The organism is Nitrosomonas sp. HPC101 (genome assembly GCF_009833125.1).
Taxonomy (GTDB): domain Bacteria; phylum Pseudomonadota; class Gammaproteobacteria; order Burkholderiales; family Nitrosomonadaceae; genus Nitrosomonas.
Genome location: NZ_QRCC01000004.1, coordinates 1 through 112,989, shown reverse-complemented (window position 1 = coordinate 112,989; position 112,989 = coordinate 1). Strand labels below are relative to the sequence as shown.

Genomic DNA, 112,989 nt, shown 5'->3' with positions numbered 1-112,989 from the left:
CCAGCTCTGCCAATTTCAGTGTGCTCCTCGGATACAATTTCCGGTTGTAGTGACACGACAAGCTCCCGACCATCCCGCATCACGTCAACCGAAAGTGTATGCCCGGGACTTGAACGCACCACATCGACCACATCTTCCCAAACGGAGACTTCCTTCCCATTAATCGCTACAATCCTGTCGCCAGTCTTGATACCCGCGTGTTCCGCTGCTCCTCCAGTCATTACTTGATCAATAATTGGGACAATAATGGGTCGATAGATGCTCAGCCCCATCCCTTTCAGAAAATTGCCTTCAAGATCTTCTGCCCCAAGACTGCTCAAATTCAGCCTGAGTTGGCGAGAAACTCCACTTTCACCCGTCACCGTTATCCTAACATCTGGATTTCTGTCTGCCGCATTATCCAGTAATAGCAACCGGGCTTCCTGCCAGGTGGTAATTGCCCGATCACCGATGCCGGTAATCATATCCCCGTTTCTGAATCCTGCCGAAGCCGCAAGTGTTGCGGGTTCAATTTCTCCCACGATTGGCTTTACGCCACTGACGCCAGATATAAAAAGTAACCAATACAGCAAAATGGCCAGTAAAAAATTGGCAGCCGGGCCTGCAATCACGATGGCAAGACGTCTGGAAACCGATTGCCGATTAAAGGCACGCGAAAGTTCGTCAGCGGGAACCGGTCCTTCACGCTCATCCAGCATCTTGACATACCCCCCCAGCGGAATTGCGGCGACCATCCATTCCGTCTGATCACTCCCAATGCGTTTTTTGAGCAGCGGCCGGCCAAATCCGAGAGAAAAACGTAACACCTTGACTCCGCACCAGCGGGCAACCAGATAATGACCAAATTCGTGAAAAGTGATCAGCAGACCCAGTGCGATGACGAATGCAAAAATGGTTGAGAACAATGTCATGTCAGAAATCTACAAAATGATCTATTCCACTGCCCGACGCAAAATAGCAACACCCTTTGGTTGTTCTTGCCAATCCTGATTATCCAGCCATTTGCGTGCTATCTCACGCGCCAGCGAATCAGCTTTGAGCACATCGTCCAGGTCGACCATTTCCTGTCCGTCTATTGATTCCATTGTATGTTCGATGACTGCGGGGATCGCTGTGAAAGGTATTTTTCCCGTCAGAAAAACTTCAACCGCAACCTCATTGGCAGCATTCAGTACAGCCGGCATATTCCCCCCCTTGGAAAGCGCTTCATACGCAAGCCTGAGACAGGGAAAACGCTTGAAATCCGGGGCTTCAAAATTCAACTGTGCAATTTTAAAGATATCCATGGACTGCACACCACTTTCCATTCTTTCGGGATAACCCAATGCATGCGCTATTGGCGTGCGCATATCCGGATTGCCGAGTTGGGCAAGCACCGAACCATCAATATATTCAACCATAGAATGGATAACACTTTGTGGATGGACAACCACCTGGATTTTTTCAGGTGCTACATTAAACAACCAGTGTGCCTCAATGACTTCCAGTCCCTTGTTCATCATGGTAGCCGAGTCAACCGATATTTTTTTGCCCATCACCCAGTTGGGATGGGCACAAGCCTGTTCTGGCGTCACCGTTTCCAACATTTCCAGATCCATCTTACGGAAAGGTCCGCCCGAAGCGGTCAACAGTATTCGTCGCACGCCCGATCCCGCCAGATCTCCATTAAAACATTGCGGCAAAGACTGAAAAATCGCATTGTGTTCACTGTCCACCGGTAACAGCGTTGCACGATGTTGCCTGACCGTATCCATAAAGATACGCCCGGCCATCACCAGCGTTTCCTTGTTGGCCAGAAGAATATGCTTGCCCGCCCGCGCGGACGAGAGTGTTGGACGAATACCTGCCGCACCAACAATGGCTGCTACGACCGTATCGATTTCTGGCAGGGATGCTACCTTCTCCAGTGATTCGATACCTGAAAGCACCTTGGCACCCACATCTGTTGTCCGCAATTTATCTTCCAGACGCTCGGCACTCTGGGCATTGAGCATCACAGCATACGATGGACGAAACTGTTTGCACAGCTCAAACAGCTTCTCAACATTTTTGTTAGCGGTCAGGGCAACCACCTGAAACCGATCGGGATGTCTGGCCACTACATCCAGCGTGCTTTCACCGATGCTGCCAGTTGAACCCAATATGGTCAGATGACGGATTTTAGTCATGATTCAGTTGAATAAAATAAGATGGCTGACAAAGTCGCAATGGGCAAAACCGGGAGCAACGCATCGATACGGTCCAGTATCCCACCATGACCTGGCAAAATACTGCCACTATCCTTGAGGCCTGCCTGTCGTTTCAAGAGTGATTCAAACAGATCCCCCACTATTCCCAGCGCCATAAGCACGAGCAACAAGGGAATCAGCCAGCCAATCAGTTCGTGCTCCCTATTTACCGCAAAAAGCCAGATCAATGTATAAATCAATACAGCCACCAACGCAGCGGCCACCCCCTCCCATGTCTTTCCCGGACTAATCCGGGGAGCAAGTTTATGTTTTCCATAAGCGCGCCCGACAAAATAGGCAGCACTGTCAGATACCCACACCACTCCCATGAATCCGAGTAACAGCAATGGATTTATTGCACGAAGCTGATAAAGCGACAGGCAGGCTGGCAGCAATATCAACCAGCCGATTAACATGAGTACCCATACGTTGCGAATGGGCCGAGCTGTTGCCAACTGAAAAGGTGCCACCAGCAGCCAAAAAATAGCAGATGCGACATAAAACCCGGCCATCGATGAATCTGCCGGGTTGCTGGATACAACCATGCTGGTCAGAAATAATAACTCTCCTCCTAGCAAGGTAGTAAAAATCATGTAAAACACAGTCTGGCCAACAGAAAAACACCCCAGACGACTCCACTCCCTGGCAGCTGTAACAGTTAACCCCAGGAGCAATGCAGCCCAAAAAATATCCGGCAAATAAAATAATGCCGCCAGAAAGGCGGTCAATAGTACGAGTGCAGTAAAAAGTCGGGTACTCAGCATGAACGGGGAATCCCGCTAATTGATAATGATAACTAAATCTTGTTTTTGCTCAAGATCGTATTCCTGATTTCCTGCTGTCTTTCCTGTTGTTTTTCAAGCTGCTCACTTGTTCGACCAAATCGGCGCTCACGTTTCTGGTAGGAACGGATAGCCTCGTCAAGCGTTGATGCATTGAAATCCGGCCACAGGGTGTCGGTAAAATATAATTCAGTATATGCAAGCTGCCAAAGCAGGAAATTACTGATCCGGCATTCGCCTCCTGTACGGATAAACAAATCCGGCTCAGGAGCATCAGCCATTGTCAAGTGACTGGCAATATCAGATTCATCAAAATTCACAGCTGAATCCGGATTTTCCGCAATCATTTTACGTATAGCCTGCATGATATCCCAACGTCCCCCGTAATTTGCAGCCACCGTGAGATACAAACGAGTATTACTGGCAGTAAGTGCTTCACCATGCCGAACGCAATCAATGATTTTAGGATCAAATTTTGTAAGATCTCCAATCACCCTGAAGCGAACTCCATTTTCATGCAAGCTGGTGATCTCCCGCTCAAGCGCAGCGAGAAACAATTGCATTAACAACCTGATTTCTTCTGCAGGCCTGCGCCAGTTTTCACTACTAAATGCAAAAATTGTCAGGTGTGAAACACCTCTTTCAATACAGGCCTTGATCGTACCCCGCACTGCTTCAACACCCTGTGTATGTCCTGCTATTCGCGGCAAATAACGCTGCTTCGCCCATCGACCGTTGCCGTCCATGATAATAGCAATATGCTTAGGTATCGCCTCGGTTTCCGGTATTTCACGTGTTGAACTTGGCGTTAGGGGCATATATCAGACAGCCATCAATTCCGCTTCTTTAGTTTGCAGCAATTTATCTACCTCGACAATATAGCGATCTGTCAGTTTCTGAATATCATCTTGCGCACGACGATCCTCATCCTCTGCGATCAATTTATCCTTCAACAATTCTTTTAACTGGGAGTTAGCATCACGCCGGATATTTCTCATTGCAATACGAGTTGTTTCCGCTTCCGCTCTAACAATCTTGGTCAAATCCTTGCGTCTTTCTTCTGTTAAAGGCGGCATAGGCACCCTCACCATTTCGCCTGCAGTCATCGGATTCAAGCCCATATCGGAATCCCGTATCGCTTTTTCAATCGCTGAAAATGCTTTTTTATCCCATGGTATAACCCCTATGGTACGCGCATCCGCCAAAGTTACATTCGCAAGCTGCCGGATCGGTGTTGGTGTTCCATAGTAATCAACTGTTATATGATCCAGCAGCCCTGCATGTGGGCGCCCGCTTCTTACCTTGCTGAAATCAACTTTAAGTGCCTCCAGGCTTTTTTGCATTTTCTGTTCAGAAGATTTTTTTACATCAGCAATCATATTTAAGTAAATTTATTGATATTGAAAAGCAGCTATAACAATATATATTATATATGCTCTTCTATATATTACGTGGAAGCACAACATTTTAGAGAATACCCAGAAATTCAGATAATTACTGAGGTTCCTTCATCTTCACCCATGATAACTCGTTTGAGTGCCCCGGTCTTGAAAATACTGAATACGTTGATAGGAAGTTTCTGATCACGACACAAAGTCAGTGCAGTAGCATCCATTACCTGAAGGTTTTTATTAATCGCCTCATCAAAAGTCAGGCTGCGAAAACGTTGCGCATCCTTGTTTTTAAAAGGATCACTGGTATAAATCCCATCTACTTTGGTCCCCTTAAGGACTATGCTGGCATTTATTTCCATACCACGCAAAGCAGCCGCTGTATCCGTGGTAAAAAAGGGATTACCGGTTCCTGCAGCAAATATAACCACCTTACGTTCGTCCAGATAGCGCAAAGCCTTGCCACGGATATAAGGTTCCACAACCTGGTCTATCCGCAAAGCGGATTGTACGCGTGAGATAACTCCATTCCGTCTCATCGCATCGTGTAATGCCAAAGCATTCATCGTGGTAGCAAGCATTCCCATATAATCGGCCGTTACACGATCCATGCCATCTCCCGCAGATTTCATGCCACGGAAAATATTACCCCCGCCTACTACAATTGCAACTTCAACACCCAACTGCAGTACTCCGGCAACCTCGACTACAATGCGTTCAATCACTGTACGGTCAATACCATACTGCGCGTCACCCATAAGAGCTTCGCCCGACAATTTCAGTAGAATACGTTTATAGACAGTTGGCATATATGCCCGTGTAATAGAGAATTATCTAAAGTCTTCCTGAGAATTAACGTGTCGCATCTATACTTTATCAACAACCATTCCAACTGGGATCGCCATCTTGTTATTTTCCCTATCGCAGCTGGTCAAACTAATTATTTTTATTTTGATTGGTTAACTTGGGCCATAACTTCAGCCACAAAATCATCAGACTTCTTCTCGATACCCTCACCTACAACATACAACGCGAAGCTACTGACTTCGGCAGACTGTGCTTTTAACAATTTCTCAACAGTCTGCTCAGGATCCTTAACAAAAGGCTGACCTAACAAGGTAACTTCTGCCAGATATTTGGCGATTCGCCCTTCCACCATTTTCTCAATTATATTGGCTGGTTTACCACTTTCTGCCGCCTGAGCAGCGAATATCTGACGCTCGCGCTCAAGTAGATCAGCAGGTACTTGTACACTCGATACACAAACAGGCTTGCTGGCCGCAATATGCATAGCCAGATCCTTACCCAGTGCTTCGTCTCCTCCCGAGTAATCAACCATCACGCCAATCCTGCTTCCATGCAGGTACATTGCGAGACGACCTTTAGCCTGATAGCTCATGCCACGGCGAATACTGATATTTTCACCCAGTTTCATAATCAAAGCCTTGCGAACAGATTCCACCGTCTCTCCGTCAGCCAAAGGCATTTCAGCCAATGATGCTGTATCCGGCGGGTTCTGATTCACCAATAACTTCGCCAGATTGCTGGCAAAATGGATGAAATCTTCATTCTTGGCAACAAAATCGGTTTCACAGTTGACCTCCACTATGCCCCCTCGTTTACCATCAGCAGTAACAAACCCGCTAATGACACCTTCCGCAGCAATACGGCCAGCCGCTTTACTTGCCTTGGCTCCACTTCTGATCCGCAGCAAATCCTCAGCAGCTTTCATGTCCCCATCGGCCTCAGACAATGCTTTTTTACACTCCATCATGCCCAAGCCCGTAAGCTCGCGCAATTCTTTAACCATGCTTGCAGTAATCTCTGCCATTCTGACTCCGAATCCAATTAATACAAAAACTTTGAATAATCTCTTTTACCAAGGGAGGATGACGAAGATCATTTATGCATCTGCGGACAGGTCTTCACCAGACAGAATCTCGCTGTCAGTTTTACCCATCTCGACAATCTCCTGAATGGATTGATTGCGCCCTTCCAGGATGGCATCTGCCATGGCGCGCGCATAAAGCCGTATGGCCTGACTGGAATCATCATTTCCCGGTATCACATACTGAATACCTGCCGGGCTGTGATTCGTATCCACCACCCCCACAACCGGGATACCCAGTTTGGTTGCTTCGACGATCGTACCTTTCTGATAACCCACATCAATCACAAACATGGCATCCGGCAATCCTTTCATCTCCTTGATGCCACCAAGACTGTTATTTAGCTTCTCCAGTTCACGCTGAAAATCAAGAGCCTCTTTTTTCACCAGTTTGTTTAATGTCCCGTCCTGCACCATTTTTTCCATATCCTGCAGGCGCTTAATCGATTGTCTGATTGTTTTAAAATTCGTCAGCATCCCGCCCAACCAGCGTTGATTAACATAAGGAGCACCGCATCGGATTGCTTCCTCCTTGACAATATCACGCGCCTGGCGCTTGGTTCCCACAAAAAGAATTGTCCCTTTGTTTGCTGTTAACCTGCGGGCATAATCCAGCGCATCCCTGAACATCACAAGCGTATGCTCAAGATTAACGATATGAATTTTATTACGCTGCCCAAAAATATATGGGGCCATTTTTGGGTTCCAGAAACGGGTTTGATGGCCGAAATGAACGCCCGCTTCCAACATTTGCCGCATAGTAACTGACATGAATTCTCCTTAGGGTTAACCGCTGCTTATCGACGTACTTCCTAAATGAAGGCACCCTATTTTGATAAGCGCGCGTTGTAGGTTATGTTATAAAATCATTAAAATAGAATAGGAAATTTCCCAAGCGCAGGAAATTGCTTCCCGCACCGCGCGCAATTATAACATGACGCATCCTGCGCTCAAGAAAACTCACTTTGTAGATCAGACGAAATCGGAATCAAACTGTTGAATTACCAATCCTGAGATTTAATTTGTCAATATCATGCAATGTGACATGCTTGATATTAACTGTGATGAGACCTTCCTCCTGCAACTTGGAAAAGGATCGGCTGACTGTCTCCAGCTTGAGTCCCAAATAACTGCCAATATCTTCCCTTGTTGCCCTCAAAATAAAATTTGTGGGTGAGTATCCCCGCCTGGCCAAGCGGGTTGACAGATTAAGCAAAAAAGCAGCCAGCCGTTCTTCTGCCCGCATACTGCCCAGCAGCATCATAACGCCTCTGTCCTGCACAATTTCACGGCTCATAATCTTGTGAAGCTGACTCATCAAAGAAGGAATATTTCGTCCAATCTCTTCAAGCTTTTTAAAGGGCACTTCACAAACTTCACTATCAACCAGTGCAACTGCATCACAAGTGTGCTTCTCCGGGCTGATCGCATCCAGCCCCAGCAGCTCGCCTGTCATATAAAAACCAGTCACCTGTTGGCGTCCATCCGCCTTCAGAGCACAAGTTTTAAAGGAGCCGTTTTTCACTGCATAAAGTGCTCTGAAATCAGATCCAGCATGTGACAAATACTCACCTCGCCGCACCTTCAATTTATGGTTGATCAGAATACCCAGATACTCTATTTCTGCGTCGGTCAGCCCAACCGGCAGGCACAACTCCCGAAAACTGCACGTCGTGCAATCGGATCGTTGTTGCAAGACAACGGAATGACCGGATGTTTCGCAGTTATGCAAAGACGACCCCACATTGAATTAGAGAGAAATAAAGACCAGGCACCGATTTACCGGGCAACACTATTTTCCAGCACATATTCTGCCAAACGTTGCGCAGAATCTCCCGTCAAATTTGGAAAAGCGGGCATTCTGATTCCCTTGCCATTTTTCACTCTTTCCATAATAGCATCCGCATTAGCCATTTCAGACTTCAGTACCATTACGTTACCGCTCACAGGCGTATGACACTGCACGCAAGCTTCCTTGAAAATTTTTTCACCTGTCGCTTCTGAGGATGGCATGTAGTCATTACTTCTGATACAACCGCTCAATGCAAACAACAGTAGGCAAGGCAGCACCACAGGTAAAACAGCTTTCATCTTCACAGCATCCATTGGTAATAGCACTTCTAGACTAAAAACAACCAAATTTACAGGAAACTAATCAAGTCTAGCATATTTGACACACACCCAAGCGATCTCCGATAAAATTCAATAAAATCAACAAATTAAAATAAACTCAAAATATAAAAAACATGTCAGTCATAAATAGGTGATCTACAGTGAATCAATAAGTTCAGCTACTCCTTGTAGCGCACTCAATACAAAATGGACTCTAACAGACTATTTACTGGAAAACCGCCTGTTTGCGCTCGGCACTGACTGCCGAGAACACAGTTTTCAATGATCTTGCTAAAAATTTATGCGCACGCCCACCAGACCGGAGCGTCCGGGCAACGGCACCCGATCCTTCAGAAAGGAGGTATGGCGTCTCGCCTCTTCATTCAGTAAATTGGCACCCCGTACGAACAAGTTATAATTCATCCTTCCCCAGTCAAACCGGTAATCCAGTTGGACATTCAACATGGTATAACCGGCCGTGTCTGTTTCCAGCGGAGCGATATCCGTCTGTTTATGTACCCGCATTACATCAACCCGACCTTGCCATGGACCATAAACATAATCAAGCGCTCCTCCAAAACGAAGCGGTGTCACGCGCGGCAAATACCCACCTGCCGACAGCCGACCGCGGACATAATCAGTCCATAAACGCAGATCCAGCTTACCGCGATGATCATTCAGCAAATGCGCAATTGTTTCAAATTCCGCCCCCAGAAAATTTGCGTTTTTTTGACGGTACTTCAACAACAGATACCCATCCTCATCTGGCCTGCCTTCTATATTGACCCGATCTGGCAGGCCGTCACCCGTCAAATCCAGTTCTTGCTGAAAAATAAAATTATCGACTAATTTGGCAAACAGATTCAGAGTCCAATCCAGCTTATCCCCTTTTTGACGCAGAAATAAATCAAAGTTACTGGATTTCTCCCGAGTAAGCGATGTGTCACCTCTTTCAAACGTACCAGTAGCCAGATGCGCACCGTTGGAAAATAATTCCTCCAGTGCCGGCGCACGTTCGGTACGAGAAATATCGCCACCTACAGAGTAACCGTCTCCGAATTTTCGGATCACTCCACCGGAAATACTGAATGCATTATGGCTGGTCTCGAAACTGTCATCCTTGCGCTTTGCCCGCTGATGCTCAAAACGGCCACTCATCTCAAAATGCCAGCGCCCGACATCCTGCCTCTCCAGCAAGAATACTCCCAGGGAATCCATTCGAGAACTGGGAACAAATGCTTCTTCTCCGAGGGTGGCAAGATCCCGGTTTTGATACTGAAATCCCAGCACGCCCTTCCAACCGGCCAACGGCTGATGCAGCATTTCAACCCGGCCCTCCCATTCACGATTCATCAGTAACGTCCCAACCTCATCACCTTCCGATTCCTTATGTGTATGGTTGTTATACCCCCAGCGGGTTTTTATTTTCTGCAATCCAGGCAGAGGATGATTTAATGCACCTTTAATATCGAAACGTGTCTGTTTTTGCCTGATCCTCACTCCTTTTCCACCCTCACCCTCACTCTCATGATCGTGGTCGCCGTGGTCGCCGTGGTCATGTCCGGGAATACCATAATTATTAACAAAACGACTGACTGCAACCCCCAGGAATCCCCGTTCGCCGACATAAGACAAGCCACTGGAAAAATTTGTTGTCCGAACATCGCTATTCTCAAGCACACCTTTTTTTGCGCCGGATTCCGGGTTAACTTCTGCATATCTAGGAATAGAATAATCCCCAGTATGCCGCTTCATTCCATCCAAGTGCCAGGCAAAACGCCCTGCTCCTGCATTCAATCGAAATGCCCCGGTAAAATCATCCGCAACCGAGTTGTAATGGCCATACAGATCGCCACCAACTTCATCAGGCACCTGCTCGAGTATTCGATGATTAACAATATTTACCACTCCACCACTGGCACCGGAACCATAAAGCAAAGCCGAGGATCCACGAAAAATTTCAACCTGATCGGCAAACAATGCTTCTGTCGCTACGGCGTGATCGGGGCTGAGCGTGGAAACATCCATCGTGCCGATACCATCCTCCAGCACCCGTACGCGTGGCCCACCCAGACCACGGATTATCGGACGACCAACTGCCGGACCAAAATCACTGGAAGAGACTCCCAGCTCCTGAGAAACTGCTTCGCCAATATTGCGCAAATCGCGTGTTTGCATCTGCTTCCGCTGTAGAACCGATACCGGCCGGGATATATCTGCCTGATCCCCACTTAAAGGATCAGCCGTCACAATCACGGGTTTAAGCAATTTTTTAAACGATATGCGATCCGCTACTTCAGACGCATGAACTGGATTGTTTGTGACCTCCTGAGCGCAAACATATGACGATAACCCCGCAAAAGTTATCAGACTGATCAAAGTTTCCAGTTTTTTCACTTATATTCCAGGTTTTATGTATCGTTTTATATGTCAGTACTTGATTGCCTGCTGATGCCAGGCAAGAATCACGACACGCACAAACAAGAAGGAAAGAATGAGGAGAAAATACTGCACACGTACCTCTATCTAAGGCAAATGTATGGTTTGGTCAGTAAGTGCTGACAAAAATCTTACAATCGCAATATTGTTGCAATTATAGATGCAGCAACAACTCAAATGCAACTATGTTGCAATTTATACCACGCTATATTAGTGACTCATCATGGCGCGACCACAATCAGCGCAGATACCCATGATGTTGAGCTCGATGGAATCAATGGAGAAGTTAGAAGGCAGCTCTTTTGGCAAAACTGGCTGAACTTCTGGAAGGCAGAAAACTTTATGGCAGTGATGACACTGAAAGTGGGCGTGACGGTGCATGGATTCACTGCGTGTAACCTGAAAACGCCAGGCTCGACCGGCCCCCGCCACCTTATGCACTAGACCCTGAGTGACCAGCCAGTCCAATGCACGGTATACGGTAACCCGGTCAAATGCACCAAGTTGCTGCAGATGCTCCAACACTTCGCTATGGGAAAGCACATCCTCGGCATTCAGCAACACACCCAGAACTGCACTGCGCGCTGGAGTTGAGCGCTTCCCGGTATTTTGTATCAATTGCTCGGCAGTATTCATATCAACTAAGCTACCGGTAATAGCAGGCCATCGTCAAACAATCTCGCAGTGACGAAAGCACAAACCAGCGTCTCGATCAACGGAATAAACCTGATCGACGTATGGGAAAAAGCAGAAAATGAATATATCAAAACCGAACCAAAACAAATGATTCACCAGACGACATGATGCCTGCGCAAGCGTTAATGGCCAGTTTGCGGCTTTTTTATTGCTTGATCGGTATTTCACACCCTAATGAATTCATTCTGATTAAAAATAGCCAGTGGAATTTTAAACAGTCTAAGTCGCATGTTGTATAAACCGGGCGCTTATACTATCATCCAAAGCTTCTCAACAAACAAATTTGAGGAAAAACCATGAAATATCAATATTTACTGATTGCATGCGCCGCAGCTCTTGCATTAAGCGCCTGCGAAGAGAAAAAAAGTCTTGATGGACACTCAATGGAAAAGCCACCTCCTTCCGCTTTTATGGAGCGTGACTCTTCTCCTGATGTCGATACCCCTGAAGGAATGGCTACGAGCTCACCTGAATCGAAAGAAGAGAAGCAGCCTTAAAATCTACAGCTCATGAAAAAGCATTACGAGCACAATCCGTACAGTTCAACATGATGTCATGCATAGCCTTCTTACTCAATGCAGTAAAATAAGAAGGCTATGCTATTGAAATAATAGCCGAAACAGTAACCCTTTTTGCAAGCATGTGGGATAAGCACTGCTTACATTTTCGCTAAATTCTGACTTCATACGTAACCCCTGTAAAAACACGATAAAAACTGCTATTCGCAATCTCCAGGCCCACTAACACGTCTTCGTAGCTTTCCCCCTAAAACCGTAGTTAGATGCATCCGAGTATGTATCTGGCGCACTGCCTGGCAGAGATGCAAAGTCATTCACTGCAACGAGGAATAACGCAGCCAAACGACACGCCAAGCGACACGCCAAGCATACAACCGGTGCGTAGCAGTTTCACCCATTGGAGATTTCCAGGGGCTAATCAGAGATCAACTGCAGTTTTTAGTATCTACAAAAAATCTGTAGCACCAACAGATTCCAGTTGCAAAATTGGGGCGGCTGTTTTTATGGTGGCTGTTTTGTTATGATTGAGGACCTTGTGATCACAAATTCCTCGATGCCAAACATTGACTTGCACAGCCATTCAACCATATCCGATGGCATGTTATCCCCCTCCCAATTATTAGCACATGCAGCCTCGCGCGGTGTAAATATACTGGCACTAACAGATCATGACGACATTGCCGGATTGCGCGAAGCCCGCCACTGTGCTTTGCAGGAAAACATCAGGTTAATCAATGGCGTCGAGATCTCTGTCACATGGAACAATCGAACTTTGCACATCATTGGACTGGATATCGATCCTGAACATCCGCCGTTAATCGACGGGCTGAAAAAAATTCGGGATGGCCGCATAAATCGGGCACGTGCAATTGCTACACAATTGGACAAATATGGCATTCTAGGCAGCTTCGAAGGTGCGTGCGCCCAAGCAAGCGCAAGCAGATTAATTGGTCGCACACACTTCGCCCGTTTTTTAGTTAGCCAGGGACATGCCAAGGATGTCAGATCTGTATTCAAAAAATTTCTTGTCAAGGGCAAGCCAGGCTACGTTTCACATGTATGGGCCAGCCTGAGGGAAGCCATAGACTGGATCCGTGGCAGTGGAGGTCAGGCTGTTATTGCCCATCCCGCCCGTTATAAACTGGGTAATCATTTACTTGAACAATTGCTCTGCGAATTTTGTGAACTGGGCGGAGCGGGAATAGAAGTTGTCTCTTCCAGCCATACCCCTGAACAAACCCGGCAATTTGCTCAACTGGCATCTCGTATGAATCTGTATGCCTCGTGCGGATCTGACTATCACGGCCCGGGAGAAAGTTACTTTGATCTGGGCCGGCTGCCTGCACTGCCGCCTGAATGCACTCCGATATGGACAGCATGGGATATTCCGGATATCCGGGAAAGCCCAATACAGTAATCATAAATAAACAGGCCGACAAACCGGATTATCATCCTCCGGTAAATTATCCTGGTTTTACTTAATTAAGAATACCCGCCATTTCCTTACTATAACCGCTTTAAAAAACAGCCATGGCTCAATTTTTTTCCATACACCCGCAAACACCTCATTTAAGGCTGATCCGTCAGGCAGCTGATATTGTTCGCAACGGCGGCATCATTGCTTATCCAACCGACTCCTGCTACGCACTGGGCTGCCAGATTGGCAACAAAGAGGCAATGGATCGTATACGAACGATCCGCAAAGTCGATGCAAATCACAATTTCACACTGGTATGCCGGGATCTGGCAGAAATAGCAACGTATGCCAAAGTGGATAATGCGCAATATCGCCTACTCAAAGCTACTACTCCCGGAAGCTACACTTTCATTCTGACCGCAAGCCGTGAAGTTCCACGCCGCCTTCAGCATCCCAAGCGCCATACGATCGGGCTGCGCATCCCCGAGCATCCTGTTACCCAGGCATTGTTAGCGGAATTAAATGAACCCTTGCTAAGCTCAACCCTCATTCTCCCAGAAGACGAACTCCCGCTGAACGATGCTGAAGAAATACGACAGCGCCTGGAACATCAGATCGAGTTGATCATGGATGCTGGCTCATGTGGCACCCGCATGACTACCGTCATCGATCTGACGGAAGCAACTCCGAAAGTTGCCCGCCTTGGGAAAGGCGATCTATCACCTTTCGGAATCACCCATGGATGACATCATTCAGGGCATTGCTATTTACGCATTGCCTGTTATTTTTGCCATCACATTGCATGAGGCGGCACATGGCTATGTTGCCAGACATTTTGGTGATCTGACCGCAGAAAAAGCCGGGCGTATCAGCTTGAATCCGCTCAGACACATTGATCCTTTTGGCACCATTCTGCTTCCCTTAATGCTGTTTCTGACCAGCAAGCTGGTAATGGGTAACGGCTTGCTTTTCGGCTGGGCCAAACCGGTCCCTGTCAATTTTAATCAGTTGCGCCAACCCAAGAAAAACATGCTGTGGGTGGCTGCCGCTGGGCCTGGCGCAAATCTGCTGATGGCATTCTTCTGGGCTGCTATCATCAAGTTCGGCATAAGCGTACCTGACGGTATTTATACAAAACCCATGATATTGATGGGTATTGCCGGTATCGAAATCAATGTGATTTTGATGGTACTGAACCTTCTGCCTCTACCACCACTTGATGGCGGGCGGATTGCCGTCAGTCTGCTACCCAACAGGCTTGCCTGGAAATTTGCCCAAATTGAACCCTATGGGTTTGCAATCCTGCTGGTACTACTTATCAGCGGTGCTCTGGGTGCGATGCTATGGCCCCTGATTACAATCACCAAACAGATGATTGTCATACTTTTCGGTCTTTATGTATAAATCGATACTTTTATGTTTTCTCTGATTCCATGTTACCCGGAGCTCTGTAAAAATGTTTGTTGACCGTGTTCTTTCAGGCATGCGTCCCACAGGAAATCTACATCTGGGACACTACCACGGTGTATTAAAAAACTGGCTGATCTTGCAGCAAAAATATGAATGTCTCTTTTTTGTAGCGGACTGGCATGCACTGACAACTCATTACGACTCCCCCGAAATCATCGAACAGAACAGCTGGAATATGGTGATCGACTGGCTGGCAGCAGGAGTGGATCCTGCACAGGCGACTCTGTTCATCCAATCGAAAGTCCCTGCGCACGCCGAATTATATTTACTATTGTCGATGATTACCCCGCTTGGCTGGCTGGAACGTGTCCCCACTTACAAGGATCAGCAGGAAAAGCTTGTCGAGAAGGATCTCGGCACCTACGGTTTTCTGGGATATCCGCTTTTACAAAGTGCTGACATCCTGGTTTATCGAGCCAATCTCGTTCCCGTGGGTGAGGATCAGGCTCCACATCTGGAATTTACGCGTGAAATATCCCGCCGATTCAACCATATCTTTGGCAAAGAACCGGATTCTGAGAACAAGACAGCGCAAGCCATCAAAAAAATGGGCTCAAAAAAAGGAAAGCTTTACAGAGAACTGCGCAAACGCTACCAGGAACAAGGCGATGAAAACGCGCTGACTGAAGCCAGATTATTGCTGGAGGAACTGCAGAATCTCAGCATGGATGACCGCGAACGACTATCCGGCTATCTGGAAGGAAGGCACAAGATTATTTTGCCCGAGCCACAAACGCTATTGACCAAGGCCTCTAAAATGCCCGGCCTGGATGGTCAGAAAATGTCCAAATCGTATGGCAATACCATTGGCTTACGTGAAGATGCAGATAGCATCACTCGAAAAATCCGCACTATGCCAACCGATCCGGCGCGCGTTCGTCGCAACGATCCCGGCAACCCAGAAAAATGCCCGGTATGGCAGTTTCATCAGCTTTATTCGTCAGAGGATATCCGGAAATGGGTGTGGGAAGGCTGCACAACAGCAGGGATCGGATGTCTGGAATGCAAGCAACCAGTCATTCAGTCGATACTTGAGGCGCAGGTGCCCATTCTGGAACGTGCCAGAATGTATGAAGAAGATCCTGCCCAGGTCAGAAAAATCATCGCTGAAGGGAGTGAAAAAGCCAACCAACTGGCGGAGGAAACCATGCGGGATGTCAGAGCGGCACTGGGAATTGGATATCAGCAATGAATAATATCTCCGGGAAAGTTTCTGCAGATACTGGAAATATACTGGACAACATTGCATTAATTGATCCAATCGCAAGAGTAGAAGGCATACCGCTACTGGAATTTCCGCAAGATCTGTATATTCCACCCGGGGCACTCCAGGTTTTTCTGGAAACGTTTGAAGGACCACTTGATCTGTTGCTTTACCTGATCCGCAAGCACAATCTGGATATTCTCGATATTCCCATGGCCGAACTCACCCGGCAATATATTGCCTATGTCGAAACCATGCGTGTTGATCAATTTGAACTGGCTGCAGAATATCTACTCATGACTGCGCTGCTGATCGACATCAAATCTCGCATGCTGCTGCCGCGCCCGGTGACCGTCCAGGAAGAAGAAGCCGATCCCCGGGCAGAACTGGTACGACAACTCCTGGAATACGAACGGATCAAACAGGCTGCTATCCATATCCATAGCTTGCCAGTCGCTGGCAAGGATTTCATGCTGACTTCTGTTCAGGCCAATTTCTCTACCCGGAAACAGCTCCCCGATGTAAGTCCTCAAGACCTGTTTGACACTTGGCTTGCGCTGATAGAGCATCTCAAACTCAACCGTAACCACACCATCCATTACGAAACTCTCTCTGTACGTGCATGCATGAGTGAAATCCTGAGAAATCTGCAATCCCGGGACAGCGCCCCTTTTACCGAATTATTCAGTGATACCTCTAATATCCACAAGCTCGTAGCCAGTTTCCTCGCACTGCTGGAACTGGCCCGGGAAGCACTGGTTGATATTGTTCAGTCAGATCGTTTTGGAACAATTTATGTCCAACCCAGCCATTCCGATCGAGTCCGTTGAAGCACATCCGGTTCATTCACCGGATCAAATTGTCAGGATTATTGAAGCTGCACTGCTGACTGCATCCGAGCCCTTGGCCATCAGCGATCTCATGAAGCTCTTCGAGGGCAATGTTGATAAAAAAACACTGCTTGCATCTCTGATCATTCTGAGTGGGAAATGGTGTGACAGCGGCATAGAACTGGTTTCAGTCGCGGGAGGATGGCGCTTCCAGAGCAAACCCGAGATGCAGGTTTTTATAGATCGACTCAGCCCGCAAAGACCACCGCGTTACTCACGTGCGGTAATGGAAACACTAACCATCATTGCCTATCGCCAACCTGTTACTCGCGGTGATATAGAAGCCATTCGAGGCGTGGCGGTTTCCACACCAATCATCAAAACACTGGAATCACGCGGCTGGATCGAAACCATTGGACAACGTGACATACCAGGCAGACCCTATCTTTATGCGACAACCCAGCATTTTCTCGATGATTTGAATTTACAATCGCTGGAGCAACTGCCCTCTCTGAATAATTTTGATCCGCTTGATCTGTCTGCTACTGCTACCGCAACCGAATCAATCGATATGGAAATATCTACCGTTCAGGAATCCGATAAATCCGTTACACATGAACCAACATAACCTTTTAACTTCTGGAGACATCATGTATCAGCATATCAAGGTACCGATCACTGGTAGCAAAATTCAGGTGAAAAGCGATTCCACCCTGGTTGTACCAGACAACCCGATCATCCCCTTTATCGAGGGAGATGGCATAGGTGTGGATATCACACCAGTCATGATCAATGTAGTCGATAGCGCAGTAAAAAAAGCATACGGTGACTCCCGAAAGATTTCCTGGATGGAAATATATGCAGGCGAGAAAGCAACTCGTGTCTATGGACAGGATATCTGGCTACCGGATGAAACCTTGCAGGCAGCAAGAGAATTTGTAGTATCCATCAAGGGGCCTCTGACCACACCTGTAAGTGGAGGCATTCGCTCGATCAACGTTGCGCTGCGCCAGCTATTGGATTTATACGTATGTCTGCGCCCGGTACGCTATTTTCAGGGCGTACCCAGCCCGGTTAAACAACCGGAAAAAGTGGATATGGTTATATTTCGCGAAAACTCAGAAGACATCTACGCGGGGATCGAGTGGGAAGCTGGAACAGGAGCTGTTGAAAAAGTAATCCATTTCCTGATGGCAGAAATGGAAATTACCAAGATCCGGTTTCCGCGCTCCTCTGCGATCGGGATCAAACCAGTTTCAAAAGAAGGCAGTGAACGCTTGATCAGAAAAGCAATTCAATACGCAATCGACCATAAACGGCGCTCTGTCACGCTAGTGCACAAGGGCAACATCATGAAATTCACCGAAGGCGCCTTCAAAAAATGGGGTTACGAACTGGCAGCAAAAGAATTTGGTGCGGAATTGCTGGATGGTGGACCGTGGATGAGACTACGGCATGATGGCAATGAAATTATCATCAAGGATGTCATTGCCGACGCTTTCTTGCAGCAAATCCTGCTGCGTCCGAATGAATATGATGTCATTGCCACACTTAATTTGAATGGTGACTATATTTCTGATGCTCTGGCTGCGCAGGTAGGAGGTATCGGAATTGCTCCCGGTTCAAACATGAGCGACAGCATCGCCATTTTCGAGGCGACACACGGTACAGCACCCAAATACGCTGGTAAGGATCAAGTCAATCCAGGATCAATTATTTTGTCAGCAGAGATGATGCTCAGACATGTCAACTGGCAGGAAGCCGCTGATATTATTATTCTTTCGATGGAAAAAACGATTCAGGACAGAATCATGACCTATGATCTGGCAAGACTTACGCCGAATGCCAAACAGGTCACTTCTTCAGAATTTGGAAATGCGATGACACAAAGAATGTAACAAAAATCATTGATTAAGGATTTCTGTCAAATTCGTTTCAGAAGTATACTTCACAAATCAGGCCCCCGATCTAAAATCCTTGTAATTTCAGATCGGGGAAAACTGACATTCAACAGTCAGTTTTTACCGCCAGGTCAGGCAGATTGAATATTGGAAGCCTGCTTGCCTTTTGGTCCCTGTGTCACTTCAAAGCTTACTTTCTGGCCTTCTTTCAGGGTCTTGAAACCTGACATATTAATCGCTGAGAAATGTGCAAACAAATCCTCGCTGCCGTCATCCGGTGTAATAAAACCAAATCCCTTAGAATCATTGAACCACTTTACTGTGCCTGTTGCCATTTCTACTTCCTATAAAAAACTGGGCCGGATACCCTGATACTATTTGAATTTCAAGACCGCAAACGGCTCTAACCAGTACTGCAGAAAACTTGAAGCCAAACGCCGGTTGCAGTTTTACGCAAAATATGTCCCAAGTCAAGCAAAGATACGATGTTGACGTTACAAATCTTCATTGATGAAATGCAGCAGTAACTGTCTTACTGATTACTCAAGAAAAAGAGGAGCTCTGTCGTAATCGACTCAGACAACTTTGGGAAAGAAAACAGCTATAAACACCGAAAAGATCAAGTTAACGGTTAGAATACGGAAGTCGGTATTGATCAATATTTTTCTTATAAAATAGCGGACTCGGAACATCGAAAACATAAGCCATGGCAGCAGATAATCAAAACCCCGGAAGTGTTATCGAAAAGGGCAAAACCAGGTTGACTCCTCCGCCCTTATACAAGGTAATACTGATTAATGATGATTTTACGCCCATGGATTTTGTGATAAAGGTATTACGCCTCTTCTTCTTTATGGATGAAGAGATGGCAACTCGAATCATGTTGAAAATTCATACTGAAGGCGCGGGTGTCTGTGGAACTTATCCCGGCGATATTGCAGCCACAAAAGTACAAAAAATCAATGAATTCTCAAAACAAAATCAGCATCCACTCATGTGTGTGATGGAGAAGGAATAATATGATTGCGCAAGAACTGGAAGTAAGTTTGCATATGGCTTTCGTTGAATCACGACAGAAGCGTCACGAATTCATCACGGTTGAACACCTGCTACTGGCTCTGCTGGATAATCCCAGTGCCATCAAGGTATTACTCGCCTGCACAGTCGATATCGAGGATTTACGCAAATCCCTGCAGGACCATATCGCGCGCCACACACCGGTAGTAGAAGGGTCCGAAGATGTTGACACTCAACCTACCCTGGGTTTTCAACGGGTCATTCAAAGAGCCATTCTTCATGTCCAATCTTCCGGCAAAAAAGAAGTCACCGGCGCTAATGTTCTGGTTGCAATCTTTGGTGAAAAAGATTCACATGCAGTTTATTTTCTACAGCAAAAAGGGGTAACACGACTGGATGTGGTGAATTATATTTCCCATAAGATAGACAAAACTGTACAAAACAGCGAATCCGAGAAAAATGAAGAAGGCGCTGACGGCGAACGGCGAGATTCAGACAATCCACTGGAAAGTTACACCATCAATCTAAATAAGCAGGCTGCCGCCAACCGGATAGATCCTCTGATCGGACGCGAAAAAGAAGTCGAACGCGTTATCCAGACATTGTGCCGTCGTCGCAAAAACAACCCGCTGCTGGTGGGTGAAGCTGGTGTTGGAAAAACCGCTATTGCCGAAGGACTGGCCAGAAGAATTACTGAAAACCGGGTACCAGATGTACTCGCCGGTCACCAGGTCTATGCCTTGGACATGGGAGCGTTACTGGCCGGAACAAAATATCGAGGTGATTTTGAACAGCGGCTTAAAGCAGTATTAAAACAGCTCACGGACAACCCTAAAGCAATTTTATTCATTGACGAAATCCATACCCTGATTGGCGCTGGCGCCGCATCAGGCGGAACGCTGGATGCATCCAATCTGCTCAAACCGGCACTCGGCTCCGGTCGCCTGAAGTGTATCGGAGCCACCACCTACAACGAATATCGAGGGATTTTTGAAAAAGATCACGCTCTGTCTCGCCGTTTTCAGAAAATTGATATCGTCGAGCCTGATATCAGCGAAACTGTAGAAATTTTGCGTGGGTTGAAATCCCGCTATGAAAAACATCACAACGTCAGATACACCGAAGTTGCACTGACTGCTGCCGCAGAATTATCAGCACGTTTTATCAATGATCGTCACCTGCCAGACAAAGCAATTGATGTCATTGATGAAGCCGGTGCAGCCCAGCGGGTACTCCCCAAATCCAAGCAACGGAAAATTATCGGCAAGCAGGAAATTGAGCAGGTCATCGCTGGAATCGCACGCATACCGCCGCAGAACGTTTCCAGCGATGACCGCAACAAACTCAAAACACTGGATCGTGATCTCAAAGCCATTGTTTTCGGGCAGGATGCGGCAATTGATGCACTCACTGCCGCTATCAAAATGGCACGCAGCGGCCTGGGAAATACCGGCAAACCTGTCGGTTCCTTCCTGTTCTCCGGACCAACCGGGGTCGGAAAAACCGAGGTGGCACGTCAGCTTGCCTATACGCTTGGTATTCCTTTACACCGCTTTGATATGTCCGAATACATGGAGCGCCATGCAGTTTCAAGATTGGTTGGTGCGCCGCCGGGTTATGTCGGATTCGATCAGGGCGGCCTGCTGACCGAAACCATCATCAAGCAGCCGCACGCTGTACTGCTGCTGGATGAGATCGAAAAGGCACACCCCGATATCTTCAACGTTATGCTCCAGATCATGGACTATGGCACATTAACGGACAACAGCGGGCGCAAAGCCGATTTTCGTAACGTCACTATCATCATGACGACGAATGCGGGCGCTGACACGCTGACCCAAACATCAATCGGGTTTACCAAGCATGCAAAATCCGGAGACGAAATGGTTGAAATCAAACGACTGTTTACACCCGAATTTCGTAACCGACTGGATGCCATCATCTCGTTTGCACCACTGAATGAAGTCATCATATTGCGCGTTGTTGACAAGTTCCTGATAGAACTCGAAGCCCAGCTGCAGGAAAAGAAAGTGGATGTCACGTTCACTGACAATCTGCGCAGCCACCTTGCCCGTCACGGATTCGATCCGCTCATGGGCGCCCGCCCCATGGCCCGGCTTATCCAGGACATTATTCGTCGTGCACTCGCTGATGAATTACTCTTTGGGCGACTGGTAAACGGGGGCAAGGTAACTGTAGATATTGGTAAAGATGACAAGGCTGTTCTCACATTTGAAAACGAGGAAAATGTAGCTGCACCTGTCACATCCTAAAATCCAAAGAACAAAATGAACTTCCGGACACGCTTCCATACATTTTCCCTTGCACTTCTGATTTTCTTCTTCTCCCCGCTTGCCAGTGCAAACGCCATTTACACATGGCGCCTGGCCATGTCTTGGCCGGAAGGAACGCCCATGCTGCACAACGCAGCCAAACGTTTTGCTGAAAATGTCGAAAAAATGTCGGGAGGGCGTATGCACATCATTGTCGATGCGCCCGGACGACATAAATCTGCTCTGGGAATTTTTGATTTTGTGCGGATCGGCGCATACGAAATGGGCCATACCGCTTCCTACTACTATAAAGGTAAAGACCCGGCAACCACGTTTTTCACAACAACACCATTTAGTATGACACCCACTGAAATGAACGCCTGGTATTACTATGGCGGTGGGCTGGAACTGTTGCATAAAGTCTATGCCCGGCACAACATCGTTGCATTCCCGGCTGGAAACACACACATTCAGATGGGCGGGTGGTTCAGAAATAAAATTCACTCACTGAAAGACCTGCAGGGACTAAAGATGCGCATTCCCGGACATGCAGGTGAAGTGGTGGAAAAAATCGGCATGAAACCTGTCAATATCCCGCCCGGTGAACTTTATACAGCGCTGGAACGCCGCACAATTGATGCCGTTGAATGGCTGGGCCCCGCCAACGATGAAAAAATGGGCTTTCAACAAATTGCTCCCTACTACTACACCGGATGGCACGAACCCGGTGCGGAACTGCATCTCTTCGTTAACAAGGAAAAATTTGATGCGCTGGCCGAAGATCTGCGCACCATCATCGCAGTGGCCGCCAAGGAAGCTTCGCTTGATATGTTGTCTGAGTCCTTCTATCGTAACAGCCTAGCTTGGGAAAAAATGCGTGAGGAGCATGGTATCCATATTCGCACCTTTCCTGATGACGTGCTCCAGGCTTTCAAAGAGGCTAACGATGAGCTGCTGCAGCAGGTTGCCGACAAATCGCCGCTTGCCCGTGAAGTCATTGAAAGTCAAAGGACGTTCCTGAACAAAGCAAAGGAATGGAGCAAAATTACAGACCAGAACTACCTGGAGTTACGTTGATTTTCAGCCTGAACAACGCTTTGCCGGAATGCAAAACAAGTTGCCCTGCCATCACATATAGCCAGCAACCCGATTCTAATACCCATAACCCAGAATGATAGATTTCCGGCAAAAATTCATTGATTTCGCTCTTCAGTACAACGTCTTGCGCTTTGGTAATTTCAAAACTAAGGCTGGCCGCCCTTCTCCCTATTTCTTCAATGCCGGTCTGTTCAACGATGGCTTTGCACTGAAACAACTCGGCCAGTTCTACGCACAGGCCATCCTTGATTCCGACATCCGTTTCGATGCCCTGTTTGGCCCGGCCTACAAAGGCATTCCGCTAGTCAGTACCATCGCCATCGGGCTTGCCGAGGCCGGGCATAACCATCCCTTCAGCTTCAACCGCAAGGAAATCAAGGATCACGGTGAGGGCGGTAATATCGTGGGCGCGCCGCTGGCCGGACACATCCTGATCGTTGACGATGTCATATCAGCCGGCCTTTCCGTTGGAGAGTCCGTCACCCTGATTCGCACAGCCGGCGCCACCCCGTGCGGCATCATGGTTGCACTGGATCGCATGGAAAAAGGTGAGCGTGAATGTTCCACTCTGCAGGAAGTCAGGGACAGGCACGGTATCCCGGTCATGTCCCTGATCACGCTGGACGATATCGTCGCTTATTTACATACCCGACAAGATCTTTCCTGCCATATCCCGGCAATAAAAATCTATCGCACACGCTACGGCGCGAAAGTGCCGGACACCCCCGATCGATAACCAGCCCGCTGACTTGCTGTTATCCGAATCAGAATCAAGCTTTGCCAGACCCTTGTGCTAATCCTGCAAAATCGATTCGCCCCACTTTCCATACCAGTATCAGCACTGGCACCCCCAGCAATGCTGTGCCGGCAAAAAACAGTTCGTAGCCATAGGCATCGACGAATTCACCACTGAAACCAGCGATAAATTTGGGCAGCAACAGCATAATCGAGCTGAACAGCGCATACTGGGTGGCAGAATAGGCAGCATGTGTCAGCCCGGAAAGATAGGCAACGAAAGCGGAGGAAGCGATCCCCGCCGAAAGGTTGTCGGCAGAAATGGTAAAGATCAACCCGCTCACATCGTGCCCTCTGCCTGCCAGCCACACGAACAGAAGATTGGTGGCTGCCGACAATACTGCTCCCAAAAACAGCGTACGTATCACGCCAATCCGGGCAATCAGCACCCCACCGATGGTCGCGCCCAGAATAGTCATGACCACACCATATACCTTGGAGATCGTCGCCACTTCGTCCTTGGTATAGCCCATATCCACGTAAAACGGATTGCTCATGATGCCCATGACCACGTCCGAAATCCGATATACCGCAATCAACGCCAGAATCAGCAGCGCATGGTAACCAAAACGCACGAAAAAATCACGAAACGGAGCAACCACGGCCTCCTGCAGCCAAACAAGCAACCGGGGCGACGAACCATCCTGATCTTCAGAAAATAATGGATCAACTGGCACCTCCGGTTCCCGGATCACCAATGTGGTAATGATACCGATCAACATACTGCCAGCCATGCACCCATACGCCCACTGCCAAGATGAGGCGCTGTATTCTCCAGGAACAGTATCCAGAGCAGCCGCAATCCACAAAACTCCGGCTGAGGCCAGAATCATCGCCAGCCGGTAACCTGCCTGATAGGTTGCGGCCATTGCGCCCTGCAACCGTAACGCTACTGCTTCGATCCGGTAGGCATCCAGCGCAATATCCTGAGTAGCAGAAGCAAACGCCACGATCAGCGCAAAAATCACCATATTTGATAAGTTTTCGGCTGGATCGGTACTGGCCATGCCGATCAATGCTCCTCCAATCAGCATCTGTGATAACAACAACCAGGCGCGGCGGCGGCCCAGCCAGCAAGTCAACAGTGGCAACGGCATCCGGTCTACCAGTGGCGCCCACACCCATTTGAAGCCATAGGCCAGTCCCACCCAGCTCAAATGACCAATAGTGGCACGGTCAATTCCCGCTTCGCGCAGCCAGAAAGATAACGTACCCAGTACCAGCAACATCGGCAGGCCCGCTGAGAACCCCAGCAGCAGCATCCCGGCCACTCTCGGGTGGAGATAGATACGCAGCGCATGCAGCCAGCCGGCACATGCATCTGGTTTCATAAGCTGAAGTCGTAATCGACGATAAGCGGAGCGTGATCGGAAAAACGTTCGTCTTTATAAATCGAAGTACGGGCTGCAGAACTGGCCAGATCCGGCGTGGCGATCTGGTAATCGATCCGCCAACCAACATTCTTAGCCCATGCCTGACCCCGATTGGACCACCAGGTGTAGTGATCCGGCTCTGGATTGAGCTTACGGAACACATCCACCAGCTTCAATTCATCGAATACGGTAGACAGCCAGGTGCGTTCTTCCGGCAGAAATCCGGAATTTTTCTGGTTGGAACGCCAGTTTTTGAGGTCGATTTCCTTGTGCGCAATATTCCAGTCTCCGCACAGCAATACCTCGCGACCGCATTCCGCCAATGATTGCAGCAGCGGATAAAAACGCGCCATGAAGAAAAATTTCGCAGCCTGGCGATGTTCTCCGCTCGAGCCGGAAGGAAGATAAATTGAAATAACAGTCAGATTGCCAAAATCCGCTCTCAAGAAGCGCCCTTCTGCATCAATTTCCGGAATACCAATTCCTTCGATAATCTGGTCCGGCGTGTGACGGGTATAGATCCCAACACCGCTGTAACCCCTTTTCTCGGCGCAGTGGAAATAACCACTATAGCCGTTGGGTGAACGCATCACACCATTAATATCATTTTGCTGTGCTTTTAATTCCTGCACACAAATCACATCTGCCTCTTGTTGTGCCAACCAGTCAAAGACGCCCTTACTGGTCGCTGAACGCAGACCGTTCAGATTCAGCGTGATAATTTTCATTTTTTACCAGACCTCAACGGCGGGAAAGATCCGGCTTGCAGTAAACTCGTGCCGGATACCCTGTCACACGGCGCGTGTTCGGAATGACATCCCCGCCACTACGGATACACACCATGGTCGATTTATCCAGATTGTCAAAATACTCGTTTTCTCCTGGCTGAAACGGAGCCGGCGGAACAGCTTCACGGATAGCACGACAGGTTTCGGGCTCATTTTCAGGCACCGGATTATCCGTATGCGGCGGCAACGGACAAAGCTGGCAGGGGTTTCCTGGACACAGGCACCCGTTGCACTTTGCGCTGACAGCGTTACTCGCACCAGCTGTCTGGGCAGCTGACGCTGTTACGGGCAAAACCATCAACATCGAAAATATTGAACATATCATCCATCTCAACCACATCTGCCAATCTCCTTCAAATCAATTACATCAATCCAAATCTTCCAAAAAACCAGGCAGCGCAATCCAACAATCTTTCAATATCAGCCACGATGACTGAGGAACAGCACTATCAGCTTATTCCGGAATAATCTGCCGTAACAGCTGAAACAAGGCGCGAAAACTCTTGGGAGGTTTATCGGCCTGCCTTTCCCTTTCAATGTTACGCAACAAGGTACGCAACTGCCGGACATCGATTTGTGGGTAACTTTGCACGAATTCCGTTACAGCTGACTCATCACTGATCATGCGATCACGCCATCGCTCCAGCTGATGCAGCCACGCGGTATGCTTCAGACTGGAATGCTGCCAGGCATCCAGTTTTTCCTGAACAGGCAGCGGATCAACTGTACGCATCAGCTTGCCAATGAATTGCATCTGACGACGACGTGCGCCATGGCTGGTTATTTTGCGAGCTTCCTGCAGCGCATCGATCAGCTTTTCCGGTAGATCCAGTTCGGCTATTCTGGCCGGCTCAAGCTCAACCAGCCGTTCACCCAGTGCCTGCAAGGCATGCATTTCCTGTTTAAGGCGGGTCTTGCTCGGCTGAGATTCGGATTCGGAAATATCCGGCAGATGATTGGACACAGTCACACGTATCGGGAATAGTCAGGAAACTGTTATCATAACCCGCTTTAAGGAACCCTGGTTAAACTGGACACACTGAAAAATGTGCTTGTGCCACATGGATGGATTCAAAACCACCTTCGGTCACCCAACTTGTCCATAGCTGTAACGATCATTCTTCTTTTGCCCGTTTTCGGCCGGATCAACCCTGATCTGAAAGCGGATCTGTTTCCAACATTCTGACAAATCGCCCCCAGTCCAATTCACATGAATAATTCTAATCATCATCCGGAACTGCTACAGCCGTTCACCTACCCTTACGAGACTCTGCGTCAAATTGCAAACGATGTATTGACATTTGCTAAAAAGAGCGGCGCAGATGCATGCGAGATGCATATTTCTGACGGTTCCGGCCAAAATGTCACCGTACGTCAGGGAGAGGTGGAGACTATCGAATATACACGTGACAAAGGTTTATCCGTCACCGTTTATATCGGATACAAACGTGGCAATGCCAGCAGTTCCGATTTTTCTCCACAGGCTATTCAAGAAACTGTCTCTGCTGCCCTGTCGATTGCCCGGTATACAGCTGACGATATTTACGCCGGACTTGCCGATCAGGATCTACTGGCAACCGCTTTTCCGGACCTTGACCTCTATCACCCGTGGCCACTGCCCGTTGAAGAAGCTATCGAACTGGCACGTCAGTGTGAAGCTGCAGCACTGGCAACAGACAAACGCATCACCAATTCGGAAGGTGCCAGCATATCTGCCAGTGCTTCCCGGTTTGTGTATGCCAACAGCCACGGCTTCAATACGGGCTATCCGTTATCTCGCCACAGCATCAGCTGTGCTGTCATTGCCGGGAAGCAAGACAACATGCAACGTGATTACTGGTACAGCGTTGCGCGTGCGGCCCGTGACCTCGAAGCTATTGAGGCAGTCGGCCGAAAAGCCGGTATGCGCACCCTGGCGCGCCTCGGTGCCAGAAAAATTGCAACCTGCGAGGTGCCGGTACTATTTGAATCAACCCTCTCTTCCAGCTTGTTGGGGTATTTTGCCAAGGCAATCAGTGGCAGCAGCCTTTACCGCAAATCCTCCTTCCTGCTAGACAGCATCGGCCAACAGGTATTTCCTGCAACGATTCAGATCAGAGAATTGCCACATCTGCCAAAAGGCCTGGCAAGTTGCACGTTTGATGATGAAGGTGTCGCTACTCATCCGCGCAAAGTAGTGGAAAACGGTATCGTGCAAGGCTATTTTCTGGGCAGCTATACCGCACGTAAACTTGGCATGCGCTCCACCGGCAACGCTGGCGGCAACCATAACCTGATCCTGGAAAACAATGTATCGCTACCTTTTGATGCTTTATTGAAAAAAATGAACAATGGATTGCTGGTCACTGAACTGCTGGGCCATGGCGTTAATCTCGTCACGGGAGATTACTCCCAAGGCGCTGCCGGATTTTGGGTGGAAAATGGTGAAATCAGCCATCCCGTAGAAGAAATCACCATTGCCGGCAATCTGAAGGAAATGCTAAGAGGTATTGCCGCCGTCGGCAATGATGTCATCGTACGTGGTTCACGCCAGTGTGGTTCGTTGCTGATTGAACACATGACCATCGCCGGACATTAAATCCTCCATGACATGCCGACTGAATGAAAGCATACAAAATGGGAAACTTACATAAACTGGAACACCTGATCGACAGAATCTCCGGGGCAGCAGGCTGGCTGGCGGGCTGGCTGTGTGTATTGATGATCGGCGTGGTATTCACCGATGTCATCGCGCGTTACTTTTTTCACGGTGGCTCAATCGCCATGCAGGAACTGGAATGGCACCTGTTCGCAGCCATCTTTCTGTTGGGAGCCGCTTACGTCGTGCGTGAAGATGCCAATGTACGGGTGGACATTATTTATGCTCGCCTGCAACCGCGTCGCCAGGCAATCATCAACATCTGCGGTTACCTCGTTTTCGTCATTCCCATGTGTACACTGATTCTCTACAGCTCCTGGGATTTCGTCAGTTATTCCTACCAGCTGCAAGAGACATCCAGCGATCCAGGCGGACTGCCCTACCGCTTTGCATTCAAGGCGCTGTTACCCATCGGCTATGGCCTGGTATTGCTTCAGTCACTGGCGGAAATCTTGCGCAACCTGCGACTATTGATGGAAAAACACAATCCACCCCTGACTGATTACGCCGCGCCACGCCAAAAAGAACAATGATCCTATTAACCCTTGTATCAGCGGTTTTCCTGACTGCCATCCTGCCACCTTCGGACAGGCTATTTTTCCAGGAGATTGCCAAATGATTGCGCTATCCATGTTCCTGGTCTGCCTGATCATGCTGGCATTCGGTTTTCCGGTGGCATTTACTTTTGGTGGTGTAGCACTGTTTTATGGCCTGTATTTCGAAGGATTGGATCTGTTTCTGATGGTTGCCGAACGCATGCATTCCATCATGACCAGCGTCACCCTGATGGCAGTACCTCTGTTTATTTTCATGGGCATGATCCTGGAAAAATCTGGGATTGCAGAAAGCATGCTGGAATCGATGGGCTCCCTGTTCGGTCGCATCCGGGGTGGTCTGGCAGTATCGACTATCGTCGTAGGCATGTTGCTGGCGGCAGCAACTGGCGTGGTAGGTGCTTCGGTCATTACCATGGGTCTGATCGCGCTGCCCATCATGTTGAAATACGGCTACGACAAACGGCTGGCCACTGGGGTCATTTGTGCATCGGGCACACTGGGGCAAATCATTCCTCCTTCGATCGTACTGATTATCATGGGTGACGTACTGCAACAACCCGTCGGCAACTTTTTCCGCGCCGCACTGGTACCCGGCCTGCTGTTAGTAGTCGTTTATATTATCTACTGCCTGATACTGGCCTGGTTCAGAAAGGAAGTTGCTCCTTCCGTACCCAATAAAGGAGGGGCTTCCCTCATCCGGCAATACTGGCATGCCTTCAAAACAATTATTCCGGCCCTGTCCCTGGTTATGATTGTGTTGGGAACCGTCATCATCGGCATCGCAACACCGACTGAATCCGCCGCAATGGGCTCGGTTGGCGCAATTATTCTTGCGATACTGAACGGAAAGTTCAAAATCAGTATGTTGCACCAGGTCGCCATGGAAACGACTAAAATCACGACCATGGTATTTACCATTCTGGCAGGTGCCACATTCTTTTCGATGGTGTTCACCTACACCGGTGGTGATGAAGCAGCCGAACTGCTGCTACAGCATCTTCCGGGTGGAAAATGGGGATTCATCCTACTGATGATGCTCACTATCTTTCTGTTGGGGTTTTTTCTCGATTTTGTTGAAATCGCCTATATTTTCATCCCTATGATCACCCCTCTGCTGATCAAGCTGGAAATCGACCCACTGTGGTTTGGCATTCTGGTCGCGCTCAATCTGCAGACTTCTTTCCTCACCCCGCCGGTTGGATTCTCATTATTTTACCTACGGAGCGTGGCGCCCCCATCCGTTACTACCCTCGATATTTACCGGGGTGTTATTCCGTTCATCCTGTTGCAGATATTGACATTGGCACTGGTGGCAGCTTACCCGGGATTAATCAAACTGGTCTGATCTTTCTAAATAAATCAGACAAGATTTACCAGAAACGCTACTTTCCATGATGCTGCTTCAATTCAACTCACATGTACCAAGGTATGGATACCCACCCTCCTGGTACTTCCTCCCATCCTGATCAGAAGACCTGCATGACACACACTCACAACGAGAATCTTGGCTATTTTTACGGATTGATTGCTGTCGTTTTCTTTGCACTCACACTGCCCGCCATGCGCGCTGCCGTAGCAGCACTCGATCCGGTTTTCGTAGCGCTTGGCCGGGGAACCGGCGCTGCCCTGCTGGCAGCTGCCTTTCTATGGATCACCCGCCAACGCCTGCCGACCCGGGAAGAGGCAAAAGGTCTGGTCATTGTTGCTATCGGAGCTGTGATTGGTTTCCCGCTGCTGGCTGCCTGGGCAATCTGTTATGTTGATGCATCACATGGCGGTGTTGTACTCGGCATCTTTCCACTAGCGACTGCTGTTGCAGCGGCCCTGTTTTCCGGTGAGCGCCCGTCCGGCAAATTCTGGCTGTTTGCACTGATGGGCGCGGCTGTGGTAGTCGGCTATTCGCTGAATCAGGCAGGAGGAACACTCCATCTGGCCGATCTCGCGTTGTTCGGATCAGTAATTTGCGCCAGTGTCAGTTATGCGGAAGGGGCAAGGCTGTCCAAATCGCTAGGCGGTCCGCAGGTCATTTCATGGGCGCTGGTTTTTTCCTTTCCTGTTCTGATCATTCCGACCGTGCTTTATGCGCCTGTCACGTTGAATCTGCCTGCAGAATCCTGGATCGGGTTTATTTACCTCACGGTCATCAGCCAGTATCTCGGCTTCTTTCCCTGGTATCACGGACTCGCTTTGGGGGGAATCTCAAAAGTCAGCCAGACCCAGCTGCTGCAGCCATTTATCACCATCATCGCATCGGTATTGTTACTGGGAGAACATGCTGATTTCATGACCTGGCTGGTGGCAGTCCTCGTGGCGATGATCGTCGCGCTGGGCAAGCGTACTCAGGTCAGAGAAAATATTGCCGCCGGCACCACAGCTCACAGCAGCTGAAATCTTCGTACTACAACGCAGGATTCTCTATTTCTTCTTCTGTGCACGTGCCAGCGCAAGCGCCAGTGTACTCATCTGCGCAGGTTTACCCATCCCCGGAGTAGCCTGTGGCTGACGGGAACTGCGTCGGGGTCGCCGACTGTCTGATGCGGTTTTATGTGCTTCCTGATGTGCTCCGGATCGCTCAATCGTTTCAGGAACATCATCCATTCGCATGGTCAGGCTGATACGCTGACGCACCGTGTCCACTGCCAGCACCTTGACTTTGACGATCTGCCCTGGCTTGACGATTTGATGAGGATCCTTGACAAATTTGTTTGCCAATGCTGAAACATGCACCAGACCATCCTGATGCACGCCAATATCGACAAAAGCACCAAAGGCTGCCACATTGGTCACGACGCCTTCAAGCATCATGCCAGGTTGCAGATCAGTCAATGATTCAATTCCTTCCTGAAAGGTGGCTGTTTTGAATTCCGGACGCGGATCACGACCGGGTTTTTCCAGCTCGGACAGAATATCGCGCACGGTCGGCAGACCAAAGGTTTCATCGGCAAACTCTTCGGCAGCCAGTCCCTTGAGCATTTCCGGTTGGCCCATCACCTGCCCGATTCCCTTGTTCAGGCGAGCCAGAATACGCTGCACCACCGGATACGCCTCCGGATGAACAGCAGAGCGATCCAGCGGATTATCGCCCTTATTAATGCGTAGAAACCCCGCTGCCTGTTCAAATGTTTTTCCGCCGACACGCGGCACTTTGAGCAATGTTTTCCGGTTTGGAAACGGGCCGTGAAGATCGCGATAATCGACGATATTCCGGGCCAGTACGCGATTAAGGCCGGAAACCTGGGCCAGCAGTGGAGCAGAAGCGGTATTGACATCCACACCGACCGCATTGACGCAATCTTCCACCGTAGCATCCAGCGATCGCACCAGGGTACGCTGATTCACATCATGCTGATACTGGCCGACACCGATTGATTTGGGCTCGATCTTGACTAGTTCCGCCAGCGGATCCTGCAGCCGTCTGGCAATGGAAACCGCACCACGCAAACTGACATCCAGATCGGGAAATTCTGTTGCAGCCAGTGCAGATGCTGAATAAACCGAGGCACCTGCCTCGCTGACAACGATTTTAGTCAGCTTTGATTCAGGATGCTGCTCCGCTACCCGTCGGATGACCTCGATGGCCAGTTTGTCGGTTTCACGGCTTGCTGTCCCGTTACCAATCGAAATCAACTCAACACCATGCCGGAGCACCAGTTGCACGATAGTTGCCAGCGAACCCTGCCAGTCATTCCGTGGCTGATGCGGATAAATCGTTGCGGTTTCCAGCAATTTTCCGGTAGCATCGACCACGGCCACCTTGCAGCCGGTACGATAACCCGGATCAAGCCCGAGTACAGCTCTGGGCCCTGCCGGGGCCATCAGCAGCAGCTCACGCAGATTGCGGCTGAAGATCCGGATGGCCTCGGTTTCCGCTGCTTCGCGTACCTGCAGCAGCAGCTCGGTGGTAAGATGCAGATGTACCTTAACTCGCCAAGCCCACTGGCAGACTTCCCCCAGCCACTGATCCGCCTTCCGTCCACGATTTTCAACGCCGAAATGGGCGGCAAGCAGGGCGACACAGGGATGGGGAACGCGCTCCCGGGCAGTTTCGTCCAGATCCAGATCGATTCTAAGTATTCCCAGCGCCCGGCCACGAAACAATGCCAGTGCACGGTGCGACGGAATCCGGCGTATTGACTCGGTATAAGCATAATAATCGCGGAATTTTTCTTCTTCCGCCATTTCCTGACCGGTAACCACTACCGAAATCACTTTCCCTTCCTGCCAGAGTTTATTGCGCAATATAGCAAGCAGATCTGCTGTCTCCGCAAAGCGTTCGGTCAGAATATCGCGCGCCCCTTCAAGCGCTGTTTTTGTATCGGGAACATTGATCGCCTCTACTCCTTCAGTAGCCGGCACTACCTTGATATATTTTGTAGCTTCCTGTTCAGGATCAAGTACCGGATTCGCCAGAAGCGCATCCGCCAGCAGCTCCAACCCAGCCTCGCGTGCGATCTGCGCCCGTGTCCGACGTTTGGGTTTGTAGGGTAGATAAATATCTTCCAGCAGCTGCTTGGTTACAGCTTGCTCAATCATAAGGCGCAGTTCATCGGTGAGCTTGCCTTGCTCCCCGATCGAAGCCAGGATGACCTTCCGTCGATCTTCCAATTCCCGCAGATAGATCAAACGTTCTTCCAACAGGCGTAATTGCGTATCGTCCAGATTACCCGTTGCTTCCTTGCGGTATCGTGCAATAAAAGGTACGGTTGCGCCCTCATCAAGCAGCATTACTGCCGCACTGATCTGCCGTGCTGCAGCACCGAGTTCTGTGGCAATAACGTTAATAATCTTTTTTTGTGCTGCTTCCGGGGCTGTTGACAAGGTTAAGGAAATCATAGAATTCATGAGGAAGAAGGGAACCGGTCAGGAAAATACTGGAAATCGCTTAGCTAAAGTAGTCGCTGATATTAATTGATTGATATATCTTCTGCAGCAAGCTACCCAAAATAGTTTTTATCATACCGGACAACCTGTCAATTGAACAAAAACCCGCTCAGCAAGGTCGCAAGGATTTTTCCCGGAAAGCGATGATACAATGCCCACTGCACGTACACAGGGATTGTATTTAATGCACTTCTCATACGATCAGGATGTACTTTAAATAAACAAATAACCGGAGTTTTCAACCATGGGATTTTTAGCTGACCGGCACATTCTGATTACAGGTCTGCTGAGCAACCGGTCCATTGCTTACGGTATCGCCAGGGCGATGCATCGCGAAGGTGCCAAACTGGCATTTACTTATCAATCGGAAGATTTACGCGAGCGCACCGGCAAACTGGCTGCAGAGTTTGGCAGCGATCTGCTGTTCCGCTGTGATGTCAGCCAGGATGAAGAAATCAGCCGCTGTTTCAGCGAATTGGCGGATCGCTGGAATTGGCTGGATGGAATCGTACACTCCATCGCCTTTGCCCCGCGCGCAGCCCTGACGGGCGATTACCTGGAAAGCGTTGATCGGCAGGCCTTTCACATCGCACACGATGTCAGCTCATACAGTTTTTCTGCGCTGGCAAAAGCTGCTCTGCCGCTAATGCAAGGAAGATCAGCCGCCCTGCTAACACTTAGCTATCTCGGCGCTGTACGTGTTATGCCGAACTATAACGTAATGGGACTGGCCAAGGCCAGTCTGGAAGCCAATGTCCGCTTTATGGCTTCCAGTCTTGGCAAACAGGGAATCCGGGTAAATGCAATTTCAGCTGGCCCGATCAGGACTCTGGCAGCATCAGGAATTGGTAATTTTGGCAAGCTGCTGGGTTATGCCGAGAAAGTAGCGCCTTTGAAAAGAAACGTGACAACCGAGGAAGTGGGCAACGTAGCGGCCTTTCTCTGTAGTGAACTGGCCAGTGGTATTACCGGCGAAATTACCTACGTGGATGCTGGATTCAATACCGTTGCATTTAATCTGGATGCTGATGAGCAGTAACCTGTGGGTTACTGCTGCTTATCAGTCATTCTCCTCAATGGGGTTGATTCTTACTTCAGAGCGTTGTCTGAGGCCGGAAAGATAGGCATTTAATTCCTCTTGGCCATGCACCTGCTGCAACTGATTAACAAGCAGTGCATATTTGGAAGATTCACTTTCGGCGGCAGGCACTTTTACCTGATTGATCCGGATCAGATCAAATCCTCCCTTGCTGGTCTTGACCCCGGTATAAGCGGGGAGTTTTCCTGTATCAGCCTGAAAGAGCGCACGCAGGACCTCGTCATCTCCCCCTTTTTTCTGGGTATAAGAAATTGTCACTGGATTTCCCCATTCCAGAGACTCATCAGTCTCTCCCGCCTGCAATCTGGCAAGCTTCTGTTCTCCCTCTTTCTCAGTAGATTCAGCTGCGAGCTGCTGTTTCAGAAATGCAACAATTTTATCCTTGACCAGACCGACTGATTGCACACTGGCAGGACGATGCTCAAGCACTCTGGCTGAAACAAAAGTATCCGGCGCCACCTCAATCGCTTCAGTATTGTAATGATCCCGAATGGCACTCTCCGAAAATACCGCTTGGAGCAAGCGTTCATTGGCAATCACGGAGGGCTCCTTCGAATGGCGATCAATCCAGTCACTTTGCTGAACAGGCAGATTAAACATCTGCGCTACAGGTTGCAGCGTATCACTCTGCTCATAAACAATATTGCTGAAATCCTCGGATATCTCTCCAAACCTGTCCGCGACTTTCTGACGCTGAAGCAGCTGCCTGATATGTTCCTTGACATCATCCAGTTCAGCCACATCCGCGTCTTTCACCTCAGTCAACTTGATGATATGAAAACCAAACGGAGTTTCCACCGGGCCACGTATATCACCCGGTTGCATCTCAAACACCGCATCCTCGAAAGCCTTGATCATCAGACCGCGCGCAAAAAAACCAAGATCTCCATCTGATTTCGCTGAACCCGGATCTTCCGATAATTCCCTGGCCAGCTCTGGAAATTTATCCGGATCCTGTTTTGCCTGTTCCAGGATTTGTTCTGCCTTGGCCTTAATAGATGCCTTTTGTTCCTCAGTTGCGTCGGCAGGAACGGTCAACAGTATATGACTGGCTCTCCGTTCCTCGGCCTGACCAAATTCATCCTGATGTTCATCAAAATATTGCCTGATTTCTTCATCGGAAACCTGTTCCTGCTTCGCCAAATCATCCAAAGATAGCACAACGTATTCGATCCGAACCCGTTCCGGCAGCGTAAAATCCTGACGATGATTATCGTAGTACGACTGAACGGCAGTCTCATCAGGCTCAGCCTGGTCAATATACTGTTCAGGACTGATCGTTACCTGGTTAATCTCGTACTCTGTTTCACTTAGTGCAGCAATCTTGTCTGCAATCATTCTGGAGACAATCACACTTCCGGTGATACCTTCCAGCAGCTGCTGCCGCATCAGATCACTCATCAGTCTCGCTTCAAACATTGCAGGAGACATCCCCTGGCGCTGAAGCAATTCGCGATAGCGCTCATACGAAAATTTATCATCCTCGTGAAAAAGCGCGATATTTTGAATTTCAGCAGACAGACGAGAATCCAGCACGGTCAACCCAACTTGCCCAGCTTCATGACGTAACAATTTCTGCTGAATCAGGTTCTCCAGAACAGCCATACGCATCTGCGGATTATCCAGCAAAGCAGCATCAAAATTTTCCCCCAGCATATTACGCAGATTTTCCTGCTGGTTGCGTAACGCCTGCTCATACTCCTGGCGACTGATTTCCTCGCCATCAACAGATGCAACGCTACTCGCACCCCCCATACCCTGATACGATTCCAACCCCCAGAATAAAAATGGCAAGAGGGCAATAAAAAGCACAATCTGGACTATCGTCTTCTTTTGGTTTACAAAATCAAACACGGCGAATACTCGAAAAAAAGGAAACGGAGAAAAACAGAGGGAGGAAAAGATGCCATATCATCATGGCTGGACATTACGCAAGGTAAAAATATGGCGGAGTGGACGGGACTCGAACCCGCGACCCCCGGCGTGACAGGCCGGTATTCTAACCAACTGAACTACCACTCCCAGTATTACACTCTCTAATAAGAGATCGCTTATAAGACGACTGTTTACCCGGCAATGCTTGGTGGGTGCTGACGGGATCGAACCGCCGACATTCGCCTTGTAAGGGCGACGCTCTACCAGCTGAGCTAAGCACCCGAACCCACCGACTTTTTCTTTGTCTTTGCTATCGAAGGAGCGCTAGTTTACAGCATCTTTCAGTGCTTTGCCAGCAGTGAATTTAGGCACTTTGGCTGCCTTGATTTTTATCTCGGCACCGGTACGTGGATTACGCCCTGTACGTGCAGCCCGTTCCCCAACCTTGAAAGTTCCAAAGCCTACCAGGGTGACACTGTCATTCTTGCTAAGTGCATCCTTAATTGCAGATAGCGCACCATCCAGTGCATTACCCGCCTCCGCTTTTGTAATGTCGGCATGATGAGCAATCGCTTCGATGAGTTCGGATTTATTCATAAATTCCCCTTTGTTTTGCTTCGTTAGGTTGCAGGAAAACACCTCTTTTTACACAGACAACTCTGTAGAAACCCTTATATCAAGCCGTTTTACGGTGGTCAAGTGTTTAACCGGAAATCGACCTTATTTTTTAATAAATTCCTGCTCTACCGGGATTGGAAAAATAGCACACCGGAAAAATCCATTTTCAATCTGTTTCTGAGCCAGGTTCACGATCAAGCATATCCCTGATTGCACGCTTAACCGGAATGTATTCGTATAAAATGCTATAAACTGCTCGGGTTACGGGCATATCAATTTGAAGCTGCTGCCCCATTCCATGCGCCTCCCGAACTGTATAAACACCTTCAGTGACATGTCCGATTTCAGGCAGAATCTCTGACAAAGGCCATCCGGAAGCAAGCATCATGCCAACCTGACGGTTTCTCGACAAATCACCGGTACAAGTCAGAATCAAATCCCCGATCCCGCTCAAACCAGTAAAGGTTTCTCTTTGCCCGCCCAGCGCTACACCCAAGCGGATAATTTCCGCAAGCCCGCGGGTAATCAATGCCGCTCTTGCATTATTGCCAAATGCAAGCCCATCAGAAATACCGGCAGCAATTGCAACTACATTCTTGAGAGCCCCTCCAACCTCAACTCCAATCACATCATGGTTAGAATAAACCCGCAAAATTGAAGTATGAATTTCACTGGCGATCCATTTGGAAAAGGCATCATCACGTGAAGCCAGCGTCAATGCTGCGGGGAGTCCCAGCGCCACTTCTCGGGCAAAACTCGGTCCAGATAACACACCATAGGCAATCCCAGCCGGATAGACATCCTCAACCACTTGACAGGGAAGTTTTGCAGATCCTGCTTCAAAGCCCTTACATCCCAGAACAAATGGTAACGATCGATCCAGCGCGGCCATCTGCTGTAAAGTTACGCGCAACCCTGAAACAGGCACAACCACAAAAACCAGCTCCGCCCGCTCCAGCACATCGCTCAACGCAGAAACAAGATGGATGGAATCCGGCAGATACTGTCCCGGCAGATAACGCTGATTCACGCGCAATGTTGCCAGCTCTACCAGATGCTCCGTGTTACGGGTCCATAACGCTACGTCGTGACGTGCCGACAAATAAATTGCCAGAGCAGTTCCCCAGGCTCCTGCACCAAGCACTGCGATATTCATACACCCCAGACTTGATTAGCGTTGATATAGCCAATCTGACCATCCCGGTGTTTCACCTTTACCCAACCATTTGCAGCAGTACCCAGCCATTCCAGCACTACATCCTGTCGGGCCCGAAACACCAGCGGCGAAGTCTGATCAGGAGATTGATAAACGCTTCCAGTCGAAATGCTGATGATTACAAACCGTTTCGGGCTGAGATTTTTATCCTCCACCCAGGCAAGAGATCCACGATAATCTCGTACTTTTACCCATCCCACTACCTTTACCACCACCTCCAGAGGCAAATTCACGCTTGCCACATATAATTTACCTGCATTGAGAGAGGGTGCATCGTACAGAACAGCTGCGGGGATTGCGATCGACAGGAACTCGTTTTGGCTATCCGCCTGCGCAATTGCCTTACAGGAAAAAAACAACAGAATCAGCAATGGAAGCAACAAACCGGCTGTAGTAAAACCGATCCTGAATGGCTGAAATCTCATGAATCAGTGCCTGGTTGCATTATCTGTAGGCTGATCAGGTGGTGATCCGGCCGTCTCCTGCTGCTTTTTCTGATGATAAATCGCCTCGAAATTAACCGGATTGAGAATCACAGGCGGGAATCCGGCGCGCGTTACCGTATCTGAAACTGTTTCGCGCAGATAGGGAAACAGGATGTTTGGACACAACACACCCAACACTGCCTCGATCTCATTCTCAGGAACATTACGTATCCGGAAAATACCAGCCTGATGAGCCTCTACCAGAAACATCACCCTGTCCTTCTCCTTCAGCCGCGCCGTGACAGTAGCTGTCACGGTCACCTCATGGATCTCCCCTTCTATAACACTACTGCCGGTGGACAGCTGAAGGTTGATCTCGGGAGATTCCCGTTCCAGAAAAACCTGAGGCGCATGGGGAATTTCCAGTGATAAGTCTTTGACATATACTTTTTCGATAACAAAAACAGGCTGTTGCTGTGATTCAGTCATGGTTGATTCCGGTTAAATACATTTATCAAAAATCAGCCGGCCTCCAGTAACAACCGGGAACCGGCAGATATGTTCAGTCAACCAGCCAGCAGCCTGGCCAGTTTACCCTGTCGATCCAGCATCGACAGATCGTCATACCCGCCTACATGGATTTGTCCAATATAGATCTGCGGAACTGTTCGTCGCCCGGTACGCTGCATCATCTCGGCCCGCTGTTCCGGTCGCAGATCCACCCTGATCTTCTCAATCTCCTCCACACCTTTTGTGCGCAATAATTTTTCTGCCATGGTGCAATAAGGGCAGAATCCGGATACATACATCACCACCCTAGGCATTGGGTCTCTTCCTGCACCGTTATCATCCATCATTTTTTCACCAGTGGAAGATTTTCACGCTGCCAGGTTTCAATACCGCCGGATAGATTGAAAACCTGTTTGAAACCATGCTTGCGCAAAACGGAGCCGGCTCGTCCTGGTCGCAGCCCAGGTGTAAAGATGATAACCACGGGTTTATCCTTGAATCTCTCCAGCTCATGCCAGCGTTCTTCCAACTGCTCTACCGGGATATGCCTGGCGTTGGGCGGATGGCCACCGACATACTCACTTTCATCTCTGACATCCAGCACCAGCGCATCCTCATAGTTAATCAGCCGGATAGCCTGCTTTGAACCAATATCACGGACGGAGTTACGCGCCACCACCGGCCACAGCAGCATGCCACCACTTAACATTGCCGCCACGATAAAAAATATATTGTCTACCAGAAACGTTGATTCCATACGATGTCATCCAGAGCCGGCAAAAACTGTCATTTTAACAAAGTACCCACGAAACTCCATTCATAGTTGCGGACAGCAGATTAATTTCAGGTGACCCGGCGATTTCCTGTGGGATAGGTTACGATAGCGCTTTTCTTACAGATTTTCGTTCATGCCAGTCAATATTCCATCTTTACTGCCTGAACAGTTGCTACCGATCCGGGGCATACTGCTGGGAACAACAGAAGCAGGCATCAAGCAATCCGATCGCAAAGATCTACTGATCATCAGGCTTGTCGAGAACACGCGGGTTGCTGGTGTTTTTACTCAAAACCGGTTTTGCGCTGCGCCGGTTGTGGTTGCCAAATCACATCTTGCAGGCTCTCCATCAATCTGCGCACTGGTAATCAATACCGGCAATGCCAATGCCGGCACCGGTCAATCCGGCATTGATCACGCGTACGCCACTTGCGCCTCGCTAGCCGAACTGATCGGCTGCCAGGCGCAACAGATTCTGCCATTTTCCACCGGTGTCATCATGGAGCCGCTACCGATAGAAAAAATCACTGCCGGCCTACCCCGGGCATTGGCGAATCTAACACCAGATAGCTGGTTTGCCGCCGCCCAGTCAATCATGACAACCGATATCGTACCCAAAGGAGCTTCCCGTCAGATTCAGCTGAACGGCACAACGATCACCATCACCGGTATCGCCAAAGGCTCAGGCATGATCCATCCAAACATGGCCACGATGCTCAGCTATATTGCCACGGATGCAGCCGTGACACAGCCTCTGCTGAATGACATGGTACGCTATGCAGCCGATCAGTCTTTCAATCGCATTACTGTGGATGGCGATACTTCCACCAATGACGCACTGATATTGATGGCGACTGGCCAAGCGAAGCACAGCCCGATTACTACAGCATCCGACCCCGGTTTCACCACGCTACAGACTGCCATCACCGAAGTAGCCATTCAGCTTGCGCAGATGATCGTGCGCGATGGTGAAGGCGCTACCAAATTCATCACCGTACTGGTGGAAGGTGGCAAAACCAAGGCAGAATGCAGCAAGGTTGCCTATGCCATCGCACATTCCCCGTTGATCAAAACCGCCTGTTTTGCGTCCGATCCCAATCTGGGACGGATTCTGGCGGCTATCGGCTATGCTGGCATCGATGATCTGGAGGTTGATCTTATCCAGCTCTATCTGGGAGATATTCTGGTAGCCGAGCATGGTGGCCGTGCCGCCAGCTATCGTGAAGAAGATGGTCAACGTATCATGCAAGCGCCAGAGATCACCATACAAGTAAAACTCAATCGGGGCAACGCATCCACTACGATATGGACCTGCGATCTCTCCTACGATTACGTTAAAATCAATGCCGACTATCGCAGCTAAACCCGTCATGAATGATTCCGAATTGCTTTTTCAACGCCTTGATCGATTGCTGACACGCATTGAGAATGCCTTCCCCGCTCGGACGCAGCACGCTGATCTCGGTACGCACATTGCCTTTCGCTGGCGTAAACACGGCAACATCGGTTTTTTGCAGGCAATCAACCACCCGCATACAATTACACCGAACGAACTGCTGAATATTGAAGAGCAGAAGCAGGCGCTTGACCGCAATACCCAACAGTTTGTTTCCGGATTTCCAGCCAACAATGTGCTGTTGACCGGCGCACGCGGCACCGGAAAATCTTCACTGATCAAAGCTCTGCTGAACCGCTATGCTGACCAGGGTTTACGCATGATCGAGGTGGATAAACAAGGGCTCACCGACTTACCCGATATCGTTGAGCTTATTGACCAACGTCCGGAGCGCTTCATTCTGTATTGCGATGATCTGTCATTTGAAGCAGATGAGCCGGGCTATAAGGCACTGAAAGTCATTCTTGATGGTTCTATTTCCACCGCATCCGACAACGTACTGGTCTACGCCACCTCCAACCGCCGCCACCTCATCTCAGAATTCATGCACGAAAATCTGGCAGCCCGGCACGTGGATGGCGAAATCCATCCGGGAGAAACCACTGAGGAAAAAATTTCGCTATCGGAACGCTTTGGTCTGTGGCTGTCTTTTTATCCGTTTGATCAGGAACAATATCTGGAAATTGTCCAGCACTGGCTCTTGCAGCACGGCATCAGCAGGTTATCCGGCCCTGCCCGGCAAGAAGCACTACGCTGGGCACTGGCGCGCGGCTCGCGCAACGGACGGGTCGCGCGCCAATTTGCCCGCGATTGGGCAGGTCAGCACAAACTGGCAAAAGCAGAATCAGCCAAAGTCGATAAGAAATAGCATGGCTGACCCATTGCTGGTTGAAGTCTCCGCCGCCGTTCTCATTCGCCCGGATAACCATTTTCTACTCACCAGCCGGCCTGCCGGCAAACCCTACGCTGGCTACTGGGAATTCCCCGGTGGAAAGATCGAAGCAGGCGAGTCTCCGTTGCAAGCGCTGACGCGCGAACTGAATGAAGAGCTGGGCATCACGATTCGTCAGGCTACCCCCTGGCTGACACGGACTTTCAGCTATCCGCACGCCACGGTACGACTCCGCTTCTATCGCGTCACTGGCTGGCAAGGCACACTCACTCCCCGCGAACAACAGCAGCTTGCGTGGCAAACGACTGAAAATATAACTGTTGCTCCATTGCTGCCCGCCAACACCTTTATCCTGCGCAGCCTGCGCCTGCCGCCGCTTTATGCCATCACCCGCCCGGCGGAAACCGATACGGAAGCAGCATTGCAAGCGATTGAAACAACTCTTGGCAAGGGCATCAAACTGTTGCAAATCCGTCAGAAAGCAATGGCATCTGATGAACTGAAACAGTTTGGCAGAACTGCTGTGCAACTGGCTCACCATCACCGGGCCACAGTCTTGCTTAATGAAAACCTGACCCTCGCACAGGATTTACAGGCTGATGGTGTACACCTCACCACGAATCAACTGCTATCGCTCGATTTACGACCGGACATCAGCTGGTGCGGCGCGTCCTGCCATAATGAGCAGGAACTTCAGCGCGCAGCACAACTGGGTGTGGATTTTGTCACCCTAAGCCCCGTGCAACCCACACTCAGCCACCCTGGTGCACCGACCTTAGGTTGGGAAAAATTTGCTGGACTGATTCAAGACTATTCGCTACCGGTTTACGCGCTGGGTGGTTTGCTGCCGGCTGATCTGGAAACGGCCCGGACATACGGAGCACACGGGATCGCCATGATGCGTGGCATCTGATTCCTGTTTTGTGGCACTACACCGATCAAACCAGATACGTATCGACCCCACTTAACAACAAATCATAGCGCGTTTCAACGGCCTCCTTGATGACCATTACCGGCACGCCTGTCACGACATTATTTTCAAGCACCAACCAGCCGACTGCATCCTCCGGCCCCAGACTGACTACATAACCGAGATCACGATGCAGATAAGGCTCCAGTACTTTGAGCAGGCCGGAATAGCGCAGCATATTACGGGCAGCCAGCTTTCCTTTACGTACCGCGGATTGCGCCGTCATTGAATTCGATCCTAGTGATGGATAAACCGAACCATCCCCAGCGGCAAACACATTTTCCAGTAACTTGCCGCCTGCTTTCACCTGGCCGAACAGATTGGTTTCGATCAGATTATTCTGGCGGTTACCGGTAAATACCAGTGACAGCATGGAGGGTAATTCAAACTGCCGCCTGCTTGCTTGTTCCTCCAGCAAAATCTGGTTATTGCGCTGTTCCAGAAAATACACTCCGGGGAAAAATTCAATATCCAGTTCCAGCATACGTTTTTCAATATAGGATGCAAATCCTGGTGGGAATTGTTGCAGCACACGCGCTTTATCATCTATCAGACGCAAGCTATGGCTAACCCGACGGCGATGCAGAAAACCAGCCAGTTCAAACAAAAACTGGATACCGGTCGCGCCACCACCTATCACTGAGATGCAGGAAGCTGCCGAATCCTGTTTCTCCAAAAATGTATCCAGCAAATCAGAGCCAGCCGCCGTACAAAAATCTTCCAGCACCAATACATTCTCTGCAACGTCGCCAGACACACCATCGAGGCAGTTCTGCCTCGCACCTGTCGCCACCAGTAAATAGTCGAATGGCACTGCTTCCTCTTTCAGCTGCAAACATCCTCTCTCCTGCCACTGGCATAAGGCTGCTTCATCTATTGTCAGCGCACTCCGAATATGCCGGCAATCAAAACGCTGCTCCAGCAACGTATAAGACACCTGCAGATCGGACAGCGGATAACGAAACGTCTCGTGCAAATGCGTGATCTTGAGATGATGCGTGCCCGGATCAATCAGCGTGATTTCCACATCAGCGCTGTACCGTCGCAGTGTGGTCAACGCAGCCAGGCCGGCATACCCCCCGCCGATAATGACAATCTTAGGCCGCGTGCTTTTTAGTATATACAATGGCAACAAAGCCATTTATCTTCTCCCCAATTGATTCAATCAGAGGAGCGTAGCATGGAAACCGCTTCGCGGTCATACGCATGGCTTCACATTAATTTTTCTATTCAGCGCGCTGAGCAGGATGACCGCCAAGCGCACACAGTTTACCTGGTCGAAAACCGCGTTCTGTGCCACGATCACGTTCGATGTATTGAAAAATAGCGCTGTCAATGGTCTCGCGTATAATTTCGCAAGCACCTTATCAATTCATTCACAGTTATCCTCTCCAATATTCATGCATATTCATATTCTTGGCATTTGCGGCACTTTTATGGGCGGGCTGGCAGTGCTGGCACGTGCTGCCGGCCATACCGTCACCGGCTGCGATGCCAATGTTTATCCGCCGATGAGCACGCAGCTGCGTGAGCAGAAAATCAGGCTGATTGAAGGTTACGATGCCGATCAGCTCAATCTGAAGCCTGATTTGTTTGTCATCGGCAATGTTGTTACACGTGGTAACCCGCTGATGGAAGCCATCCTCGACGCACACCTGCCGTATACATCCGGTCCGCAGTGGCTGGCGCAACATCTGCTGCACGATCGCTGGGTGCTCGCCGTTGCCGGCACGCACGGCAAAACCACCACCAGCTCAATGCTGGCATGGATCCTGGAATACGCCGGACTTTCCCCCGGATTTCTGATCGGTGGTGTTCCGGAAAATTTCGGGCTGTCGGCCCGCTTGGGGATAATCGAAGCACAGCAGGAGTTTTCGCCTTTCTTCGTTATCGAAGCGGATGAATATGACACCGCCTTTTTCGATAAACGCTCCAAATTCGTGCACTACCAGCCGAAAACTGCCGTGCTCAACAATCTGGAATATGATCACGCCGATATTTTTCCGGATCTGGCTGCAATCGAACGCCAGTTTCATCACCTTATTCGCATCGTTCCCCGCAACGGCCTGCTTGTCGTCAACGGGCAGGATAAAAATCTGCAGCGTGTGTTGAATCAGGGTTGCTGGACACCAACAGAGCGCTTCGGCATGGAAAACGGCTGGCACATGACGACGGTACACGATCGGAGCCTGTCCGTTTACGTGCAAGACGAATTACAAGGCACGCTGAACTGGGAGCTGATGGGTGAACATAACCGCATGAATGCGCTGGCCGCGCTCGCTGCTGCCCGTCATGCCGGCGTGCCGGCACAGGTCGGGATCGAAGCGCTGTCTTCCTTCAAAAACGTAAAGCGTCGTATGGAATTGCGGGATGTAATCAACAACATTTACGTGTACGACGACTTTGCACATCATCCGACCGCGATTCAGGCAACGCTGGCCGGATTACGCGACAAAATCGGCTCAGCGCGTATTCTTGCCGTGCTGGAACCCCGCTCTAATACGATGAAGCTGGGCGTCTGGCAGAATAATCTTGCGGCCAGTCTGAATCAGGCTGATCAGGTTTTCTGCTATGCACATCAGATCGGCTGGGATGTTGCAGCAGCGCTTATCCCGCTTGGTGAAAAAGCCACGACCCACCATGACCTTGCCGCCATGATTCAGGCCATTTCCGCGACCGCCCGGCCAGGTGATCATATTCTAATCATGAGTAACGGCAGTTTTGGCGGCTTGTATGACAAACTGCTTGACGCGCTGCATAGCCGACCCTGAGCTTCCTGAAAGTCAAAAAAAAACCCCGCCAGAAATTTTGGCGGGGTATAAAGGCTTCGTCACAAAATCTGTTACTTGGGCTCCGATTTTGCTCAAAGCAAGAAGAGAGAAATACTCGTTACTACTGAGAAAGCAAACTACGATTGAAACAATTTCCAACTAATCCTGATTAAAAATACTTATCCTGCTTTAAAAGCCGATTCCAAGATACCCCCCAACGGTCAATCCGCTGACATCTACTCCGTCAATTTTGCCAGCCAGATGGTATCTGGCATCCGCGCCAACATACATTGATTTCCAGATATTGTAATCCGCGCCCACACCGAACATCACTCCTGGCTCCAACACAGTAATGGACTCAGAGGGAGGGCTGATCACATGCAATGCCAGACCGGCAGGGATAATCCATGGCCTGAACTTGCTGCCCTCCATAAACTTGATCTTCGGTGCAGCTGTCAGCGTAAACTGGCTGACGGTTACATTTCGTGGAACACCTGTTGGATCCACCAGCAATGTTGGGTTACTGGCAAGAGGATTCCCTTTCACTTTGTTACTGTACTGTTTGTATTCAAACATCAGCTCAGCAAAAATGCTGGTGCCAGGTGCCAAACCCCAGACATCATTGGTCAGGCTGAAATCAAACCCGGCACCCACATACCAGGCATTTCTACCTGCCTGATCCTGCATTCCGATCGGGGCAACATCACTTTGAATAGAAACACCATTGCGAAGATGGTCGGCACGTGCAAACCCACCCCGGAAAAACAGCATATGTTTGTGGGATGCGTCTTCAGCCTCAAGCTCCATGTGCTCCTTTTTTTCTTTCGAAGCTACCGCCTGCAATTTCTGGTCAACTTTTTGTTCATGCTGCACAGCATCGGTTTTAACTCTATCCAGCTCACCCCGGATGGATTGCAGTTGCTGCTCAAGCAGTCTGATCTGCTCTTCCAGAACCTGCGTCGATATGCCTTCGGCAAATGTCTGCGGCGCATCCAACAGCACTGAAGCAGCAAACACACTGGCCACAGCACCTAATACAGCACGCTTTCCGAATGGATTATGACTCACCCTTTTTCTCCTTTCTTGTTTTATGTTCATGCAAATGTTGCATGACAGATGCTAGATAATTCTCAGGAAAAATACTTTGATCTATATCAAGGCAAGGCTGTTTTCTGCTATTTTGGCCCGGGCAAATTGGCAACACTGTGCCTTGCCAGGCGGCAAGCCTGCATACTTAGGCACGTCCAACTGCGGTTTCCAGAATTATTTGGGATAATTGCAGGAGGATGATTATGATCTGCATCAAAAATTGCCATTTACCGCTGTTTACCTGAAGCTATTTATGTCTGCCATGATTTGTACGCTCTTTTCCGATACCCCCTTCCCTCCGCTGGAACAAGCATTGATCGAACCCAACGGCCTATTGGCTATCGGAGGAGACCTGTCACCGGAACGTCTGATCTCCGCCTATCGCCAGGGAATCTTTCCCTGGTTCAATCAAGGGGAGGTTATACTCTGGTGGAGCCCGAATCCAAGAATGGTACTGTTTCCACAGGAATTGAAAATTTCGCGTTCACTGCACAAGGTTCTGAAAAAACATCACCACCAGATCCGTACGGACAGCACCTTCACGCAAGTCATGCAAGCCTGTGCAGCACCGCGCAGAAGCCAGACGGAGACATGGATACACGATGACATAATCGCGGCATACACCACGCTACACCAGATGGGAATAGCACATTCGGTTGAAACCTGGATAGATGGCAAACTGGTCGGTGGGCTGTATGGCATAGCTATAGGCAAGGCTTTCTTTGGTGAATCAATGTTTTCCCGGATACCAGATGCATCTAAAATTGCGCTGGTTTACCTGGCAAAACAACTGGAAAGCTGGGGGTATGGCCTGATCGATTGCCAAATGAAAACCGCTCATCTGATGTCGATGGGCGCACGGGAAATTTCAAGATCACACTTCGCCGAACAATTGGACATACTTACCAGCTTGCCCGACCAAAACAAAAAATGGCTGTTTGATTTCACCTATCCGGGGTGATCGAGATTATTCCCATGAATTTCCAAACTACCCGACGCTATCCCTGCAGTTATCTGCCGGAACAATTCGCCCGCTCCCGTATCGTGATCACGGGTGAGAACATCCCGGATCGCGATATCTACGCCCAATTGATCCGGCGAGGGTATCGCCGCAGCGGTGATCTCATCTACCGTCCGGATTGCGAGCTATGTCACGCCTGCATCCCCGTGCGCATCCCGGTGGCGCTGTTCACCCCCAGCCGCACCCAACGCAGAATATGGAAGCGATATCAGCATTTGCAGACTGACCGGCATCCCCTTCATTTCAACCCTGCACACTTTGATCTCTACCAGCGTTACCAGAAATCGCGTCATCCCGGTGGCGGCATGGATCTTGATGATCAAAACGGGCATGAACAGTATTGTAATTTCCTCCTGAAAAGTACGGTCGACTCCTTTCTGGTAACATTTCACGAAAATCAACAGCTGCGCATGATCAGTATCATCGACCAGCTGCCGGATGGATTCTCTTCGGTATATACCTTTTTTGATCCGGATATCGCCGGAGCCAGCTATGGCACCTTTAATATCTTGTGGCAAATAGCACAATGCCATCATGACCGACTACCTTATCTTTATCTGGGTTACTGGATCAAAAACAGCCGAAAAATGCGCTATAAAACCAATTTCCAACCACTCCAGCTCCTGATTGACAACCAGTGGCAATATCAGAAACCTGTACAACAACCTGAATGATATACAACCTGTTACGCCCGCTGCTGTTTATGCTTGATGCCGAAAAAGTTCACACTCTTACCCTGGATGCCCTCGGCCTGTTGAAGAAAGCCAGCCTGCTGCCCAGTTGCGCCATCCAGTGCGCACCTGTTCACATCATGGGGTTGGATTTTCCCAATCCCGTTGGACTGGCTGCCGGTCTCGACAAGAACGGAGCCTATATCGATGCACTGGCCTCCCTGGGATTTGGTTTTATTGAAGTGGGAACCGTCACCCCGCGCCCACAGGCCGGCAACCCTCGGCCACGGCTGTTCCGCATTCCACGTGCCAAAGCGATTATCAATCGGATGGGATTCAACAACGCGGGCGTAGATAAGCTGATAGAAAATGTCCAGCAATCCGGTTACCGCGGCATACTGGGCATCAACATCGGTAAAAATGCAGATACTCCTCTACAGAATGCAGTCGATGACTATCTGATTGGTTTACGTAAAGTGTACCCGTATGCCAGTTATGTCACCGTCAACATTTCCTCTCCCAATACCAAACAGCTCAGGCAACTGCAAAATGAAATCGAGCTGGAACAGCTGCTGAGCGCACTTAAGACAGAGCAGACCCGACTCAGTGATCAGCATGGCCGCTATACCCCGCTGGCAGTTAAAATTGCACCGGACCTGGAACCCGAACAGATTGCCGCGATTGCATCACTGTTGCTTAAACACCGCATGGATGCAGTTATTGCAACCAATACCACCATCGCGCGATATGGCACAGAACATTTACCCTACGGCGACGAACAAGGTGGGTTGAGCGGGGCGCCATTAACAGTTCGCAGCAATGCAGTTATCCGCCAGCTTGCCGATCACCTCCAACAAGCCATTCCCATTATCGGGGCGGGGGGCATTATGTCAGCGCCAGACGCACAAGCCAAAATAGATGCTGGCGCCAGTCTGGTACAAGTTTATTCCGGATTGATTTACCGTGGCCCGAATCTGGTTACGGAGACAGTTTCATTACTTTGTGCCCGTTCCACTGATAATGGATAAAAACAAACTGATCGAACAGATTGATGCTGCGTTACCACAAACCCAGTGCGGTCAGTGCGGATTTGATGGATGCAAGCCCTATGCCAGAGCCATTGTCGAGGGCCAGGCAGATATTGATCAATGCCCGCCTGGCGGTGATGCCGGCGTCGCAACCATTGCTGCTATCCTCCACATCGCTCCGAAACCGTTGAATACGGCTTACGGTCACCCCAAACCGCCCTCAGTCGCCTTCATCGATGAAGCACAATGTATCGGCTGCACCTTCTGCCTGCGCGCCTGTCCGGTGGATGCCATCATCGGAGCAGCCAAATGCATGCATACTGTCTTGACCGAACTATGCACCGGCTGTGAACGCTGTATCGCTCCCTGCCCGATGGATTGCATCAGCATGGTGCCCATCCCCAGCCCGGCTACGCCTGAAATCCAACAGCAACTGGCGAATGGCGCACGTGAACGCTATCATCTCAGACAACTCAGGCTGGCGCGCAACCAGCAGCAAACCCGTAAACCGGAACGGAACAAACCCGGAGCAGACACGGCCCCCACTCTACAGCAAGCAGCCGCCACAAAGCAGGCCGCCATCCAGGCAGCTATGGAACGCGCTCGCGCAGCACTCGCACGTTCCAACATTCCATTCAAAAAATGAATGCTACTCAACGCCGCGAGATATTCATCCGTTTCAGGGAAGCCAATCCACACCCAACAACTGAACTGGAATACAGCACTCCTTTTCAATTGCTGGTGGCCGTCATCCTCTCAGCACAGGCTACGGATAAAAGCGTCAATCTGGCTACACGCAAGCTATTTCCGGTAGCAGATACCCCAGAGCAAATTCTGCAACTGGGAGAAACCGGCCTCAGCTCGTTCATTCAGCGCATCGGCCTGTATCGTACCAAAACCAGAAATATCCTCGCCACCTGCCGATTATTGATCGAACAGCATCACAACGAAATCCCTCGTACTCGGGAAGAACTGGAAAAGCTGCCAGGCGTTGGCCGCAAAACCGCCAACGTAGTTCTAAATACTGCCTTTGGCGAACCCACCATCGCCGTGGATACACATATCTTCCGCGTGGCCAACCGTACCGGTATCGCGCCAGGTAAAAACGTTGTGGAAGTGGAACGCAAGCTGCTGAAAGTGGTGCCGGATGAATTCCGTCATGACGCCCACCACTGGCTGATCCTGCACGGACGCTACATCTGCAAGGCCAGAAAACCTCTATGCCAGCAATGCCTGATTGTGGATTTATGTGAATTTAAGGAGAAAAACCTGGCCGAAACTGTCGTCCCACCTGATTTGTAAACTGCACTGTGCACCGCTGAACTTCACCCAGTCATTGCGACGTGACAATTCAGTCCAGTAGAATGTATGAGGCACGAACTACATCCTGCCGCGCAGGCCATGTAAAATTTATCGACAATACTTGCTGGCAGTGATCGTGTATCGGTTCGTACAGCAGTACTTATCCGGTGCTCTCATTGTCCAGCCGCAGCCGAGGTGAAAATAAAAGAAGTTCTGTTGACCACACCCGGTTGGAATGGATGGGTGACTTTGCTGTAACGCGACAAAATTTTGTCGACATATTTTACGGTTTCTGGATAAGGTGGAATCCCGCGATACTTCTCGACCGCACCTTCACCCGCATTATAGGCTGCCGCAACCAGTGACACATCTCCTTTGAAGAAAGCAAGCAGCCATCTCAGATAGGCCATGCCTCCCTTGATATTATCTTCCGGATCAAAGATATCCTTGACCTGAAACCGTTCGGCGGTCTCCGGGATAAGCTGCATCAGTCCTTGCGCATTCTTAGGTGAAATCGCCTGTATATTGAAGCCGGATTCAACCGAAATAATTGCCAGCACCAAGCCGGGATCAATCTCATATTGCGGGGCAAGTTTCTTGACAAGCGCAGATACAGACTGGTCAATGTAATACTTACCTGGCGCTGTGTTTACACGAGCATGATTATTTCCGTTCAGGCAATCGGGTAACTGTATCTTTTGATTGGCAGGCAAAGACATGAGCTGCAGCATTTTTTGCGCATAGGCATGCCCCCGGGCGGCGGCCATTTCAAACAGACTGGCAGCAATCTTGTCATTGCGTTCAACACCGCGCCCATTGGCATACATCCATCCCAGCGCATACTGTCCTTCTGCCGAGCCCAATCTGGCAGCCTGGCAATACAACTCCACTGCTTTTTCCTTGTCCTGCGGCACACCCTCGCCATGTTCATACTGACGAGCCTGCTGCACCAGTATTTCAGTATTATTTGCAGCACTACCGGACTTTCCTTGGGAAGCAGATCCACTGCTGAAAACAACAGCAGCATGCAGAGCTAAAAAACTCAGCACAATCCACTGCCACTTCTGGTAGGTGCGCATATTTCTTTTCTATCCGGATAATTAAGGCTTGGTTTTATTAATAAACAACAAGCAAAAATTATGCCATGAAATGAAAAATGCTCTACCCTCCAGGATAATCCCCTGTAACAGATAGAAATTCTCAAATCCGCCTTTGCCAAAATAATAGCAAGGAAAATAGCTCTGCAAAGCGTGTAAAAAAACTCGACAGATATAAATTCAGTGAAAAGCCGGTTTTCTTTTCAACCCGCAGCGGTCAAAACGATCTTCCAAACATCCTCTGCGTGCTCTTCTTACTCATTTTCAGGTTGTATGCGGTATACACGTACCTTGCCGATATTATGCCTGTTGACTGAAACAATTTCGAAAATCAGGCCATTAACTGTAATCTGCTCCCCTGCGACTGGAATATAACCCAGCTGCCAGAGCAGATACCCCCCAAGCGTAGAGTAGCGTTCCGCATCATCTACCAGATCAAGCTCCAATAAATTGGATACCTTGCGAATGCTGATCCATCCATCCATCAGCCATGAACCATCCGCCTGCTGCTCGGCCACCAGTTTTTCTTCTCCCGCATCCAGAAATTCGCCGGCAATCGCTTCCAGAATATCCGCCGGAGTAACAATACCTTCAACTGATCCATATTCCTCAACAATTACTGCCAACTGTAACGACTGATCACGAAGCTGCTCCATCAGCTTGATCACGGGCACTCGCTCATGCACCACAATCGGATGACGCAGTGATTTTTCCAGATTAATCTTCCCTTCTTCCAGAATATCGCGCAACAGATCCTTGGCAAATGCAGCGCCGACAAACTCATCCACACTGCCGTGTGACAACAGAAAACGTGAATGACCGCTGTCGATTATTTTTAACCTGATCATTTCATTGGTATCTTCCAAATCCAGCCAATCGATATCAGTGCGTGGCGTCATGATGGACATGGCAGGACGCTCAGCCAGCGTCAGCACACCTTCAATCATCTCCTTTTCCTCCCGGGCAAACAGATCATTTTTGGCCACCTGCTGCGCAATCACTTCCGCAGTCTCGCCCAACCCGATCTCACCCCTTTTCCCGCCCAGCAATCGCAATACAGCCTCTGCTGTACGATCACGCAAATCCCCGGTCGTGATGAATTTTTCCTTGTTATGCCTGGCGATCTGATTAAATGCCTCAATCAGGATCGAGAAACTGATTGCCGCGTAGAGATACCCTTTGGGGACATGATAATTAAAACCCTCTATCACAAGCGAGAAGCCGATCATCATCAAAAAACCCAGACACAGGACTACAACCGTAGGATGTTTCGAGACGAATGTCATCAGCGGTCCGGAAGATGCCATCATGACACCCACTGCAATGATGACAGCAATCATCATTACCGCGAGATGATCCACCATGCCCACCGCCGTGATCATGCTGTCCAGCGAGAAAACCGCATCCAGCACAACAATCTGGACGATGACCTGCCAAAATACGGCGTGTACATTCTTGCCTTCTTGCTGTCCGGAATGGCCCTCCAGTCGCTCATGCAACTCCATTGTTCCCTTGAAAAGCAGGAATACGCCTCCGAACAGAAGAATAATATTTCGCCAGGATAAATCGATACCCAGAACCGTCACCAGCGGCGTAGTCAGCGTAACCACCCAGGAAATGGATGCCAGCAGAATAAGGCGCATAATCAGCGCCAGAGACAGACCAACAATACGCGCTTTTTTACGCTGATCCGGCGGCAGCTTGTCTGCCAGTATCGCAATAAAAACGAGGTTATCGATTCCAAGTACGATTTCCAGAATAACCAGCGTTGCCAGTCCCGCCCACGCAGCAGGATCGGTCACCCATTCAAAAAACACTTTTACTGATATCCGAGATAAATTGGAAAGCTGTAATCAAGAATTTGAAATGCCCGGATCCGGGCAAAAAGAAGTTGTACAGCGACACTGTAACAAACTACTAATATAGTACAAGTTTTTTCAGATAAGCAAACACTAAAAAGCAGGATGCCTCCTTTCTTCCCGAAGATAAAGAAGGCAGACCGGGTCTCAACTACTACACATAAAATGATTGATACAGACAGTCAGCATCTCAAAGCGCCTCTCTATTTGCTCAAACCGTTTGTCCTCCTGTTCAAACCGCTTATCTATCTGCTTGAAGCCTTCAAACGTCAGTGCACGTCGGTGTTTCAGCTCTTCTTTGATCTACGATTTGCTCTCTCAGCTCAAGCTCGTGGCGCATATCCGCCAGCCCAGTTCCGATCTTTCAAACAATGCTTTCGTAATCCGATCTTGAATAATCGCGATATCTTCTTCAGCTATTGCCATTTCACTATTTTTCTTCAATGTCATTTGAAGACATCATATAACAGGCACACCAAGGAACTATGGCTTCCCCACAGGCACCTCCAAGAACCACAGATCGCCAAAAAGCAACGGCGCAACAATTCCGACAACGTGATATCTGGCATAGCCACAAGCCATACAAAATGTTCGTCTCAAATCAGAGACAAATAAAATACAACAAATACAATTAGTTAGATATGCAAATGATTCCCGGCATGAGTTATGGAGACAGTTTTCGCTGCATAAGAATGCGCATAAATTTATAACCAACTGATTAATAATATTTATTTAAACAGGCATGAATTTTGCTTTCATTGATTAAGTGACAACTTAGCATTCAGCGATTTACTCATTTTTATCAAGCCAATTTCATCATCGCATCATACCTATTCAGTCCAGAAAATAACTTACGAGGCATACCGTTCATGCAAACTGCGCATCATCTTCAACCAGGGATCACAGCACAAAACATTCAGCCAGCACATATTCCGCTTCACTTTCACCAACCCGATTCTCTCTCACCTAACAATACCTATCAGCAATTCCCCCGCCCCCGAAAATACCAAACCTTCAAGCACCCAAACAGCAATAATCCGAATCGCATAACTGAAACAGACTGCCTACTGCAACGTAACGGCTACAGTATTCACCTGGTCAACTCGCTCAAGCAGCGCATCAAAGCTAGTACACTCATCAAACGCATGTATGCCTCACGTGGTTACCAGACTGAAAATACCTCTGTTTTTTCAACATCCTCCAATCAATACACTTTAGAAGCACGTCGATCGCGGCAGCTTATCGGCACACTAACGTTAACCATTGATTCAGATGACGGGTTGCTGGCTGATACGTTGTATAAAAAAGAATTAGACCAATTTCGCAAACAGGGCCGCAAACTTTTTGAAGTTTCAAAACTCGCATTTAGCCCGGAAACCAGCTCAAAAGAGATATTTGCTTGCATATTTCACACAGCTCACATTTTAGGTCACTATCTGCACGATGCCAGCGACGCTGTTGTTGAGATCAACCCACGCCACGCTGTTTTTTATAAACGCATGCTGGGCTTTAAGCAGATCGGGGAGCTGCGTACCTGTCCGCGCGTCGATGCGCCCGCAGTATTACTCCAGCTGAATATGGAATATATGAAAGAACAAATAGCTGCGTTAGCTGAACGGACTGAATACAAAAGCAGAAGTATTTATCCGTACTTCGTTTCCAAGAATAAAGAAAAAGAAATTATCCATATTATTCAAGAAAGACAAGCTAACCCTATCTCTTCTATATAAAGAATGGATCTCAGCCATCATCAGATTTGAGGTTATCATCCAAATTTTCTGAAAGTACTACAAACTCATTTAGCTTATTCATAATCGTGCCGTTGTAAATGAGTACCAGAGACGGAGTTACATCTGCCTTTTGGAAACTCACGAAGAAATCAACGAGGTAGAGATTATGAATAAACCAGCTTATCTTCTGCCAGCCTTATCTGCCGATAAAACTGCTTTATCCGATCAGGCGCGCAAAGAAATTCAAATGTTAAGTGGTGCACGGCCACTGGTATTTTTTGCGCAAATTATCAGCGCCTGGTGCGTAATCATCGCGGTTATTGTGCTGTCAATCCACGTTGATAACATCTGGATGACCATTTTAGCCATCCCAATCATCGCCACACGATTCAATATTTTGGGATTACTGGCGCATGAACAGGTGCATCAACTCGGTTTACGAGGGCGTTATGGCGACATTCTGACCAATATTCTGGCTGCTTACCCGATAGGAATTACAGTAGAAGATTATGCCAGGGTCCATCTGTCACATCACAAATACTATTTCACTGAAGATGATCCGGATTTCTTGCGCAAGTCCGGTCCAGATTGGACATTTCCGATGCCTACCCGGCATTTGATCAAACTATGCCTGAGCGATCTGTGCGGAATCAGTCTCTATAAAATCCTGAAAGGCAAGCGACTTGAAAATAAGACTGTTTATAAGCGATTACACCCTGCCCCCGAATGGTTACAACCCGTTTTTTATATAACAGCTGCTGCGTTACTGACTTACTTTGCAATCTGGCCGATATTTCTGATTTACTGGGTGCTGCCACTTGCTGCCTTCACTCCTTTAATTGTGCGACTGGGTGCGGTCTGTGAGCATATTTATGGAAAACCGGCGGCAAGTATTATTGAATCATCTCCACTGATCATTTTACGGTGGTGGGAGAAGCTGATCTTGCCTAATCTGAATTTTACGTTGCATGCTTATCATCATTATTTTCCAGGAGTTGCTTGGTGTAACCTGCCCAAAGTTCATGAAATCTTTAAGCGCGAGAATCTGATCAATGAGGATGCAGTGTTCCACGGTTATCTGCCATACCTGAAATATCTGCAAAATCGTGGCACGAAGATACAAACAGCTATTACTCTCAGCAATTAAACGCACCAGAACACGAGAATTAAAAAGCCCCGTTTATCGGGGCTTTTTAATTCATAACAAAACTAATATCAGCTTCTTCTACGCGTTACAGCACCCATCCCCAAAATGCCCAAGGCCAGCAAAGCCAGCGTGGCAGGTTCCGGTACATTAGAGGTTCTGACCAATGCATTCACACTACCTTCTTGCGTTAGACTAATATCAGCACATAAACCAGCAGCACTAAAATCACAACCATAAGCAACAGCTAGTGGACTTCCCGGCCGATACTTATTTGTAGTATCAAGTGCAAATCTTATCTCCCCAGGCAACAGGTTTTTCCCGGAAATATCCTGAAATAGATTAGCATAGGTCTCAGTTGATAACTCAGCAGTTATATTTGATGTTCCGCTTACGTCCGTCGTCCCGATAAAGCTACCTATCTTTCCGCCAGAAGGATCAGCTATGGAAAGAGTAGCTATAGTCGGCCCACCAAGTTCTTGAAGAGTAATGCTACCAACTCCAGGAGTGTATGAAAAACTAATTTCACCAGTCGAGCTAATACCAGTGACCGTACCAGCTAAACCAGAAAAACTATACTGGATTTGATTAGTCAACACTGATAGTGGCCCAAAATCACCACTTCCTGGGACATTTTCACTTGAGTAAGTGATAGAGAATAACCCTCCGAGGTTGGTAAATTTTGCGCCAACAAAAACTTCACCTGCTGCATCCAGCTCTTGGGTAACCGTACTAAACCCCCCACCTACGACCAGATGACCGATATTATTATTATTTCCCCCTGAAAGATTCATCTGCCATGCATCCAAAATTTCCCAACCTGCTTGGGCCGGAACACTCGCCAGTGCAGCAGAACCTGTCAGCACCGCCGCTAATGCTATTTTTCTAAATTCCATTTTTATCTCCAGAAATTAATTTACGGGCACTCCCAGTCATATATAAGCACAACTCATGCCATGCATTAACAATCATATACTTAGCGCATAAAATGTATTTATTTTTCTCGGCGTGTAAAAAAAACCGACGTTTATTCAAGTCTCCACATCAGATCGCTCAATGATAGACGCGCTGAACGTGAGCTTGGGTGTGATGAGATTCCGATACGACACATAAAAACGTTCTGCTCTGTTCTGGATCCTGAAAATGCATGAAATTTTTTCGCCAGCTTATCCACTTCCTGATTGACCGCATCCAAACGAGATATCTTTATTTTTCGAGAGGAATACCAGTTAAAAATGACAGGAGTCATCTCAGGCTGTAGAAACAATCCGTTGGCTGTACAAGTCAGCCACACACGCTGCATCACCATACCTGCTGAAACAAAATCAATCAATGTCTCCGGTACCTTCACTGTTTTAATAGTCAGATGAGCAGCACAAAATACTGCTGGCAGAAAATCAAGTTGAATACGTGGTGCAATTGTTCCAAACAGATAACGGTTAAAAAAATCCAAGCGATCCCAACTTTGCATGACCCAGCGCATCAAGCAAGCTGTTAAGGGATCTACTCCCACAGCACGCTCCGGTATACGATCCTGGCTTACAGTTACTCCCCATTCAATGATTTGCTTATGTACCACATAGGCTTCCGGGCAAGTCAACCGGATATGTGCATTCTGCCAGAGCAGCTTCGCTACTTCATATCGATCTGCCAGCGTTTCAAAAAACTGTACGGTGTAATCTTCACCTGCTGCAATCTGTATAGCAGTACGTTGATTTGCAGTCAGTGGAGTGGTCCTCATTGGCCGCCTCTGAACAGTACGCACCTCAATGAATGGATATAATGGATCACGCATGAGTGTTGAATCCGGTTCAAATTCAACATCATAAATTGGTGCAGTAGCTGATGTCTCCGCTCGGAGCACCCAAACAGCTTTTAAACCATACCCGGTTGCTGCAATTCGTATCGTTTCAAGTAATGCACCATGTGCCATATAGCTGGCTCGTCCTTCAAAATCATACAGACACCAGTCACGTGTATCATGGCCATGTATCGCAACATGATTATGATCGATAATCTCGAACCGCCATGGCTGGGTGTTATCCCCACTGGGAGCCCAGCGTGCCAGATCAAGAATCTTATGTAATATATCGTAGTCAGGCATGTCATTCTCCATAAGCGTCCGTGCGTGAAAGTATTTTACGGGCCACTCTCAACGTAATTCGTTGAAGAATATTACGGTTTCCTCCCGGTCGCCAAGTTCTCACAAATCTGTTCCGGTAAATATCAAAATGATAACCATGGGGGGCGACTATTGTTTTTCCACGATTAAGCAGTATTTTTAGCGCTTCAGTTGCAGCCAATCCACTGCAAAGCTGGCATGCCATTATGGTTGATGGACCTTTATGCCTCAAAAAGTCAACGCGAGATGGATCAACCAGATAACCCATCTGCAACATTGCTGGAGATAAACCAATCAGGAAGCGAATCAGCATTTCCTGTTCATCACACCCTTCCAGACAAAAATATTCTTCAAAAGACATTTTTTTTGGCAAAAAAACAAGAATAGCGGCCCCCATTCCTAATGGTGCAGCAGTAACAGCTGGAATCCCCAAGCGCTGACATGCAGCGAAGGTTGCCCGACGGGCAGAAACAGCAAAAAAATCCAATCCATCCACATACAGATCAACATCTTTGAGGAAATTATCGATGTTAGTCTCATTCACACCTTCCTTGAATTGCCGGATAGCAAGATCAGGGTTGATGTCCAGCGCCATGTCGGCTAGCACTTCGACTTTGGGTTTTTCCAGGGCAGATACAGTTGCGCCTGCTTGCCGGTTGAAGTTGCCAATTTCGAATGTGTCAAAATCGGCAATATTGAATGCGCCAATACCCAGACGCGCCAAAGTCAATAAGTGTCCTCCTCCAACACCGCCCATCCCGGCAATGGCAATACGTTTACCTTGTAATGATATTTGCTCGGCTTCGGTTACCCAGCCAATATTGCGTGAAAATGCGGCTTTATAATCAAAATAGTTCATTATTTCCAACCTGGTTATTTATCACAACTCTGAAAATATTTTATTTGGTAAAGAAATTCATCTATTTCACAAGTATCAGTCATATATGTTTTCATACCGGTTACTCACCTGTTTTATCTGGTTTTCCGGATTGATTTACAGTGAATCATTTGTACACTGCCGTTTTAATGTAAATAACTTCAAGCTAAATTTATGTCCCAGCTTAAATTGGCCTTCCGCAATCTGTCTCGCCATACACGCCGTAGTGCTGTATCCGTTGGTACGGTTGCTTTTGGCATGATCGCACTGCTGCTTGCAGGTGGCTTCATTCAGTGGATTCTTCAAGATTTTCGCGAAACAACCATTCATTCTCAACTGGGCCATCTGCAAATCGTTAAACCCGGTTATTTTGCGACCGGCAAAGCTGATCCGTATCATTTTCTGTTTTCGGATGATTTGGCGCAAAAACTGTCGAAAAATTTTACATTTGATGATGGGGACATGCCAATTAAGGCTATCGTACCGCGCCTGAGCTTCAACGGTCTGATCAGTCACAATGAGGCAACATTGTCGTTTATTGGCGAAGGGGTAGATCCTGAAGAGAAAATATATTTCAGCGATGCATTGCAGATTGTAGCTGGAAAGCATTTAGCTGCCGATTATCCAAATCAATTGATTATGGGTGCTGGGCTGGCGCGCAATCTCGGTGTAGTAGCTGGCGATACCGTTGTGTTGTTGGCCAATACCGCAACCGGCGGGATCAATGCGGTAGAAATGACGGTGGGCGGGTTATTTACCACGGTGACCAAATCCTATGATGATAGCGCGCTACGTCTGCCAATTAATACAGCCAGAAAATTATTACGCACCGAGGGCACGCACAGCTGGGTGGTGTTGCTAAACGATACAAACCAGACGGATGTTGTACTGGCGGCGTTACGTGACAAATTACCATCGGAGCGTTTTGAAATCGTTCCCTGGTATCAGTTGGCTGATTTTTACAATAAAACGACGGTGCTATTCACGAAGCAGGTGCAGGCGATCAAATTGATCATCGCTATTATTATTCTGCTGGGTATTTCCAACACCATGACGATGAATGTGATGGAGCGTACGGGTGAAATCGGGACGGCTATGGCATTGGGCGTAAAGAAAATCAATATTTTGCGGCAGTTCCTGTGGGAAGGTATGCTGATTGGGTGCATAGGCGGTACGCTGGGCGTGCTAATTGGCCTGCTGCTGGCGGCGGTTATTTCTGAGATCGGCATTCCGATGCCACCACCGCCCGGTATGGCGCGCGGCTATATTGGAGAAATTCTTATCCAGCCGAACATGGTATTAGAGGCATTGACGCTGGCTGTTTTTGTGACGTTGATCGCCAGCGTTTATCCGGCATGGAAAGCATCCCGTATGCAGATTGTCGATGCGTTAAGGCATAACCGGTAAAATATATGCTGTGCATTTTCAGAAGGAAATAGATCTGATCGAGTGAATGCAATGCATCCATTATTATTACTACTGGATTACTTCAATCCCATGGATTTCGCAACGACGAAAAATAGAGCCGGATCGTCCATCATTTGCGACGTTTTAATCACAAGACAACTCTTCTGTTATTGAAATAGAACAGCCGCCTGAAGTACTGCCAGTGGTAATAATCTGGTACCGCATTACGGTGAAAGCAGCTCGCAGATTGAGCAGATCAACTGCATAACCTTGCCACATCTGCCAGTTCATTCCCGACTTCAAACAGGGTCAAGGGATCAGCATAGCCCCCTACCAGTACAGCCAGATCCAGATCACTATCCAACCTGGCTATGCCTTGAATATGGCTACCGAAGGCATAAATTGCCAGTCAGTCTGGTTTGAGTCTGCAGAGAATAGACGAAAGCATCACGTTTAATATCAGCTGTTTCATAATGATCGCGCTGGGTATATCGGTGGAACCATGGAAGTTATACAAGTCATTCTTAACTGGTACATTATGTCAAACTCTGATTACCATAAATCAATTTGATTCCAGCCGCTTATCCGCAGTAACTAAAATATAGGCTAGTTTGCACAGTTTTTTACAACCTTACATATTTCGGAAAGCCATGTTCAAACTCGCACTACGCAATATTTTCCGCCAGAAAATTCATACGCTGATGACGCTGGCGGCAATCATTGCCGGAGTTGCTGGCATTATTCTGGCAGGCGGATGGGTGCATGATATTTATACCCAGCTCGGGGAGGCGCTTATCCACTCGCAAAGCGGACATCTGCAGGTATATCGCCAAGGCTATTTTGCCGCCGGCTCACGTTCACCAGAAAAATATCTGATTGAATCTCCACAATCCTTACAACAAAGCATTGCCAGTGAAGAAGGGGTTGAGCAAGTCATGGCACGGCTCAATTTTTCTGGATTACTCAACAACGGCAAAAGTGATCTGCCTATTATTGGTGAGGGCGTAGAGCCTGATCCGGAAGCAAAACTGGGCAGTTCAGTCCGGATTGTCAGGGGGCAGCAGCTGGCAGATAAGGATACATTCGGTATTTTATTGGGAAAGGGCGTCGCACAGGCGCTGCAGCTACAGCCGGGCGATCCGGTAACGCTGCTGGTCAATACACTGGATGGTGCGCTCAACAGTCTGGATTTTGAAGTTACTGGTATTTTTCAGAGTTTTTCCAATGATTTTGATGCGCGTGCCATCCGCATTCCGCTGGCTGCGGCGCAAGAATTACTGGGTACAGATGGTGTGAATGCGCTGGTAGTTTTACTACAGAGAACTGAAACAACAGATGCAGTCACCACAAAACTGAAACAGACATTGGCTTCATCCGGTATGGAAATTAAAACCTGGGTAGAGTTAAACGATTTTTATAAAAAAACAGTGGAGCTGTACAAAGGTCAGTTCGGTGTGCTGCAGATCATTATCCTGGTCATGGTACTGCTCAGTGTCGCCAACAGCGTCAATATGAGTATTTTCGAACGTGTGGGCGAATTCGGAACGATGATGGCTTTAGGTAATCGCAGCAGTCAGGTATTCCAGTTGATCATCAGCGAGAATTTGCTGCTCGGGCTAATCGGCGGCAGTCTGGGCGTGGGGGTGGGTATATTGCTGGCTTTGGTTATCTCTGCAATCGGAGTTCCAATGCCACCTCCACCTAATGCGGATATGGGTTATACAGCGCACATTCAGATCGTACCTTCTGTTCTGCTGCTCGCATTGATTATCGGTTTTACTGCTACCGTACTGGCGGCGATTCTGCCTGCCAGGCACGTCTCACGTATACCGGTCGTCGACGCATTACGGCAGACTATTTAAGTGTAAATTTTTTCGACACATTCTTTCTAAAAAGAGAAACGCAGCTCGGTGTAGACCCGATCACTTTGGTTAAATCGACCCAATAATCCAGTTGCCGGGCCATTGAAAATATCGGCACCGGCTGCCAGTTTCCAATTTTTTGAAAAATTCCAGGTCAGGCGCGGACGCAACATCCATTCATCGCGATTAAAACTGTGAATCAACAATATTTGCCCCTGAAAATTGCGCCATAAATCACCCTGCAGGAAAATACTGCCGCCACTTTCCAATCGATCCTGAAAAATGTCACGATCATAATTCAGATAAGCTCGCTGGAAAAACTGCAGATTCATTCGCACATCCAGCGGCAAAGTAAAATCAAGCCCCAGCGCATAGTCGATTGTATCCTGCTGTACCAGGCCCTCCGGCGGCGCCAGACGGGCGACGTTAAAACGACGCCCATGGGTATAGACGAACTCGCCTTTAAGCACGGCTGGCCCAAGATCTTTAGTAACAGTTCCGCCTGCCTGGTCAATTTCATTATGCTGTGCCTGAAATAACAGTGGTTCCCAGGGCTGACTGATCTGGTGAAAAGTGGGTGTCGCATCCAGGCTGTGATAATAGAATGCTGAAACATCCCAGCCATTTATCAATTGCGACAGGCGAATCCCATAGTTTGAATTGCTGATATTACGCCCGGATCGATCTTCTTTGAGAAAACTGACGGGCGCTGTAAACGGCAATTTGAACGGGTAAAAATCACCGCCGGGCCGACCGACCTCGTCCAGGCTGGCAAATGGAATCCAGATCAGGTCGGCATGAAAGTCATTTTTCGTGTACTCGGCACGAACAGCCCACTGCGGAATACGCATGATATCGAAATCAGGCAGTACAAATTCACGCATATCTTTGGCAGATACGACATCCGCAAAGAACAGTCCGACCATTTCCCCCCAGACGATATGCTGACGCCCAATACGAAAATCGAAATCAGCAGCAGATACATCCAGATAGTTCTCTCGCAGAAAAAACTCGAACCGATGATCTCCACGCACCTGTCGCGGATAAAAATCCGATATATCGTGAATTGCGTCATAATCAACACGGGCGCTGAGCTTCCATTTTATATTCGGACTCAATTGACCAAGATTTGACAATTCTGAACGCAGGCGTAATTTGGAAGCATGCTTTGGATTAGCAATCGTTTCAGCAAATTCCAGTTGTGAAAATCCACGCCATGAAGCAGTTGGATGGAACGGTTGTTGTGGCTTACTGCTATCCACACTGTTTTCCTCAAACAGATCGTCCAACGTGAAAGCCTGTGCCACCTGATTGACATCTGCCTGGTTCCCCATAAAGGATGGCAGTCTTTTACCGGAATCCATATCAGCAGCATCGCATTCTGGCATCGTTCCCCATAACATCAGCAGCAACGATGCCAGAACTGCAACAACGCTACTCGGAACAGTCATTGGGCTATCTTTTTTGTTCAAAACCATGCAGAAAATCTTTTTTAGATTCAATGAGCTGCTTATGCGCAAGCCTCAAAGACAATAAATTTGTTTTTGCGAACATCATCTTATCTGGTATGAAACAATCCAAAGAATAAAACAATCTGGACATGACCTTGCCTTAGTCAGACAGAAGCAATACTCCCTTCGATAAGCTGTCCGTCTTCAATATGCACCAGGCGATCTGCCACCGCCATGACCCTAGTATCATGGGTTGAGAAAATAAAAGTTGTATGACTGCTACGGTTGATTTCCTTCATCAGTTGTAGAATACCTTCACCAGTCTTATGATCCAGATTGGCTGTCGGCTCATCTGCCAGAATAATTTTAGGCTCAGTGGCAAGTGCCCGGGCAATGGCAACGCGCTGGCGCTGACCACCACTAAGCTGGTTAGGACGATGGCGAGCGAACGCTTTCAATCCGACAATGTCAAGAAATCTTACAATCCGTTCACAACGTTTCGCGGTGTCCAATTCCTTGAATTGCAGCAAAGGATATTCAATATTTTCTTCAGCTGACAGAACTGAAAAAAGATTAAACGTTTGAAAAATAAAGCCTATGGTTCTAGCTCTGAGTTCTGATAACTGATCAGGTGTTTGTCCGCTCGTATCCTGACCGTTGATATAAATCTTCCCGGAAGAAGGCGTATCGATACAACCGATCAAATTAAGCAAAGTAGATTTTCCACTGCCTGAAGGACCGGCAATAGCGAGAAATTCACCATCCTCGATTTTTAGATTGATATTTTTCAGTGCGTGAACCTGGCTGTCACCTAAGGTATATTCCTTGAATACATTTTCAAAATGGACAACATTCATTTACCTGATCCTGAATGAATATACTTAAAACAGTCTGAATAAATTGTACGAGCTGCTTATGGAGATTAAATATGAATTTACGCCCGCTATGGTTTGCACTGATTGTCAATTTTATTTTATTGATCCAGGGGCAAATCGCATTGGCAACTTCAATAGAGATTGAAAAGGCTGCTGTAAAAACTGATATTACGGCTGAAAGTATACTGGAAAGGGCGGATGAAATTCGCTTCCCACGAGAGAGCTTCCAGGTCGATGTCGTTATCCGTACCACGACTCCTGATCATTCTGAAGACATGTACCGTTATCAGGTACTTTCCAAGGGGAATGAAAACAGCATTATCAGAATTATTGAACCGGCTTCCGAACGTGGACAGACCATCCTCATGAAAGGACGCGATCTGTGGATTTTTATGCCCAGTGTTTCACAACCAATACGACTGGCCCTTTCCCAGCGTTTAACAGGCCAGGTTGCCAATGGCGACATTGCTCGCGCTAATTTTACCGGCGACTATCACCCACAGCTGTTACGTAATGAATCAATTGATGGCGAAGATTTTTATGTACTTGAACTGACAGGTGTAGATCGCTCGGTTACCTACCAGAAAGTACTGTTATGGGTTAATCAATCCAGTTTCAGGCCGTTTAAAGCAGAGTTCTACTCTGTTTCGGGCCGTTTACTCAAGACCAGCCATTACGAAAATTTTAATACCATTCTTGGAGAAGAACGTCCGACCCGCATCATTATGGAAGATGCTCTGAAGTCAGGTGAAGTTTCGGTGCTTGATTACTCGGATATGAAGTTGCGTGATCTGCCGGATAAAATTTTTACCAAGGACTATCTGAAAAGACTCGAATAATCCGACAAACTAATCGAACCCAATAATAGCGAATGGAGTTATTGACGGCACAGCCAGAAAGTTTTCCTGCCTGATTGTTTTACTGCCACAAACCTCTAAAAAACTTTCAATAACCTACTAAACGGACACGATCGTGTTGACCCAGGAAAACAGCCATTTAGGCACTTCTTTCAGGCAATATTTCAAAATCGTGCCAGCATTAACCGAAGAATTGAAGCGCGAGGCCTATCGTATCCGTCACTCTGTTTATTGTGAAGACCTACAGTTCGAATTTTCACGACCTGATAGGTTTGAGACGGATGAGCATGATGCGCATTCGTTACATCTTCTGATTCGCAATGTCAGCAATGATACATTTATCGGCTGCACCCGAATTATCCGTCCACCATTGAATAATAACGACAGACGCCTGCCTTTCGAGAAAACCTGTGCCCAGACACTCGATCGTTCCATCATAGATCCATCCAGACTACCAGCTGATAAAATTGGTGAGGTTTCCCGTCTTGCCGTCATTGCCTCCTTTCGGCGAAGAAAGGGCGAGAAGAATCATCCCATCAATATTTCTGAAGAGGATTTCGGCACAGGTCTGATGACGCGTTTTCCTTATATCCCACTCGGCCTTTACATAGGAACAGTCGAACTGGCACGCATACATAATATTAAGGTACTTTTCATGCTAACCGAGGAACGGCTAGTCAGCCACTTCAGCAGACTGGGTGCTCAGCTGGAACCCATCGGCGCACCCGTTGAACATCATGGCCTGCGTTTCCCATCCATGGTAGAAATCAGCAGTACCATCAGCAATATGCGCCCAGTTTTTCGCCCGCTTTACCAAACCATTGCAGAAGATATCCAGTCCTGGCTGGAAGTGAGAGGACAGCAGGCAAAACAGGCACATTCCAGTCATTGCCGTTGAAATAAATCGGGCTGATGAGAAGTTTTACCTGGCGTGAGTATCAATAATCACTATTTCGACCAGAAAAATAACTTCAATTTTATCATTCCCGATCGAACTGATCAGCATACTCATTAAAATCAATGAGCTGATGAGTTTCTCAGGATCGCCTAATTAGAAATCTGAATATGCAGCTTCAATCAGAGCAAGTGCCGCCTTGATGTCTTGTTGTTATGCGCCTGGCAGCAACACAAATATTCCCACATTCGCCTGTTTAATCGCCTGTTTGTTGTAGCTGGGTAGCCCGCAACCGTGGTCAATCTGCGCTTCTGTTCGGGGCATTTGGGAAGTCTGGCTAATTTGCTATAATTACAGGATAAGAGTATACAGCTCCAATTCATTCAAGACTCCCTGCCCCCGACTGCGCTGCCGATTAATATAGAAAAGGCTCTTTAGTTCTACATATCCCATGCAACCCACAGCTGATTCCACACTAATATGAGCAATGATCAGAATCCAACAACGCCCGCGAAAAATATCCCGGTATCAGAACGGTTAATTGTAGCTTTAGATGTCCCAACCAGTGATAAAGCCAGAGAAATTGTTGATACGCTGGGAGAAACCGTTATCTTCTATAAGCTGGGTCTGGAGCTATTTATGGCGGGCGGGTATTTTGAACTGATTGACTGGCTGATCGAACGCAACAAAAAAGTTTTTGTTGATCTGAAATTTTTTGATGTGCCGGAAACAGTTGCTGCAGCTGTCAGACAGCTGAATAATCGTAATATTTCCTTCGTTACGGTTCACGGCAATGACAACATGCTGAAGGCAGCCGTCAGAGAAAAAAAAGATATTAAAGTCTTGGCCGTAACTGTTTTAACCAGCCTTGACCGGCACGACTTAGCAGAACTGGGATTTGATTGCGATGTTCAGAAACTCGTGCTTTCCAGAGCCAGAAACGCATTTCAGATTGGCTGTGACGGCGTTATTTCTTCGGGATTGGAAGTCTCTGCACTGCGTTCGGATCTGGGAGACAATTTTATTGTTGTAACGCCAGGCATCCGCCCAGTTGATAACGATAGGGTTGACGATCAGAAAAGAACGGTTGATGTGGAAGAAGCTTTTAGAAATGGTGCTGATTATATCGTCATGGGCAGGCCAATCAGAAATGCTGCCAACCCCAGGAAAACAGCGCAAGAAATTCAAAAACGCATCGCGGTTTTATTTGAGCAATAGTGGAGTGGACGATCTCTGATTCCATTTCCATTTCACGCATAAATCAATCGCCACGACAATTCCCCCAGGGAGGTCAGGGGTCATCGAGAGGAAACATTGCTTGTAGTGCACCACATTTACTGTTCGAGTGGCCACAGCCCGTATTTCTTTCACCATGGTGACGCATGAATATCACATCCGGCCTTGCTATCGTTGTTGGTTGGTGCACATGGTGCACCCTACCACTAAAACACATCTGTTCCAGATAAGAGTTCAAGCATAGAATGACAGTGGAATGACTGGATTACTTCATGCCTGATGGCATCCACAAAGACGACGGAGGTTACGATCCCTTCCAACTTCATCTTTGCGAGAAGACACAGGCTGACGTGGCAATCCAGCCCTGCATCCGATTCATTACCGTTCAATCCCTAAAGTTGCGAAACTGCAGTGGCAGTTCAGTGATGCGGCTTTTTACTAATTGAATAGCTTCTTGCAGAACATCGCGCTTGGCGCCGGTTATCCGCACTATCTCACCCTGAATGCTCGCCTGGACTTTAAGTTTGCTGTCCTTGATCAGTTTAACGATCTTTTTAGCGAGATCACTTTCCACTCCGGTCTTAACCGTCACCTTCTGTTTTACCTTGTTGCCACTGATTTTTTCGATCTGCCCCCTTTCCAGACAACGTACATCAATCTCTCGCTTGGTGAATCTGGCTATCAGAATATCCGTCACCTGGTCAAGCTTGAATTCATCATCCGCAAAGAGATAAAGTTCGTAGTCAGTCTGCTCGGCGCGCGCATCCGAGCCCTTAAAATCGAAACGGGCAGAAACCTCTTTGTTCAGTTGATCAACCGCGTTGCGTATTTCCTGTTTATCAACTTCAGAAACGATATCAAATGAAGGCATGATTTTTCCTGATCAAAATAAGGTTGAATACTGCCATTATAAGCCCTGTAACCTGCTTCAGCGAAATAGGGAGCACCGGTTGGCAGTGATGCAGGTCACGGGGAATTACCAATGCAGATAAAACATGGCTTTCGCCAGGATGATGATTGCCAGTACGTGGCAAAATATACTCAAGTGCAGGCGTTGTGAGCGCTGTCTGTTTAACAAACCGCGCTTCCGCCATAGCATGGCTGTCACAAAATGGCCAAAAACGCTAATTGCCAGAATGATCTTGATACCCAGCAACAACCCGAAACTGCTTGCCAAGGGTTGCGCCAAGGCTGCCTGATGCTGCCACGCCATCCCTATCCCGGCAGAATACAGCACCAAAAGTACCCAAGGCATGATTCTGACAGCACGGTTACCTATGGCGCGTTCAACCTCGCGCATGATTTCACGCGGCAGATGTTTGCGTATACCTTCAAGCATCACGACTTCAAAAAATACTGTGCCCGCAAAAGCGACTGCAGCCAGCAAATGCAACGTTATCAGTAAGCCATAACTCATTGTATGAATCCTCCTAGTTGAATACTCATACGTTGTCCAGCAGCACTGGCATCACCCAATCTGATTGGCAAGAGACAGACTGCCCATCTTCCATTCATAGCGTCAGCGTGGCTGTATCGGAATGTTTCCCGGCTTGACGACTGGAGGCGACTGATCTGCGCGCGGACGGATCAGCATCGGAAAAAAACGCCAGAGGTAGAGCACAAAAGCCAATATCCAGATTGCAGCCGAAGCGTGCAGCAAACCCAACACATAAGCAGTTGGCAGCAACGCTGCCAGACGTAATACAGCAGCTGTAATAATCAATATATACAAAATAACCATACTATGATCAGCACGTAATGGTCGCCCCAGATGACCCAGCGCAGTACGGGTGACCATGCCGATAATCAGTACCGAAAAACCCGCCACACCGATCGTATGTGCCGGCCATGCGGCACGGGAAATCCAGCCTGCCGAATAGGCGGCAGCAACCCATAATCCGGCACCCAGCCCGGTATATCCGGCATAAAGAATCCATAGCAATGGCACTTGCCGAACAGCCCACGGCTTCCAGGCAACCAGCTGCCACAGCGCAAGAGCTCCGGCTATCGCCAATGCTGCTGCGGCTACCAGATCCCACCCGAGCAACAGAAATACAATGGCAAAAATACTTGCCACAAGCTGCCACTGACCGCTGCTGGTAAGCATCGGAATTATCAGGCCCTGTACTGCCCGCATGGCGAAAAACGGGATCACTCGCCGTGCAATCAGCAGTGCGATTACTGCCATGCATAGCAAGCCGGCATGAAAGCTCTCCATTAACAAAGCGTAATCACCCGTTTGTACAAACCACAAAAACAGGCTATCAGCAACACCCAGCCCCAGCACAAGCAGGGGAATACCGTAGTTACGCTGGCTGCGTTTCCGATAAATTACCCGACCCAATGCCAGTGCCGCCACACTGAAGAACAACAGCTCACAGAATGCGGCAATAGCAAATGCCGCTGATCCTGGTATAAGAAAACCTGCCCGTGCCACGATCCACAACAGTGCCATCCCACCTAAAGCACGGCCATGCAGCGGATTGAGACCCGTCCAGTTTGCGCTGGCGGTAAACAGGAATCCTACCGCGATAGTGGCAACAAACCCCCACAACATCTCGTGTGCATGCCAGAACATACCGGTCAACATGCCCGTCAGCCATTGTGGAGCATATATCCACAGTGCGACTGAAATCGCAGCCCAGGAACAACCTGCAATATACAGTGGCCGGAAGCCCAGACTAAGAAAGGCCGCCCATTGCGGTGCCAATTGCTGTTTTCCGATCTGCACCGACTCAGCCATGAGACAGCCCCACAGGCATGACACCGGGATGGTGGTTGATCTGATAACCCATCCACAAACTGCGGGCAATGCGATCAGCCATGATGCAAGCCTGTTCCGCCATGGCTTGATTGGATTGTTCGGCAGCTGTTTGGTGGAACAGTTTGAGCCATCGCTGAAACAATTCGGCGTTCAGATCAGGCAGGGCCACATGCCTGGGCATTGGCGTACCGCTAAAACGATCGGTACCGCGTAAAATAGATGACCAGAAATCTACCATTCTGGCCAGGTGGCGGTTCCAGTCATCAATATGCGCATCGAAAATGAAACCAAGCGCCTTATCCTCCCGTACCCGGGCGTAGAAAGCATGGATTAAGTGTGTGATATCTTCTTCAGTACACAACGTTGGATCAGGCATGGATACTTCTCCTGAGCAGAATATTCATAAGATTGATTTTAAGCACATTTTCTATTTTAGCACTTCAGCAAGCCGGATCATGATCAAAACCTGCCTGACAATCATCACACATCAATCATGGCAAAATACAGCGTTTTTCAGGGATTTTTCCAGCATTGCCTACTAAGGAACCTCTGATTAAATCCTCCATGAGCCACATTGCAGGAAAACTGGTAGCATGGAGCAAGCCTTTTAGCAGACAAGGAAACCGGGGCAGTCTCGAAAGCTTACAATCCTGCCCACTATCTCGCGAGAAAATCATGCAGAAAAAAATTCACCTCATCGCCGGTGCACGGCCCAATTTCATGAAAATTGCGCCCATTGTTCGCGCTTTACAGCAACAGGACAGGCTGGCCTATAAAATTGTGCATACCGGCCAGCATTACGACCGGGAAATGAACGATGTTTTTTTCGAGGAGCTGGGTATCCCACAGCCGGATATCTTCATGGCGGCCGGAGGAGGCAGTCACTCGCAGCAGACCGCAAAAATCATGGTTGCCTTCGAGGAGTACTGCCAAACGGAACCACCGGATGCGGTGCTGGTTGTGGGTGATGTCAACTCAACGCTGGCCTGCTCCATCGTGGCCAGGAAGCTGCATATTCCGGTTGCTCATGTCGAAGCAGGATTGCGCAGTGGTGATATGTGCATGCCGGAAGAAATCAACCGCCTGGTGACCGATAGCATCACCAATTGGTTTTTCGTAACCGAACCGAGTGGACAACAGCATCTGCTGCAGGAAGGGAAACCGGCATCAGCCATTCATTACGTTGGTCATGTTATGGTGGATAACCTGCTTTACCAGGTGAAACAACTTGCCCAGGCAAACACCGCCGATTTTGAAACCGGCCCGCTCAAAACGTCACTGGGAAATCACCCGTATGGTGTTATCACATTACACCGACCGAGTAATGTAGATAATCCTGATGTTCTGCAACGTATCAGTCAGGCCCTGAAACAAATTGCCAGACAGCTTCCGCTCATCTTTCCGGCTCATCCACGCACACAAAATAACCTGAAGAAATTCAATATCGATCTCGGGCCGGATATCACCCTGATAGGTCCGCAGGCTTATATGCCCTTTCTTCATCTATGGAAAGATGCCACGCTCGTTCTGACCGATAGCGGCGGACTGCAGGAAGAAACCACTGCCCTGGGGGTGCCCTGTATCACAATCCGGGAAAATACCGAACGGCCAGTCACAGTAGAAGAAGGCACGAACACATTGGCAGGTACCGATCCGGCACAGATACTGACCGCAGTGGATACTATTCTGCAAGGACGCGGCAAACAGGGGCGCCGACCGCATTTATGGGATGGCAACGCTGCGCGCCGTATTGTGGAGATACTCGCCAGAGAGCTGCATCCCTGAAATCAGGATGTCAGATAATCCAGCAGAAACTGTACCTTTCTTTCTGATCAAACCAATGTATATATGAAACACACGCTCATCCCCATCATTCTCTCCGGTGGCTCGGGCACACGTCTGTGGCCACTTTCACGCCAGCAGTACCCCAAACAATTGCTATCACTGGTCAACCGCTATTCTCTACTGCAAGAAACTGTACAACGTCTGGATGGATTGGAAGATATCATCGTCCGACCTTCCATCATCGTCAGCAACGAAGAATACCGCTTTGTAATTGCGGAACAGCTACGGGTTCTGGGTAAAACCGGCAGGATCATTCTCGAACCTTGTGGACGCAACACTGCTCCCGCGTTGACGATAGCCGCACTGGCAGCCACGCAGGACAAGGATGATCCGATTCTGCTGGTCACACCATCCGATCATGTCATAACAGATGTTGCAGCTTTCCAGGCAGCCATTCACAAAGGAATGGCGCTCGCTGAAAGCGGTATGCTGGTCACGTTCGGTATCACACCGAACGCTCCCGAAACCGGTTATGGCTATGTCCAGTACGGTACAGCACTGCATGAGCCAGACGCTTTCCGGATTGCCCGCTTTGTCGAAAAACCGGACCTGGTCACTGCACAAAATTATCTGGAAGAGGGCACCTATCTGTGGAATAGCGGCATGTTCATGATGCGTGCATCGATCTGGCTTGCCGCCATCGGCATTTGCCGTCAGGATATTCTGGAAGCCTGTCGTACTGCCTGGCAATCCGGCTCGATCGATGGAGATTTTCACCGTATCGACAAGACCGCGTTTGCCGCTTGTCCAAGTGACTCGATCGATTATGCAGTCATGGAAACACTTTCCGCACACCCGGACACATTGCCACCAGGTGCCATCATTCCGCTTTCTGCCGGATGGTCGGATATCGGGACATGGGATGCATTGTGGCGCACGTTACCAAAGGATGAATCAGGTAATGTGGCGCGTGGCGATGTATTGCTGCACGCATGCCACGATACCCTGGCATTTTCCGAACATCGGTTGGTTGCATGCATCGGTGTGGAAAACGTGGTGATTGTGGAAACATCCGACGCCGTTCTGGTGGCACATCAGGATAAAACGCAAGAAGTCAAACACATCGTCGATATGCTGAAACAACGCAACCGCCCTGAAATCCGCTCGCACCGAAAAATATACCGTCCATGGGGCTGGTACGATTCAGTCGACAGAGGCGAGCGTTTTCAGGTCAAACGGATTGTTGTCAACCCTGGCGCGGCGCTGTCATTGCAAATGCACCACCACCGCGCCGAACACTGGATTGTAGTGCGAGGTACCGCCCAGGTTACCCGGGCAGACAAGACTTTTCTGGTCAGCGAAAACGAATCCACCTTCATCCCGCTGGGGACGCCCCATCGGCTGGAAAACCCGGGACGGGTGCCGCTGGAGATGATCGAAGTTCAGTCCGGTTCCTATCTGGGAGAGGATGATATCGTTCGGTTTGAAGATAAATATGGCCGAAAAAAAGGTTAGGGAACTTCTGAAAAACGTCAGCGAGGTAGTCAGTTCAAGGCAAAGCCGGCGAAAAAGCGGAGTTTATACGTAATAAATGAGCATTTTGAGCCGACTTTTAACGCAGAAATAACAACGTAGGTAGTTTCTCAAAGGTTCCTTAGCATACCGGATTGATACCACCCGTAATCAGATAGAACTGCCCGGGAAATTGCGCTGACAGTCAAGTATAATACGGTTTTCAAGATTTTATCCAAGGAGGAAAACATGCCGATCTATGAGTATGCCTGCCATGCATGTGGATTGGAAAAGGAACATCTGCAGAAAATGAATGACGCCCCGATCACGCAGTGCCCGGCCTGCGGCAGCAGCGACTATGTCAAAAAAGTATCTGCTGCGGCTTTCCAGCTAAAGGGAACTGGCTGGTATGTAACCGATTTCAGAAATAGAAACACCCGATCCGATTCGAAGCCCAAAGAAGAGTCCGGCAAGGAGACTACCAGTACTGATAAAACAGCTGCAAATACTCCGACTGACAGCGCAACGACTGCGACTGCGGCCACAACGTCGACATCAGCCGCTGCTCCTTCTGCTTCCACTACAGATCAGTAATATTTTCAATCGTTTTTTCATTTAATTAACATTAACGTCACTATGCGTACTGACTATTGCGGCGCCATTAACACACGCCATCTGGATAGAACAATTACCTTATGCGGCTGGGTGCATCGCCGGCGTGATCACGGCGGGGTTATTTTTATTGACCTGCGGGATCGCGAGGGAATCGTTCAGATTGTTTGCGACCCCGATAATGTTGCTGCTTTCTCGATTGCAGAAAAAATCCGCAATGAATTCGTGCTGGAAATTACGGGTACGGTGCGCCACCGTCCGGAAGGAACAGTCAATCGTGGCATTCTCAGCGGCGAAATCGAGGTGCTGGTCAGTACCATCGCAATCCTGAATCCTTCACTCACGCCTCCTTTCCAGATAGATGACGACAATCTGAGTGAAGCAATACGGCTGGAATACCGCTATCTGGATTTACGCCGCCCGGCGATGCAGCACAACATCCGCCTGCGACACCAGGTCACCATGGCAGTACGCACATTCCTTGATCAACAGGGGTTTATCGATATCGAAACGCCGATGCTGACCAAATCCACCCCGGAAGGTGCACGCGACTATCTGGTGCCTTCACGTGTCAATGCCGGCCATTTCTTTGCACTGCCGCAATCCCCGCAATTGTTCAAACAACTGCTGATGATCTCCGGTTTCGACCGATATTATCAGATCACTCGCTGCTTCCGGGATGAGGATCTGCGTGCCGACCGCCAACCGGAATTCACCCAGATTGACATCGAAACCTCTTTCCTCACAGAAAATGAAATCATGGGCATGATGGAGGACATGATCCGCCGTCTGTTCGCAAGCGTGCTGAATGTCAGTCTGCCCGACCCCTTTCCTCGCCTCAGCTATACTGATGCTATGTTCCTTTATGGATCGGACAAACCCGATTTGCGTGTACCGCTGGTTCTGACGGAACTGACTGACCTGATGCAGGATGTACCTTTCCAGGTATTCCGCGATGCTGCACAGAAGGCAGGCGGACGAGTGGCCGCTCTGCGCGTTCCTGGCGGTGGAGAACTGTCCCGTAAGGAAATCGATGAATACACCCTGTTTGTGGGTATTTACGGAGCAAAGGGGCTGGCCTATATCAAGATCAATGACCTGACCAAAGGAATGGAAGGTTTGCAGTCCCCCATTCTGAAGTTCCTGCCTGAATCCGTCGTACAGTCGATACTCGAACGCACTCAGGCTCAAAACGGCGATCTGGTATTCTTTGGGGCCGACAAAACCAAAGTCGTCAATGATGCACTGGGGGCATTACGGGCCAAGATCGGGCATGAGCGCGGCCTGGCCACAGGCTCCTGGAAACCCCTGTGGGTTGTGGGTTTTCCGATGTTCGAATGGGATGAGGAAGAAAAACGCTGGCAGGCCCTGCATCATCCCTTTACCTCTCCCAGCCAGGGACATGAAGATTTTCTGGCGAGCGATCCTGGCAAGGCACTCTCCAGAGCGTATGACATGGTTCTGAACGGAATGGAGATCGGTGGCGGTTCAATTCGCATTCATCGGCAGGATATACAAAGCAAGGTATTCCAGGCACTGAACATATCGGACGACGAAGCAAAACTGAAATTTGGTTTTCTGCTGGATGCTCTGCAATATGGTGCGCCACCGCACGGAGGTATTGCTTTTGGTCTAGATCGTATCGTTGCCATGATGACCGGAGCGGATTCCATCCGCGATGTGATTGCCTTCCCCAAAACACAACGTGCTCAATGTTTGTTGACACAAGCACCTGGCATCGTCGAGGAAAAACAGTTGCGGGAGCTGCATATCCGCCTGCGCAAGACTGATGTCACCGCCAATTGACTGGATCTCCTGTTGCAAGCCTACAAAATACCTGTATCTGTTCTGGTCATTATCTACACGCCCGATCTCCAAGTGCTGCTGCTGGAGCGCGCTGATCACCCCGGTTACTGGCAATCTGTTACAGGCAGTCAGAATCCCGGGGAAACACTGCAGCAGACTGCTACACGTGAAGTTAGAGAAGAAACTGGCCTGGACACTCACAACTACATCCTGACCAGCTGGGAAATACAAAACCGCTATGAGCTTTATGAAGAATGGCGTTGGCGCTACCCGCCAGGAGTCACGCATAATACTGAGCATGTGTTTGGACTGGAGCTATCGGAAACGACCCCGGTGACCATTTCACCGCGCGAGCACTTGGGATATATCTGGCTGCCGTGGCAGGAAGCTGCTAATAAAGTTTTTTCTCCCAGTAATGCGCAGTCTATCCGCAGGCTCGCAAATAAACGGAAACACTCGATTCCCGGGTAACAGAAGAGCGCAAGACAAAGTATAAAAAGCTGGAATGTGGCTGAAACGCCCAAGAGAAACAGGTACCAGAACCTGACTGTCCTCTGGTAGGCGCGATTGGACTCGAACCAACGACCCCCACCATGTCAAGGTGGTGCTCTAACCAGCTGAGCTACGCGCCTGAAGAAGAAAGGATTTTAACCGAAACAACGATCCGCTTCAAATTTATTCACGAATCCCGGTGTCAATAATAATCCCGGAAATTTCCAGGTATTTCCCTGTTAAAATACGCCACGATTTCAATAGAATAAAATGTTATGAGTTGCCTGTTCGTCATCAGTGCACCCTCCGGTGCCGGTAAAACCAGCGTGATCCGCACCCTGTTGCAGATGGATATCAATATCACCCTCTCGATCTCCTATACTACACGTTCACCCAGACGGAATGAGGAGAACGGCCGTGACTATTTTTTTGTGGATCATGCAACTTTCAAGGAAATGCAGGCACATGACGAATTTCTGGAAAGCGCCGAGGTATACGGCAATTTTTATGGCACCTCACGCACATGGATAGAAGAAACCATGGCAGCGGAACAGGATGTTCTACTGGAAATAGATTGCCAGGGGGCGCAACAAGTGCGCAAACTCTATCCGAAAGCTACTTCTATATTTATTCTGCCTCCATCCATGGAAACATTAAAAAATCGTCTGGAGCAGCGTGGTCTGGATGAAAGCAGGACCATAGAACGACGACTTCTGGCTGCATGCAGCGAGATCAGTCACCTGAACAGATTCGATTACGTAGTTGTTAATCACGAACTGACAACAGCGGCACAGGAAATCTCCTGCATTATTCAGGCTGAACGACTAAAAACAATACGTCAGCTCGTTAAACAACACACACTACTTGCCGAGTTTTCCTGATCGACCTTTGTTTCTGCATGTTTTTATAAATTTTTACTGGAGTAATCTATCATGGCACGTATTACCGTAGAAGATTGTCTGGAAGTAATTCCAAACCGCTTTAATATGACACTGGCAGCGACTGTACGGGCAAGACAGATTTCGGTCGGTTCCACACCGATGATCGATCCCGAGCGCGACAAACCGATCGTCATTGCCTTGCGTGAACTGGCACAAAGAAAATACGGTGAAGAAATACTCAATACGGTTCGCTGACCGGACAGTACATCATCCTGATGCGAGTACTACCCTACCCGCATCATCATTCCAGCTTCCAGGCAAAACCAGCCTTTTCAACTTCCTGCATCCGTTTGCAGATGCTTCGTATCCCGTTGCACGCGCACCAGGTGAAGCGACTCGTGTAATCAATGATCAGAAGCGCCGATAAAGTCAACAGCAATCGCTCAATGACACCAATGAGGCATCCACTTTTTTGATGATTTGATTCTAAAACAATACGAGAGAAGCATGACCCTTAACTACCGCTGGCTTTACGACACAGTACGCAAGCGTTTTGAATCGGATGAAGCGATGGAGGCCTTCTTACCCAAAGCGCTCACGCCTGAAGCATTAAAACAGAAGAGAGATGATCGCTATCTTTCTGCCATGAGCCAGCGGGTATTTCAAGCCGGTATGCAGCACTCGGTGGTCAATGCCAAATGGCCTGCCTTTGAAGAAGCCTTCTGGGGCTTTGTACCTGAAACAATGGTGTTGCTCAGCCCAGAACAGATCGAGGGTTATATGAAAAACAGCAGTATCATTCGTCACTATACCAAACTGCAAACTATTCCCCGGAATGCCCAGTTTATTCTGGATATTCGCCAGGAACAGGGTTGCAGTTTTGGCGAGTTTATCGCTGACTGGCCAAGTTCTAATATTATTGGCTTATGGCGTTTACTGGCCAAACGTGGTGCTCGCTTGGGTGGACGCTCAGCTGCTGGATTTTTACGTTTGGTCGGGAAAGATACTTTTTTATTGACCAGCGATGTAACAGCACGTCTGATCGCCGCAGGCATTATTGACCATGAGCCCACCACTCAGCGTGATAGGCAAACCATACAGAATGCTTTCAACCAATTACAGCAGAACTCAGGAAAGTCGCTGTGCCAGCTATCTGCGATGCTGTCGTTGAGTATTCATCCGAGATTTTAATGATTTAGAGCTGTCGCTTTTGAATGAACGACGGAAGTAGCGCGAGTCATCGGCTCTCGACAACCCGCGTGGTAGTTTTATTTATGGTAACGCACACTTTGTGCATGAACTGTTTCAATCAGTGCCAGTGCATTCTCAGGCGGAGTGAACTGTGAAATGCCATGCCCCAGATTGAATACGTGACCATGGCCGTGACCATAACTTGCCAGTATTTTTCCAGTTTCAGCAGCAATCACTTCCGGTGAGGAAAATAGCACGGCCGGATCCAGATTCCCCTGTAAAGCTACTTTATCTTGGGTACGCTGGCGGGCTTCGCCGATATCGATTGTCCAATCCAGTCCGATTGCATCGCAACCACTGGCCATGATGGATTCCAGCCACAACCCGCCACCCTTGGTAAACACGATATTGGGGATGCGTACACCCTCATGCTCGCGTTTCAGACCAGCCAGAATCTGGTTCATGTAGTGCAGGGAAAACTCCTGGTAAGCCGCGTGGGATAATGCCCCACCCCAACTGTCGAAAATCATCACCGCCTGTGCACCCGCTTCAATCTGGGCATTCAGGTAAGTGATCACCGCTTGCGTGGTCACATCCAGAATATGGTGCAGCAGATCCGGACGCGCGTACAGCATGGTCTTGATCTGGCGAAAATCACTACTGCCCGCACCTTCCACCATATAGCATGCCAGCGTAAACGGGCTGCCAGAGAATCCAATCAGTGGCACCCGATTGTTCAGTGCTTTACGGATTTCTGTAACGGCATCCAGTACATAGCGTAAGTGGACATCAGGATCGGGCACGATCAATGAACGGATCTCCCGCTCCTCACGTAATGGATGCTCGAAGCGAGGCCCCTCTCCTGCCGCAAAATACAGCCCCAATCCCATTGCATCCGGAATAGTCAGAATATCGGAAAACAAAATAGCCGCATCCAGCGGAAATCTGGCCAATGGCTGCAAGGTTACTTCCGTTGCAAGCGCAGGATTCTTGCACAGTGAAAGGAAATCACCTGCATGTGCCCGTGTCTGGTTGTATTCCGGCAGGTAGCGACCGGCCTGGCGCATCATCCAGACAGGGGTATAGTCCACAGGCTGCCGCAGCAGTGCGCGAATAAAAGTATCATTTTCCAGTCTGGTCATTATCAATATAGATTCAATCTCAAAAGGGTTTATAAACTAACGTAAGAATAAAACCATACGTAACCATTCTTCTATCATCATTCAATGATCAATTCAGTTTTTGCAGCTGTTCATCCAGTTTTTCCAGTGTTGTGCTGAATGTAGCCAGACGTTCCTTTTCCTGTCGGACCACTTTCTCCGGAGCACGCTGAAGAAAATCGGGATTATCCAGCTTCGTTCTGGCTTTGCCAATTTCAAGCGCCAACCGCTGTATTTCCTTGTTGAGGCGCTCACGTTCTGCCTTAATATCGATCTCGATTTTCAGCATCAACCTGAATTCACCCACAACAGCAACCGGCGCATCGGTATCCGGCAATCTGTCTGGCAGAACAGTCACTTCGGACAACCTGGCAAGTGCCTGTAAATAACCTAAAAAATCCATCAATCGGGTGCGATCACCTTCTATCAGCAGCGGTATACGCTCTGCCGGTGACAGCTTCATTTCCCCGCGCAACGTGCGGCAGGCATTGACAATCTCCTTGAGCAACCGGATATCGGCAACAGCCTGTTCGTCGATATGTGTCTGATCAGACTGAGGATAAGCCTGGCACATGATACTGGCGCCGGTTCTGCCAGCAAGCGGTGCAACCGCCTGCCAGAGCTCCTCGGTAATGAATGGAATAACCGGATGTGCCAACCGCAACACTGTTTCCAGTACGCGCACCAGTGTACGCCGGGTAGCACGCTGACATGCTTCATCTGCACTGCTCAACTGTACTTTTGCCAGTTCTACATACCAGTCGCAGTATTCATCCCAGACAAATTCGTATATCTCGCGCGCAGCAAGGTCAAAACGGTATTCATTGAAAGCCTGTGCCACGCCCTGTTCAGCCTGCTGCAGACGACTGACGATCCATTTATCCGCTTGCGAAAAATTCAGCGGCAAGGTTTCATCCAGACCGGTGTCTTTGCTCTCGCAGTTCATCAGCACAAAACGGGTGGCATTCCACAGCTTATTGCAGAAATTGCGATAGCCTTCACAACGTTGCAGATCAAACTTGATGTCACGTCCATGCGAAGCCAGGCTGGCAAACGTAAAGCGCAACGCATCGGTCCCGAACGCAGGAATCCCTTGCGGAAACTGTTTGCGGGTAGCTTTTTCAATGGATTCCGCCTGTTTAGGGTTCATCAGGCCGGTGGTACGCTTTCTGATCAGCTCCGTCAGTGAAACACCATCGATCAGATCGAGCGGATCAAGCACATTCCCCTTGGATTTGCTCATTTTATGGCCTTCCGCATCGCGAATCAGACCGGTAATGTATACCTCCCGGAAAGGGACCTCTCCGGTGAAATGCAGGGTCATCATCACCATACGCGCCACCCAGAAGAAAATGATGTCAAACCCGGTTACCAACACGGATCCAGGCAAAAAGGTTTTGAGCTCGGGGGTCTGTTCCGGCCAGCCCAGTGTCGAGAAAGGCCATAGTGCCGAAGAAAACCAGGTATCGAGCACATCCTCATCCTGCTGCAGGGTTTGCTTGCCGGATAGTTTTCTGGCTTCTTCCAGATCATACGCAACGGTCACGTTACCATCCTCATCGTACCAGGCTGGTATCCTGTGCCCCCACCACAATTGCCGCGAAATACACCAGTCCTGGATATTTTCCAGCCACTGATTGTAGACATGCGTCCAGTTCTCCGGCACAAACCGCACCTTGCCACTTGCAACTGCTGCCAGGCCCTGTTCAGCCAGACCTTCCATCGCCAGATACCACTGATCCGTCAACATCGGTTCAATAACGGTATTGGTGCGATCTCCACGCGGAACCATCAGTTTATGCGGGCGAGTCTCAACCAGCAGTCCCTGTGTCTGAAGATCAGCAATCACTTTTTTTCTGGCATCGAAACGATCCAGCCCCTGAAATTCAGCTGGGGCATTGTCATTGATTCTGCCATCCAGTGTGAAAATATTGAGTGGAATCAGTTTGTGCCGCTGCCCGACCTGATAGTCGTTGAAATCATGTGCCGGGGTAATTTTTACGCAACCGGTACCAAAAGTAGGATCCACATAACTGTCCGCGATGATCGGAATCGTGCGTTCAGATAACGGCAAACGCAAATGACGTCCGATCAGATGACGATAACGCTCATCTTCCGGATGAACCGCCACCGCCATATCTCCCAGCATGGTTTCCGGACGGGTGGTGGCAACAACCAGTCCCTTGTTCTCGTTATTTCCTTCCGATTGTTCGAATGGGTAAAGGATGTGCCAGAGCGATCCCTGCTCTTCAGCCGAAATCACTTCCAGATCAGAGACCGCTGTCTGCAGCACCGGATCCCAGTTGACCAGTCGTTTGCCGCGATAAATCAACCCTTCCCGGTAAAGGCGCACGAATACTTCTGTCACTGCACGGGAAAGCACTTCATCCATCGTGAAGCGTTCGCGTGACCAGTCACAGGAAGCCCCCATACGCCGCATCTGGCGGGTAATCGTGGAACCTGATTCCTCCTTCCATTGCCAGACGCGCTCGAGAAAAGCTTCACGCCCCATCTGACGTCGATTTTTGCCTTCCTGATCCAGTTGCCGTTCAACTACGATTTGTGTGGCAATGCCGGCATGATCCGTACCCGGCTGCCACAATGTGTTGTCGCCCAACATGCGATGGTAGCGGATCAACGTATCCATCAAGGTGTGCTGGAAAGCATGCCCCATATGCAGTGTGCCAGTAACATTAGGCGGTGGCAGCATGATGCAGTAGGCATTCGCTCCCCCAGAACCGGTCGGGCTGAAATAACCAGCGGCTTCCCAGGCCGAATACCAGCGGGTTTCTATATCCTTTGGATCGAAGCTTTTTGTGAGTTCCATGGTCATCAGGCAATCGGGGAAAATGCTAAAAAAAGAGCATCAGACAAGACGTGGCCAAGCACAATTATCTCTCAAGGCGAACCGGTAGAATAAAACCGGTCATTATAACCAATGCGGGTGGAATGGATGGCTAAAGATTTCTGGGCAGCCGTTTTCCCAACGCGTGTATTAGGGTCAGCCGCTCAGCGGGATTCAGATTGATGCATGCTTCCCTTAATGCTGCATCAAATGCAAAACACAATAGCTCAGAAATTTCCGTTTGGGATGACCATTCATTTATACTCATCGTCAACGCCACCTGGTCAGTCAAAACAGGAATACCGTCAATGCCAGGCTGTGTCTCAGTAAGCTCTCCGGATAATTCGCCAAATCTAAAAAAAGACTGTTCCATGGAACCAGGCGGATTTGTAACAACCTGCTGCTCCACAGGTTGTATGAGAGAGGCTTGCTCCTGCCGATGTCTGCGTAACATCGAATCCACTTTATTCAGCAGGATCAAACCTTCCAGATCTGCAAGTATATCGGGCGAATTATCCATTGCCAGATTGCTCCTGATCAGGCAAGAAACTCAAAACTGAGGGCATAACAGGGAAACTCCCGCATCGTTTGGAATCCGTTAGTTACCCCTCAAGCCGATGATGGCGAACATCGTGCCCCAAATCCTGGTAGCGCCGATACCGTTTGCGTGCATACCGCTTGTTGTCCTCCATTTCATCAACGACTTCGACTATTCGTTGAAAATGCTCAAATCCAGACGGAATTGTTTCAGCCAGATTAAGCAATACATTAAAGCCAGCTGTTTCCAGCAGCTCCGGCCGATTATTTAATATCACCGACGTCACTCCTGCCAGCCTGTCACCTATCCGACAGTGCGGGACAAAACTGTTAGATGAAAACGTCCAGAGCACCTTGTCAAGCCGATCCGCCAGCGCTTCATCCGGGACATGGATCAGCGTTCTCAACCCTTGCTGTACCGCTTTTGTGCACAAGCGACAGGTAATCAGCAGCCTGTCTGTTGCTCCTGTGTAAAAATCAATCTGTGTCACACCCACCCGCAGGGATGAACGAGTATCGACTAAGATTAATGCGGATCGGCACGGTCAATCAGAAATTGTGTCAGTAATGGCACGGGACGCCCGGTCGCTTCCTTTTCCTTGCCGGATTTCCAGGCTGTTCCGGCAATATCAAGATGCGCCCAACGGTATTTCCCGGTAAAACGGGAAAGGAAGCAGGCTGCCGTAATCGCGCCTCCCCAACGACCACCGATATTGGCCATATCGGCAAAATTGCTTTTGAGCAGTTCTTGGTATTCTTTTCCCAGTGGCAGCTGCCAGGCACGATCAGATGCCTTCTCCCCGGCCTGACGCAGTTCCTGAACCAGCTGTTCATCGGTACCCATCAGACCGCTGACCACATGCCCCAGGGCGACCACGCAGGCCCCTGTCAATGTGGCAATATCAATCACCACCTCCGGTTTGTAACGCTCAGCATATGCCAGCGCATCACACAGAATCAACCGCCCTTCCGCATCAGTATTCAATATCTCGATTGTCTGGCCGGACAGGCTGGTAACAACGTCTCCCGGTTTGGTTGCATTACCACCCGGCATATTTTCGGTTGCTGGAATGATACCTGTTACATTAACAGGCAACTTCATTTCCGCCACAGCAGTCAGTGTACCGAAAACACTCGCCGCTCCACCCATGTCGTACTTCATCTCGTCCATTTCGGCAGCCGGTTTCAGCGAAATACCCCCGGTATCAAACGTTACCCCTTTGCCAACCAGTACAACTGGTTTTTTGGTACTTTTCCGACCACGGTATTCCATCACGATCAATTTTGCCGGCTGATGACTGCCGCGCGCTACCGCCAGCAACGCACCCATACCCAGCTTTTCCATATCTTTTTCTTCCAGCACGGAAAGTTTAAGCGAGTAAGTACGGGCCATTTCACCAGCTTGTTCAGCCAGATAGGTCGGAGTACAAATATTGGGCGCAAGATTACCCAGATCCTTTGTTACATTTATACCGCGCGCAATCGCCACCCCCTGCTGCAATGCCTTTTTCGCGTCTGCTGTTGCAGATTCATCCCCAATGAGAAAGGTAATTTTCTGCAGAGATAACTGACGCTCCTCGCGTTTGCTTTTAAGTCTATCAAAGCGATACACACTTTCTTCTGCCAGGAGAATCGACTGCAATAGGGCCCAGGCAATCCCTCTTCCTTCTACAATCAAATCCGCCACACACAAACCAGCATTCTTGACTCCCGTCTGCTGCAGCGCTTTAAAAACTGCACGAATGGCTCCCAGAAACTCCTTTTCAGCGTATTCTTCTTCCTTACCCAATCCGACCAGCAACACGCGCTTGCTCCCGATACCCGGAACGTTATGTAACAGCAGCGTTGTATTTGCCCGGCCATCCATATCTCCCTGGTCAACTACTCCGGCCAGATAACCTTTACACACTTCATCCAGCGTTTTGGCTGCCCCGGTCAATTTACGGGTTTCAAACACGCCTGCCACGATACAGTCACCATGGTATTTCTCCAGGCGACCGGATTGGATTACGAAATCCATGCTTTACTCCTGTTTTATTTGTTTATTCCTGATAATGAATACGAATCGGATCATGGCTACGTCTCTGATCCCGAATCAGAAAAAACGGACTCCCCGCCATAATTCCCAGAATCGTGCTTGTGGTATTCAGCACAAACAGGTTCGCTTAATAACTCTTTTCCAGAGTTTTTATGGAACTCTATCGGGTGAAATCATTTTTCCCGTAAACCCGGAATGAGTAAGCAGATGCCTTGTTCACATCTCTGGTAATAAAATATGAAAGAAAATTTGCTCAAGCAATTGTGGCTCTGCACAAACTTGCCCAGCCTGCCTTCCGTCGCGCTCACAATTATTGACCTGGCCGGCAAGACAGATACCAGTCTTACCCAAATTAGTCATTATATCTCGCCTGATCCTGCACTTGCCGTCAAAATTATCAAGACAGCCAATGCCCCGCTGTACAAATCCAGATATCTGATCAACAATATCAATCAATGTCCTCGGAACATACGGTGTAATTGCAATCGCATTGCCCTTCTCGCTGGCGGACCTACTACAAGACATTAACATTCTTGCCTTCCACGCGCTCGTGCCTGAAGATTACCTACCAGTTTTTCGCTGGCAGCAGACCACAACGCCCTTCTGGAAGTCATGCAGAACAATCTGCATCATGTAGAAAAACTGTTCGAAATCACCATCCTGAATCCGGCTCATCTTAACAAGATCATCACCGAAGTCAGAGAACTACTGACAATGTTAAGCTATGATCACAGTGCGCGAACTTAAAGATAAAATCCAGCATAACGGCCTGATCGGCGCACACAATCGCGCCAATTGCGATGAGGCGTTCCGGAGTGAATTTCAGCGCTCAATTCAACAGAGATCACCTTTTCCCTGGCAATAATTGATATTGATAACTACAAAACCTTTAACGATACCTATGGGCATATTGGCGGGGATGGTATATTGGTTGCTGTAGTCAAAGCCATTCCTGACCAGATCCGCCAAATACATGGGGCGTAACCGGATTATTGAACGAAATCCTTCGCTGACTTCACCCTTTAAAACCCGAGCGCGCCTACCCGACCGATATTTATATGGCACGACATTCCATGTATAGTGCCCGCATTCGTCACTTAACCAAATTAAAATAATGCTCATGAATCTTATTATTCAAGGAACAGATATCCAGAACAACGATTTGCGGGCCATTGCCAAACTTGCACAGGCCAGCCAGATTGATCGCATTACCGGGGAAGCTTTCCGGATGATGAATGCCCAACCGCATCCTGATATCCCGGATTATTGCGAGGAAGTCAGCCTGGATCACGCCTTCGTCCCCCCAGGTAAAAAACTGACCGATTTTGGTTTGATCGCAATGGATATGGACTCGACATTGCTTGCAATCGAATCCATCGACGAAATTGCTGATATGCATAATGTTAAACCACAAGTTTCCGCAATCACCCAAAGCACTATGCGTGGAGATATCAGCTTCGCCGAAAGCCTCACGCGGCGTACCGCCCTGCTTAAGGGGCTTCCACAAGAAGCATTGCAACAAGTTTATGACGAGCGTGTGCGGTTGAGCCCCGGCGCTGAAAAAATGCTTCAGCGCATGCAATCTGTTGGTATTAAAACCATGGTGATCTCAGGTGGCTACACTTTTTTTACCGATCAAGTCAAAGACCGACTTGGATTGGATTACGCGTTTGCCAATACTTTTGAGGTTCAGGATGGAAAACTAACGGGGCGAGTGCTGGGCAATATTATCGGCGCATCCGGCAAGGGAGAAATTCTGAAGCGGATACGGGATGAACTTGGGCTTAGGAAAGATCAGGTCATTGCTGTTGGAGATGGTGCCAATGATCTGAAAATGCTGGAAGAATCCGGCGTTGGCATTGCCTTTCACGCAAAACCCATACTAAAGGAAAAAGCGACTTTTTCTCTTGATCACGTCGGCCTCGATGGCATTCTCAACTTGTTTGAGTAATCTGACCTGTTCCTGCAATATGCCGTGCCCGAAGTGGGTGGCTTTGTTCCGCCCACCAGGTCGGCATACACCCCAATAATTCATCAGAGCTTCCAGAGGTTGATAAGCAATCAACTGCGGTTTCCAGGTTCAATAGCCAGGTTCATACATCAGAGCCTGCACATTCACCTCCAGATCCGCAGATAAATCCTCACCCGTCAGACCATCCTGCCGGGCTATCTGACAAACCCTGACGGCAATGCCCTGAGAAATATCGCGTACCCGGGCAATATCCGGATAAATCAATCCACGCTCGATTTCTGCAGGAGATACACGGTTCGCCAACTCTTCGGCAGCTGCCAGAAACATACGTTCAACCACCAGACGTGCGCGACTCACGATCATACCCAGTCCAATCCCGGGATAGATGTACACGTTATTCCCTTGCGCCGAATAATAGACACGTTCACCCAGCATTACGGGTGAAAACGGACTGCCACTGGCAAAAACAGCCCGCCCCTCACTCCACCGGTAAGCCTGTTCAGCGGTACATTCCGTATGCGAAGTCGGATTGGAAAGCGCAATAATCACGGGGTGTTCCTGGCAGCGAGCCATCTCACGGATGGCTGCTTCACTGAATGCGCCTGCTGTACCTGTCGCGCCAATTAACACATCCGGCCGGATGGCAGCAATCGCATCGATGAAATCAACTGGTGCCCGCTCCTGGGCAAACGGCCGGATACGCGGCTTGATCTGTTCACGTGCAACTGTTACCAGACCCTGTCTGTCCACAAAACTGATCCTGGAGCGTGCCTCGGCTTCACTCAATCCGACCGCCTTGAATGCCGGCAGCAGCAGCTCGGCAACGCCGGTTGCGGCTGATCCCGTTCCCAGTAACATGATTTTCAAATCAGCAAACGATTTGTGCGTAATTCGGCAGGAAGCATAGATACCTGCCAGCGTCACCGCGGCCGTACCCTGGATGTCGTCATTGAAACATCGAACCTGCCCGGCATAGCGATCCAACAGGGCAAATGCATTCTGACTGCTGAAATCCTCAAACTGGATCAATGCATCCGGAAACTGATGCCGTACCGCTGCTACAAACTCATCCACCAGTGATAAATAATCCTGTCCAGTCAGCCGGGGATAGGGATAGCCCAGATAAAGCGGATCTTCTCGCAATGCCTGATTACCCGTTCCCACATCTAGCATGACTGGCATGCATCGACCTGGATCAATACCAGCACAAGCCACATACAAAGAAGTTTTACCAACGGGTATTCCCATGCCATTTGCACCCAGATCACCCAGACCGAGAATACGCTCTCCGTCTGTAACAACGATAATTTTCACACTGGTTTCCGGCCAGTTTTCAAGGCAGGATACAATCTTCCCTCGGTCTTCCGGAGTAATGTAAAACCCTTGTGGCTTTCTGAAAATATGCGAAAGTTTCACACAGGCTTCGCCCACAGTCGGTGTATAAACCAACGGCATAATTTCATCGATATGATCAATCAGAATACGATAAAACAGCCTCTGGTTGCGTTCGAGCAAGTCATTCAAATAAATGTATTTTTCGATATTGCTGCTTTTACTGCGCAGATTGGCCAGCACCCGCTGCTGCTGTTTTTGAATATCGGTCACACCGTATGGCAGTAATCCTTGCAAGCCGTAACGTTCACGCTCTTCCCGGGTAAAAGCAGTGGATTTATTCTGTACCGGGTCGTTCAGCAATATTTTGCCACGTAGTGATTTCATGATATTTTCCTGGTCAGGAAACTGGATACCAGCACGCTCTTGATCGTGCCCCAAAAGGTGCAGTAGTCAGGCATTGATTTCAATGGATGTACCAACAGGCACGCGCTCAAACAGATCCAGCAGATTATGGTTATGCATCCGGATACAGCCAATCGATCCGGGCTTACCCATCTCGGCACTATCAGGGCTGCCATGAATATAGATGTAACGCCGCATGGTATCGACCGAACCCAGGCGATTGAATCCCGGCTCACACCCCGAAAGCCAGAGAATGCGTGTCAGAATCCAATCCCGGCCCGGCTGGTTGGCAGCCAGCTCTGGCGTGTAGATTTCTCCGGTGGGACGGCGCCGGACGAATACTGTATTTACAGGCGCACCCTGACCGATCCTGGCGCGAACGATATGCTTCCCCAAAGGGGTGCAAAAACTGCCACGCTCCTGCCCTGTGCCGTTCTTTGCGGAGGAAATCTGATAACGCCTGACAACATGTCCCGTTGAATCCAGCAGGATCATTTGCTGCAGTGCAATCTCAACAATAATGTTCATGGTGTATCCTGCTTTTTTGTAGCGCGCCGAATCATGAAAAACTGTTTCAGTAAGGAACTGGCTTCATCCGCCAGAACACCCCGGCTGATCGCCAGGTGATGATTGAGCCGGGTATCGGCAGGCAGATCAAGCAAACTGCCACACACGCCAGTTTTCGGATCATCTGCAGCATAAACCAGTCGTTTGATTCTGGCATGAAACATTGCGCCGGTACACATCACGCAAGGCTCAAGTGTGACATACAACGTACAATCCGGCAGCCGGTAATTTCCCAGTTTGCAAGCAGCGTCACGCAAGGCCATGATTTCAGCATGTGCCGTTGGATCTAATGACGTAACGGGACGGTTATATCCATAACCTGCGATCCGGCCATCCCTGACCACAACCGCGCCGACAGGAACCTCTCCTGCATTGCCCGCCACACGAGCAAGATCCAGTGCATGACGCATGAAATACTCATCTTCTGCCTGAAGTGGTGCTCGGATAACCTGTACTTTCACCCGTTTTTTTATGCTAAATTGTTTTCCGGAAAAATTAGGATCGAATCATGACTCATACTAGGCAGCCTAACAACCCCACTATCCTCCAAGCAGGAGAAGAATTGCGCACCTTGCGCGATTTGCTGCGTTTTGCAATAAGCTATTTCAACCGGTCCGACCTTTTCCTGGGGCATGGTCTACCGAGTATCTATGATGAAGCTGCGTTTCTGATCATGCACACACTGCATCTGAGTTCCGATCAGCTGGATCTTTTTATGGATGCCACACTTACAGGCAGTGAACGTGATCAGGTTCTCCGCATCATTGAGCGACGTGTCAGTGAAAAAATGCCGGTTGCCTATCTGACACATGAAGCCTGGCTGGGTGATTTCAATTTCTATGTTGATGAACGCGTCATCATACCGCGTTCATTCATTGCTGAGCTGCTGCAAGATCGCCTATCCCCCTGGGTAGCAGATCCGTATGATGTCAATTCAGCACTTGATCTATGCACCGGCTCCGGTTGTCTCGCCATTCTATTGGCACACAGCTTTGAGCAGGCACAAATCGATGCTGTGGATATTTCTTCCGATGCATTGGATGTTGCCTCCATAAACATCAGAAATTACGATCTGACAAGCCGGATCAATCTGATTCACTCGGATCTTTTCACCACACTTCAAGGAAAACGATATGATCTGCTCATCAGCAACCCCCCTTACGTCAATGCCACATCCATGGCCATGCTTCCCGAAGAATATCGTCATGAGCCTGCTATCGCCCTGGCGGGAGGACTTGATGGGCTGGATGTTGTTCACCAGATTCTCAAGGAAGCCGCAGATCATCTGACCGAAGATGGCTTGCTGATCATGGAAATCGGCCATAATCAGTCCGAAATAGAACAAGCATTTCCCCAGCTGCCCTGTACTTGGCTGGAAACCAGTGCAGGCAGCCAGTTTGTTCTAATGATCAGACGCTGCGACCTGCCAACGTAACAAGGAATTTACTAAAGGTAGATTAATTGACTAATGCCAATAGTCTTTCTACTTCTGTATCGACCAGCTCCAGCCACATACCACGCTTCAGTCTGGGTGGAAGATTAACAGGACCGAACCTGATGCGCATCAGACGGCTGACTGTTACCCCCAATGCTTCAAACATCCGGCGCACTTCACGATTTCTACCTTCTTTCAGTATAACGCGGTACCAATGATTTGTTCCTTGTCCACCTTCGTCGAACAACTGATCAAATTTTGCCGGACCATCTTCCAGCTCAATGCACGTAGTCAAACGAGTAATTTGTTCCCGGGATAATTCCCCAACGATGCGAACTGCATATTCCCGCTCCATCTGATAACGCGGATGCATCAGACGATTGGCCAAAGTACCGTCAGTTGTGAAAATAAGCAGCCCGCTGGTATTGAAATCCAACCTGCCTATTGCTATCCATTTGGAAGATCGTACGTACGGCAGTTTATCGAATACCGATGGTCGTCCTTGTGGATCACGCACACTGACAATTTCTCCCTCCGGCTTATGGTAAATAATAATACGCGGTGACAGCGCAGGCATCCTGAGCCGGATAATTTTTCCATCAATCCGTATTTTGTCCTCAAACCCGGCTCGATCACCGAGTTTTGCTACCACATTATTGATACTCACACGACCAGCAGCAATCATGGCTTCGATTTCCCGCCGGGAACCTAAGCCAGTGCGCGCCAGCAGTTTCTGTAATCTGTCAGATGCCGCAGCAGACGTAACGCTGGCGCCTTCTGCAACAGGAGATCGCCTGCGTGTACGCCTGGATTCCCGATGTTTCAGCCGGTTAACCGACATGAATATAAATCCTGTGTTGTAGTCGGTCTGTCAAAAATATATCAACAGATCATTTAGAAGGGAAATTTCATTCCCGCAGGCAATCCCAGGCCGCTGGTCACACCCGCCATATGTTCCTGTGTTGCAGCCTCGACCCGGCGCACCGCATCATTCATCGCGGCCGCCACCAGATCTTCCAGCATTTCCTTGTCGTCACCGATCAAACTGCTATCGATACTGACCCGCTTCACGTCATGGCGGCAGGTCATGGTAACCTTGACCATGCCCGCTCCCGCCTGGCCTTCAACCTCAATTGTTGCCAGCTTTTCCTGCATAGCCTTCATGTTTTCCTGCATTTGCTGGGCCTGCTTCATCAAGTTGCCTAAATTGGCTTTCATCAATTTTCAATCTCCGTTAATGAATCGGTTTAATGGAAGAAACATTCAATTTGGCGTCGAATTCCTTAACCAGTCCCTGGACATAGGGATCAGATTCAATCGCTTCAATCGCCTGGGATTGCTTCGCGAGTTTGTCACGATCCCGCAATACCGCTGGAGTAACACCCGTAATACGCTCCAGCGAAAAAATTACCTCAACCGCTTTCCCAAGATGGATTTTCAGTTGAGATTTCAGCTTGTCCTGATAGACTTTCTCCAGCAGATGTTTGTGCATTTCTGCTACACATAATTCTATTCTGCTTGCGGAAAAATGTTTTGCTTCACTGTATTGCGCCAGCATCCGTGTCATCCCATGCAATTTCAGCTGGTCTACCAGCGCAAGCCAAGCCTCATTTGGAGAATCAATCACTATTGATTTTTCTTGTCCCCCGGAATCCGTGGACAACCCAGATTTTACCTCCGGAGGAGTATCAGCACTGATACCCGCATGTACAACACGATCAGCTGCTTGTTGAGAACAAGAAGGCATAAAGACCAGCATCCGCATTAACGTCATGGTAAAACCACTGTATTCATCTGGAGCCTGACTCAGATCAGCACGTCCGTGTAATGCAATTTCGTAAAACAGTTGAATATCTTCAGGCGTGAAGTGTTTTATCAAGGCAAGTAATCTGTCAACTTCCGGCTGTTCTTCATCAAGTATCTGCGGAATGATCTGAGCGGTTGCCAGCCGGTGCAATAACGCTGCCAGATCCTGCAAGACCTGATCAAATAATACGCTTGCCACTTCCAGTTGATCTGCAATAGCCAACATTGCTGCTCCATCCCGCTCCGCCAAGGCTTCCAACAGTGCAAACAAATGATTCTGATCTAACGCTCCCAGCATCTCACGAGTACTGGTTTCATCTATTGCAGCATTACTGAACGCAATGGCCTGATCAAGCAGACTAAGCGCATCTCGCAGACTCCCCTTTGCTGCTTTTGCCAGCAATTTCAAGGCAGCTGTATCCGCAGAAATTCCCTCCGCGGAGAGAATCTCGGTCAGGCGCATCTCCATCAGGGATGACGGTATTTGCTTCAGATTGAACTGAAGACAGCGAGATAACACAGTCACAGGAATTTTCTGGGGATCCGTGGTGGCAAGAATAAATTTAACGTGTTCTGGTGGCTCTTCCAGCGTTTTGAGCATTGCATTGAATGCTGACCTGGAAAGCATGTGCACCTCATCAATTAAATAAACCTTGTAGCGCGCCGCAACCGGTGCATATTGAGCGTTATCCAGCAGTTCGCGCATGGCATCCACCTGAGTATTGGATGCCGCATCCAGTTCAATCAAATCGACAAAACTTCCCTGATCAATTGCCAAGCAGGCTGTACACTTTCCACAGGGTGTGGCAGTAATTCCCCGCTCGCAATTCAGCGCCTTTGCCAAAATCCTGGCTACTGTTGTCTTGCCAACCCCACGTGTACCTGTAAACAGGTATGCATGATGCAACCGATTCTGCTCCATTGAGTTGACCAGCGCTCTAACAACATGTTCTTGTCCAACCAGGCCCATAAAGTCTTTGGGGCGCCATTTACGGGCAAGTGCCTGAGAATCCGCCAAGGTTTTCTATCAAAAAGAGATTATTACAATTCGAATATCATGAAGCTGCAAAGAAACAGATCCTGAAATCTGTGTAAAGACAGGTGGCGAGCCGAACCCCCGGCACTTGTAAAAAATAGCTGTGGCTGCTTCCTTCCGGATCTGACCAGATTCACTACTTTACAATGCGGGGAGGCCCGCCGCGCACTATTCTACTCTAAGAGGGCGCCTGAATATAGTGTGTTTTGCGAGCCATACAAAAAACAGAACAACACCGAGACTGCAACGACAATAACTCGCCATCAAGAATTTTACAGAAACAGACTAACGTAATAGCTGGATACAAAAACCTTCCAGGAGAAATCCGCCGATGCCTTCTAACTTAGCTGAGTCTTATGATACGTGTACCGGCCAACTTATCATGCAGAAATTGGCGATTACGATTAAACAAGGCCCATAGCAGCCCGAGTCCCAGAAAACTAATGCCTATTACAGCCATAAGGTAGCGCACCATCGCTTGTTGCGTGGTAACTTTTCCGCCATTGGCAGAAACAAGCTGTAATTTCCAGGTCTGCATGGCCAGCGTTTGGCCACCATGCGTCCAGAACCAGATAAAGTAGATACCACCGATAAACAATAAATAAAATTGAAATAAAGGCCTAAAGTATTCGGCTGATGTATCCCGGAAAATAAGGTGAAACAGAAAAGCGGCGATGAACCATACACCCAGTAGCAGCAAAAATTCGTAAGCCAATGCCAGCATACGACGCCAAAACCCTGGTATCGATCCTTCCATCAACGTGCTCCTTTGTGTTGAGCATCCATTTTTCCCGGGGATTTCATATGCCATAAAAAACGTACCACCATTAGAAAAACACAGATTTAATTAATTATCAGGATAGCTTACGACAAACCCACAATGCGGCGGTAAATAGCAATACAGCTCCCGCCTGGTGTGCAGCAGCAAACGTTAGTGGAACTGATAATAGCAATGTCGTAATCCCGAGCCCTACTTGAATAAACAACATCAACAGCAAGAGATGGCAAGCCAGGCGACCAGACCACGACAACGATAGTCGTTTCGCTCTGACCCAGAACCATGGGATAGAAAAAATCAATAGCCAGGCAATCAAACGGTGATCAAACTGTACCGTCGTGATGTTATCAAAGAAATTTCGATACCAGGGTTCCAGCACGAACATGGCGGGAGGAATCAGAAAACCATCCATCAGAGGGAACGTATTATATGCCCTCCCAGCATGGATACCTGCCACCAAGCCACCAGATAGCACCATAATAAATATCAGCCCGGTCAACACCTGAGCAAATCTTTTAAGCTTATGTATGGATAGTGGATCTGATAAATGCGTATTAGCAGGTGAAATCAATCCAGTGGCCACCCAGAACATAGCGGCATAAATAATGAAAGCAAGACCAAGGTGCGCAGTCAGTCGGTACTGACTGACATAAATATTATCTGCCAAGCCACTCATAACCATATACCAGCCCATTAAACCCTGCAGAGCACCAAGCACAAAGATACCCAGCAACTTCACACCGAGTACACGATCAACCCGCTTGCGCACCATAAAATAGACAAAGGGCACGAAATAAACAAGACCAATCAGACGACCAAGCAAACGGTGAAAATATTCCCACCAGAATATTCCCTTGAATGCATCCAGTGTCATACCTTTATTCACTTGCTCATATTGAGGTATTTGGCGGTACTTTTCCAGCAACACCTCCCAATCTTCCTGACTAATAGGCGGAACACTTCCAACTATAGGCTGCCACTCAACAATTGATAATCCGGAGCCAGTCAGACGCGTTACCCCGCCAACAACAACCATGGCAAATACCAGCGCACAGCAAATCAGTAACCAGATCGCGATGGGCATATGATGTTGAGCAGATTTATCAGGAATTTCAGGAGTAACCGTATTAAATGAACTTGTCTGCATAGCTATTAATCAAGAATGACGCATACGTAACAGGCGCTGTTTGTCGCGCTCCCATTCCTTACGTTTTTCACTTTCACGTTTGTCGTATTGTTTTTTTCCTTTTGCAAGACCAATTTCCAGTTTGATTTTACCTGCTTTATAATGCATATCCAACGGCACCAGAGTATAGCCCGCACGTTCTACTTTGCCGATGAGTTCCTTGATCTGAAAAGCATGGAATAGTAGTTTACGTGTTTTTACAGGGTCAGGATTAACATGTGTTGATGCTGTCGACAGCGGGCTAATATGGCATCCTATAAGAAATAGCTCGCCCTTACGGATAACCACGTAAGCTTCTTTCAACTGAACTCGACCAGCACGTATTGCCTTAACCTCCCACCCTTCCAGCACAATACCAGCTTCATATTTTTCTTCGATGAAGTAATCGTGGAAAGCTTTTTTGTTTTGCGCAATGCTCATTCAAAACAACTGGGAAAAAATATATGTATACAAAAAATTTTCAATTAGTGTATCAGTTTTTAGCATCTTTACACTCGAATGTGGGAATATAGCATTATGACTGAAATAGAAAAGACAGTATTGGTAGGATATTCATCCGCCCAAATGTTTCATTTAGTAGATACCGTGGAGAACTATTCTGAGTTTCTACCCTGGTGCTCAGGGGCATCGATGGAACTCATGGATGATAATGAAATTGCGCATGCAACAGTAAACATCGATTACCATCACATCAAACACAGCTTTACTACCAAGAACAAACGCCATCCACCCAATCTAATTGAAATAGAATTGCTTGAGGGGCCTTTCGAAAAACTTAACGGCTACTGGCGTTTTATTCCTTTAACCGAGACCGCCTGTAAGATTGAATTTAAATTACATTACACATTTTCTCACAAGCTTTTAGAAAAGCTGATTGGACCGGTATTTTATATAATAGCCAACAGTTTTGTGGAAGCATTCGTGGAACGAGCGGAAAGGATTTATGGGCCTAGCACTTAGGAACGGCTTTATTAGTATAGAGATAGTCGCTGCATTAACTGGGCGACATTTCACCAAGCGCCTTCAAGTTCCAGAAGGAACTATGATTAAGCAAGCAATCAAATTTTCAGAGATAAAAGAATTTTATCCTGTGATTAATTGGTCAACCTTGAAAATAGGCATTCATGGAAAAATTGTCCACCCAGAAACTATACTTCATCAGAATGACCGGATTGAAATATATAGGCCTTTGATCGTCGATCCCAAAGAAAAACGCAAACTAAAAATCAAATCAAAATAAAGCTGGAATTAGAATACAGATTCTCAGTGGGCAAAAGGAAGTCAAATAGCAGAATTATGGTGCCGCAGAGAGGAGTCGAACCTCCGACTTGCTGATTACGAATCAGCTACTCTACCAACTGAGTTACTGCGGCTTCGTGAAACAAGCATAACGTCACAAGAATGGAGGATGGACTAAATCTGAGCAGAGACTCAGAGTTGTTTACTCCGCAGTATTTATAACATCGTCAGCAGTCTCAGATCTATCCAGCAACTCAACAATAGCCATTGGGGCATTATCCCCTTTTCTAAAACCACATTTTAGAATCCTCAAATAGCCACCCTTCCGATTCTGGTAACGTGGCCCTAATTCAGAAAAAACTTTTACAACATTCTCTCTGTTTCTCAATCTATCAAATGCCAATCGTTGGCTAGCCAACGATGGATTTTTACCCAACGTAATTACCGGTTCTACTACACGACGAAGCTCTTTGGCCTTAGGAAGCGTAGTTCTAATAATTTCATGTTCAAGTAAAGAATTAGTTAGATTTCTAAACATAGCTAAACGATGGCTAGAGGTTCGGTTTAATTTTCGCAACCCATTACGATGACGCATGTCCCGGTTCCTTTACATAATTTTCTAAGTTAGCTGGTGGCCAATTCTCTAATTTCATACCCAGTGATAAATCACGTGAAGCGAGTACTTCTTTAATCTCATTTAATGATTTTCTACCCAAATTAGGCGTACGAAGAAGCTCAGCTTCAGTTCTTTGAATTAAATCACCAATATAAAATATATTTTCAACTTTCAAACAATTTGCAGAACGAACAGTAAGCTCTAAATCATCAACTGGTCGCAACAAAATGGGATCAATGACAGGAGCTCTCGGTTGTTCGGTAGGTAACGGTGTGCTTTCCAAATCCGCAAAGAAGGAAAATTGTTCAACCAGCACCTTCGCTGCATAACGAATCGCTTCTTCAGGATCAACAGAACCATTCGTTTCAATATCAATAATCAGCTTATCAAGATCCGTTCTTTGCTCCACACGTGCATTTTCTATCGTGTAGCTAACGCGCTTGATCGGGCTAAATGAGGCATCCAGCAGTATATCTCCGATAGAAGATAAACTCTTATCTTCTCTACTTCGATTAACAGAAGGAAAATATCCTCTTCCTTTTTCCACCGTAATCTGCGCTTCAATACGACCTCCACTAGTAATATGGGCAATCACATGCTCTGGGTTGATTATTTCCACATCATGAGAAGATTCGATATCGCCAGCTGTAACAATACCTTCCGTATCTTTCTTTAAGGTAAGAATCGTGGAACTCTTGCCATGAAGCTTGAGTACAACTCCCTTCAGGTTTAATATCAGATCAACGATATCTTCCTGTAAACCATCAATCGTTGAATATTCATGCACAACCCCGCTAATACTGACTTTAGTAGGAGCACAACCAGGAATAGAGGATAATAAAACACGACGCAACGCGTTACCTAAAGTATAACCAAAACCTCGTTCAAACGGCTCCATTACAACCTTAGCGCGTAAAGGTGAGAGATTATGTACCTCTATGATCCTGGGTATGAGAAAACTATTTGATGACATATACGTGCCAATATAAGAAAAATTGACTATTTGGAATAAAGCTCAACCACAAGAGATTCATTAATCGTTGAAGATAAATCACTGCGATCGGGCTTATTCTTATAAAAGCCTTTAAGACTATCAAAATCGACTTCCAGCCAAGATGGCACGCTACGGCGCTTAGCCACTTCAATTGAAGATTTAATCCGCAAATAGCTCTTTGCATGCTCGGCCACTTCTATTTGATCTCCCGGCCCTACCAATTGAGAAGGTATATTGGCTTTCTTACCATTTAAAAGAATACAATCGTGTCTAATTATTTGACGCGCCTCGGCTCTTGAAGCACCAAATCCCATGTTATATGCAACATTATCTAAACGACTTTCTAAAAGAGTCAACAGATTTTCACCTGTAACGCCTTTTTGTCTATCAGCCCGCTTATACACGTTCCGGAATTGATTCTCCAGCAAACCATAGATTCTTCTGATTTTTTGTTTTTCTCTCAGCTGCACAGCATAATCAGATAGTCTTGTTTTTCTCTGGCCGTGTTGTCCAGGCGGATAATTTCTTCGTTCTATAGGACACTTATCACTAAAACATTTGTCACCTTTCAGGAATAGCTTTTCCCCTTCTCGGCGACATTGACGACATTTCGGGTTTATATTTCTGGCCACAGACTTTTCTCCTTAGATACGACGCTTCTTGGGTGGCCTACATCCATTATGAGGCACAGGTGTCACATCGGTGATACTTGTAATTTTAAAACCCGTAGCATTAAGTGCTCTTACAGCTGAATCACGGCCAGGCCCAGGTCCTTTAACTCTAATCTCCAAATTTTTGACGCCATACTCCAAAGCGGCTTTACCTGCATGTTCCGCAGCAACTTGTGCTGCAAAAGGGGTACTCTTACGCGATCCTTTAAATCCGACCCCTCCTGATGTAGCCCAAGACAGTGCATTTCCCTGGCGATCAGATATTGTTACAATTGTATTGTTAAAAGATGCATGTATATGTGCGACCCCTTCAACAATATTTTTTTTTATTTTTTTACGACTTTTTAATGGAGGCTTTATCATTAATTTCTAATCTATTTTTAAATTAAACAAATAAAAAATTACTTAGCACGTATCGCTTTACGCGGACCTTTTCTTGTTCTGGCATTAGTTTTCGTGCGCTGACCTCTTACTGGCAAACCTCTACGATGTCGTAATCCACGATAACTACCAAGATCAATCAATCTTTTGATATTCATTGAGACTTCTCGACGCAAATCCCCTTCAATCAGTAGTTTTGCAATAGAATCCCTCAACTCCTCCAACTTGCCGTCCGTCAATTCTTTAAGTTTAATAAAAGGCGGAATATCTAGATCCGTACAAATTTTACGTGCCGTCGAATTTCCTATACCGTAAATAGCCGTCAAAGCTATATTAACGTGCTTATTACTAGGCAAGTTGACACCTGCTATACGAGCCATTTTTTAACCTATATTAAAAAAATTAACCTTGACGTTGTTTGTGCCTTGCATCGACACAAATAACACGAATAACTCCATGACGTTTTATTATTTTACAATTTCTGCATATTCTTTTAATCGATGCTCGTACTTTCATAATAAATCCACGATAATATTTATGTAATACAACAAATATAACTACTTAGTGCGGAAAGTTATTCGCGCTCTAGTTAAATCATAGGGTGTCAGATCAACCGTAACTTTATCACCAGGCAAAATACGAATATAATTCATTCTCATTTTTCCTGAAATATGCCCTAGTACAATATGACCATTTTCCAATTTTATTCTGAATGTCGCATTCGGAAGCGTTTCAATAACTTCACCTTGCATTTGAATGGTTTCTTCTTTCGCCATCACAACTTATCGTAAAAAATTACCACTGGGTTTAAAGTTCGCTTTTTTCAACAAACTCTCATATTGACCTGACATCACATGAGATTGAACCTGAGCCATAAAATCCATGGTAACCACAACGATTATTAGCAAAGAAGTCCCTCCAAAATAAAATGGAACGTTCCACTTCAGAATCAAAAATTCAGGTAATAAACAGACTAACGTCACATAAATTGAACCTATTAGCGTTAGTCTTAACATAATACGTTCTATATATCGTGTTGTTTGATCGCCCGGACGTATCCCAGGTATAAAAGCCCCACTTTTTTTCAGATTATCCGCCGTTTCCTTTGGGTTAAATACGAGCGCAGTATAGAAAAAACAAAAAAATATGATCAATGCAGCATACAAAGCAACATAGACAGGCTGTCCCGGAGCTAATGTACTACTAAAATCCTTTAACCAATTCAGGGACAAACTGTCAGAAAACCAACCAGCCAACGTTGCAGGAAACAAAATAATACTAGAGGCAAATATCGGAGGTATAACCCCGGACATATTCAATTTTAAAGGCAAATGTGATGATTGACCGCCCATCATCTGCTTACCCACTTGCCTCTTTGCATAGTTAACTAAAATCTTCCGCTGTCCACGCTCTATAAAGACAACAAATGCTGTAATAGCTATGGCTGCAACAAAAATCAGCAGGGCAGTAAAAAAATGCATTGCACCCGTATTTACCAGCTCAAGCGTTCCTCCGATAGCGCTCGGAAGTCCTGCTGCTATCCCGGCAAAAATTATCAGAGAGATCCCGTTGCCAATTCCACGCTCAGTAATCTGCTCACCAAGCCACATAAGGAATATGGATCCAGTCACAAGCGTAATAATGGTTGTAAATATAAAATGCATGCCAGGTTCCACTACCAACCCGGGCTGAGATTGCAAAGCAAAAGAAATACCGTAGCTTTGTAATGTAGAAAGTAATAGCGTACCGTAACGAGTATATTGCGTTATCTTTTTTCTTCCAGACTCACCTTCTTTTTTCAAGGATTCCAAATATGGAACAGCTACTGTTCCAAGCTGCATGATAATAGATGCCGATATATATGGCATAATTCCAAGCGCAAATATAGAAAATCTTGAAAGTGCTCCTCCCGAGAACATGTCAAACATTCCCAGTATTCCGTTTTCCTGGGAGTTAAAAAGATCTTTCAATACAACCGAATCAATTCCCGGAACAGGAACATGCGTACCAATACGGTACACAATCAAAGCAAGCAGCAAGAACCACAACCGCCTTTTTAGCTCATAAAATCTATCAGTCAGTGCGGCTTTTGATTTAGACACCATTTACATTTTCTATAGTTAGTTCAACCTGGCCGCCTGCACGCTCTATCAAATCTTTCGCGCCACAAGTTACCGCCAAATCCTTTAGCTTTATAGCACGCGTACAAACCTGAGAATCTGAAATAATCTTCACAGGATCATTTTTCGATTTTATAAAATCAAATTCATACAATACAGATGAATCAAATTCATTTCGGTCAGTTGACAACAAGACAGACAACTTAATCTCTTGTGTTCGCTTTTTTCCATAGACCACAAAACCTCGCTTAGGTAGCCTACGTTGCAATGGCATCTGACCGCCTTCAAACCCAACCTTGTGAAAACCACCTGCACGCGATTTCTGGCCTTTATGTCCTCTTCCACACGTTTTACCCAATCCGGACCCAATTCCTCGTCCTACTCTTTTTTTGGGTTTTATTGAACCCACTCCAGGTTTTATAGTATTGAGCTTCATTTTTATTCCTCTACCTTCAATAGATATGAAGCTTTATTAAGCATACCTCTAGTCGAAGGCAAATCTGGCAAAAAAACAACATGATTAACTTTTTTTAACCCCATACTCCTCACTATCAATCGGTGCTTTTTTTTTGAACCAATTAAACTTCTCACTAAGGTAACTTTTATTGATTTTAACTTTTCCATTTAAAATTAGACCTCAGTAATTTCATCTATACTTTTACCTCTCTTTGCAGCAATCATTGAAGGCGTTTGAATTTTACCTAAACCGTTCAGGGTAGCTCGAACTATATTATATGGATTTGTAGAACCCAAGCACTTTGCCAAAATGTTATGCACTCCCATTACTTCAAAAACAGCACGCATAGGACCGCCAGCAATAATCCCCGTCCCTTCTGAAGCCGGTTGCATGTACACCCTGGCAGCACCATGCTGACCAATCACGGGATGATGAAGCGTGCCATTCACAAGGTTAATCTTGACCATCCGACGACGGGCTTCATCCATAGCCTTCTGCACGGCCAAGGGGACCTCCCTGGACTTTCCTTTACCCATGCCAATGCCACCTTTTCCGTCACCAACCACCGTCAAAGCGGCGAAACCAAGAATTCTACCACCTTTCACAACCTTAGTAACACGATTGACAGAAATCATTTTTTCTTTCAATCCATCAGATTTCATTTCGTCTTGGGTTTTTGCACCAACGTATTTCGTCGTTTTAGTCACCGTAATTACCCTTATTAGAACTTCATCCCAGCTGATCTAGCTGCGTCAGCAAGTGCCTTCACTCGTCCATGATACTTAAATCCTGATCTATCAAAGGCAACCTCGCTAATCTGTGATTCCAGAGATTTTTTAGCCACCAGCTGGCCAATATATTTTGCGGCCTCAATTGTTCCACCATTCGAATATTGTTTTTTCACCTCCGCCTCAACCGTAGAAGCGCTAACAATCACATAATTAGACGTGGGATCTATAATCTGTGCATAAATATGATTATTACTTTTATGAACCAATAGTCTAAAACGCCTCGAATTACTGATTCTGATTCTAGTTGCTTTAGCCCGCCTCAAGCGAGCTAGTTTAGTTGTATTTAGCAACATTCGTTATCCTTATATTACTTTTTCTTAGTCTCTTTAATCACAACTTTTTCATCAGAGTACCGAATTCCCTTTCCTTTATATGGTTCAGGACACCGATATGATCTAACCTCTGCTGCCACTTGACCAACTTTTTGTTTATCGATTCCTTTGATTAGAATTTCAGCTGGATTCGGTGTTTCCATCTTAATATTTTCCGGAATAGAATAAGATACGGGATGCGAAAATCCAAGATTCAAATTTAAGATATTGCCAACGACCTGGGCCTTATATCCAACACCTATAACAAGTAGCTTTTTCTCAAATCCACTTGTCACACCTTTCATCATATTTGATATCAAAGCCTTAAGTGTTCCAACCAGAGATCTCGCTTGCTTTGAAGAATTCAACGCTTGAACCACCAAATAAGTTGAATTTATTTCAACTTTAGCATTATGCGTATCAATAGATTGAAACAAACTTCCCAATGGCCCCTTTATAGCCACACCCAACTCTGTTAACTGAATCTCTACCGACTCTGGTATTTCGATTGACTTTGTTGTTATGTAGATAGACATTATCTGTATTACCTCACGCAACTATACATAATAACTCACCACCGACCCCAGCAGCTCTCGCCGATCGCTCAGTCATAACACCTTTGGAAGTTGATACAATCGCCACTCCCAATCCATACATTACTTTCGGCAAATTATTTCGTGATGAATATCTTCTTAATCCTGGCTTACTTATCTTGGCAAGCGAACTGATGACTGGGCCGCCATTAAAATATTTTAAACATATCTCTACGTATAGCTTCCCATCACTGCTTATTTCCTGATAGCTATCGATATATCCTTCATCCTTCAAGATTTTAAGGATTGCCTTTTTTAAATTTGATGAAGGTATTTTCACTTCTTTCTTTTCTGCAGCTTGCGCATTTCTTATACGCGTAAGCATATCAGCTATTGGATCAGTCATGCACATATATACACCAATTAATCTTTGACATCAGCAAAATAATTCCATTTGCCACATTTTTTTTCAAAACCGAAACTTAGCTTTACCAGCTTGCTTTAATAATGCCTGGAATTTCACCACGCATAGCTATTTCTCGCAGTTTAGTCCGACCCAAACCAAACTTTTTATAAACTCCTCTCGGCCTGCCTGTCAAGACACATCGCTGGCGAATTCTTACAGGACTAGAGTTTCTTGGAAGTTCCTGAAGAAGACTGCGCGCTGTCGCCTTTTGCTCAAAATCTGATTTTGTATTCTTTAAGATAGCAATTAATTCTGAACGACGTGTCGCATATTTATTTACTGTTCTTATCCTCTTTATATTACGATTTATTATTGATTTCTTAGCCACACACTTTTCCTTAATTTTTAAATGGAAACTTAAAAGCAGAAAGCAGAGCCTTCGCTTCCATATCAGTTTTCGCTGTTGTGGTTACAGTTACGTTCATACCACGCAATTTATCAATTTTGTCATAGTCTATTTCAGGAAAAATAATCTGCTCTTTAATCCCCATATTAAAATTGCCATGACCATCAAAACCCTTTCCTCCCACCCCCCTAAAATCACGTATACGAGGAATAGCAATACTTACGAGACGATCTAAGAACTCGTACATCTTTACTCCACGCAAAGTTACCATACAACCAACCGGATAACCCTGCCGTATTTTAAAGGTCGCAACAGATTTTTTTGCTTTTGTAATTACAGGTTTTTGCGCCGAAATTTTCTCCAAATCGCTAACAGCATTTTCGATTATTTTTTTATCAACAGCTGCCTCACCGACACCCATATTTAAAGTTATTTTCGTTATTTTAGGCACCTGCATTACAGTTTTATAATTAAACTGCTGCACTAAGTCCTTTACAACTATATTTTTGTAATGATCAAGTAATCGAGCCATTTTTTTCATCCTTATGAATCAATCAAAGTACCATCCGATTTAAAATATCGCACCTTGCTACCTGATTCATCAAATCTAAAACCAACTCTGTCTGCTTTATTTTTATCAATATTAAAAATCGCAACATTTGAAATGTGAATTGGCTTCTCTATTTCAACAATTCCACCAATAATATTTTTACTGGGATTAGGCTTAACGTGCGATTTAACTCTATTTACATCTCTAACCACCACTTTCTCTGCATTTACAAATCTGATTATCGTTGATTGCTTACCTCTATCCTTACCCGATAATATAATTACGTTATCACCCTTTCTAATCTTCTTCATGATTACAAGTTCTTTGTTTTATATTACTTCGGGAGCCAGAGACACTATTTTCATGAACTTGGCTGTACGAAGCTCACGCGTTACTGGACCAAAAATTCTGGTACCCATGGGCTCTAATTTATTATTCAAAATTACTGCTGCATTCGTATCGAATTTCACTAAAGAGCCATCAGATCTGCGAATCCCTTTTGCTGTTCGAACAATAACTGCATTATATACCTCCCCTTTTTTTATTCGACCACGAGGCACAGCATCTTTCACAGCAACCTTTATAACATCACCGATTCCAGCGAATCTTCGCTTTGATCCTCCGAGAACCTTGATACACATTACGGTGCGAGCTCCCGTGTTATCAGCCACCTTGAGTAAAGATTGCATTTGAATCATATCTATGCTTCCTGTTAATAATCAACTCTGACTTTATATAAAACAATATGGATATATCTTTATATCAAGATTTATTTCAATTAATCTTTACCACTCTGATTACTTTCCAAGATTTAGTTTTGGATATAGGACGTGTTTCACTTATAGCCACCATTTCACCCACTTTATATTGATTATGTTCATCATGAGCATGATATTTTTTTGAACGTGTGATAATTTTATTATAGAGAGGATGCTTTACTTTTCTGTCAATCCTTACAGTTACGGTTTTATCTCTTTTATCACTTATGATTTGTCCAATCAGATATTTACTTTGATTGTCTAAATTCATCGCCACCCTCTTTCTCTTGAATAATGGTTTTAATACGCGCTATATCCTTACGCACTTTCTTAATCTGGGACGTGTCTGTAAGCTGTTGTGTTTTTAACTGAAACCTTAATCCAAATTGGACTTTTCTTAATGACAACAGACTTTTATCCAAATCTGACAATGTTTTTTCTCTTAATTCTGTTATTTTCATTAAAAATCAATTCCCTAAATGCCTTATCACAAATACCGTCTGCATTGGTAGCTTTGCAGCAGCCAGTCTAAAAGCTTCACGTGCAAGCAGCTCATCAACACCATCCATTTCGTAAAGTACTTTTCCGGGCTGAATTTCAGCAACATAGTACTCAGGGTTTCCTTTACCCTTTCCCATTCTAACTTCAGCAGGTTTTTGAGAAACAGGTTTGTCTGGAAAAACTCTTATCCAAATACGACCACCACGTTTGATATGCCTTGTCATTGCACGTCGAGCTGCTTCAATCTGTCTCGAAGTCAATCTTCCGCGGCCAACAGCTTTAAGCCCAAATTCTCCAAAACTAACTTTTGCGCCCCTGGTTGCCATACCGGTATTACGACCTTTATGCTGCTTACGAAACTTGGTTCTGGCTGGTTGTAACATTACTAAATTCCTTACTTTCGAACTATTTTAATTATAGTTACAAACTTAATTTGTTGAACAAAATCTCAGAAGGATTAATATTTTGCCTAGTTCTGACGATCCCTTACACTAAGCTGTTCTCCCTTAAAGACCCAGACTTTAACACCAATTACACCATAGGTTGTTTTAGCCTCTGAAGTTCCGTAATCGACTTCGGCTCTTAACGTATGAAGAGGCACTCTTCCTTCCCGATACCACTCAGTTCGAGCTATTTCTATACCATTTAGCCTCCCGGAGCTCATTATCTTAATTCCCTGTGCTCCCAGCCTCATAGCGTTTTGTATTGCCCTTTTCATAGCTCTTCTAAACATTATTCTTTTTTCAAGCTGTTGAGTAATACTGGCTGCAATGAGCTGAGCATCAATCTCTGGCTTGCGTATCTCTTCTATATTAATATGCACAGGAACATTCATGAGTTTCTCAACGTTTTTACGAAGAATCTCAATATCTTCACCTTTTTTACCAATTACAACACCTGGCCTCGAGGTATGTATTGTAATTTTTGCATTTTTTGATGGCCTTTCGATAACGATGCCGCCCACAGAAGCATGTGCTAACTTATTCTGAAGATATCGTCTTACGTTAATATCTTCGTTTAAAAAAATTGAGAATTTTTTTGTATTTGCATACCAACGAGAAGACCAATTCTTCAAAACTGAAAGTCTAAATCCTGTCGGATTAATTTTTTGACCCACGAATTATTTATCCTTTTTATATTAACTTAATAAACTTCTATCTATTGCAGACGGTCAGAAAAATATTACACGTTGGTTTTGATATACGATTTCCTCTCCCCTTCGCGCGTGGACTAACACGCTTTAGTGAAGGTCCTTGCCCCACAAAAACACGAGTCACTTTTAATTCATCGATATCAGCACCCTCATTATGCTCTGCATTTGCTACCGCTGACTCAAGCAGCTTCAGAATAATTACCGCACCTTTTTTGGGGCTAAATGTCAATAGTTTAATAGCCTGATCGACCCGTAATCCTCGAATCTGATTTACCACTAAACGCCCCTTTTGCGCAGACAATCTTACGCTACGTAAAACTACAGATGTTTCCATATATCATCCTATCGCTTGGAACCTGCCTTTTTATCACCAGCATGGCCTTTAAATGTTCTAGTATGAGAAAATTCACCAAGTTTATGACCAACCATATTTTCTGTTATAAAAATGGGGATATGCTGCCGTCCGTTGTGAACAGAAATAGTCAATCCAATAAAATCCGGAAGAATAGTCGATCTTCGTGACCAAGTTTTTATAGGCCTCTTGTCATTATTTTTACGAACATTCATAACTTTATTGATTAGATGTAGATCAACAAAAGGACCTTTTGAAACGGATCGACTCATACCTTTAACCTTTCTTAGAATATCTGCTTCGAACAATCATGCCAACTGTCCTCTTGTTTCTTCTTGTGCGAGATCCCTTTGCAGGAGTACCCCAAGGACTTACAGGATGTCTTCCTGCCGCTGTTTTACCCTCCCCTCCACCATGAGGATGATCAACAGGATTCATAGCAACACCTCGAACTGTTGGACGAATCCCCCGCCATCTCACAGCTCCAGCTTTGCCTATTGATTGCAAATTATGCTCTGAATTACCCACCTCACCAATTGTTGCCCTACAGTTTATATGCACCTTTCTTATTTCACCTGATCTCAATCTGATCTGCGAATAATCGCCTTCACGTGCCATAAGCTGTGCAGAAGATCCAGCAGAACGCGCCAATTGCGCACCCTTGCCTGGCTTCAACTCGATACAATGAATAACACTTCCGACCGGTATGTTACGAATAGGCAATGTGTTGCCAGCTTTAACAGGAGAGCTTGATCCGTTAACCAAACATGCGCCTACTCCTACATCTTTCGCCGCAATAATATATCTTCTCTCCCCATCAGCATAACAAAGCAATGCTAAATGCGCACTTCTGTTAGGATCATATTCAATACGCTCAACCTTCGCTGGAACATCATCTTTATTTCTACGAAAATCAACAACTCGATAGTGATGCTTATGTCCCCCGCCAATATGGCGTACCGTTATTTTTCCAGAATTATTTCTACCAGCACTTTTCTTCTTCTTTTCTGTTAAGGTGGAAAGCGGATTCCCTTTATACAAAAAATCACTAACAGATTTAACTACTGCTCTTTGACCTGGAGAGGTAGGCTTTGATTTTTTAAGTGTCATTATTTATCCTCAAACAACCTTACATCGGTAAAATCTATCTCACGGTCATCTTTTAAACTTACAATCGCTTTCTTCCAATTAGATTTTTGTCCTATATATCGACCAAATCTTTTTTTCTTTCCCTTTACGTTTATTATTTGCACACGATTTACTTCGATATTCTGCGTTTTCCAAATCTTCTCAATAGCTAATTTGATTTCAATTTTACTGGCATCGCGTGAAACATAAAATATGATCTGCCGAGCTTTCTCAGCCAAAAAAGTTGCCTTCTCGGAGATTTGTGGAGCTTTTATTATCTCCAATGCTCTTTCACTACCTATATTGATAATTTTCATTGCAGTATGTTTTCAATTTTACTTACTGCTTCACGAGTAATAACAACATTATCATAAGACAGTAAACTTACAGGATCTATTAAACTGACCTCAACTATTTTTATATTTGGTACGTTTCTGGAAGCCAGATATAAATTTTCATCTATTTCATCAGTAATGATCATTACATTTTCAAGTTGATAACTTTTTAATTTCTGCAAAAATTTTTTTGTCTTTGTCGTTTCAACCTGAAATTCATCTATCGCCACTAATTTATTATTTCTTAATAATTGAGAAAATATAGTGCATATCCCTGCGCGATACATTTTTCGATTTATCTTTTTGGTGAAATTTTCTGTTGGCTTATTAGGAAATATTTTCCCTCCTCCGCTCCACAACGGATTTGATGCAGCACCAGTTCTTGCTCTTCCGGTTCCTTTTTGTCTCCACTGCTTGCGTGTAGAACCAGCCACTTCTGATCGTCCCTTTTGAGCTCGGGTGCCACTTCTAGCATTCGATAAATATGATGTGATTATTTGATGAACAAGTGCCTCGTTATAAACCCTGTCAAAAACAGAATCTGATACATCCATACTCACAATTTGTCCATTTTCGTTTCTACAAGGAATTTTAACCATTCGCTTACACTTATCAGTTATTGTTTAATTGTATGTTTCACACTCGGACGTATAAAAACTCCATTGCCCTTTGGACCCGGAACCGACCCCTTTAAAAAAATCAAACTGCGATCAGTATCAACACGCACAATTTCAATATTTTGTATTGTGCTGTTTACTCCTCCTAGCCGACCTGTCATTTTCTTTCCCGGAAAAACCCGACCTGGATCTTGCGCCATACCAATCGAACCAGGAACTTTATGTGATCTTGAATTACCATGACTGGCCCTACTTGAAGAAAAATTGTGACGCTTTATGGTCCCCGCGTAACCTTTACCTATAGATACACCACTTACATCTACTTTTGATCCTATTTGAAAAATCTCGACGTTTATTTCAGCCCCTAATCTTATATCGCTATTGATGGCAGGCTCTACCTTAAATTCTTTTACTACTTTTCCAGCCTCTACACCCGCTTGCGCAAAATGCCCAGACAGTGCTTTAGTCATTCGGTTTTTTCTTCGATATCCTTGCGTTAATTGAATCGCTGAATATCCATCTTTTTCAACTGTTTTGATTTGCACCACACGATTTTTTGATACATCAAGGACAGTAACAGGTATGCTACTCCCCGATTCGGTAAAGATTCTGGTCATTCCTATTTTTTTACCGATCAGCCCTAATTTCATTTGTTTCCTCTACTTTGGTTTTGCCTTCTATAGCCAACAAAATAAATCACAACTTGATTTCAACATCAACACCAGCAGGCAAATCAAGTTTCATCAGTGCATCTACCGTTTTATCTGTAGGATCGATGATATCCATTAATCTTAAATGTGTTCTAATTTCAAATTGATCACGCGAAGTCTTATTTACATGCGGTGATCGCAATACATCAAATCGTTCAATACGCGTCGGTAATGGAACTGGCCCCTTAACTACCGCTCCCGTTCGCTTGGCTGTCTCCACTATTTCAACAGCTGACTTATCTATTAAACGATAGTCAAAGGCTTTCAAGCGTATACGAATTTTCTGATTTTGCATAAAACACTCTAAATTATATATTGTACGGAGCTCATTTTAAATGACAGCTACCAACCGTAGCCTTATGGTTTATTCAATCACTTTAGCGACGACGCCGGCGCCAACGGTACGCCCCCCCTCACGGATAGCAAAACGCAACCCTTCAGTCATCGCAATTGG

The 112,989-nt window shown here is 47.4% G+C and carries 130 protein-coding genes, 4 tRNA genes, 1 other RNA gene and 2 pseudogenes (1 of these 137 only partly in view); 48 read left to right on the top strand and 89 right to left on the bottom strand.

Annotated features, from left to right (window positions below; genetic code table 11):
- From rseP to ABO04_RS03910, 12 genes are all read right to left on the bottom strand, one after another.
- Positions 1–911, bottom strand: the 5' portion of a protein-coding gene (gene rseP, locus ABO04_RS03965) for an RIP metalloprotease RseP (protein ID WP_160809393.1). The gene continues 457 nt to the left of window position 1, outside the view; only the first 911 of its 1,368 coding nucleotides appear in the window; the start codon lies at positions 909–911; its stop codon lies beyond the left edge, outside the window.
- A 21-nt stretch (positions 912–932) separates the two neighbouring features.
- On the bottom strand, positions 933–2,168 hold the full coding sequence (gene ispC, locus ABO04_RS03960; RefSeq protein WP_160809392.1) for a 1-deoxy-D-xylulose-5-phosphate reductoisomerase: 1,236 nt from the start codon (positions 2,166–2,168) through the stop codon (positions 933–935).
- Positions 2,165–2,992, bottom strand: coding sequence for a phosphatidate cytidylyltransferase (locus ABO04_RS03955; RefSeq protein WP_160809391.1), 828 nt, complete (start codon positions 2,990–2,992; stop codon positions 2,165–2,167). Before ABO04_RS03955 ends, ispC begins: the two co-directional genes overlap by 4 nt.
- A gap of 32 nt (positions 2,993–3,024) precedes the next feature.
- Entirely contained in the window at positions 3,025–3,828 is an 804-nt protein-coding gene (gene uppS, locus ABO04_RS03950) for a polyprenyl diphosphate synthase (RefSeq protein ID WP_160809390.1), read from the bottom strand.
- Between the two features lie 3 nt (positions 3,829–3,831).
- Positions 3,832–4,389: a ribosome recycling factor gene (frr, locus tag ABO04_RS03945; RefSeq protein WP_160809389.1), complete on the bottom strand. Its 558-nt coding sequence runs from the start codon at positions 4,387–4,389 to the stop codon at positions 3,832–3,834.
- A 107-nt stretch (positions 4,390–4,496) separates the two neighbouring features.
- Positions 4,497–5,210, bottom strand: a complete 714-nt coding sequence (pyrH, locus tag ABO04_RS03940) for a UMP kinase (protein ID WP_160809388.1) — start codon at positions 5,208–5,210, stop codon at positions 4,497–4,499.
- Between the two features lie 137 nt (positions 5,211–5,347).
- The gene (tsf, locus tag ABO04_RS03935; RefSeq protein WP_160809387.1) at positions 5,348–6,232 is read right to left on the bottom strand and encodes a translation elongation factor Ts; all 885 of its coding nucleotides are present in this window, start codon (positions 6,230–6,232) and stop codon (positions 5,348–5,350) included.
- A 72-nt stretch (positions 6,233–6,304) separates the two neighbouring features.
- A complete protein-coding gene (gene rpsB / locus ABO04_RS03930; protein ID WP_160809386.1) occupies positions 6,305–7,060 on the bottom strand; it encodes a 30S ribosomal protein S2 in 756 nt (251 codons plus the stop codon).
- Positions 7,061–7,277: 217 nt separating this feature from the next.
- The gene (locus ABO04_RS03925; RefSeq protein WP_160809385.1) at positions 7,278–8,021 is read right to left on the bottom strand and encodes a helix-turn-helix domain-containing protein; all 744 of its coding nucleotides are present in this window, start codon (positions 8,019–8,021) and stop codon (positions 7,278–7,280) included.
- 47 nt (positions 8,022–8,068) lie between these two features.
- Positions 8,069–8,380, bottom strand: a complete 312-nt coding sequence (locus tag ABO04_RS03920) for a cytochrome c (RefSeq protein WP_160809384.1) — start codon at positions 8,378–8,380, stop codon at positions 8,069–8,071.
- A 312-nt stretch (positions 8,381–8,692) separates the two neighbouring features.
- Complete coding sequence (locus tag ABO04_RS03915) at positions 8,693–10,651, bottom strand: TonB-dependent receptor (RefSeq protein WP_345852865.1); 1,959 nt, start codon at positions 10,649–10,651, stop codon at positions 8,693–8,695.
- A 399-nt stretch (positions 10,652–11,050) separates the two neighbouring features.
- Entirely contained in the window at positions 11,051–11,476 is a 426-nt protein-coding gene (locus ABO04_RS03910; protein ID WP_160809382.1) for a Fur family transcriptional regulator, read from the bottom strand.
- A gap of 356 nt (positions 11,477–11,832) precedes the next feature.
- Between ABO04_RS03910 and ABO04_RS03905 the strand changes: the two genes are divergently transcribed.
- The 8 genes from ABO04_RS03905 to icd all read left to right on the top strand — a co-directional run bounded on the left by ABO04_RS03905 (position 11,833) and on the right by icd (position 18,873).
- A complete protein-coding gene (locus ABO04_RS03905; RefSeq protein WP_160809381.1) occupies positions 11,833–12,033 on the top strand; it encodes a hypothetical protein in 201 nt (66 codons plus the stop codon).
- A 574-nt stretch (positions 12,034–12,607) separates the two neighbouring features.
- Positions 12,608–13,471 (top strand): 3',5'-nucleoside bisphosphate phosphatase, encoded by an 864-nt coding sequence (locus ABO04_RS03900; RefSeq protein ID WP_240141404.1) that lies wholly within the window; start codon positions 12,608–12,610, stop codon positions 13,469–13,471.
- 113 nt (positions 13,472–13,584) lie between these two features.
- Positions 13,585–14,217, top strand: a complete 633-nt coding sequence (locus ABO04_RS03895) for an L-threonylcarbamoyladenylate synthase (protein ID WP_160809379.1) — start codon at positions 13,585–13,587, stop codon at positions 14,215–14,217.
- Positions 14,210–14,875 (top strand): site-2 protease family protein, encoded by a 666-nt coding sequence (locus tag ABO04_RS03890; RefSeq protein ID WP_160809378.1) that lies wholly within the window; start codon positions 14,210–14,212, stop codon positions 14,873–14,875. The genes ABO04_RS03895 and ABO04_RS03890 overlap by 8 nt, the downstream gene beginning before the upstream one ends.
- 52 nt (positions 14,876–14,927) lie before the next feature.
- On the top strand, positions 14,928–16,133 hold the full coding sequence (locus tag ABO04_RS03885; RefSeq protein ID WP_160809377.1) for a tryptophan--tRNA ligase: 1,206 nt from the start codon (positions 14,928–14,930) through the stop codon (positions 16,131–16,133).
- Positions 16,130–16,975 (top strand): ScpA family protein, encoded by an 846-nt coding sequence (locus ABO04_RS03880; RefSeq protein ID WP_160809376.1) that lies wholly within the window; start codon positions 16,130–16,132, stop codon positions 16,973–16,975. The genes ABO04_RS03885 and ABO04_RS03880 overlap by 4 nt, the downstream gene beginning before the upstream one ends.
- The gene (gene scpB / locus ABO04_RS03875) at positions 16,941–17,603 is read left to right on the top strand and encodes an SMC-Scp complex subunit ScpB (protein WP_160809375.1); all 663 of its coding nucleotides are present in this window, start codon (positions 16,941–16,943) and stop codon (positions 17,601–17,603) included. Before ABO04_RS03880 ends, scpB begins: the two co-directional genes overlap by 35 nt.
- A gap of 22 nt (positions 17,604–17,625) precedes the next feature.
- Positions 17,626–18,873, top strand: a complete 1,248-nt coding sequence (gene icd / locus ABO04_RS03870; RefSeq protein WP_160809374.1) for an NADP-dependent isocitrate dehydrogenase — start codon at positions 17,626–17,628, stop codon at positions 18,871–18,873.
- Positions 18,874–19,007: 134 nt separating this feature from the next.
- Here icd and ABO04_RS03865 read toward each other — a convergent pair whose 3' ends face one another.
- Complete coding sequence (locus tag ABO04_RS03865; RefSeq protein ID WP_004174375.1) at positions 19,008–19,211, bottom strand: cold-shock protein; 204 nt, start codon at positions 19,209–19,211, stop codon at positions 19,008–19,010.
- A gap of 371 nt (positions 19,212–19,582) precedes the next feature.
- On the opposite strand from ABO04_RS03865, the gene clpS reads away from it, so the two are divergent.
- The 4 genes from clpS to pyrE all read left to right on the top strand — a co-directional run bounded on the left by clpS (position 19,583) and on the right by pyrE (position 24,000).
- Positions 19,583–19,894, top strand: a complete 312-nt coding sequence (clpS, locus tag ABO04_RS03860; protein ID WP_160809373.1) for an ATP-dependent Clp protease adapter ClpS — start codon at positions 19,583–19,585, stop codon at positions 19,892–19,894.
- Between the two features lies 1 nt (position 19,895).
- Complete coding sequence (clpA, locus tag ABO04_RS03855) at positions 19,896–22,166, top strand: ATP-dependent Clp protease ATP-binding subunit ClpA (RefSeq protein WP_160809372.1); 2,271 nt, start codon at positions 19,896–19,898, stop codon at positions 22,164–22,166.
- Positions 22,167–22,181: 15 nt separating this feature from the next.
- Positions 22,182–23,243: a TRAP transporter substrate-binding protein gene (locus ABO04_RS03850; RefSeq protein ID WP_160809371.1), complete on the top strand. Its 1,062-nt coding sequence runs from the start codon at positions 22,182–22,184 to the stop codon at positions 23,241–23,243.
- A 94-nt stretch (positions 23,244–23,337) separates the two neighbouring features.
- Positions 23,338–24,000, top strand: coding sequence for an orotate phosphoribosyltransferase (gene pyrE, locus ABO04_RS03845; RefSeq protein WP_160809370.1), 663 nt, complete (start codon positions 23,338–23,340; stop codon positions 23,998–24,000).
- 34 nt (positions 24,001–24,034) lie between these two features.
- Here the strand turns inward: pyrE and ABO04_RS03840 are convergent, their stop codons facing one another.
- The 4 genes from ABO04_RS03840 to yjgA all read right to left on the bottom strand — a co-directional run bounded on the left by ABO04_RS03840 (position 24,035) and on the right by yjgA (position 27,190).
- Complete coding sequence (locus ABO04_RS03840; protein ID WP_160809369.1) at positions 24,035–25,390, bottom strand: MFS transporter; 1,356 nt, start codon at positions 25,388–25,390, stop codon at positions 24,035–24,037.
- Positions 25,387–26,160, bottom strand: coding sequence for an exodeoxyribonuclease III (locus ABO04_RS03835; RefSeq protein ID WP_160809368.1), 774 nt, complete (start codon positions 26,158–26,160; stop codon positions 25,387–25,389). Before ABO04_RS03835 ends, ABO04_RS03840 begins: the two co-directional genes overlap by 4 nt.
- A gap of 13 nt (positions 26,161–26,173) precedes the next feature.
- The gene (locus ABO04_RS12030) at positions 26,174–26,383 is read right to left on the bottom strand and encodes a hypothetical protein (RefSeq protein WP_240141403.1); all 210 of its coding nucleotides are present in this window, start codon (positions 26,381–26,383) and stop codon (positions 26,174–26,176) included.
- Positions 26,384–26,674: 291 nt separating this feature from the next.
- A complete protein-coding gene (gene yjgA / locus ABO04_RS03825) occupies positions 26,675–27,190 on the bottom strand; it encodes a ribosome biogenesis factor YjgA (RefSeq protein ID WP_160809366.1) in 516 nt (171 codons plus the stop codon).
- Between the two features lie 240 nt (positions 27,191–27,430).
- Between yjgA and pmbA the strand changes: the two genes are divergently transcribed.
- The 4 genes from pmbA (at position 27,431) to ABO04_RS03805 (ending at position 31,803) form a co-directional block, all read left to right on the top strand.
- Positions 27,431–28,798 (top strand): metalloprotease PmbA, encoded by a 1,368-nt coding sequence (gene pmbA, locus ABO04_RS03820; protein ID WP_160809365.1) that lies wholly within the window; start codon positions 27,431–27,433, stop codon positions 28,796–28,798.
- Positions 28,799–28,836: 38 nt separating this feature from the next.
- The gene (locus ABO04_RS03815; RefSeq protein WP_160809364.1) at positions 28,837–29,391 is read left to right on the top strand and encodes a TRAP transporter small permease subunit; all 555 of its coding nucleotides are present in this window, start codon (positions 28,837–28,839) and stop codon (positions 29,389–29,391) included.
- Between the two features lie 82 nt (positions 29,392–29,473).
- The gene (locus ABO04_RS03810) at positions 29,474–30,760 is read left to right on the top strand and encodes a TRAP transporter large permease subunit (protein WP_160809363.1); all 1,287 of its coding nucleotides are present in this window, start codon (positions 29,474–29,476) and stop codon (positions 30,758–30,760) included.
- A gap of 134 nt (positions 30,761–30,894) precedes the next feature.
- Positions 30,895–31,803: a DMT family transporter gene (locus ABO04_RS03805; protein WP_160809362.1), complete on the top strand. Its 909-nt coding sequence runs from the start codon at positions 30,895–30,897 to the stop codon at positions 31,801–31,803.
- 27 nt (positions 31,804–31,830) lie between these two features.
- Here ABO04_RS03805 and ABO04_RS03800 read toward each other — a convergent pair whose 3' ends face one another.
- Entirely contained in the window at positions 31,831–34,248 is a 2,418-nt protein-coding gene (locus ABO04_RS03800; RefSeq protein WP_160809361.1) for a Tex family protein, read from the bottom strand.
- Positions 34,249–34,540: 292 nt separating this feature from the next.
- Between ABO04_RS03800 and ABO04_RS03795 the strand changes: the two genes are divergently transcribed.
- Positions 34,541–35,335, top strand: a complete 795-nt coding sequence (locus tag ABO04_RS03795) for an SDR family oxidoreductase (RefSeq protein WP_160809360.1) — start codon at positions 34,541–34,543, stop codon at positions 35,333–35,335.
- A gap of 21 nt (positions 35,336–35,356) precedes the next feature.
- Here the strand turns inward: ABO04_RS03795 and ABO04_RS03790 are convergent, their stop codons facing one another.
- The 9 genes from ABO04_RS03790 to ABO04_RS03750 form a co-directional block, all read right to left on the bottom strand.
- Positions 35,357–37,249, bottom strand: a complete 1,893-nt coding sequence (locus ABO04_RS03790) for a SurA N-terminal domain-containing protein (RefSeq protein ID WP_160809359.1) — start codon at positions 37,247–37,249, stop codon at positions 35,357–35,359.
- A 91-nt stretch (positions 37,250–37,340) separates the two neighbouring features.
- A tRNA-Asp gene (locus ABO04_RS03785) sits at positions 37,341–37,417 on the bottom strand.
- A 59-nt stretch (positions 37,418–37,476) separates the two neighbouring features.
- A tRNA-Val gene (locus ABO04_RS03780) sits at positions 37,477–37,552 on the bottom strand.
- A 42-nt stretch (positions 37,553–37,594) separates the two neighbouring features.
- Positions 37,595–37,867: an HU family DNA-binding protein gene (locus ABO04_RS03775; protein ID WP_160809358.1), complete on the bottom strand. Its 273-nt coding sequence runs from the start codon at positions 37,865–37,867 to the stop codon at positions 37,595–37,597.
- 187 nt (positions 37,868–38,054) lie between these two features.
- The gene (locus tag ABO04_RS03770; protein WP_160809357.1) at positions 38,055–39,044 is read right to left on the bottom strand and encodes an NAD(P)H-dependent glycerol-3-phosphate dehydrogenase; all 990 of its coding nucleotides are present in this window, start codon (positions 39,042–39,044) and stop codon (positions 38,055–38,057) included.
- Positions 39,041–39,529: an SH3 domain-containing protein gene (locus ABO04_RS03765; protein ID WP_160809356.1), complete on the bottom strand. Its 489-nt coding sequence runs from the start codon at positions 39,527–39,529 to the stop codon at positions 39,041–39,043. The genes ABO04_RS03770 and ABO04_RS03765 overlap by 4 nt, the downstream gene beginning before the upstream one ends.
- A 3-nt stretch (positions 39,530–39,532) precedes the next feature.
- Positions 39,533–40,018: a protein-export chaperone SecB gene (secB, locus tag ABO04_RS03760; RefSeq protein ID WP_160809355.1), complete on the bottom strand. Its 486-nt coding sequence runs from the start codon at positions 40,016–40,018 to the stop codon at positions 39,533–39,535.
- Between the two features lie 77 nt (positions 40,019–40,095).
- Positions 40,096–40,353 carry a glutaredoxin 3 gene (gene grxC / locus ABO04_RS03755; RefSeq protein WP_160809438.1) on the bottom strand — a complete coding sequence of 86 codons (258 nt, stop codon included), beginning with the start codon at positions 40,351–40,353 and terminating at the stop codon, positions 40,096–40,098.
- 29 nt (positions 40,354–40,382) lie between these two features.
- Positions 40,383–40,796 (bottom strand): rhodanese-like domain-containing protein, encoded by a 414-nt coding sequence (locus ABO04_RS03750; RefSeq protein ID WP_160809354.1) that lies wholly within the window; start codon positions 40,794–40,796, stop codon positions 40,383–40,385.
- A 151-nt stretch (positions 40,797–40,947) separates the two neighbouring features.
- On the opposite strand from ABO04_RS03750, the gene argJ reads away from it, so the two are divergent.
- Genes argJ through ABO04_RS03735 form a run of 3 tightly spaced genes read left to right on the top strand, consistent with a single transcriptional unit; the run spans position 40,948 to position 44,015 of the window.
- Positions 40,948–42,177 (top strand): bifunctional glutamate N-acetyltransferase/amino-acid acetyltransferase ArgJ, encoded by a 1,230-nt coding sequence (gene argJ / locus ABO04_RS03745; RefSeq protein WP_160809353.1) that lies wholly within the window; start codon positions 40,948–40,950, stop codon positions 42,175–42,177.
- Between the two features lie 7 nt (positions 42,178–42,184).
- Entirely contained in the window at positions 42,185–43,078 is an 894-nt protein-coding gene (locus ABO04_RS03740) for an ATP-binding protein (protein ID WP_160809352.1), read from the top strand.
- A 1-nt stretch (position 43,079) separates the two neighbouring features.
- Positions 43,080–44,015 carry a Nudix family hydrolase gene (locus tag ABO04_RS03735; RefSeq protein ID WP_160809351.1) on the top strand — a complete coding sequence of 312 codons (936 nt, stop codon included), beginning with the start codon at positions 43,080–43,082 and terminating at the stop codon, positions 44,013–44,015.
- Positions 44,016–44,040: 25 nt separating this feature from the next.
- Here ABO04_RS03735 and ABO04_RS03730 read toward each other — a convergent pair whose 3' ends face one another.
- Positions 44,041–45,213, bottom strand: a complete 1,173-nt coding sequence (locus ABO04_RS03730; protein ID WP_160809350.1) for an FAD-dependent oxidoreductase — start codon at positions 45,211–45,213, stop codon at positions 44,041–44,043.
- A 259-nt stretch (positions 45,214–45,472) separates the two neighbouring features.
- Between ABO04_RS03730 and mpl the strand changes: the two genes are divergently transcribed.
- Positions 45,473–46,843, top strand: coding sequence for a UDP-N-acetylmuramate:L-alanyl-gamma-D-glutamyl-meso-diaminopimelate ligase (gene mpl, locus ABO04_RS03725; RefSeq protein ID WP_160809437.1), 1,371 nt, complete (start codon positions 45,473–45,475; stop codon positions 46,841–46,843).
- Positions 46,844–47,032: 189 nt separating this feature from the next.
- Here mpl and ABO04_RS03720 read toward each other — a convergent pair whose 3' ends face one another.
- Positions 47,033–47,911, bottom strand: a complete 879-nt coding sequence (locus ABO04_RS03720) for a porin family protein (protein WP_160809349.1) — start codon at positions 47,909–47,911, stop codon at positions 47,033–47,035.
- Between the two features lie 283 nt (positions 47,912–48,194).
- Here ABO04_RS03720 and aat point away from each other — a divergent pair, with 283 nt between their 5' ends.
- Genes aat through nth form a run of 5 tightly spaced genes read left to right on the top strand, consistent with a single transcriptional unit; the run spans position 48,195 to position 51,954 of the window.
- The gene (aat, locus tag ABO04_RS03715) at positions 48,195–48,893 is read left to right on the top strand and encodes a leucyl/phenylalanyl-tRNA--protein transferase (protein WP_160809436.1); all 699 of its coding nucleotides are present in this window, start codon (positions 48,195–48,197) and stop codon (positions 48,891–48,893) included.
- Positions 48,894–48,907: 14 nt separating this feature from the next.
- On the top strand, positions 48,908–49,627 hold the full coding sequence (locus ABO04_RS03710; RefSeq protein WP_160809348.1) for an arginyltransferase: 720 nt from the start codon (positions 48,908–48,910) through the stop codon (positions 49,625–49,627).
- Complete coding sequence (locus tag ABO04_RS03705; protein ID WP_160809347.1) at positions 49,624–50,652, top strand: quinone-dependent dihydroorotate dehydrogenase; 1,029 nt, start codon at positions 49,624–49,626, stop codon at positions 50,650–50,652. The genes ABO04_RS03710 and ABO04_RS03705 overlap by 4 nt, the downstream gene beginning before the upstream one ends.
- Entirely contained in the window at positions 50,645–51,298 is a 654-nt protein-coding gene (locus tag ABO04_RS03700) for an RnfABCDGE type electron transport complex subunit B (RefSeq protein ID WP_164504246.1), read from the top strand. Before ABO04_RS03705 ends, ABO04_RS03700 begins: the two co-directional genes overlap by 8 nt.
- Positions 51,295–51,954, top strand: coding sequence for an endonuclease III (gene nth / locus ABO04_RS03695; RefSeq protein WP_160809346.1), 660 nt, complete (start codon positions 51,295–51,297; stop codon positions 51,952–51,954). The genes ABO04_RS03700 and nth overlap by 4 nt, the downstream gene beginning before the upstream one ends.
- Before the next feature lie 173 nt (positions 51,955–52,127).
- On the opposite strand, the gene ABO04_RS03690 is transcribed toward nth, so the two are convergent.
- Both ABO04_RS03690 and ABO04_RS03685 read right to left on the bottom strand, forming a co-directional pair.
- Positions 52,128–53,033 carry a transglycosylase SLT domain-containing protein gene (locus ABO04_RS03690; RefSeq protein ID WP_160809345.1) on the bottom strand — a complete coding sequence of 302 codons (906 nt, stop codon included), beginning with the start codon at positions 53,031–53,033 and terminating at the stop codon, positions 52,128–52,130.
- Positions 53,034–53,305: 272 nt separating this feature from the next.
- Positions 53,306–54,868 carry a TerC family protein gene (locus ABO04_RS03685; protein ID WP_160809344.1) on the bottom strand — a complete coding sequence of 521 codons (1,563 nt, stop codon included), beginning with the start codon at positions 54,866–54,868 and terminating at the stop codon, positions 53,306–53,308.
- 911 nt (positions 54,869–55,779) lie between these two features.
- Here ABO04_RS03685 and ABO04_RS03680 point away from each other — a divergent pair.
- Complete coding sequence (locus ABO04_RS03680; RefSeq protein ID WP_160809343.1) at positions 55,780–56,640, top strand: long-chain N-acyl amino acid synthase; 861 nt, start codon at positions 55,780–55,782, stop codon at positions 56,638–56,640.
- A 166-nt stretch (positions 56,641–56,806) separates the two neighbouring features.
- Positions 56,807–57,787 carry a fatty acid desaturase gene (locus tag ABO04_RS03675; protein ID WP_160809342.1) on the top strand — a complete coding sequence of 327 codons (981 nt, stop codon included), beginning with the start codon at positions 56,807–56,809 and terminating at the stop codon, positions 57,785–57,787.
- Positions 57,788–57,855: 68 nt separating this feature from the next.
- On the opposite strand, the gene ABO04_RS03670 is transcribed toward ABO04_RS03675, so the two are convergent.
- From ABO04_RS03670 to ABO04_RS03660, 3 genes are all read right to left on the bottom strand, one after another.
- A complete protein-coding gene (locus ABO04_RS03670; protein ID WP_160809341.1) occupies positions 57,856–58,680 on the bottom strand; it encodes a PEP-CTERM sorting domain-containing protein in 825 nt (274 codons plus the stop codon).
- Positions 58,681–58,811: 131 nt separating this feature from the next.
- On the bottom strand, positions 58,812–59,888 hold the full coding sequence (locus ABO04_RS03665; RefSeq protein ID WP_160809340.1) for a nitroreductase family protein: 1,077 nt from the start codon (positions 59,886–59,888) through the stop codon (positions 58,812–58,814).
- Between the two features lies 1 nt (position 59,889).
- The gene (locus ABO04_RS03660; protein ID WP_164504245.1) at positions 59,890–60,765 is read right to left on the bottom strand and encodes a ThiF family adenylyltransferase; all 876 of its coding nucleotides are present in this window, start codon (positions 60,763–60,765) and stop codon (positions 59,890–59,892) included.
- 192 nt (positions 60,766–60,957) lie between these two features.
- Between ABO04_RS03660 and ABO04_RS03655 the strand changes: the two genes are divergently transcribed.
- Positions 60,958–62,190, top strand: coding sequence for an FtsX-like permease family protein (locus tag ABO04_RS03655; RefSeq protein ID WP_160809339.1), 1,233 nt, complete (start codon positions 60,958–60,960; stop codon positions 62,188–62,190).
- Positions 62,191–62,446: 256 nt separating this feature from the next.
- Here ABO04_RS03655 and ABO04_RS12025 read toward each other — a convergent pair whose 3' ends face one another.
- Positions 62,447–62,554, bottom strand: coding sequence for a nucleotidyltransferase domain-containing protein (locus ABO04_RS12025; protein ID WP_240141402.1), 108 nt, complete (start codon positions 62,552–62,554; stop codon positions 62,447–62,449).
- Between the two features lie 286 nt (positions 62,555–62,840).
- Here ABO04_RS12025 and ABO04_RS03645 point away from each other — a divergent pair, with 286 nt between their 5' ends.
- Positions 62,841–64,052, top strand: a complete 1,212-nt coding sequence (locus ABO04_RS03645) for an ABC transporter permease (protein ID WP_160809338.1) — start codon at positions 62,841–62,843, stop codon at positions 64,050–64,052.
- A 26-nt stretch (positions 64,053–64,078) separates the two neighbouring features.
- Here the strand turns inward: ABO04_RS03645 and ABO04_RS03640 are convergent, their stop codons facing one another.
- Both ABO04_RS03640 and ABO04_RS03635 read right to left on the bottom strand, forming a co-directional pair.
- Entirely contained in the window at positions 64,079–65,530 is a 1,452-nt protein-coding gene (locus ABO04_RS03640; RefSeq protein ID WP_240141401.1) for a DUF1302 family protein, read from the bottom strand.
- 137 nt (positions 65,531–65,667) lie between these two features.
- Positions 65,668–66,360, bottom strand: coding sequence for an ABC transporter ATP-binding protein (locus ABO04_RS03635; protein ID WP_160809337.1), 693 nt, complete (start codon positions 66,358–66,360; stop codon positions 65,668–65,670).
- Positions 66,361–66,431: 71 nt separating this feature from the next.
- Between ABO04_RS03635 and ABO04_RS03630 the strand changes: the two genes are divergently transcribed.
- The 3 genes from ABO04_RS03630 to pyrF all read left to right on the top strand — a co-directional run bounded on the left by ABO04_RS03630 (position 66,432) and on the right by pyrF (position 69,348).
- The gene (locus ABO04_RS03630) at positions 66,432–67,217 is read left to right on the top strand and encodes an outer membrane lipoprotein-sorting protein (RefSeq protein ID WP_160809336.1); all 786 of its coding nucleotides are present in this window, start codon (positions 66,432–66,434) and stop codon (positions 67,215–67,217) included.
- A gap of 133 nt (positions 67,218–67,350) precedes the next feature.
- Positions 67,351–68,133 (top strand): PEP-CTERM/exosortase system-associated acyltransferase, encoded by a 783-nt coding sequence (locus tag ABO04_RS03625; RefSeq protein ID WP_160809335.1) that lies wholly within the window; start codon positions 67,351–67,353, stop codon positions 68,131–68,133.
- Positions 68,134–68,610: 477 nt separating this feature from the next.
- Positions 68,611–69,348: an orotidine-5'-phosphate decarboxylase gene (gene pyrF, locus ABO04_RS03620; protein ID WP_160809334.1), complete on the top strand. Its 738-nt coding sequence runs from the start codon at positions 68,611–68,613 to the stop codon at positions 69,346–69,348.
- Positions 69,349–69,751: 403 nt separating this feature from the next.
- Here the strand turns inward: pyrF and ABO04_RS03615 are convergent, their stop codons facing one another.
- The 4 genes from ABO04_RS03615 to ABO04_RS03600 all read right to left on the bottom strand — a co-directional run bounded on the left by ABO04_RS03615 (position 69,752) and on the right by ABO04_RS03600 (position 72,506).
- Positions 69,752–70,237 (bottom strand): YajQ family cyclic di-GMP-binding protein, encoded by a 486-nt coding sequence (locus tag ABO04_RS03615; RefSeq protein WP_160809333.1) that lies wholly within the window; start codon positions 70,235–70,237, stop codon positions 69,752–69,754.
- Positions 70,238–70,342: 105 nt separating this feature from the next.
- On the bottom strand, positions 70,343–70,783 hold the full coding sequence (locus tag ABO04_RS03610) for a hypothetical protein (protein ID WP_160809332.1): 441 nt from the start codon (positions 70,781–70,783) through the stop codon (positions 70,343–70,345).
- 102 nt (positions 70,784–70,885) lie between these two features.
- On the bottom strand, positions 70,886–72,109 hold the full coding sequence (locus ABO04_RS03605) for an NnrS family protein (RefSeq protein WP_160809331.1): 1,224 nt from the start codon (positions 72,107–72,109) through the stop codon (positions 70,886–70,888).
- Positions 72,102–72,506 (bottom strand): group III truncated hemoglobin, encoded by a 405-nt coding sequence (locus tag ABO04_RS03600; protein ID WP_160809330.1) that lies wholly within the window; start codon positions 72,504–72,506, stop codon positions 72,102–72,104. The genes ABO04_RS03605 and ABO04_RS03600 overlap by 8 nt, the downstream gene beginning before the upstream one ends.
- A gap of 299 nt (positions 72,507–72,805) precedes the next feature.
- Here ABO04_RS03600 and wecB point away from each other — a divergent pair, with 299 nt between their 5' ends.
- From wecB to nudB, 5 genes are all read left to right on the top strand, one after another.
- Complete coding sequence (gene wecB / locus ABO04_RS03595; protein WP_160809432.1) at positions 72,806–73,915, top strand: UDP-N-acetylglucosamine 2-epimerase (non-hydrolyzing); 1,110 nt, start codon at positions 72,806–72,808, stop codon at positions 73,913–73,915.
- 63 nt (positions 73,916–73,978) lie between these two features.
- Positions 73,979–75,430 carry a mannose-1-phosphate guanylyltransferase/mannose-6-phosphate isomerase gene (locus tag ABO04_RS03590; protein WP_160809329.1) on the top strand — a complete coding sequence of 484 codons (1,452 nt, stop codon included), beginning with the start codon at positions 73,979–73,981 and terminating at the stop codon, positions 75,428–75,430.
- Between the two features lie 246 nt (positions 75,431–75,676).
- On the top strand, positions 75,677–76,021 hold the full coding sequence (locus ABO04_RS03585; protein WP_160809328.1) for a zinc ribbon domain-containing protein: 345 nt from the start codon (positions 75,677–75,679) through the stop codon (positions 76,019–76,021).
- Positions 76,022–76,063: 42 nt separating this feature from the next.
- Complete coding sequence (gene aspS / locus ABO04_RS03580) at positions 76,064–77,845, top strand: aspartate--tRNA ligase (protein WP_160809327.1); 1,782 nt, start codon at positions 76,064–76,066, stop codon at positions 77,843–77,845.
- A gap of 12 nt (positions 77,846–77,857) precedes the next feature.
- Positions 77,858–78,316, top strand: coding sequence for a dihydroneopterin triphosphate diphosphatase (gene nudB, locus ABO04_RS03575; RefSeq protein WP_160809326.1), 459 nt, complete (start codon positions 77,858–77,860; stop codon positions 78,314–78,316).
- 84 nt (positions 78,317–78,400) lie between these two features.
- On the opposite strand, the gene ABO04_RS03570 is transcribed toward nudB, so the two are convergent.
- Positions 78,401–78,477: transfer RNA gene (locus ABO04_RS03570), tRNA-Val, on the bottom strand.
- A 135-nt stretch (positions 78,478–78,612) separates the two neighbouring features.
- Here ABO04_RS03570 and gmk point away from each other — a divergent pair.
- From gmk to ABO04_RS03555, 3 genes are all read left to right on the top strand, one after another.
- Positions 78,613–79,218 (top strand): guanylate kinase, encoded by a 606-nt coding sequence (gene gmk / locus ABO04_RS03565; protein ID WP_160809325.1) that lies wholly within the window; start codon positions 78,613–78,615, stop codon positions 79,216–79,218.
- Between the two features lie 51 nt (positions 79,219–79,269).
- A complete protein-coding gene (gene rpoZ / locus ABO04_RS03560) occupies positions 79,270–79,473 on the top strand; it encodes a DNA-directed RNA polymerase subunit omega (protein WP_160809324.1) in 204 nt (67 codons plus the stop codon).
- Positions 79,474–79,725: 252 nt separating this feature from the next.
- Positions 79,726–80,409, top strand: a complete 684-nt coding sequence (locus ABO04_RS03555) for a DNA-3-methyladenine glycosylase I (RefSeq protein WP_160809323.1) — start codon at positions 79,726–79,728, stop codon at positions 80,407–80,409.
- Between the two features lie 77 nt (positions 80,410–80,486).
- Here the strand turns inward: ABO04_RS03555 and hemE are convergent, their stop codons facing one another.
- The 6 genes from hemE to ABO04_RS12020 form a co-directional block, all read right to left on the bottom strand.
- Positions 80,487–81,551, bottom strand: coding sequence for a uroporphyrinogen decarboxylase (gene hemE, locus ABO04_RS03550; RefSeq protein ID WP_160809322.1), 1,065 nt, complete (start codon positions 81,549–81,551; stop codon positions 80,487–80,489).
- 88 nt (positions 81,552–81,639) lie between these two features.
- On the bottom strand, positions 81,640–84,396 hold the full coding sequence (locus ABO04_RS03545; protein ID WP_160809321.1) for a valine--tRNA ligase: 2,757 nt from the start codon (positions 84,394–84,396) through the stop codon (positions 81,640–81,642).
- Between the two features lie 130 nt (positions 84,397–84,526).
- The gene (locus ABO04_RS03540) at positions 84,527–84,934 is read right to left on the bottom strand and encodes a hypothetical protein (protein ID WP_160809320.1); all 408 of its coding nucleotides are present in this window, start codon (positions 84,932–84,934) and stop codon (positions 84,527–84,529) included.
- An 82-nt stretch (positions 84,935–85,016) separates the two neighbouring features.
- The gene (locus ABO04_RS03535) at positions 85,017–85,442 is read right to left on the bottom strand and encodes a DNA polymerase III subunit chi (RefSeq protein ID WP_160809319.1); all 426 of its coding nucleotides are present in this window, start codon (positions 85,440–85,442) and stop codon (positions 85,017–85,019) included.
- A 35-nt stretch (positions 85,443–85,477) separates the two neighbouring features.
- On the bottom strand, positions 85,478–86,971 hold the full coding sequence (locus tag ABO04_RS03530; protein WP_160809318.1) for a leucyl aminopeptidase: 1,494 nt from the start codon (positions 86,969–86,971) through the stop codon (positions 85,478–85,480).
- Positions 86,972–87,205: 234 nt separating this feature from the next.
- The gene (locus tag ABO04_RS12020) at positions 87,206–87,349 is read right to left on the bottom strand and encodes a hypothetical protein (protein WP_240141415.1); all 144 of its coding nucleotides are present in this window, start codon (positions 87,347–87,349) and stop codon (positions 87,206–87,208) included.
- On the opposite strand from ABO04_RS12020, the gene ABO04_RS12015 reads away from it, so the two are divergent.
- The 4 genes from ABO04_RS12015 (at position 87,299) to serB (ending at position 88,940) form a co-directional block, all read left to right on the top strand.
- Positions 87,299–87,517, top strand: a complete 219-nt coding sequence (locus ABO04_RS12015; RefSeq protein ID WP_345852861.1) for an HDOD domain-containing protein — start codon at positions 87,299–87,301, stop codon at positions 87,515–87,517. The genes ABO04_RS12020 and ABO04_RS12015 overlap by 51 nt on opposite strands.
- Positions 87,518–87,601: 84 nt before the next feature.
- Positions 87,602–87,736: a hypothetical protein gene (locus ABO04_RS12235; RefSeq protein WP_275689205.1), complete on the top strand. Its 135-nt coding sequence runs from the start codon at positions 87,602–87,604 to the stop codon at positions 87,734–87,736.
- Between the two features lie 72 nt (positions 87,737–87,808).
- Entirely contained in the window at positions 87,809–87,973 is a 165-nt protein-coding gene (locus ABO04_RS12010; protein ID WP_345852859.1) for a diguanylate cyclase, read from the top strand.
- Between the two features lie 136 nt (positions 87,974–88,109).
- Positions 88,110–88,940: a phosphoserine phosphatase SerB gene (serB, locus tag ABO04_RS03520; protein ID WP_160809317.1), complete on the top strand. Its 831-nt coding sequence runs from the start codon at positions 88,110–88,112 to the stop codon at positions 88,938–88,940.
- 129 nt (positions 88,941–89,069) lie between these two features.
- Here the strand turns inward: serB and ABO04_RS03515 are convergent, their stop codons facing one another.
- The 3 genes from ABO04_RS03515 to tadA form a co-directional block, all read right to left on the bottom strand.
- A complete protein-coding gene (locus ABO04_RS03515) occupies positions 89,070–90,680 on the bottom strand; it encodes an NAD-dependent malic enzyme (RefSeq protein WP_160809316.1) in 1,611 nt (536 codons plus the stop codon).
- A 66-nt stretch (positions 90,681–90,746) separates the two neighbouring features.
- Positions 90,747–91,226, bottom strand: a complete 480-nt coding sequence (locus ABO04_RS03510) for a L,D-transpeptidase (protein ID WP_160809315.1) — start codon at positions 91,224–91,226, stop codon at positions 90,747–90,749.
- Entirely contained in the window at positions 91,223–91,726 is a 504-nt protein-coding gene (tadA, locus tag ABO04_RS03505) for a tRNA adenosine(34) deaminase TadA (RefSeq protein WP_160809314.1), read from the bottom strand. The genes ABO04_RS03510 and tadA overlap by 4 nt, the downstream gene beginning before the upstream one ends.
- A 47-nt stretch (positions 91,727–91,773) precedes the next feature.
- Between tadA and prmB the strand changes: the two genes are divergently transcribed.
- Positions 91,774–92,700 (top strand): 50S ribosomal protein L3 N(5)-glutamine methyltransferase, encoded by a 927-nt coding sequence (gene prmB, locus ABO04_RS03500; protein WP_160809313.1) that lies wholly within the window; start codon positions 91,774–91,776, stop codon positions 92,698–92,700.
- A gap of 22 nt (positions 92,701–92,722) precedes the next feature.
- Here prmB and rluB read toward each other — a convergent pair whose 3' ends face one another.
- The 7 genes from rluB to smpB all read right to left on the bottom strand — a co-directional run bounded on the left by rluB (position 92,723) and on the right by smpB (position 97,926).
- On the bottom strand, positions 92,723–93,541 hold the full coding sequence (rluB, locus tag ABO04_RS03495) for a 23S rRNA pseudouridine(2605) synthase RluB (RefSeq protein ID WP_160809312.1): 819 nt from the start codon (positions 93,539–93,541) through the stop codon (positions 92,723–92,725).
- A 53-nt stretch (positions 93,542–93,594) separates the two neighbouring features.
- Complete coding sequence (locus tag ABO04_RS03490) at positions 93,595–93,918, bottom strand: YbaB/EbfC family nucleoid-associated protein (RefSeq protein ID WP_160809311.1); 324 nt, start codon at positions 93,916–93,918, stop codon at positions 93,595–93,597.
- A 16-nt stretch (positions 93,919–93,934) separates the two neighbouring features.
- Positions 93,935–95,524 (bottom strand): DNA polymerase III subunit gamma/tau, encoded by a 1,590-nt coding sequence (gene dnaX / locus ABO04_RS03485; protein WP_160809310.1) that lies wholly within the window; start codon positions 95,522–95,524, stop codon positions 93,935–93,937.
- 82 nt (positions 95,525–95,606) lie between these two features.
- Positions 95,607–95,705: signal recognition particle sRNA small type (gene ffs / locus ABO04_RS03480), an RNA gene on the bottom strand.
- A 180-nt stretch (positions 95,706–95,885) separates the two neighbouring features.
- Positions 95,886–96,299, bottom strand: a complete 414-nt coding sequence (locus ABO04_RS03475) for an RDD family protein (protein WP_160809309.1) — start codon at positions 96,297–96,299, stop codon at positions 95,886–95,888.
- Between the two features lie 97 nt (positions 96,300–96,396).
- Complete coding sequence (locus ABO04_RS03470; RefSeq protein WP_160809308.1) at positions 96,397–97,467, bottom strand: COX15/CtaA family protein; 1,071 nt, start codon at positions 97,465–97,467, stop codon at positions 96,397–96,399.
- Between the two features lie 9 nt (positions 97,468–97,476).
- On the bottom strand, positions 97,477–97,926 hold the full coding sequence (gene smpB / locus ABO04_RS03465; RefSeq protein WP_160809307.1) for an SsrA-binding protein SmpB: 450 nt from the start codon (positions 97,924–97,926) through the stop codon (positions 97,477–97,479).
- Between the two features lie 96 nt (positions 97,927–98,022).
- Between smpB and ABO04_RS03460 the strand changes: the two genes are divergently transcribed.
- On the top strand, positions 98,023–98,466 hold the full coding sequence (locus ABO04_RS03460) for a type II toxin-antitoxin system RatA family toxin (protein ID WP_160809306.1): 444 nt from the start codon (positions 98,023–98,025) through the stop codon (positions 98,464–98,466).
- Positions 98,450–98,746 (top strand): RnfH family protein, encoded by a 297-nt coding sequence (locus tag ABO04_RS03455; protein WP_160809305.1) that lies wholly within the window; start codon positions 98,450–98,452, stop codon positions 98,744–98,746. The genes ABO04_RS03460 and ABO04_RS03455 overlap by 17 nt, the downstream gene beginning before the upstream one ends.
- Positions 98,747–98,803: 57 nt before the next feature.
- Here ABO04_RS03455 and ABO04_RS03450 read toward each other — a convergent pair.
- The 31 genes and pseudogenes from ABO04_RS03450 to ABO04_RS03300 form a co-directional block, all read right to left on the bottom strand.
- A tRNA-Thr gene (locus ABO04_RS03450) sits at positions 98,804–98,879 on the bottom strand.
- Between the two features lie 68 nt (positions 98,880–98,947).
- Positions 98,948–99,340 carry a 50S ribosomal protein L17 gene (gene rplQ / locus ABO04_RS03445; RefSeq protein ID WP_160809304.1) on the bottom strand — a complete coding sequence of 131 codons (393 nt, stop codon included), beginning with the start codon at positions 99,338–99,340 and terminating at the stop codon, positions 98,948–98,950.
- Positions 99,327–100,334, bottom strand: coding sequence for a DNA-directed RNA polymerase subunit alpha (gene rpoA, locus ABO04_RS03440; protein WP_160809303.1), 1,008 nt, complete (start codon positions 100,332–100,334; stop codon positions 99,327–99,329). The genes rplQ and rpoA overlap by 14 nt, the downstream gene beginning before the upstream one ends.
- A gap of 26 nt (positions 100,335–100,360) precedes the next feature.
- On the bottom strand, positions 100,361–100,987 hold the full coding sequence (gene rpsD / locus ABO04_RS03435) for a 30S ribosomal protein S4 (RefSeq protein ID WP_160809302.1): 627 nt from the start codon (positions 100,985–100,987) through the stop codon (positions 100,361–100,363).
- 12 nt (positions 100,988–100,999) lie between these two features.
- Complete coding sequence (gene rpsK, locus ABO04_RS03430) at positions 101,000–101,389, bottom strand: 30S ribosomal protein S11 (RefSeq protein WP_160809301.1); 390 nt, start codon at positions 101,387–101,389, stop codon at positions 101,000–101,002.
- Positions 101,390–101,427: 38 nt separating this feature from the next.
- Positions 101,428–101,787 (bottom strand): 30S ribosomal protein S13, encoded by a 360-nt coding sequence (gene rpsM, locus ABO04_RS03425; protein WP_160809300.1) that lies wholly within the window; start codon positions 101,785–101,787, stop codon positions 101,428–101,430.
- 22 nt (positions 101,788–101,809) lie between these two features.
- The gene (gene rpmJ / locus ABO04_RS03420; RefSeq protein ID WP_160809299.1) at positions 101,810–101,923 is read right to left on the bottom strand and encodes a 50S ribosomal protein L36; all 114 of its coding nucleotides are present in this window, start codon (positions 101,921–101,923) and stop codon (positions 101,810–101,812) included.
- Positions 101,924–101,964: 41 nt separating this feature from the next.
- A complete protein-coding gene (gene infA, locus ABO04_RS03415; RefSeq protein ID WP_011111057.1) occupies positions 101,965–102,183 on the bottom strand; it encodes a translation initiation factor IF-1 in 219 nt (72 codons plus the stop codon).
- Positions 102,184–102,189: 6 nt separating this feature from the next.
- Positions 102,190–103,512 carry a preprotein translocase subunit SecY gene (gene secY / locus ABO04_RS03410; RefSeq protein ID WP_160809298.1) on the bottom strand — a complete coding sequence of 441 codons (1,323 nt, stop codon included), beginning with the start codon at positions 103,510–103,512 and terminating at the stop codon, positions 102,190–102,192.
- Complete coding sequence (rplO, locus tag ABO04_RS03405) at positions 103,502–103,963, bottom strand: 50S ribosomal protein L15 (RefSeq protein ID WP_160809297.1); 462 nt, start codon at positions 103,961–103,963, stop codon at positions 103,502–103,504. The genes secY and rplO overlap by 11 nt, the downstream gene beginning before the upstream one ends.
- A 2-nt stretch (positions 103,964–103,965) precedes the next feature.
- Positions 103,966–104,151 (bottom strand): 50S ribosomal protein L30, encoded by a 186-nt coding sequence (gene rpmD, locus ABO04_RS03400; RefSeq protein ID WP_160809296.1) that lies wholly within the window; start codon positions 104,149–104,151, stop codon positions 103,966–103,968.
- 6 nt (positions 104,152–104,157) lie between these two features.
- Positions 104,158–104,646: a 30S ribosomal protein S5 gene (gene rpsE, locus ABO04_RS03395; RefSeq protein ID WP_160809431.1), complete on the bottom strand. Its 489-nt coding sequence runs from the start codon at positions 104,644–104,646 to the stop codon at positions 104,158–104,160.
- Positions 104,647–104,705: 59 nt separating this feature from the next.
- Complete coding sequence (gene rplR / locus ABO04_RS03390; protein ID WP_160809295.1) at positions 104,706–105,068, bottom strand: 50S ribosomal protein L18; 363 nt, start codon at positions 105,066–105,068, stop codon at positions 104,706–104,708.
- Positions 105,069–105,082: 14 nt separating this feature from the next.
- Positions 105,083–105,622, bottom strand: coding sequence for a 50S ribosomal protein L6 (gene rplF, locus ABO04_RS03385; protein ID WP_160809294.1), 540 nt, complete (start codon positions 105,620–105,622; stop codon positions 105,083–105,085).
- 13 nt (positions 105,623–105,635) lie between these two features.
- A complete protein-coding gene (gene rpsH, locus ABO04_RS03380; RefSeq protein WP_160809293.1) occupies positions 105,636–106,031 on the bottom strand; it encodes a 30S ribosomal protein S8 in 396 nt (131 codons plus the stop codon).
- A 76-nt stretch (positions 106,032–106,107) separates the two neighbouring features.
- Positions 106,108–106,413: a 30S ribosomal protein S14 gene (gene rpsN, locus ABO04_RS03375; protein WP_160809292.1), complete on the bottom strand. Its 306-nt coding sequence runs from the start codon at positions 106,411–106,413 to the stop codon at positions 106,108–106,110.
- Between the two features lie 10 nt (positions 106,414–106,423).
- A complete protein-coding gene (gene rplE / locus ABO04_RS03370) occupies positions 106,424–106,963 on the bottom strand; it encodes a 50S ribosomal protein L5 (protein WP_160809291.1) in 540 nt (179 codons plus the stop codon).
- 11 nt (positions 106,964–106,974) lie between these two features.
- A complete protein-coding gene (gene rplX / locus ABO04_RS03365; protein ID WP_160809290.1) occupies positions 106,975–107,292 on the bottom strand; it encodes a 50S ribosomal protein L24 in 318 nt (105 codons plus the stop codon).
- A gap of 18 nt (positions 107,293–107,310) precedes the next feature.
- The gene (gene rplN, locus ABO04_RS03360; protein ID WP_160809289.1) at positions 107,311–107,679 is read right to left on the bottom strand and encodes a 50S ribosomal protein L14; all 369 of its coding nucleotides are present in this window, start codon (positions 107,677–107,679) and stop codon (positions 107,311–107,313) included.
- Positions 107,680–107,755: 76 nt separating this feature from the next.
- Positions 107,756–108,010 (bottom strand): 30S ribosomal protein S17, encoded by a 255-nt coding sequence (gene rpsQ / locus ABO04_RS03355; RefSeq protein WP_160809288.1) that lies wholly within the window; start codon positions 108,008–108,010, stop codon positions 107,756–107,758.
- The gene (gene rpmC / locus ABO04_RS03350; RefSeq protein WP_160809287.1) at positions 107,988–108,200 is read right to left on the bottom strand and encodes a 50S ribosomal protein L29; all 213 of its coding nucleotides are present in this window, start codon (positions 108,198–108,200) and stop codon (positions 107,988–107,990) included. Before rpmC ends, rpsQ begins: the two co-directional genes overlap by 23 nt.
- A 6-nt stretch (positions 108,201–108,206) precedes the next feature.
- The gene (gene rplP, locus ABO04_RS03345) at positions 108,207–108,623 is read right to left on the bottom strand and encodes a 50S ribosomal protein L16 (RefSeq protein WP_160809286.1); all 417 of its coding nucleotides are present in this window, start codon (positions 108,621–108,623) and stop codon (positions 108,207–108,209) included.
- 116 nt (positions 108,624–108,739) lie between these two features.
- A pseudogene (gene rpsC / locus ABO04_RS03340) lies at positions 108,740–109,357 on the bottom strand (30S ribosomal protein S3); the annotation flags it as partial.
- 37 nt (positions 109,358–109,394) lie between these two features.
- The gene (rplV, locus tag ABO04_RS03335) at positions 109,395–109,727 is read right to left on the bottom strand and encodes a 50S ribosomal protein L22 (RefSeq protein WP_160809284.1); all 333 of its coding nucleotides are present in this window, start codon (positions 109,725–109,727) and stop codon (positions 109,395–109,397) included.
- Between the two features lie 8 nt (positions 109,728–109,735).
- Positions 109,736–110,017: a 30S ribosomal protein S19 gene (gene rpsS, locus ABO04_RS03330; protein ID WP_160809283.1), complete on the bottom strand. Its 282-nt coding sequence runs from the start codon at positions 110,015–110,017 to the stop codon at positions 109,736–109,738.
- A gap of 4 nt (positions 110,018–110,021) precedes the next feature.
- Positions 110,022–110,855, bottom strand: coding sequence for a 50S ribosomal protein L2 (gene rplB / locus ABO04_RS03325; protein WP_160809282.1), 834 nt, complete (start codon positions 110,853–110,855; stop codon positions 110,022–110,024).
- On the bottom strand, positions 110,855–111,190 hold the full coding sequence (rplW, locus tag ABO04_RS03320) for a 50S ribosomal protein L23 (protein WP_160809281.1): 336 nt from the start codon (positions 111,188–111,190) through the stop codon (positions 110,855–110,857). The genes rplB and rplW overlap by 1 nt, the downstream gene beginning before the upstream one ends.
- Positions 111,187–111,807, bottom strand: a complete 621-nt coding sequence (rplD, locus tag ABO04_RS03315; protein ID WP_160809279.1) for a 50S ribosomal protein L4 — start codon at positions 111,805–111,807, stop codon at positions 111,187–111,189. Before rplD ends, rplW begins: the two co-directional genes overlap by 4 nt.
- Positions 111,808–111,824: 17 nt before the next feature.
- Entirely contained in the window at positions 111,825–112,475 is a 651-nt protein-coding gene (gene rplC, locus ABO04_RS03310; protein ID WP_160809277.1) for a 50S ribosomal protein L3, read from the bottom strand.
- A gap of 46 nt (positions 112,476–112,521) precedes the next feature.
- Positions 112,522–112,830 (bottom strand): 30S ribosomal protein S10, encoded by a 309-nt coding sequence (gene rpsJ / locus ABO04_RS03305; RefSeq protein WP_011633672.1) that lies wholly within the window; start codon positions 112,828–112,830, stop codon positions 112,522–112,524.
- Between the two features lie 69 nt (positions 112,831–112,899).
- Positions 112,900–112,989 (bottom strand): annotated as a pseudogene (locus ABO04_RS03300) (elongation factor Tu); the annotation flags it as partial.

What these genes read in the sequence shown, in the direction of transcription:
- ispC (WP_160809392.1), bottom strand. Translation starts at nt 2,168, where the DNA reads ATGACTAAAATCCGTCATCTGACCATATTGGGTTCAACTGGCAGCATC.
- ABO04_RS03955 (WP_160809391.1), bottom strand. Translation starts at nt 2,992, where the DNA reads ATGCTGAGTACCCGACTTTTTACTGCACTCGTACTATTGACCGCCTTT.
- uppS (WP_160809390.1), bottom strand. Translation starts at nt 3,828, where the DNA reads ATGCCCCTAACGCCAAGTTCAACACGTGAAATACCGGAAACCGAGGCG.
- frr (WP_160809389.1), bottom strand. Translation starts at nt 4,389, where the DNA reads ATGATTGCTGATGTAAAAAAATCTTCTGAACAGAAAATGCAAAAAAGC.
- pyrH (WP_160809388.1), bottom strand. Translation starts at nt 5,210, where the DNA reads ATGCCAACTGTCTATAAACGTATTCTACTGAAATTGTCGGGCGAAGCT.
- tsf (WP_160809387.1), bottom strand. Translation starts at nt 6,232, where the DNA reads ATGGCAGAGATTACTGCAAGCATGGTTAAAGAATTGCGCGAGCTTACG.
- rpsB (WP_160809386.1), bottom strand. Translation starts at nt 7,060, where the DNA reads ATGTCAGTTACTATGCGGCAAATGTTGGAAGCGGGCGTTCATTTCGGC.
- ABO04_RS03920 (WP_160809384.1), bottom strand. Translation starts at nt 8,380, where the DNA reads ATGAAAGCTGTTTTACCTGTGGTGCTGCCTTGCCTACTGTTGTTTGCA.
- ABO04_RS03910 (WP_160809382.1), bottom strand. Translation starts at nt 11,476, where the DNA reads ATGAATACTGCCGAGCAATTGATACAAAATACCGGGAAGCGCTCAACT.
- ABO04_RS03905 (WP_160809381.1), top strand. Translation starts at nt 11,833, where the DNA reads ATGAAATATCAATATTTACTGATTGCATGCGCCGCAGCTCTTGCATTA.
- ABO04_RS03900 (WP_240141404.1), top strand. Translation starts at nt 12,608, where the DNA reads ATGCCAAACATTGACTTGCACAGCCATTCAACCATATCCGATGGCATG.
- ABO04_RS03895 (WP_160809379.1), top strand. Translation starts at nt 13,585, where the DNA reads ATGGCTCAATTTTTTTCCATACACCCGCAAACACCTCATTTAAGGCTG.
- ABO04_RS03890 (WP_160809378.1), top strand. Translation starts at nt 14,210, where the DNA reads ATGGATGACATCATTCAGGGCATTGCTATTTACGCATTGCCTGTTATT.
- ABO04_RS03885 (WP_160809377.1), top strand. Translation starts at nt 14,928, where the DNA reads ATGTTTGTTGACCGTGTTCTTTCAGGCATGCGTCCCACAGGAAATCTA.
- ABO04_RS03880 (WP_160809376.1), top strand. Translation starts at nt 16,130, where the DNA reads ATGAATAATATCTCCGGGAAAGTTTCTGCAGATACTGGAAATATACTG.
- scpB (WP_160809375.1), top strand. Translation starts at nt 16,941, where the DNA reads ATGTCCAACCCAGCCATTCCGATCGAGTCCGTTGAAGCACATCCGGTT.
- icd (WP_160809374.1), top strand. Translation starts at nt 17,626, where the DNA reads ATGTATCAGCATATCAAGGTACCGATCACTGGTAGCAAAATTCAGGTG.
- ABO04_RS03865 (WP_004174375.1), bottom strand. Translation starts at nt 19,211, where the DNA reads ATGGCAACAGGCACAGTAAAGTGGTTCAATGATTCTAAGGGATTTGGT.
- clpS (WP_160809373.1), top strand. Translation starts at nt 19,583, where the DNA reads ATGGCAGCAGATAATCAAAACCCCGGAAGTGTTATCGAAAAGGGCAAA.
- clpA (WP_160809372.1), top strand. Translation starts at nt 19,896, where the DNA reads ATGATTGCGCAAGAACTGGAAGTAAGTTTGCATATGGCTTTCGTTGAA.
- ABO04_RS03850 (WP_160809371.1), top strand. Translation starts at nt 22,182, where the DNA reads ATGAACTTCCGGACACGCTTCCATACATTTTCCCTTGCACTTCTGATT.
- pyrE (WP_160809370.1), top strand. Translation starts at nt 23,338, where the DNA reads ATGATAGATTTCCGGCAAAAATTCATTGATTTCGCTCTTCAGTACAAC.
- ABO04_RS03840 (WP_160809369.1), bottom strand. Translation starts at nt 25,390, where the DNA reads ATGAAACCAGATGCATGTGCCGGCTGGCTGCATGCGCTGCGTATCTAT.
- ABO04_RS03835 (WP_160809368.1), bottom strand. Translation starts at nt 26,160, where the DNA reads ATGAAAATTATCACGCTGAATCTGAACGGTCTGCGTTCAGCGACCAGT.
- pmbA (WP_160809365.1), top strand. Translation starts at nt 27,431, where the DNA reads ATGAATAATTCTAATCATCATCCGGAACTGCTACAGCCGTTCACCTAC.
- ABO04_RS03815 (WP_160809364.1), top strand. Translation starts at nt 28,837, where the DNA reads ATGGGAAACTTACATAAACTGGAACACCTGATCGACAGAATCTCCGGG.
- ABO04_RS03810 (WP_160809363.1), top strand. Translation starts at nt 29,474, where the DNA reads ATGATTGCGCTATCCATGTTCCTGGTCTGCCTGATCATGCTGGCATTC.
- ABO04_RS03805 (WP_160809362.1), top strand. Translation starts at nt 30,895, where the DNA reads ATGACACACACTCACAACGAGAATCTTGGCTATTTTTACGGATTGATT.
- ABO04_RS03800 (WP_160809361.1), bottom strand. Translation starts at nt 34,248, where the DNA reads ATGATTTCCTTAACCTTGTCAACAGCCCCGGAAGCAGCACAAAAAAAG.
- ABO04_RS03795 (WP_160809360.1), top strand. Translation starts at nt 34,541, where the DNA reads ATGGGATTTTTAGCTGACCGGCACATTCTGATTACAGGTCTGCTGAGC.
- ABO04_RS03775 (WP_160809358.1), bottom strand. Translation starts at nt 37,867, where the DNA reads ATGAATAAATCCGAACTCATCGAAGCGATTGCTCATCATGCCGACATT.
- ABO04_RS03770 (WP_160809357.1), bottom strand. Translation starts at nt 39,044, where the DNA reads ATGAATATCGCAGTGCTTGGTGCAGGAGCCTGGGGAACTGCTCTGGCA.
- ABO04_RS03765 (WP_160809356.1), bottom strand. Translation starts at nt 39,529, where the DNA reads ATGAGATTTCAGCCATTCAGGATCGGTTTTACTACAGCCGGTTTGTTG.
- secB (WP_160809355.1), bottom strand. Translation starts at nt 40,018, where the DNA reads ATGACTGAATCACAGCAACAGCCTGTTTTTGTTATCGAAAAAGTATAT.
- grxC (WP_160809438.1), bottom strand. Translation starts at nt 40,353, where the DNA reads ATGCCTAGGGTGGTGATGTATGTATCCGGATTCTGCCCTTATTGCACC.
- ABO04_RS03750 (WP_160809354.1), bottom strand. Translation starts at nt 40,796, where the DNA reads ATGGAATCAACGTTTCTGGTAGACAATATATTTTTTATCGTGGCGGCA.
- argJ (WP_160809353.1), top strand. Translation starts at nt 40,948, where the DNA reads ATGCCAGTCAATATTCCATCTTTACTGCCTGAACAGTTGCTACCGATC.
- ABO04_RS03740 (WP_160809352.1), top strand. Translation starts at nt 42,185, where the DNA reads ATGAATGATTCCGAATTGCTTTTTCAACGCCTTGATCGATTGCTGACA.
- ABO04_RS03735 (WP_160809351.1), top strand. Translation starts at nt 43,080, where the DNA reads ATGGCTGACCCATTGCTGGTTGAAGTCTCCGCCGCCGTTCTCATTCGC.
- ABO04_RS03730 (WP_160809350.1), bottom strand. Translation starts at nt 45,213, where the DNA reads ATGGCTTTGTTGCCATTGTATATACTAAAAAGCACGCGGCCTAAGATT.
- mpl (WP_160809437.1), top strand. Translation starts at nt 45,473, where the DNA reads ATGCATATTCATATTCTTGGCATTTGCGGCACTTTTATGGGCGGGCTG.
- aat (WP_160809436.1), top strand. Translation starts at nt 48,195, where the DNA reads ATGATTTGTACGCTCTTTTCCGATACCCCCTTCCCTCCGCTGGAACAA.
- ABO04_RS03710 (WP_160809348.1), top strand. Translation starts at nt 48,908, where the DNA reads ATGAATTTCCAAACTACCCGACGCTATCCCTGCAGTTATCTGCCGGAA.
- ABO04_RS03705 (WP_160809347.1), top strand. Translation starts at nt 49,624, where the DNA reads ATGATATACAACCTGTTACGCCCGCTGCTGTTTATGCTTGATGCCGAA.
- ABO04_RS03700 (WP_164504246.1), top strand. Translation starts at nt 50,645, where the DNA reads ATGGATAAAAACAAACTGATCGAACAGATTGATGCTGCGTTACCACAA.
- nth (WP_160809346.1), top strand. Translation starts at nt 51,295, where the DNA reads ATGAATGCTACTCAACGCCGCGAGATATTCATCCGTTTCAGGGAAGCC.
- ABO04_RS03690 (WP_160809345.1), bottom strand. Translation starts at nt 53,033, where the DNA reads ATGCGCACCTACCAGAAGTGGCAGTGGATTGTGCTGAGTTTTTTAGCT.
- ABO04_RS03680 (WP_160809343.1), top strand. Translation starts at nt 55,780, where the DNA reads ATGCAAACTGCGCATCATCTTCAACCAGGGATCACAGCACAAAACATT.
- ABO04_RS03675 (WP_160809342.1), top strand. Translation starts at nt 56,807, where the DNA reads ATGAATAAACCAGCTTATCTTCTGCCAGCCTTATCTGCCGATAAAACT.
- ABO04_RS03670 (WP_160809341.1), bottom strand. Translation starts at nt 58,680, where the DNA reads ATGGAATTTAGAAAAATAGCATTAGCGGCGGTGCTGACAGGTTCTGCT.
- ABO04_RS03665 (WP_160809340.1), bottom strand. Translation starts at nt 59,888, where the DNA reads ATGCCTGACTACGATATATTACATAAGATTCTTGATCTGGCACGCTGG.
- ABO04_RS03660 (WP_164504245.1), bottom strand. Translation starts at nt 60,765, where the DNA reads ATGAACTATTTTGATTATAAAGCCGCATTTTCACGCAATATTGGCTGG.
- ABO04_RS03655 (WP_160809339.1), top strand. Translation starts at nt 60,958, where the DNA reads ATGTCCCAGCTTAAATTGGCCTTCCGCAATCTGTCTCGCCATACACGC.
- ABO04_RS03645 (WP_160809338.1), top strand. Translation starts at nt 62,841, where the DNA reads ATGTTCAAACTCGCACTACGCAATATTTTCCGCCAGAAAATTCATACG.
- ABO04_RS03640 (WP_240141401.1), bottom strand. Translation starts at nt 65,530, where the DNA reads ATGGTTTTGAACAAAAAAGATAGCCCAATGACTGTTCCGAGTAGCGTT.
- ABO04_RS03635 (WP_160809337.1), bottom strand. Translation starts at nt 66,360, where the DNA reads ATGAATGTTGTCCATTTTGAAAATGTATTCAAGGAATATACCTTAGGT.
- ABO04_RS03630 (WP_160809336.1), top strand. Translation starts at nt 66,432, where the DNA reads ATGAATTTACGCCCGCTATGGTTTGCACTGATTGTCAATTTTATTTTA.
- pyrF (WP_160809334.1), top strand. Translation starts at nt 68,611, where the DNA reads ATGAGCAATGATCAGAATCCAACAACGCCCGCGAAAAATATCCCGGTA.
- ABO04_RS03615 (WP_160809333.1), bottom strand. Translation starts at nt 70,237, where the DNA reads ATGCCTTCATTTGATATCGTTTCTGAAGTTGATAAACAGGAAATACGC.
- ABO04_RS03610 (WP_160809332.1), bottom strand. Translation starts at nt 70,783, where the DNA reads ATGAGTTATGGCTTACTGATAACGTTGCATTTGCTGGCTGCAGTCGCT.
- ABO04_RS03605 (WP_160809331.1), bottom strand. Translation starts at nt 72,109, where the DNA reads ATGGCTGAGTCGGTGCAGATCGGAAAACAGCAATTGGCACCGCAATGG.
- ABO04_RS03600 (WP_160809330.1), bottom strand. Translation starts at nt 72,506, where the DNA reads ATGCCTGATCCAACGTTGTGTACTGAAGAAGATATCACACACTTAATC.
- wecB (WP_160809432.1), top strand. Translation starts at nt 72,806, where the DNA reads ATGCAGAAAAAAATTCACCTCATCGCCGGTGCACGGCCCAATTTCATG.
- ABO04_RS03590 (WP_160809329.1), top strand. Translation starts at nt 73,979, where the DNA reads ATGAAACACACGCTCATCCCCATCATTCTCTCCGGTGGCTCGGGCACA.
- ABO04_RS03585 (WP_160809328.1), top strand. Translation starts at nt 75,677, where the DNA reads ATGCCGATCTATGAGTATGCCTGCCATGCATGTGGATTGGAAAAGGAA.
- aspS (WP_160809327.1), top strand. Translation starts at nt 76,064, where the DNA reads ATGCGTACTGACTATTGCGGCGCCATTAACACACGCCATCTGGATAGA.
- gmk (WP_160809325.1), top strand. Translation starts at nt 78,613, where the DNA reads ATGAGTTGCCTGTTCGTCATCAGTGCACCCTCCGGTGCCGGTAAAACC.
- rpoZ (WP_160809324.1), top strand. Translation starts at nt 79,270, where the DNA reads ATGGCACGTATTACCGTAGAAGATTGTCTGGAAGTAATTCCAAACCGC.
- ABO04_RS03555 (WP_160809323.1), top strand. Translation starts at nt 79,726, where the DNA reads ATGACCCTTAACTACCGCTGGCTTTACGACACAGTACGCAAGCGTTTT.
- hemE (WP_160809322.1), bottom strand. Translation starts at nt 81,551, where the DNA reads ATGACCAGACTGGAAAATGATACTTTTATTCGCGCACTGCTGCGGCAG.
- ABO04_RS03545 (WP_160809321.1), bottom strand. Translation starts at nt 84,396, where the DNA reads ATGGAACTCACAAAAAGCTTCGATCCAAAGGATATAGAAACCCGCTGG.
- ABO04_RS03540 (WP_160809320.1), bottom strand. Translation starts at nt 84,934, where the DNA reads ATGGATAATTCGCCCGATATACTTGCAGATCTGGAAGGTTTGATCCTG.
- ABO04_RS03530 (WP_160809318.1), bottom strand. Translation starts at nt 86,971, where the DNA reads ATGGATTTCGTAATCCAATCCGGTCGCCTGGAGAAATACCATGGTGAC.
- ABO04_RS12020 (WP_240141415.1), bottom strand. Translation starts at nt 87,349, where the DNA reads ATGACTAATTTGGGTAAGACTGGTATCTGTCTTGCCGGCCAGGTCAAT.
- ABO04_RS12235 (WP_275689205.1), top strand. Translation starts at nt 87,602, where the DNA reads ATGCAGAACAATCTGCATCATGTAGAAAAACTGTTCGAAATCACCATC.
- serB (WP_160809317.1), top strand. Translation starts at nt 88,110, where the DNA reads ATGAATCTTATTATTCAAGGAACAGATATCCAGAACAACGATTTGCGG.
- ABO04_RS03515 (WP_160809316.1), bottom strand. Translation starts at nt 90,680, where the DNA reads ATGAAATCACTACGTGGCAAAATATTGCTGAACGACCCGGTACAGAAT.
- ABO04_RS03510 (WP_160809315.1), bottom strand. Translation starts at nt 91,226, where the DNA reads ATGAACATTATTGTTGAGATTGCACTGCAGCAAATGATCCTGCTGGAT.
- prmB (WP_160809313.1), top strand. Translation starts at nt 91,774, where the DNA reads ATGACTCATACTAGGCAGCCTAACAACCCCACTATCCTCCAAGCAGGA.
- rluB (WP_160809312.1), bottom strand. Translation starts at nt 93,541, where the DNA reads ATGTCGGTTAACCGGCTGAAACATCGGGAATCCAGGCGTACACGCAGG.
- ABO04_RS03490 (WP_160809311.1), bottom strand. Translation starts at nt 93,918, where the DNA reads ATGAAAGCCAATTTAGGCAACTTGATGAAGCAGGCCCAGCAAATGCAG.
- ABO04_RS03475 (WP_160809309.1), bottom strand. Translation starts at nt 96,299, where the DNA reads ATGGAAGGATCGATACCAGGGTTTTGGCGTCGTATGCTGGCATTGGCT.
- ABO04_RS03470 (WP_160809308.1), bottom strand. Translation starts at nt 97,467, where the DNA reads ATGCAGACAAGTTCATTTAATACGGTTACTCCTGAAATTCCTGATAAA.
- smpB (WP_160809307.1), bottom strand. Translation starts at nt 97,926, where the DNA reads ATGAGCATTGCGCAAAACAAAAAAGCTTTCCACGATTACTTCATCGAA.
- ABO04_RS03460 (WP_160809306.1), top strand. Translation starts at nt 98,023, where the DNA reads ATGACTGAAATAGAAAAGACAGTATTGGTAGGATATTCATCCGCCCAA.
- ABO04_RS03455 (WP_160809305.1), top strand. Translation starts at nt 98,450, where the DNA reads ATGGGCCTAGCACTTAGGAACGGCTTTATTAGTATAGAGATAGTCGCT.
- rplQ (WP_160809304.1), bottom strand. Translation starts at nt 99,340, where the DNA reads ATGCGTCATCGTAATGGGTTGCGAAAATTAAACCGAACCTCTAGCCAT.
- rpoA (WP_160809303.1), bottom strand. Translation starts at nt 100,334, where the DNA reads ATGTCATCAAATAGTTTTCTCATACCCAGGATCATAGAGGTACATAAT.
- rpsK (WP_160809301.1), bottom strand. Translation starts at nt 101,389, where the DNA reads ATGATAAAGCCTCCATTAAAAAGTCGTAAAAAAATAAAAAAAAATATT.
- rpsM (WP_160809300.1), bottom strand. Translation starts at nt 101,787, where the DNA reads ATGGCTCGTATAGCAGGTGTCAACTTGCCTAGTAATAAGCACGTTAAT.
- rpmJ (WP_160809299.1), bottom strand. Translation starts at nt 101,923, where the DNA reads ATGAAAGTACGAGCATCGATTAAAAGAATATGCAGAAATTGTAAAATA.
- infA (WP_011111057.1), bottom strand. Translation starts at nt 102,183, where the DNA reads ATGGCGAAAGAAGAAACCATTCAAATGCAAGGTGAAGTTATTGAAACG.
- secY (WP_160809298.1), bottom strand. Translation starts at nt 103,512, where the DNA reads ATGGTGTCTAAATCAAAAGCCGCACTGACTGATAGATTTTATGAGCTA.
- rplO (WP_160809297.1), bottom strand. Translation starts at nt 103,963, where the DNA reads ATGAAGCTCAATACTATAAAACCTGGAGTGGGTTCAATAAAACCCAAA.
- rpmD (WP_160809296.1), bottom strand. Translation starts at nt 104,151, where the DNA reads ATGGAAAAGTTAAAATCAATAAAAGTTACCTTAGTGAGAAGTTTAATT.
- rpsE (WP_160809431.1), bottom strand. Translation starts at nt 104,646, where the DNA reads ATGAAATCTGATGGATTGAAAGAAAAAATGATTTCTGTCAATCGTGTT.
- rplR (WP_160809295.1), bottom strand. Translation starts at nt 105,068, where the DNA reads ATGTTGCTAAATACAACTAAACTAGCTCGCTTGAGGCGGGCTAAAGCA.
- rplF (WP_160809294.1), bottom strand. Translation starts at nt 105,622, where the DNA reads ATGTCTATCTACATAACAACAAAGTCAATCGAAATACCAGAGTCGGTA.
- rpsH (WP_160809293.1), bottom strand. Translation starts at nt 106,031, where the DNA reads ATGTGCATGACTGATCCAATAGCTGATATGCTTACGCGTATAAGAAAT.
- rplE (WP_160809291.1), bottom strand. Translation starts at nt 106,963, where the DNA reads ATGGCTCGATTACTTGATCATTACAAAAATATAGTTGTAAAGGACTTA.
- rplX (WP_160809290.1), bottom strand. Translation starts at nt 107,292, where the DNA reads ATGAAGAAGATTAGAAAGGGTGATAACGTAATTATATTATCGGGTAAG.
- rplN (WP_160809289.1), bottom strand. Translation starts at nt 107,679, where the DNA reads ATGATTCAAATGCAATCTTTACTCAAGGTGGCTGATAACACGGGAGCT.
- rpsQ (WP_160809288.1), bottom strand. Translation starts at nt 108,010, where the DNA reads ATGAATTTAGACAATCAAAGTAAATATCTGATTGGACAAATCATAAGT.
- rpmC (WP_160809287.1), bottom strand. Translation starts at nt 108,200, where the DNA reads ATGAAAATAACAGAATTAAGAGAAAAAACATTGTCAGATTTGGATAAA.
- rplP (WP_160809286.1), bottom strand. Translation starts at nt 108,623, where the DNA reads ATGTTACAACCAGCCAGAACCAAGTTTCGTAAGCAGCATAAAGGTCGT.
- rplV (WP_160809284.1), bottom strand. Translation starts at nt 109,727, where the DNA reads ATGGAAACATCTGTAGTTTTACGTAGCGTAAGATTGTCTGCGCAAAAG.
- rpsS (WP_160809283.1), bottom strand. Translation starts at nt 110,017, where the DNA reads ATGAGTCGATCCGTTTCAAAAGGTCCTTTTGTTGATCTACATCTAATC.
- rplB (WP_160809282.1), bottom strand. Translation starts at nt 110,855, where the DNA reads ATGACACTTAAAAAATCAAAGCCTACCTCTCCAGGTCAAAGAGCAGTA.
- rplW (WP_160809281.1), bottom strand. Translation starts at nt 111,190, where the DNA reads ATGAAAATTATCAATATAGGTAGTGAAAGAGCATTGGAGATAATAAAA.
- rplD (WP_160809279.1), bottom strand. Translation starts at nt 111,807, where the DNA reads ATGGTTAAAATTCCTTGTAGAAACGAAAATGGACAAATTGTGAGTATG.
- rplC (WP_160809277.1), bottom strand. Translation starts at nt 112,475, where the DNA reads ATGAAATTAGGGCTGATCGGTAAAAAAATAGGAATGACCAGAATCTTT.
- rpsJ (WP_011633672.1), bottom strand. Translation starts at nt 112,830, where the DNA reads ATGCAAAATCAGAAAATTCGTATACGCTTGAAAGCCTTTGACTATCGT.